The following is a 111,373-nucleotide window of genomic DNA, read 5'->3' on the forward strand; positions in this document are numbered from 1 at the left end:
CGGCAGCGCCCGGCGGACTTCCCGCATCGCGGCCAGTTCGCCCGGCGTGACCAGCAATTCTTCGCGGCGGGTGCCGGAAGCCGCCACGTCGACCGCCGGGAAGATGCGGCGCTCGGCGGCCTTGCGGTCCAGTTTGAGCTCGGCGTTGCCGGTGCTCTTCAGCTCCTCGAAGAACACCGTGTCGGCCAGCGAACCGGTTTCCACCAGCGCCGTCGCGACGATCGTGAGCGAACCGCCGCCCTCGACGTTGCGTGCGGCGCCGAGGATCCGCTTCATCGGCTGCAACGCCGCCGCGTCGACGCCGCCGGACAGCGTGCGGCCGGACGGGCGCGCCGAAAGGTTGTAGGCGCGGCCGAGCCTGGTGAGCGAATCGAGCAGCAGCACGACGTCTTCGCCGCGCTCCACCAAGCGTTTTGCGCGCTCGACGGCGAGTTCCGCCACCGCCACGTGTTCGGCGGGCGGACGGTCGAAAGTGGACGCGATCACCTCGCCGCGCACGGTCCGGCTCAGCTCGGTGACCTCTTCCGGCCGTTCGTCGGCGAGCAGGACCAGGATCCGGCAGTCGGGGTGGTTGACCGACAGCCCGTGCCCGATTTCTTGCAGCACAGTGGTTTTCCCGGCCTTCGGTGGCGAAACGACCAGGGCGCGCTGGCCCCGGCCGAGCGGGGTGACGAGGTCGATGACGCGGGGCAGCAGCCGCGCCGGTGTGGTCTCGAGCAGCAGGCGCCGGTCCGGGTGCACCGGGACGAGGTCGGCGAAACGGGGACGCGGTTCGGCCGGGTCGGCGCCGTTGACGCTGGTGATTTCCCCGGCGGTGCCGGTGATTTCGTCGCCGGGCCGCAGGTTGTGCTTGCGGACCAGGGAAAGCGGGATGGCGACGTCGTCGGGCGCCGTCCGATACTCGGGCCGGACGAACGGGGTTTTGCCGGACAGGTCGAGGATTCCGTGAAAAGACATGGGTGTCTCCAGAGGTGGTGATGGGCCTGCGCACGGACGGCGAGACCCGGGAAGAGGAAAGAGGCCGAACGGCCTGGATCCGAGAAGCTGCCTCCGGGCGGCCGAGTGGCCGGCATCCGCGAGGAGCGCCTCCACTGTAGCGGCACATTTCACGAAGCACAACGGGTAGGACTCCGTGGCGGTGGGTAATCCAGGGGAGAAGCCCGCTGAAACGGGGGAACCGCGGCTGAACGATGGGAGCGGATCGTGTATCGACATACCCCGGAAATTGGCGTCGATACGGGCGAAAGCACCGACGCCGGCCAAGCCGGGACCACGGCCCCGGAGCGCTTCTCCGCCGAAGCCGTGGTCGCCTCGACCTTCGAAGAGCTGGCGCCCGCACTGCCTAACGAGATGGCCGGGCTGCGCCGGAAGCTGATCCACTGGCTGGACGAGTTCCCGCTCGACCCGGACAGCAAGCACGACATCACCCTGGCCACGTACGAGGCACTGGCCAACGTGGCGGCGCACGCTTACTCGGACGGCCACGGCTGGGCCCGCTTGCAGGCCCGCCGAGAGGGCGACGCGGTCACGGTGACGGTGACGGACACGGGCTGCGGCATCCCGTCAACCCGCCCCCGGCCGGCAGCCGTGCGCACCTCCGGCGGCCGCGGCCTGCTGCTGATCGACCAGGTGACGGACCAGTCCGACATCAACTCGAGCGCAACGGGAACAACGGTCCGCATGACCTGGCGCCCGGCGGCCCTCCGGCACGCGGGCTAGCTCCGGTCCGGAACGCGGGCCTGGCCTGACCGCGAGGATGCGGCAGCCCGGCTCGCCCGGCAAAAGCCAGTCGACCTGAGGCCTGCCGGCTCGCCCAGGAGCGAGCCGGCAGGCTCGTGTTCAACGGCCTACGGGTTCGACCTTCGGGCACTGGCCGGCCCCGTCAGCCCTTCCCCCAGCCTCAACCCCTCCCCCAGCAAGCCCTCCCACCCCTCAAGCCACCTCAGCGAGCCGAACCAACCGGTTCCGCGGGTAAGAAACCAGTTCCCGCTCATCATCCGTGGTGAAGATCTCGACGGAGTCCTCCAGCAACTCCGCCGAATTCACCTGCAGCTGCCACGCGGGCAGCCCCGGCGCGGGCTCGTGCCAGAACCACTGGCCCTTGGTGAGCTGGTGCGCCGGGACTGTCGCGTCGTCCGTGTTCATGCGTTGAGGCTATCCGTCACCACCGACAGTTTTTGCAGCACCTGGAACCTGTGACCACGACCACTACGAAGCGGCGCAGGTCACGGTCGGGTCCGTCAAGTTTCCGCCGTGCTGGACCGTGAAGCCGATGACGTTGCCGCTGCCGTTGGGCCTCGCCGTCAGCACGTAGCCGGTGCTGTCCCACGTTCCCGTGTAGTTCCAGCTGCCGATCACCTTCTGCGGCGAATGGAACGTCACCGTCAGCACCCAGTTGTTCGCCCCCGACACCGTCACCTGGCCGTTGAAGCCCACGTTCCACTCCGCCGTCTTGGCGTAGGCGGCCGTGCAGCCACCCGGCGCAGGAGTGGTGGTAGTGGTCGTCGGGGTGGTGGTCGGCGTGGGCGTGGTCGTCCCGCCGTCCGGGGGTGCGCCGTTGTTCAGCGCCTCGAGGACCGCCGTGTAGGCCGCCTTCTTCTGGCCGTTGCCGTCGAACAGCAGCGGGGTGCCGGACGCCCGCCAGGAGTCCGTGTCGCGGATGCCCCACACCGTGATCCCGGTGCACCGCGCGACCGCGAGGCACGCCGAAACCACCGTGCGGTAGTTGTTCGCCTGCGCGGTCCCCGAGCCTTCGATGTCCAGCTCGGTGATCTGCACGTCCACGCCGAGGTTCGCGAAGTTCTGCAGCGTCGTCTGGTAGTTCGACGGCACCGGGCTGTTGGGGTTGAAGTGCGACTGGAAGCCGACGCAGTCGATCGGCACGCCGCGGGACTTGAAGTCCTGGACCATGCGGTACACGGCCTGGGTCTTCGCGTGGCTCCAGTCGTCGGTGTTGTAGTCGTTGTAACACAGCTTCGCGCCCGGGTCGGCCGCGCGCGCGGCCGTGAACGCCGCCTCGATCCAGTCGTTGCCCGTGCGCTGGAGGTTCGAATTGCGCCGGGCACCGGAGCCACCGTCCTCGAACGCCTCGTTCACGACGTCCCACGCGTAGATCTTGCCGCGGTAATGGGTCGCGACCTGGGTGATGTGGTTGAGCATCGCCTGCCGCAGCGCCGAACCTTCCATGCTCTGCATCCAGCCCGGCTGCTGCTGGTGCCAGGCCAGCGTGTGCCCGCGCATCCGGGCGCCCTGGCTCGTCGCCTGGTTCACGATCCGGTCCGCGTTGGCGTACGAGAACTGGCCCTGCGACGGCTCGGTGGCGTCGATCTTCATCTCGTTCTCCGGCGTGATCATGGAGAACTCGCGGCTGAGGATGCCGGTGTAGACGCTGTCCGACAGCTTGTTCGCCGAGACCGCTGTGCCGAAGTACCGCCCGGTCCGGGCCGCGGCGCTGCCCAGCGTGTTCCCGGCGGGCGGGGCCGAAGACGTGGTCGTGGTGGGCGTACCGGGAGTCGTGCTCGAACCGCCGCTGTTCAGGCCGAGGAACGCGATCGCGTACTGGATCATCCCGTTCTGCGGCAGCGAGTGGCCCGCCCCCTGGACGCTGATCCCCTCGACGGGCGGCTGCACGCCGGTGGCGCCGTAGCGGGTGCGGGTCCAGCCGGACTGCGGGGCATCACTCGACGACGGCGTCTGGCTCACCCCGTGCACGTTCGTCCACTGCTTGATCTCTTCCCCGAAGTTCGGGTAGCGCAGGGTGTCGTCGGCCGTGCCGTGCCACAGCTGCATGCGCGGGTACGGGCCGCTGCGGCCGCCGCTCATCTGGCGGGCCTGGTCGCCCCACTGCTGCGCGGTCTTGGTGAGCTGGCCGTTGGCGCACTGGCTGTTCCAGCTCGACCCGTCGGTGGTGCCGAAGCAGCCGGCGGGCACGCCCATGAACGCCGAGCCGGCGGCGAACACGTCCGGGTACTCCGCGGCGAGCACGTTCGTCATCATCGCGCCCGAGGAGAACCCGGTGACGTACACGCGGGAGGAGTCGACGTTGTAGCGCTGCTTGGCCCAGTCGACCATCGAGAGGATGCCGACGGGGTCGCTGCCGCCGCCGCGGGTGAGGGCCTGCGGCGAGGAAACGTCGAAGCACTGCCCGCTGCGGGTGGCTTCCGGGAACACGATGACGTACCCGTACTGGTCGGCCGCGGTGACGTAGTCGCGGGCGTAGCCGTTGTAGATCGCCGACGCCGAGCCGGTGCAGTAGTGGACGGCCACCAGCAGCGCCGGGCGGGCGGCGACCCGGTCCGGGACGTACGTGTACATGTTGAGGTTGCTGGGGTTGCTGCCGAAGTCGGTGACCCGGGTCAGCGTGGCCGCCGACGCCGGCTGCGCCGCCACGACCAGCACGATCGCGGCCGCGATCGCCAGCACGGCGGCGGAAAGGGCAGTGAGGAGTCTTCGCACTCGGGGAAATCCTTTCCGGGGGTGGTGGCGCAGCTGCGACGATGGTTCGTCCCCGAGCCCCGGCCGGTCAACGATTATCGAAATGTTTCGGGAAGTTTCGAGGAACCCACCGATCGGCCGCACCGCCGGGCTTCTGACAGGATTCCGGGATGACCGACCTGCTGCTGGGCCCGCTGCTGCGGCACGTCGACGCCACGTCGGCGACGATCTGGGTCGAGACGGACGGCCCGTGCGAAGTGCGTGTCGGCGACGCGGCCGACCGGACGTTCGAGGTCGACGGCCACCACTACGCCCTGGTCGTGCTCACCGGGCTCGAACCCGGGCGGAGCACGCCGTACGAGGTGCGGCTCGACGGCGACGTCGTCTGGCCCGAACCGGACGCCGACCTGCCGCCGAGCCGGATCCGGACGCTGGACCCCGGCGACCCGCGGTTCCGGCTCGTGTTCGGGTCCTGCCGCAAGCCGCGGGAGCAGGACGCGCTGGGCCCCGACGCGCTCGCCGCCTACGCCCACCGGATGGCCGCCCTCGACGAGGCCGAATGGCCCGAATCCCTGCTGCTGCTGGGAGATCAGGTCTACGCCGACGAGACCACCGGCGCGACGCAGGAGTGGCTCGCCACCCGGCGTGACACCAAGAAGCCGCCGGGCAAGGAGGTCGCCGACTTCGAGGAGTACTGCCACCTGTACTTCGAGGCCTGGTGCGACCCGGCGGTGCGCTGGCTGCTGTCCACCGTGCCGACGTCGATGATCTTCGACGACCACGACGTCCGCGACGACTGGAACACCTCGCACGCCTGGCGCGAGAAGATGGCCCGGACGTCGTGGTGGCCGGAGCGGATCCGGGGCGCGCTGGTCTCGTACTGGGTCTACCAGCACCTCGGCAACCTGGGGCCGCAGGAGCTGGCCGAAGACGACCTGTACCAGCAGGTGCGCAAGTCGGGTGTGGACAACGCCGGGCTGCTGCGCGAGTTCGCCGACCGGGCCGACCGCGAGGCCGACGGCGCCAAGGGCACGCGGTGGTCCTACCGGCGCGACTTCGGCCCGGTCCGGCTGCTGGTCATCGACTCGCGCGCCGGGCGGATCCTCGAAGGCGGGCAGCGGTCGATGATCGGCGAGGACGAGTTCCGCTGGATCGAGGAGCAGGCCTCCGGCGAGTTCGAGCACCTGCTGATCGGCACGTCGCTGCCGTGGCTGCTGCCCACCGCGCTCTCGTCCGCCCAGTCGGTCAACGAGCGGCTCTGTGCCCGGCCCGGGCTCGTCGGGCGGCTCAGCGAGTGGCTGCGGCAGCTGGTGGACCTGGAGCACTGGCCGGCCTTCCGCGCGTCGTTCGAGCGGCTGGGCCGGCTCATCGCCCGCGTCGCGGACGACGGTGCGGCGTCGGTCAGCGTGCTTTCGGGCGACGTGCACCACGCCTACGTCGCCCAGGCCGAGTTCCCCGGCGGCACCGCGGCGCCGGTCCACCAGCTGACCTGCTCGCCGGTGCACAACACCGTGCCGTGGTACATGAACCGGCTGTTCCGGGCCGGCTGGTCGCGGCCGCTGACCAGGGTGAGCGAGTGGCTGGCGCGCCGGACCGGGGTCCCGCCCGCGCCGCTGTCGTGGCACTGCGTGTCCGGGCCGCACTTCGGGAACGCGGTGATGACCCTGGACGTCGACGGGCGCACGGCCACGGCGACGCTGCTGCGGCCGGACGCCGACGAGGAGCCGGTCCGGCTGGTCTGAGGGTGGGTGCGGCGCGGCCACCCTCGTGCCGCGATTCCGGGTTAGCCTCGGTTCATGGTCACGGATGAACCAGCGGAGCGAAGCTCCTCCGTTGAGGGCGGTGGTGGGGGCAAGGGCGGAGCGCTCGGGGAGTTCCTCCGGGCCCGCCGGGAGCAGGTGGGCCCGGCGCAGCTGGGTCTGCCGCCGGGCGGGTCGCGCCGGGTCGCGGGCCTGCGCCGCGAGGAGGTGGCGCTGCTGGCCGGGGTCAGCACCGACTACTACATCCGGCTGGAGCAGGGCCGGGAGCGCACCCCGTCGGCGCAGGTCGTCGACGCGCTCGCCCGCGGGCTGGCGCTGGACGACGACGCCGCCGCCCACCTGCACCGGCTGGCCCGGCCGGCGCCGGGCCGCCGACGGCGCGCCCGGCGGCCGGAACAGGTCAGCCCGAACCTGCTGCGCTTGATGAACGGCTGGCCGGACACGCCCGCGCTCGTGCTCGGCCGCTGCCTCGACGTGCTCGCGCACAACGCGCTGGGCCAGGCGCTGTTCGCCGGGCACGTCCACAGCGGCGACCTGGTCCGGCTGGTGTTCCTCGACCCGGACGCCCGTGAGTTCTACCCGGACTGGGAGCGCGTCGCCGTCAACACGGTCGGCGGCCTCCGCGCGGCCGCCGGGATCGACCCCGACGACCCGCAGCTCGTCAACACGGTCGGCGAACTGTCGGTAAGAGCGCGGACTTCCGCCGCCTGTGGGCCCGCCACGACATCCGGCAGAAGACCCGCGAAACCAAGCGGTTCCGCCACCGGCTGGTCGGCGAGCTGGAACTGAGCTACGAGGCGCTGACCGTCAACAGCGCCCCGGGCCAGCAGCTGATCGTCTACCAAGCCGGGCCGGGCAGCCCGTCGGAAGCGGCACTGGCCCTGCTGGGCAGCCTCGCCGCCTCCTGAACCCGTTCCGAACCCATCCACAATGGACGGAGTACTTCGCCGTGCCGGGTGACCCGGCTCGGCACCCTCCGCTCCACGTTCGACACCTGGCGCGAGACCACCCTCGCCGCCGGCTTCCCGGAAGGAACCCATGAAGATCGTCCTCATCACCGGAGCCAGCAGCGGCATCGGGCGCGCCACCGCGCTGCGCCTGGCCCGCGAAGGCCACCACGTCGTGCTCGGCGCCCGGCGCGAAGACCGGCTGGCCGCGCTGGCGAAGGAGATCCACGACGCCGGCGGCACCGCCGACGTCCACCGCCTCGACGTCACCGACCGCGCGGGCGTCGCCGCGTTCGCCGGCGCCGCCGTCGAAGCGCACGGGCGGATCGACGTCTTCGTCGCCAACGCGGGCGTGATGCCGTTGTCGCGGCTGGACTCCCTGCACGTCGACGAGTGGGACCGGATGATCGACGTCAACGTCCGCGGCCTGCTGCACGGGATCGCGGCCGTGCTGCCGCACTTCCGGCGCCGGAGCGGCGGGCACTTCGTGACGATCGCCTCCACGGGCGCGCACGAAGTCGTGCCCACAGCCGCGGTCTACTGCGGGACCAAGTACGCGGCCCGGGCGATCACCGAGGGCCTGCGGCTGGAAGCCGGCCCCGGCGTCCGCGTGACGACGATCTCGCCCGGCGTCACCGAGTCCGAGCTGGCGGACTCGATCACCGAACCGGGCGCGCAGGAAGCGATGCGCGCCTACCGCGCGGTGACCCTGCCGGCGGACGCCATCGCCGGGGCCGTCTCCTACGCGATCGGCCAGCCGGAGGCCGTCGACGTCAACGAGATCATCGTGCGGCCCACCGCCCAGCGGTGACGCTCAGCGCTCCAGCTCCGCGATGACGCGCGGTATCTGCGCCACCAGCTCACGTGCCAGCAGACCGGTGCTGCCGGTGTCCGGGATCAGCCGCTGGCCGGCCACGGCGTGGACGTGCGTCGCCCAGCAGGCCGCCTGGTCGGGGGCCGCGCCGCGGGCGAGGAAGCCGCCCGTCAGGCCGGCCAGCACGTCGCCGCTGCCCGATGTGGCCAGCCCGACGTGGCCGCTGCCGTCCCGCCAGGTGCGGCCGCCCGGCTCGGCGACCACGCCCATGAGCAGCACCACCCCGCCGTAGCGCCCGGCGATCCGCACCGCCGTTTCCAGGTCGTCGACGTCCTTTTCCTCGCAGCCGTCGAGGTAGGCGGCTTCGACCCGGTTCGGGGTGAGGAGCAGCCGGCCCGCCAAGGGCTCCGCCAGTGACGGGGCCCGGCTCAGCGCGCCGAGCGCGAACGCGTCGAGCACCACCCGGGTGTCCGGGGCGATGGCGGGCACCAGCTCCCGCAACAGCTCTTCGGTCTCCGACACGCCGGTGAGGCCGGGGCCGACCACGACGGCGCGCGCGTCGGGCAGGACCTCGGCCAGGCGGTCGACGGCGCCGGCGCCGATCGCGCCGGTGCCGGTCTCCGGCAGCCCGAACACCGACGACTCGGGCACCGAGACGCCGAGGGTCGAAGCGTGCCGTTCGGCGACCGCCAGCTGCAGCGTGCCGGCACCGGCGCGCAAGGCGGCGGTGCCGGACAGCGCCGGCGCGCCGGGCACGGTCCGGGCGCCGCCGACGACGAGCACGGTGCCCCGGTCTTCGACGCCGATCCGCCAGTCCCTCAGCAGGGCCGGGCTGATCGGCGCCGGGTCAGGAGAGCTGCTGCGCGGCATCGTCGTCCGCCGTCGGTGGGGTGTCGGTGGCGTGCAGGTGGCCGACCTCCTGGGCCAGCACCATCGTGAACCCGCCGTCGGAGTCGCGCTCCCAGGCCGTCACCGAGCCGTTCGGGACCTCGGTGGCGTCGGCGGCGCGCAGCAGGTCGGGTTCGGGCAGTCCTTCGAGCAGGTAGCGCAGGGCGAAGACGGTCATTTCGTGCGCGGCCAGCAGCACGCGCTTCCCGGCGTGCTCGACGCTCAGCTCGTTCAGGAGGGACCGCAGCCGCAGCACGACGTCCGCCCAGGACTCCCCGCCGGGCGGCCGGTAGTAGAACTTGCCCAGCCGCCGCTTGCGCTGCAGCTCGTCGGGCCACCGCTCGCGGACGCCGTGCGAAGTCAGCAGATCCAGCACGCCGAGCTCGCGGTCGCGCAGCCGTTCGTCGGGGATGATCGCCACGCCGTCGGGCGCGGCGAGCCGGGCGGTGTCCCAGGCCCGGCGGTAGGTGGAGGTGAGCACGAGGTCCGGCGGGCGCTCGGCGAAGAACTTCCCCGCGGCCTCCGCCTGTTCCCGCCCCAGGTCCGTCAGCGGCACGTCGGCGTCGCGTTCGGCGATGTCGATCACGTCCGCGCCGGCCGCCTCCGCCTCTTCCCTGGCCACGTTCCCGGTGCTCTGGCCGTGCCGCAGCAGACCCACCCAGTCCAAGTCGACGTTCACGACGGGCTGGTTACCCCGGGAGACCCGCCGTCGAAACCCGGGATGGTTAGGCCCGCAAAGGACTTGCGGCTAGGGTCGTCCCATGTCGCGAAGTCTCGACGCCCACGACCGGCTGCAGCAGCTGGAGACGATCATCGGTACCCCGGCCGAACACCTCGGCCTGCCCGAGCTGCTCGCCGAAACCCTGCGGCGCCTGCGCGACGTCATGCAGGTCGACACCGCGACCGTGCTGCGCTACCAGGCCAATGGCCGCCATCTCGTGGCCACCGCGGCGGCCGGCATCGAAGAAGAGGTCCACCAGGGCGTGCGGGTGCCGGTGGGCAGCGGCTTCGCCGGCCGGGTCGCGCTCGAGCGGGCGCCCGTCATCCTCGACCACGTCGACGAAACCACCGTCGTGAACTCCCTGCTGTGGGAGCGGGGCCTGCATTCCATGCTCGGCGTGCCGATGATGGCCGGGAACGAGCTCGTCGGCGTCCTGCACGTCGGCTCGGTGACCCGCCGGCAGTTCGGCGAGTCCGAAGTGGCCACGATGCAGCTGCTCGCCGACCGCCTCGCCATGGTCATCCAGGTCGAGGCGCTCGAGGAGAACCGCACCGCCACGATGGCGCTGCAGCGCAGCCTGCTGCCCAGCAGCCTGCCCGAGGTGCCCGGATTGGCCTTCGGCGCCCGGTACGTCCCCGGTGCGGAGACCGGGCTCGGCGGTGACTGGTACGACCTGTTCACCCTGCCGGGCGATCGGCTCGGCGTCGTGATGGGCGACGTCTCCGGCCACGGCCTCGACGCGGCCGTGATCATGGGGCGGCTGCGCAGTGCCCTGCGCGCCTACGCCCTCGACTGCGAAAGCCCCGCCGAGGTGCTCGCCAAGCTCGACCGCAAGGCCAACCACTTCGAACACGGCGCGATGGCGACGGTGGCCTACGGGATCATCGGCCCGGGCCGTGACTCGCTGACGTTGTCCCTCGCCGGGCACCTGCCCCCGGTGCTCGCCCTGCCCGGGGAGCCCGCCCGGCTGGCCGACGCTCCCCCGGATCCCCCGATCGGGCTGACCATCGGCACGCCCGAACGGCGCACCACCGTGATCGACCTGCCGGTCGACGGCGTGCTGGTGCTCTACACCGACGGGCTGGTGGAGCGGCGCGACCGGCCGGTGGACGTGGGCATGCAGCAGCTGGCGGAAGCCGTGCGCACCGGGGACCCCGAACGGGTCTGCGCACAGGTCATGGCCAAGATGATCGGCAACCGGCCGGCCCAGGACGACGTGGCCCTGCTGGCCATCCGGCGGCGGACCGTCCCGGCCGGCAGCTGACGCGGCCGGGACGACTCGTCAGGACGCGGCCAGCGCCGCTTCCCGGGTCGGGTACAGCGAAAGGCTGTCCTCGAGCCCGGTCAGCTGGATCGGGCGCAGGGTGGCCCGGCCGGACACGACGATCCGCACCGCGGTGCCGGAGCCGGCGTTGCGGTGGATCGTCAGCAACGCGGTCAAGCCGGGCGAGGCCAGGAACTCGACGCGGCTCAGGTCGACCACCAGCACCGGCGGCTGGTCCGCCAGCGCTTCGTCGGCGGCTTGCACGAGAGCCGGTGCGGTGGTCGTGTCCACGTCCCCGGCAACCTCGACGACGACCGCTTCGTCTTGCTCCGTCCGGGCGATCCGGAATTCGCCGAACGGCACAGCGGTGGCCGAGCTTTCGACGTGGGCGTGCTCGGTCATGTGGTTTCTCCTCGCCTTCGGCAGCCCTCCGGCAGATCCGGTGGGCGTGGTTGACTACGAAGGCTGTGTGCTCAACCCCTGCCAATCATGCCTGCCCGGGCGGCACGCCGCCGTCTCAGCACCCCCTCGGCTTCCCGCCGCGCCCTGGAACAGGCAGGATGGGCGCCATGGGTGATCGCGACGTGACCGGGGACTCACCGGGCGACGAGGTCGGCTCGGCCGGCTCGGTGGCGCTGGAGCACCGCGACGGCACGGCGGTATTGCACGTCGACGGCGCCCTCGACCTCGCCCTGGCCCCGGAATTGCGCCGGTTGGCCGAACGGGCGGCGCGGCTGCGGCCCGAACTGCTCGTCATCGACCTCACCGGCGTCACCTTCCTGGCTTCGGCGGGGATGGCCGAACTCGTCCGGGCGCACCGCGGGCCCGCCGCTTCGGCGCCGCTGCGGGTGGTGGCCACCGGCCGGATCACCCTGCGTCCGCTGGAACTGACCCGGCTGGTCGACGAGCTCGCCATCTACCCGTCCCTGTCCGACGCGCTGGTTCGCTGATGACGGCCCGGGCGGAGTTCGACACGGTGCTCGAGGCCGTGCGCCGGGTCTTCGTCGACGGCGAGGGCACTCCGGCGGCGACCGCGATCCACCCTCTCGGCCCGGCCGAAGTCCGCGCGGTGCTCGGCGACCACGTCGCGGCGGAGGTGACCGACCGGGCGGTCCTCGCGGACCTGGTGCCCGGCCGGGAGATCACCCGCGCGGTCGCCGTCGCCGCCGAGGGCGGCCGGCGCGGCGCGTTGGTCTACACGACCCAGGAGGCCGGTGACCTGCCCGGGGCCGTCGCCACCGCCATCGAAGCCGCCACCGCGGACCTGGCCGGCACCGTCCGGCGGTTGCGGGCCGAAGCCGCGGTGCTCGACGCGCTGCATTCCACCGGCCGCGAACTGACCGCGCAGCTGGACATCGGCCGGATGGTGCAGGACGCGACCGACGCGGCCACCAAGGCGACCGGCGCCCAGTTCGGCGCTTTCTTCTACAACCTGATCGACGAGTTGGGCGAGTCGTACACGCTGTACACGATTTCGGGCGTGCCACGGGAGGCCTTCGCCCGGTTCCCGATGCCGCGCAACACGGCCGTGTTCGGGCCGACCTTCGACGGGTTCGGCACCGTGCGCAGCCCCGACATCACGCAGGACGCGCGGTTCGGGAAGAACGCGCCGCACCACGGGATGCCGGAGGGGCACCTGCCGGTGTGCAGTTACCTGGCGGTCTCGGTGATCAGCCCCACATCCGGGGAGGTGCTCGGCGGGTTCTTCTTCGGCCACCCGGAGCCGGACCGGTTCACCGCGCGGCACGAATACCTCGCGGAGGGCATCGCCGCCTACTCGGCCATCGCGCTGGACAACGCCCGGCTCTACGAACGCGAGCGCACCCTCGCCAGCGAGCTGTCCCGCAGCATGCAACCGGTCGCCCCGCCCACCCCGGGCCTCGACGTGCTCACCCGGTACCTGCCCGCGGCGACCGGGAGCAAGATCGGCGGCGACTGGTTCGACGTGATCCGGCTGCCGTCCGGCGCGACCGCGTTCGTCATCGGCGACGTGGTCGGCCACGGCGTCACCGCCGCGACGGTGATGGGCCAGGTCCGGACGGCCATCCGCAGCTACGCCCTGCTGGGACTCCCCCCGTCGGAGGTTTTGCGCAACGTCTCCGAACTGACCGGCGGGCTGTTCGGCGAAAGCTTCGTGACCTGCTTCTACGCGGTCCACCGCCCGTCCGACGACTCGCTCGTCTACGCGAACGCCGGCCACCTGCCCGCGATCCTGGTCCGCCCGGGCGAACCGCCCGAGCAGATCGGCGAGGCACTGGCGCAGCCGCTGGGCGTCGGCTCGGCCTTCCCCCAGCGCACCGCGGGCTTCCCGGCGGGCGCGGACCTGGTGCTCTACACCGACGGGCTGGTCGAAAGCCGCACCCGTGACCTCACTCTGGGCATCGAATGGCTGCTGGCGGGTATACCCGGATTGCTGACCGCGTCCGACCTCGGCACGGCGTGGGACAAACTCGTCGACGAACTGACGCGCGGACGGCACGACGACGACATCGCTGTGATCCACGTGCGCCACCGCGGAGAGGAAGCCTGATGACCGACCCCCTCCCCCCGGACGCACCCGCTCCCCCGGCCCCGTTCCACCGGCGCTCGGCCGCGGTGGCCGACCGGCTGCCGGCGCTGCGGGAAGCACTGGCCCGGTGGCTGGCCACGCTCCACCTCACCCTCGAACGGCGCGAAGACATCGTCTTGGCCGGCTACGAGGCAATGGCCAACTCGGCCGAGCACGCTTATCCCGACGGAGAAGCGGGCCCCATCGACGTCCGGGCCGAAGCGCTGCCCGGGCGGCTGACGGTGACGGTCACCGACTACGGCACCTGGCGGCCGCCGGTCGCGACGAACGGGCTGCGGGGCCGCGGCCTGCTGCTCATCGACAACCTCGCCGATCACTGCGCGCAGGTGCACCGGGACGACGGCACCACGGTCACGATGACCTGGCTGACCGGCTGAGCACCGCGCCCGGACTGCCGCCGACGCACGCGCAGCAGGGGCGTGCCCGGTCGAGTAGGCTCGGCCGGCGTCCGCGTGAACCTGGAGTGTGATGAGAGTCGGGGAAGAGGCCGGCCGGCGGGCCGTGTTTCCGGGAAGCAGCCGGATGGCCGCCCGGATGCGGGACTTCGACTGGGCGTCGTCCCCGCTCGGCGAGCCGCGGGAGTGGCCGTCGAGCCTGACGACGGCGGTCCGGATCTGCCTCACCTCCCGCTTCCCCATGATCGTCTGGTGGGGCTCGGAGCTGCGCTTCCTCTACAACGACGCGTACCTGCCGCTGCTGGGTACCAAGCACCCGGCGCTGGCCAAGCCGGGCGCGGAGGTCTGGGGCGAGATCTGGCACATCATCGGCCCGATGCTGGACAGCGTGATGACCTCCGGCGAAGCGACCTGGTCGGAGGACCTGCTGCTGCCGATGAACCGGCACGGCTACTGGGAAGAGACCTACTGGACGTACTCCTACAGCCCGGTGCACGACGACGCGGGCACCGTCCGTGCGGTATTCACCGCGGTCACCGACACGACCGAGCGCGTGATCGGCGAACGCCGGCTGGCGACGCTGCGCGAACTCGGCGCGCGGACCGGCCTCGCCCGCACCGTGGACGAGGCCTGCGAGCTCGTCGCCGACGTGCTGGGGCGGGCCGGGGCCGACGTCCCCTACGCCGCGATCCACCTACGTGACGGCGACGGCGAACTCACGCTCGCGGCCGTCACGCCCGGCGGGGAAGGCACGGGCGACGCGGCCGCGTGGCCGCTGAAGGACGTGCTCGCCGACGGGGTCGCCCGGACGGTCTCGGACGCGGCGTTCGGCGAGCTGCCCGCGGGCGGCTGGTCCACGCCGCCCGCCGAGGCGGTGGTGCTGCCGCTGCCCGGCGACTCCGGGGACGCGGCCACCGGCGTGATCGTGCTGGCGGCGAGCGCCGGGCGCGCGCTCGACGAGTCCTACCGGACGTTTCTGGGGCTGGTCGCCCAGCAGACGACGGCGCTGGTCAACGGCGCGATCGCCTACCGGGCCCAGCAGCAGCGCGCCGAGGAGCTGGCCGAGCTGGACGCGGCGAAGACCACGTTCTTCGCCAACATCAGCCACGAGTTCCGGACGCCGCTCACCCTGATCCTGGGCCCCGCCGCCGAGCTGCGGGAGGCGCTCGGCGACGCCGGCGAGCGGGTGCGGGAAGAGGTCGACGTCATCCACCGCAACGCATTGCGGCTGGGGCGGCTGGTCAACAACCTGCTCGACTTCTCCCGGATCGAGGCCGGCCGGATGCAGGCGCGCTTCGAACCGGTCGACCTCGGGGCGTTCACCGCGGAGCTGGCGAGCGTCTTCCGCGCCGCGGTCGAGCGGGCCGGGCTGGCCTTCGAGGTGGACTGCGGCCCGTCGGACGAGCGGGTGCACGTCGATCGCGGGATGTGGGAGAAGGTCGTCTTCAACCTGCTGTCCAACGCGGTCAAGTTCACCTTCGACGGCGCGATCCGGGTGACGAGCGCCCTGGACGGCGGGCACGCCGTGGTCGCCGTCTCCGACACCGGGATCGGCGTCGACACCACCGAGCTGCCGCGCCTGTTCGAACGGTTCCACCGGATCCCGTCGGCGCGGGCGCGCTCGAACGAGGGCAGCGGCATCGGCCTGGCGCTGGTGCGCGAGCTCGTCGGCATGCACGGCGGCAGCATCACCGTGGAAAGCACGCCGGGGGCCGGGACGACGTTCCGGATCCGGCTGCCGCTGGGCACGCGGCACCTGCCGGCCGAGCACGTCGTCGAGGAGGCCTCGGCCGGCGGGCTCGTCGCGGAGACCGCGGAACCCTACGTGCAGGAAGCCCTGCGCTGGCTGCCGGACGACGACTCCTCCGCCCGTCCCGCGCCCGCCGCGGCCGCGGGCGCCCGGGTGCTGGTCGCCGACGACAACGCCGACATGCGCGACTACCTCGTCCGGCTGCTGCGCGACGACTACGCGGTGACCGCGGTGCGCGACGGCGTCGAGGCGTTCGCCGCCGCGTGCGCGGAGCCGCCCGAGCTGATCATCAGCGACGTCATGATGCCGCGGCTGGACGGCCTCGGCCTGCTCGCCGAGCTGCGCGGCGACCCGCGCACCACCGCCGTGCCCGTGCTGCTGCTGTCGGCGCGGGCCGGGCAGGAAGCCGCCGTCGACGGGCTGGCCGCCGGGGCCGACGACTACCTCGTCAAGCCGTTCTCGGCGCGGGAGCTGCTCGCCCGCGTCCGCACGACCGTCCAGCTGGCCAGGCTGCGGACGCAGCACGCCCGGTGGCGCGCGGCGATGATCGACTCGCTGCAGGAGGGCTTCTTCGTCTGCGACGCCGACGGCCGGGTCGTGGAGATCAACACGGCGTTCACCGAGCTGCTGGGCTTCGGCACCGACGGGCTGCCCTACGCTTCGCCGTTCCCGTGGTGGCCGGACGCCGGCACCGACCCCGCTGCCCACCGCCAGGTCGCCGAGGCGTCCGAACGCGCGCAGGGCGAGCCGTCCGGCAACCTGGTCCTGCCGATGCGGCACCGGGACGGGCACCGGGTGTGGGCCGCGATCGCCTACAACCAGCTGCACGACGACGAGGGCCGCCGCCGGGTGGTCGGCACCGTCCGCGACGTCACGGCCGAGCGGTACGCCGTGCAGCGCGAAAGCGCGCTCGCCTCGATGAACCAGCGCCTCGCCGGGATCAGCGGGGTTCCGGAGGTGCTGCGCACGGGACTGGCGCAGCTGCGGGAGCTGTGGGACGCCCAGCGCGTGCTCGCGGTGACCTGGCCCCCGGACGGCGAACCGGAGGTCGCCTCCACCGACCCCGGCGACCGGCACTGGGCGGACCTCGCCGCTCCGCTGCGCGAGACCCTCGGGCGGCTCCGCGCGCTGCCGGCGTTGCACGCGACGCCGGCCGGCAGCGGTGCGGGCACGACCGTCGACCACCCGGGCGGCCGGCTGACGCTCTGGGTCGAGCCCGCGCCGGGCCGTCCGCTCGGCACCGAAGACCGGACGCTGCTGGCGCTGCTGGCCGGGACGCTCGCGCACGCCCTGCGCCGCGCCCACCGCGACGACCGGCAGCGGGAGGTGGCGCTGGCGCTGCAGCGCTCGATCCTCGGCCCGGCCCGGCTGCCCGACGGCTTCGAGGTGCGCTACGAGCCGGCGAACCCGCCCCTGGAGGTCGGTGGCGACTGGTACGACGTCATCGCGCTGGCCGGCGACCGGATCGGCATCGTCGTCGGCGACTGCGTCGGCCGGGGGCTCGCGGCGGCCGCGGTGATGGGCCAGCTGCGCAGCGCCTGCCGCGCGCTGCTGCTGGAGGCCAGCAGCCCGGCGCACACGCTGACCGCGCTCGACCGCTTCGCCGGACGGCTGCCGGACGCCTTGTGCACCACCGTCTTCTGCGGGGTCCTCGACCCCAGCACCGGCACGTTCACCTACAGCAGCGCCGGGCACCCGCCCGCCACCGTCGTGCACCGCGACGGCACGGCGGAGTTCCTCGACGACGGCGGCAGCGTGCCGCTCGCCGTCCGCGGCGCGGCGGCCCGGCCGGAGGCCACGGCGGTCGTGCCGATCGGCTCGCTGCTGATGCTCTACACCGACGGCCTGGTCGAACGCCGCCGCGAGGCGCTCGACCAGGGCATGGACCGGGCCACCCGGGTGGCCCACGACGCGCGGGACGCGGAGCTGGGCGACCTGGCGGCCACCCTGATGGATCGGCTCCGGCCGGCGGAGGGCTACGAGGACGACGTCGCGCTGCTGCTCTACCGCCGGTCGGTGCCCGCGCTGGACCTGGATTTCCCGGCCGACCCGGACCACCTCGCCTCGACCCGCCAGTGGCTGCGTGCCTGGCTGGCCAACGCGGAGCTCGAGGAGGACCTGGCCCAGGACGTGCTCGTCGCGGCGGGCGAGGCCTGCGCCAACGCCGTCGAGCACGCCTACCACGGCAGCATGGGGGCGACCGGGCACCTGACGGCCCGGTTCACCGGCGGGCACCTGGTCGTCACAGTGGCCGACCGGGGCCGGTGGAAGCAGCCGCCACCGGACAACCACGTGCTGCGCGGCCGCGGCGTGCCGATGATGGAGGCGCTGGCCGACTCCGTCACCTTCCGGCACGACGCCACCGGAACCACCGTCACGCTGGAATGGAGGATCGGTTCGTGACGACGGCACTCACGCTGGTCAGCGGCCCGGGCGACGACGGGGAGCGGGTCCTGACCGTCACCGGCGAGATCGACATGAGCAACGCGGCGGAGTTCGGCGCGGCGCTGGACCGCGAGCTGACGCCGGGGACGGCCGTCACCGTGGACTTGACCGGGGTGGCCTACCTCGACAGCGCCGGCGTCGCGGTGCTGTTCGACCGGGCAGGCGGAAACGACCTGCAGCTGGTCGCGTCGCGGTTGCTCGACCGGGTGCTGCGGGTGTCGGGGCTGACGCAAGTTACGAAGGTCATGATCCGCTGAACGGTTGACCGCCGGTAAACGGGGTAAGCAGGCCGCAGCGACGGCCGTGGGGTGGGTTGTGCTGCCGTCCGTCGCGAGGTGGCCCCGGCACCCAACCCACGACGTTCAGCAGTGAGCGGCGGGCCGGAGCCACCGTCCTCTTCCTTCCCGGTGTTGCCGCAGCGTTGTTGCAGAATGCGCACCGGACGCGAGTAAGGTTCTGCCGTTCCGTTGAGCAGCAGCGGTTCAGCACCTGCCGCAGCCGTCCGGGACGGAGATGACACCAGTGACCGGTGAGTCGATCCTGCCCGAGCACCTCGACGAGCTGACCGCCGCCATGACGGACCTCACCGGTGCGCTGGAAACCGAACCCGTCGAAGCGGAGATCCTCGAGGCCGTCTGCGCCGAGGCCGTCCGCGCCGTGCCCGGCGCCGACATGGCCAGCATCACCGCGATCCGGGACGGCGAGCCGACGACCGCGGCCTCCACCGACGAGGCGGCCGTCGAGATCGACCGCGCCCAGTACGCGGCGGGCGCGGGTCCCTGCCTGCAGGCCGCGTCGACCGGCGAGATCGTCCGGGTGCCCCTCGCCACCGCGGGCACAGCGTGGCCCGAATTCACCGCGCGGGCCCAGGAACTCGGCGTCGGCAGCTACCTGGCCGCGCCGCTGCGGGTCGACGACCGCCTGTCCGGCGCGATCAACCTCTTCGGCTACGGCGACCACGGCTTCGCGGAAGCCGACTCGCAGCTCCTGCAGCTGTACACCACGGTCGTTTCGTTCGGGCTGCGCACCACGCGGCGCTACCACCACGCCCGGCAGCGGGCCGTCGACCTGGAAGCGGCCATGCGGACGCGGGCGGTGATCGAGCAGGCCAAGGGCATCCTGATGGCCGTGCACCGGATCGGCGCCGACGACGCCATGAAGCTCCTGGTCACCGAATCGCAGCACACCAACGTGAAGCTCCGGGACATCGCGGCCCGGTTCGTCGAAGACCTGTCCTCGGCCGGCTCCGCCGGCTGACCGGCTCAGGCGGTGCGGCGCGCCGGGAACGGCCAGGTGAGCGTGATGACGGTGCCGCCGTCGGTCGAGCGGACGTCGAGCCCGTCCACCAGGGCCTGGATCAGGCGCAGCCCGCGGCCGCCGTCCGCCCGCTCCGCCACCGACTCCCAGCTGCCCTGGTCGGCGACGGTGACGATCAGCACGTCCTGGTCGATCCGGGCGCGGACGTCGATCAGGCCCGGCCGGCCGTGGTAAGCGTGGCCGAGCACGTTGGCCATCGCTTCCCAGCAGGCCAGCACGACGTCGTCGGCCTGCCGCCCGACCTCGGCCCCGGCGCGCCGCCGCAACCAGGACACCAGGTGCCGGCGCAAGCTCGGCAGCGTCCGTGGCGAAATCGTGCCGCGGTACCGCCATCCGTCCGATCCCAGCTCTTCCACGTTCACCTCCTTGGGGGACTCACGGTTTGCTACCCACCGGTTCGGATTCTCAATCACCGGTAATGGGCTCCCCTGCTGCCGTTCGGACCTGGTGCGGCCCGGGCCGGTCGTGATCGGATGTGCGGATGATTCGGTCGACGTCGTCCGTGGTGCTGTGCGCGGTGCTGGCCGCGACCCTCCTGCCCGCTGTATCCACCACAGCCAACGCAGCCAACGCAGCCGCCGCGGCGCCGGGACCGGGCGCCGTCTCGCACTTCGGCCTGGCCCGCAAGGACTGCCTCGGCACCGCGCGGAACACGGCGAGCAAGGCGTGGTTCACCGTGGCGGGCGGCGTGCTGTCCGACGTCTACGCGCCGGTCATCGACAACACGAACGTCGAGACGCTGCAGTTCGCCGTCACCGACGGGCGCAGTTTCACCGACCTGCAGGCCCGCGACATGACCTACACGGTCCGCACGAGCGCCGGCGGGATGGCGTGCGAGGTGACGTCGACCGCGCGCAGCGGGCGGTACCGGCTGGTCACCGAGTACCTGGCCGATCCGGCGCGGACCGGCGTGCTCATCCGCACCCGGCTGGAACCGCTGCGGGACTCCGGGCGGGACCTGCGGGTCTACGTGCGCTTCGACGCGAGCGTCAACGGCAACGGCGGGGGCGGCCCGGCCAACGGCGGCGGTGACACCGCCACGGTCGACGCGGCGACGTCCGCGCTGGTCAGCGCCGACCCGAACACCGTGTCCAGCGCGCCGGCCCGCGACTACGGCACCCCGCTGGCCGCCGCGCTGCGCGCCGACCGCCGGTTCCTGGCCACCGGCAGCGGCTTCGCGGGCACCGCCGGCGACGGGCTGGCCCAGCTGGACCGCGACCACCGGCTCACCGACACCACACCGACGGCGGTGAACGGCAACGTCGTCCAGACCGCGCAGCTGGACCTGCGGCCGCACCGCCCGGCCGTGCTCGCGCTCGGGTTCGGCGCGGACGCGCGGGCCGCCGTCGCCACGGCCGGGGCGAGCCTGCGCACCCCGTTCGAGCAGAGCTACCGCCAGTACGCGCGCGAGTGGCGTGACTACGACCGCGGGCTGATCCCGGTGCGGGGCAAGGACTCCGAAGACGCCACTGCTTACTACCACTCCGTCAACGTGCTCAAGGCCAGCGAGGACAAGACGTTCCCGGGTGCGGTCGTCGCGTCGCTCGGCAGCCCGTGGGGCCAGGCGGTGTCCGCGGGCGACGCGCCCGGCGGCAAGCCGGTCTACTTCGGGTCCTACCGCGAGATCTTCGCCCGCGACCTCTACGAAAGCTTCTCCGGCCTGCTCTCGGCCGGCGACCGCGAGACGGCGCGGGCGAGCGTGCGGTGGCTGTTCACGCGCCAGCAGCAACCGGACGGCCGGTTCCCGCGCAACTCGCTGCTCAACGGCAAGAAGGCCCCCGACTCCGGCGGTGACCAGCTCGACGAGAGCGCGTACCCGATCCTGATGGCGCTGCAGGCCGGGCTCGACCGCGACCGCACGCTCTACACCGAGCACATCCGGGCGGCCGCCGACTTCGTCGTCGCGCACGGGCCGGCGTTCGGCTCGGAGCGCTGGGAGGAACAGGGCGGCTACTCCCCCTCGACGATCGCCGCGGAGATCGCCGGGCTGGTCGCCGCTGGCGTGATCGCCGACCGCAACGGCGACCGTGCGCGCGCGAACGTCTACCGGGCCACCGCGGACCACTTCCAGCGCAACGTCAAGGGCTGGACGGTGACGCAGAACGGGCCCTACGGCGGCCGGTACTTCCTGCGGCTGACGAAAAACGGCGACCCGAATTCGGAATGGAACTACAACCTCGGCAACGGCTCGGTCGACGCCGACCAGCGCGCGGTCGTCGACGCCGGGTTCCTGGAGCTGACCCGCCTGGGCGTGCTGCCCGCGAACGACCCGGACGTCGCCGCCTCGCTCGGCGTCGTGGACCGGGTGATCAAGCGGGACACCCCGGCCGGGCCGGGCTGGTACCGCTACGGGACGTCGGCGCCGGGCAGCGAAGACGGCTACGGCGACTGCTACGAGCCGGATCCGACGAACTGCGGGCCGACCGGCGCTCCCTGGCCGTCGACGAACACCGGGTCCGGGCACCTGTGGCCGGTGCTCGCCGGCGAACGCGGCGAGCAGTCCGTGCAGACCGGCGACCGGGCGGGCGCGGCGGCGATGCTGCGCGCGATGCGGGCCCAGACCGGTGGCACCGGGCTGATCCCCGAGCAGATCTGGGAGAACCCGGCGCTGCCCGCGTCGCCGTACGGCACGGACCCGCGGACGGCGTCGATCGGCTTCACGCCGGGGCAGTCCGCCGGCTCGGTGGCGCCGCTGAGCTGGGCCCAGTCGCAGTCGGTGCGCCTGGCCAGGGCCCTCGACGACGGCAGGTTGCCCGAGCAGCCCGCCGAGGTCCGCTCGCGGTACGTCTCCGCCCCGCGTGCGTTGCCCGTCACGCTCGACGCGCCCGCGTCGGTGTCCACCGCGACCGCGCAGGTCACCGGCACCGCACCGGCCGGCAGCCGCGTCGACCTCGCCGTATCGGCCACCGACGCGGGCACGACCACGGTGCTGTCGACCCGGGCTTCGGCGGCGGGGACGTTCAGCGCGACCGTGCCCACGCCACTCGGCGCGAACGTCGTCACCGCGGCCGCAACAGGGGCGGGGACCGGGTACGCCCAGAAGACGATCAGCTCGGACTTCGTCACCGGCACGGTCCTGCTGGACACGACGGACCCGGACGGCGACGACAACGGCCCGGGCACGTACACGTACCCGACGGCGGGCGACTTCCACGCGGGCGCGTTCGACCTGCAGCGGTTCCAGGTCATCGATTCCGGCACCAACCTGGTCTTCCGGGCTCAGCTCCGCGACCTGACCCCGACGTTCGGCTCCCCGCTGGGCGCCCAGCTGCTGACGATTTACGGGCACAACCCGGCCGCAACGGCGACGTCGACCGCGGCACCGTTCCCGAGCCGGGCGTACACGATCGCACCGCAGGACGCGTGGAGCCGGCGCATCGAAGTCCAGGGCTTCGCCGAGCCGACGCTCGTCGACGCTTCGGGCGCTTCGCTGGCAACGCCGTCAGTACAGGCGTCGCAGGCAACGCGGTACATCACGGTCAGCGTGGCGAAGGCGGCCTTCGGAACGCCGGGACCGGGCTGGACGTTCGCCGTGGTGCTGACCGGCCAGGACGGCAACTCCCCCGACCAGGCCCGCCCGTTCACGCCGACGGCGGGCCAGTACACGTTCGGCCTCTGCGCGCCCGGCGGGACGGCCCCGATCTGCACCGCGGACCCGGCAACCGCGCCCAAGGCGTTCGACGTGCTGACGCCGTCCGGCGTGGATCAGACGCTGGAGCTCGACCCGACCCGCGGTCCGGTTTCGGTGCGCGGAGTGCCCGTGGGCTGACAAGCTGGTCGCCATGATCGACGAGTTCGCAAAGGAATATTTGCACGGCGACCTGCGCGAGGTCCGCGAAGAGCTGCTCGGGAAACTCGACGGGCTGGACGAGTACGACATCCGCCGTCCCCTGACGGCGACGGGCACCAACCTGCTCGGCCTCGTCAAGCACCTGACCCTGACCGAAGCCCGGTACTTCGGCGAGATCTTCGACAGGCCATTTCCCGAGCCCCTGCCCCGGTGGGACGACATGAGCACGCGTGGCAGGGACATGTGGGCAACCGAGCACGAGCCCCGCGAGGAGATCATCGACCGCTACCGCCGGGCATGGACCCACTCCGACGCGACGATCACGGAGCTCGCCGTCGACGCACCGGGCCACGTGCCCTGGTGGCCCCGCCCGGACGTGCTGCTGTTCAACATCCTGGTCCACGTGCTCACCGAGACCAACCGCCACGCCGGCCACGCGGACATCCTCCGCGAACAGCTCGACGGCAGGCTGGCCTCCGACGGCCACCACGACGCGGAGTTCTGGGCGGCCCGCCACGCAGAGGTGGAGAGAGCCGCCCGCACAGCCACCGCACACTGACCTCCACTGTGGACTCCCGCCCCCGAGGTCGCGAATGACTCATTCGGAACCTCTGAGGTCCCGAATGAGTCATTCGCGGCGTTCACCCCCCTCCCGGGCACGGCGGTTCACCCGGCCAGGTGCCTAGGGGCAACATCCGGGGAACAACCAGGCACACTCCCGGTTAACGCCGGACGACCATCCGGGGTGCGCTAACCTGCCGCAAATGGGTCCGGCCGTGTGCCGGTGCGTCGAGGAGTCGAATTCGTGCAACCGAACCTGGGGCCAGGTGAAGACTTCCAGCTCCTGCTCGAACGGCAGGTCCGGGAGATGCAGTCGAAGGCCGCCGCGCTGAACGAAGCGCTTTCCGCGGCCGGGGCGACGGTCCGCACCCGCGACGGCGCGGTCACCGTGACCCTCGCCCCGAACGGCGCGCTCACGAACCTCGAGCTCGGGCACCGGGCGTGCGAGCTGGGCCCGGCCCGGCTGACCGCGGCGATCATGGGTGCGGTGCGCGACGCGCAGCGCCAGACCGCCCGCGCCGTCGCGGATTCGTTCGCCACCATCAACGGCGACGGCGAGTCGACCGACATGGTCCGGTCGTTCCTGCCGCCGGACCCGCCGCCGGACGGGGACTTCGGGGCCCCGGAGAGCGCGGCGGAGCCGACGCCGCCGCCCGCTGCTCCGCCGTCCCCCGCTCAGCCGCCGTTGCCGCCGTCCGCGCCGCGGCGCCGTCCGCCGGCCGACGACCGTCCCGACGACGAAGCGAACCCCTGGTGACCGGCGGCGGATTCCGGGTCTCTTCGGAGCCACTGGCGAACTTCGGCAAGCACCTCGACGAGCTGCAGCAGAACCTGCAGGGCACCGCCGACCTCGTCGGCGGCATGGTCTGCGACCCCGGGATGTTCGGCATCAACCCGGCGTGCCAGCTGATGGCCGCCGGCGCGAGCACGTGGACCGACAAGGCGCACCACCAGTTCGGGGCGTACGCCAAGACCGTCGGCGAGCTCGCCGACAAGGTCGCCGAAGCCGCAAAGCGCTACCAGGCGGGCGAAGAAGACGCCGTCGACTCGATCGTGAGGTTCGAATAGTGGGCGACGACTACCAGAGCAAGGACGTCAGCCTCCACGGTTCGGAACTGTTCAACGAGGACAACCGGTCGGCCGGCGCGGGCTTCTTCGAGGCCGCGACCGGTCTGGACAAGGCCGTCAAGGAGAACGACAAGGTCGCGATCGGCATCGGCGCGGCGGGCATGGCGCTGGAGACCATCGGTCTTGTGCTGGACCCGATCGGCAGCCTGCTGACGGCCGGGATCGGCTGGCTCATCGAGCACATCACGATCCTGCGGTGGCCGCTGGACGTCCTGATGGGCGACCCCATCGGCATCGCGGCGGCCAGCGAAGCGCTCACGGCGGAGAAGAAGAAGCTGGAGCAGTGGTCGGCCGACCACCAGCAGGCGCTCGACACCCTGATGAAGGAGTGGAGCGGCAAGGCCGCGGACCAGTTCAAGAAGGACATGGACGCGGTCACCGAGCAGCTGGGCTCCCTCGGCGGCTACCTCGACCAGGCCGGCAAGAACATGAAGATCGCGGGCGGCATCGTCGGCGCCTTCCGCGGCATCCTCCGCGACCTGATCGCGATGCTCCTGGCGACGATCATCAAGGGCGCCCTGATCGCGGCGGCGCTGGCCCCGGTGACGTTCGGCGCGTCGATCGCCATCTTCATCGGAACGACCATCGGCACGGTGGCGACGGCGCTGGGCAAGATCGGCGCGAAGCTGGCGCAGCTGGCCCGGAAGCTGGGCGACCTGCTGCAGGCGCTGACGAAGATGGGCAAGGCGGGCGACGACCTGGCGGCGGCCAAGCCCCCGGCGACGAGCTTGACGCCGACACCCACCCCGAAGCCGGACACGACCCCGCTCCCGAAGCCGGACACCACACCGGCGCCGAAGCCGGACACGACACCGTCGTCGGCGACTCCGGAGCCGAAGCCCGAGCCGAAGCCGGACACCACACCCGAGCCCAAGCCCGAGCCGAAACCGGAACCCAAACCCGACACCACCCCCTCGTCGGCGACCCCGGAACCCAAGCCCGAGCCCAAACCGGACACCACCCCCGAGCCCAAGCCCGAGCCGAAACCGGAACCCAAACCCGACACCACCCCCTCGTCGGCAACTCCGGAACCCAAGCCCGAGCCCAAACCGGACACCACACCGGAACCCAAGCCCGAGCCGAAACCCGACACCACCCCCGAGCCCAAGCCGGACCCCGCGCCTTCCTCGTCGTCGGCCACCCCGGAACCGAAGCCGGACACCACGCCCGAGCCGAAGCCGGACTCCACACCGTCCACTCCGGAACCCAAGCCGCACAAGCCGTTCACCGATCAGATGACCAACGTCATCCGGACCAAGCTGTCCCAGATGGACGGTGTGACGCCCGAAATCATGCAGAAGTTCGACAAGATCTCCAACTTCTCCGTGCACGAGCTCGGCAAGCTCTTCGGCAAGGCGGGCGCCGAGAAGTTCGAGTCGGCGGTCAAGGTGATGACCGACCCGTGGTTCGGCAAGTCGGGCCTGGCCGGCAAGACCGTCGTCGACATGATCAAGGGCGTGCCCGCCAGCATCGGCAACGTCACCGGCGGGGACGACGACTCCTAGCCGAGCGGCTCCAGGCCGGTCAGCGCGACGCTCTCGGTCCACAGCCGCGCGGCGGCCGCGTCGTCGGTCAGGTTCGCCCACCGGGGTTCGAGCCGGGGCCGTCCGCGCAGCCCGAACACGCGCGGGCCCCACAGCTGGCCGCCCTCGACGTCCGGGCCGAGCACCGCGCGGACGGCCGGTCGCGCTCCCGCGTCCTTGCCGTGCAACACCGCGCGGGCCGGGAGCCCGCGCAGCCAGGCGCCGGTCGTGCGGACGTGCACCGGCGGCCGTGACGGCGTCAGGGAGTCGAGCGCGCCGCCCGGGTGGGCGAGCACGCTGACGCGCCGTGAGCCCGCGGCCCGCAGCCGCCGGTCGAGTTCGAGCGCGAACAGCATCTGGGCCAGTTTGGACCGCTCGTAGGCACGCTTCGGGCGGTAATCGCGCTCGCTTTGGAGGTCGGCGAAGTCGAGGCTCGCCGACTTCGCCGCGAAGCTGCCCGTGGTCACGATGCGCGCGGCCGGGGTCAGCACCGGCAGCAGCCGGGCGATCAGGGCGAAGTGGCCGAGGTGGTTGGTGCCGAACATCAGCTCGTGCCCGTCCCGGGTTTCCCGCCGCGGCGGGGCGTCGAGCGCGACACCGGCGTTGCACAGGACGGCGTCCAGCTCACCCACGTCCGGGTCGACCGAGCCGAGGTCGGCGAGGTCCAGCCGGACGTGCGTCACCTTCGCCCCGGAAACCCGTGAGCGGATCGAGGCGGTCGCGGCTCGCGCCTTGTCCGGGTCGCGGCTGCCGATCACCACCTCCGCGCCCGCCGAAGCCAGTTGCTCGGCGGCGAAGTACCCGATCCCGGCGTTGCCCCCGGTCACCAGTACCCGCATCGCCGCCCCCTCCCCGTGCCAAGCTGTCCGACGTGGACAACGCTACCGACGAACCGGCCCGTGCGGGGTACCGGCGGTCGGCCGGGTCGCCCCGCGGCGAGGCCCGGCGCCGGGAACTGCTGGCGAAGATCACCGACGACGTGGCCGAGAACGGGCTCGTCGACTTCTCGCTGCGGCGTGCCGCACGGGCCGCCGGGACGACGCACAAGGTGCTGCTCTACCACTTCGAAGGCGCCGAAGATCTGCTTCGGCAGGTGGTTTTTGCGCTGCGCGAGCGGCGGATCGGCAACGCGCTGACGGCCGCCGCCGCGGAGTCGCCGACGCTCGCCGGCCGCGTCCGGGCCGCCTGGTCCAGCCTTCGCGAGGAGACGCAGCTGCGTCGCGTCCTCGACCAGGCGATGGGCCTGGCGATGTACGACCCGGGCCGGTACGCCGCGCTCGGCCGGGGCGCGTCCCAGCAGTACCTGCCGACGCTGGTGTCGTTCTGCCCCGGGCACTGGCCGGAGCAGCGCAAACTCGAGGTTGCCGGGATGATCCTCGCGACGCTGCGCGGCTTCCTCGTGGACCTGCTGGTCAGCCCGGACGGCGAGGGCGCGGCGGCCGGTTTCGCGGCGTTGCTGCGGGCGGTCGAACGGGAGGAAGCGGCGCCCTGATCCTCGACAGTTTGCGAACCACGTGGTTCACTTCTGCCCAGGGGGACCCTCTGGGAGGTCGCACATGCAGGTCGAGCTGTCCGCGGGCACCATCGAGTACACCGATACGGGCGGAACGGGCTCGGTCGTCGTCTTCGTCCACGGCTTGCTGATGGACGGCTCGCTCTGGGACGGCCCGGTGGCCGGCCTGGACCGGCTCCGCTGCGTGGTCCCGACCCTGCCGCTGGGCGCGCACCGGCATCCGATGCGGGACGACGCCGACCTGTCCCTGCCCGGCGTCGCCCGGCTGCTCACGGAGCTCCTGGAGCGCCTGGACCTGCGGGACGTCACCCTGTGCGGCGTCGATACGGGCGGCGCGCTGGTGCAGCTGCTCATGGCGGACGGCGCGCCGCGGGTGAGCCGCGTGGTGCTGGCGTCGTGCGACGCGTTCGACAACTTCCCGCCCGGCCTCACCGGCAAGACGCTGTTCCTGACGGGGAAACTCCCGCCGCGCCTGTTCGGGGCGTTCATGCAGCAGATGCGGCTGCGCGCGGTGCGCCGTCTCCCCATTGCGTTCGGCTGGCTGACGAAGCGCGGAGACGCGGCCACGGCCCGCTGGATCCGGCCGGTGCTGACCCAGGCCGGGATCCGCCGCGACACGGTCCGCGTCCTGCGGGCGGCCGCCGCCGCACCGGGAATCCTGCTGGAGGCGGCCGGGCGGCTGCCGGGCTTCGACCGGCCGGCGCTGGTCGTCTGGGCCGGCGAGGACCGCGTGATGCCACCCGCGCACGGCCGGCGGCTGGCCGGCTTGCTGCCGAAGGGCAAGCTGGTCGAGGTGGCCGACAGCTACACGCTGCTGCCCCTCGACCAGCCGGCGGAGTTCGCCCGGCTGGTCCGGGAGTTCACAGCCGGCTGAGGCCGTGCAGGATCCGCTTCATCAGGTCCATGCTCGGGCGGTTCCCCGAACTCCGCTTCGCGGTGTGCACGGCGACGAGTCCGCGATCGGCGAGGTCGGAGAGCAGGACCCGCGCCACCCCCAGCGGGATCCGCCGTCGCGCGGCGACCTCGGCGACCGACTGCGAAGTGCGGCACAGCACGCAGATCTCCGACTCTTCCGCCGAGCTCCCCCGGGTCATCGCGCGCCCCCGCGCGGTGGTCGAAACGAGCGTTTCGACGGGAAGGTCACGCGTCGGTCGCGTCCGGCCGTGGGTGCGGAAGTACGGACGGACGAGCCCCGCCGCCCCTCCGTCGTCGAGCGCGGTCCCCCAGTGCACAGCCAGCTCCTTACGGCGATTAATCCTTGTCGGCGATTATTCGACACCGTGATCGACTCCACCGCAATCGACCGAACAGGCTAACGGACGGTAAACTGCAGGTCGGGGCGACGCCGTTGAACGACACCCCCCAGGGGGAGGAAGGTCATCCAGCGGGATTATCAGACTTCTGACAAGTTCGCAGGCTTCCGCGCCTTCCGGGCGCGACCCAGCAGGCGCGTCACCCGCCGCCGCCACCACCGGGCGGCGGCGTACTCCTGCTGGACCTCGGCGATGCGTGCCCTGAGGTAGGCGTCGGAAATCATCTTGCGCTCCTGCCCTGGTCGTCCGGTGCCGCCACCGTGCGCCGGGACCGTTGGGAAAACCTTGACCAGACCTTGTCCGGGAGGAGCCGATCCGCTAGGCCTGAGGGCAGGGAGGGATTCGGTCGTGGTGGAGCTGCGGGTGCTGGGTGCCGTCGAAGTCGTGGCCGGCGGCACCCGGTTCGACGTCGGGCCCGCGCGTCAGCGTGACGTGCTGGCCGTGCTGCTCCTCGAAGTCGGCCGGGCGGTCCCGGCCGACCGGCTCGTCGACCGCGTGTGGGGCGACCGGCCGCCCCGGCAGCCGAGGAACTCGCTGTACGCGTACGTGTCCCGTCTGCGTGCGGTGCTCGGCGGGCTGGACGGGGTGGCGATCGAACGCGACCGTGACGGCTACGTGCTGCTCGCCGATCCGCTGGCGATGGACGTCCACCGGTTCGAGAGCCTGCTCCGGCGGGCGAGGACGACGGCGGACGACCACGCGGCCCTCGCGCTGTACGACGAGGCCTTGGCGCTCTGGCGCGGGACACCGCTCAGCGAGCTGGACTCCCCGTGGGTCGACAGCGTCCGCAGTGAACTGGAGCGCAAGCGCGAAACGGCCGTGTTGGACCGCGACGACCTCCGGCTGCGCACCGGCGCCCACGCCGCCGTGCTCGCCCGGCCCGCCCCGGCGGGCGTGACCGGCGAACGGGCGGCGGCGCAGCGGATCGAGGCGCTGTTCCTCGACGGGCGCCCGGCCGATGCGTTGCGCGAGTACGAAAAGGTCCGGCTGCACCTGGCGGACGAACTCGGCACCGACCCCGGACCGCGGCTGCGCGGCCTGCACGAGCGGATCTTGACCGGCGCCGGTCCCGAACCCCGGCAGCTCCCGGCCGCGCCACCGTCCTTCTCCGGACGCACCGGCGAACTGGCGGCTCTCGACCGGATGCTCGCCGCCGAGGGCGCGGTGGCGGTGATTTCCGGCCCCGGCGGTCTCGGGAAGACGTGGCTGGCCGTGCGGTGGGCGACCGACCACGCGAGCCGGTTCCCCGACGGCCAGCTGTACGCCGACCTCCGCGGCTTCGACCCGATCCACGAACCGGTGCCCGCCGAGCGCGCGCTCCGCGGGTTCCTCGGCGCGCTGGGCGTCGCCGCGGCGTCGATCTCGCCGGAGCCGGACGGGCAGGTGGCGCTGTACCGGAGCCTCACGGCGCGGCGCCGGCTGCTGGTGGTGCTCGACAACGCGCGCGACACGGGGCACGTGACGCCGTTGCTGCCCGGCGGATCCTCCTGCTCGGTCCTGGTCACGAGCCGCCACGAGCTCGGCGGCCTGCGCACCACGCACGGGGCGAGCGCGCTGCCCCTGCGCACCCTCGACGAAGGTCAGGCGCGGGAACTGCTCGCCCACAAGCTGGGCGCGGCCCGGCTGGCCGAAGAACCCGAGGCGGCCCGGGAGGTCGTCCGCCAGTGCGGCGGCATGTCCCTGGCCCTCGCGATCGTCGCCGCCCGGGTCTGCAGCGGGCCCGGCCGCCGGCTGTCCGCGCTGGCCGCCGAACTGCGCGAAAGCCGGCTGGACGCACTGGACACCGGGGAGCTGACCGCGAGCCTGCGTGCGGTGTTCGACGCCTCGTACCGGTCTCTCGACCCGGGATCGGCAGCCGCGTTCCGCCTCCTCGGGCTGGTGCCCGCCGACGACGTGGACCGCGCGGCGGCGACCGCCCTGCTCGGCGACGCCCGGCCGCTGCGCGTGCTGTGCGCCGCCCACCTCCTGGAGGAGCACCTGCCGGGCCGGTTCCGGATGCACGACCTCGTCAAGCTCCACGCCGCCGAACTCGCGGCCCGCACCGACGACCCCGCCACCCGGCTCGCGGCGTCGACCCGGCTGTTCGACCACTACTTGTGCCGGGCTTCGGCGGCCATGGACCTGTTTTCGCCTCACGAGCCCTACGTGCGGCCACGCCCGGACGGACCGTGCCCCGGCTTCGCGGACGCCCGGGCCGCGCGGGCCTGGCTGGACGCCGAACGGGCCACCATGCTCGCATCGGCCACGAGCGCACCGGAGGCACTGGCCGGGCACGTGATCAGGTTGTCGGCGACGCTCTGGCGGTACCTGTACGTCGCGGCGCACCACCACGAGGCGCTCACCCTCCACACGACGGCGCTCGCGCTGACGCGCCCCGGCACGCCGGAACGGGGATTCGCCGCCCACGCCGTCGGAAAGGCCCTGATCCTCCTCGGCAGCTTCGACGAAGCCGCCGAGCGTCTCGGCGAGGCGCTCGCGCTGGCGTCGGACCAGCGGAACGACCTGCTCGAAAGCATGGTCCGCAACAGCATCGCCACGATCGACGACATCCGCGGCCACCGAACGGCGGCCCGCGAGCAGTACGGGCTGGCCCTCGCGGCAGCGCGCCGGACGGGCCACGCCCTGCTGGAGGGAATAGCCCTGTGCAACATAGGCGAGCACTACCGCTGGTGCGCCGACCACGAGACGGCGGTCGAGTACTTGCAGCACAGTGGCCGCATCGCCCAGGAGATCGGCTCGGCGGGCCTGGGCGGCCCGGTGTTGTCGGCGCTGGGCAGCGCGTACGCGGGCTTGGGCCGGCCGGAGGAAGCGGACGACCACTTCCGCCGCGCCCTCGAGTTGGCCCGGGTGGGTCGGAACACGAACCTGGAGGTTTCGACGCTGAACGACCTGGCCGCGACGAAGAAAGGGACGGAGGCGATCGAGCTGTACGAGAAAGCGCTGGCGTTAGCTCGCCGGACTGGTCACCTCCGCGAGCGCGCCCTTGCGCACCACGGACTCGGGGTGATGCACCGGGCCGCGGGAGATCTCACGGAGGCAACGGCCCACCTTGAGGCGGCGTTGGTGGCGTATGCCGAGCTTCGGGCACCGGAGGCGGAAGAGGTGAGGGTCTTGCTCGGGCGCCATGATCCCGCGGGGAGGCCGGACTCTTAGGCGACGACCGCGGCTTGGGTCAGAGGCGTATCGGTTTCTTGTTCATGAACTCCTCAATCCCCAACGGACCCAGTTCCCGCCCGATCCCCGACCGCTTGATCCCCCCGAACGGCAGATCCGCCTCCGAACCCCCCGACTTGTTGACGTAAACCATCCCCGCCTCGATCCCCCGGGCCACCCGAGCCGCCCGCCGTCGATCCGCTGAGAACACGCTCGCCCCCAATCCGAACGGGGTGTCGTTCGCCAGAGTCACCGCCTGCTCCTCCGTCTCCGCGCGGAACACCAGCGCCACCGGGCCGAAGATCTCCTCGTGGTACGCCGCCATCTTCGGGGTCACCTCCGTCAGGACCGTTGCCTCCAGGTACGCGCCCGGGCCTGGGATCCGGTGGCCGCCCGCTCGCAGGGTTGCTCCTTCGCGGATCGCCGCCTCGATCTGGGCCGCCACCTCGTCCGCTGCCGATGATGAGGCCAAGGGGGGCAATGTTGTTGCCGGGTCTGCCGGGTCGCCTGGGATGAAGTACTCCGTCACGCGCTTGGCGAACCGGTCGGTGAACTCCTCGTACAGCTCGCCCAGGACGATGATGCGCTTGGGTGCGTTGCACGACTGGCCGCAGTTGCGCATGCGGGCCGTGGCGATCGTCTTGACCGTTTCGTCCAGGTCGTCGGTGTCCAGCACGATCAAGGGGTCCGAGCCGCCCAGTTCCAGGACGCACTTCTTGAGGTTTCGGCCGGCTTCGGCCGCCACCGAAATTCCGGCCTGCTCACTTCCGGTGAGCGACACGCCCTGGATGCGCGGGTCCGCGAGGATCCCGGGCACCTGACGGCTGGAGGCGAACACGTTCACGTAGGCGTCCGCGGGCACCCCGGCGTCCCGCAGCACGGACTCGATCGCCACCGCCGAGCGCGGGCAGATCGACGCGTGCTTGAGCAGGATCGTGTTGCCTAGCACCAGGTTCGGCGCGACGAACCGCGCGACCTGGTAGCACGGGAAGTTCCACGGCATCACCCCCAGCAGCGCCCCGATCGGCTCCTTCGTCAGCACCGCCTCGCCGCCGCGGATGGCCAGGGGCTCGTCCGCCAGCAGGGCCGGCCCGCGCTCGCTGTAGTACCGGAAGATGTCCGCGACGACGCCGACTTCTCCGCGGCCCTCGTTGATCCGCTTCCCCATCTCCAGGGTCATGATCGCGGCGAGCTCGTCGGCACGCTCGGCGAACAGCTCCGCCGCCCGCAACACGATCGCGGCGCGTTCGGCGACCGGACGGGCCCGCCACACCCCGTACCCGCGGTGCACGCGGTCGATCGCCGCGCGGACCTCGGAGTCGGACGCGTTCGGGATCTCGTCGATCAGCTCGCCCGTCGCCGGGTTGGTGACTGTATACAAGGCGGCCTCCTGGGCTGGACTACTGGATACTGTATACACTATGTCAGCAGTGATCGACACCCTCGCGGCGGTACCCCCTCCGGTTTGATCGACTATCGTTCCCCCATGACGCTGGAACTCACCGGCGGACCCGATTTCTCCGCACCGGCCCCGAAAAACGCCCGTTGGACCCGGCAGTACGCCGGCCACGCGGTCACCTTCGGCTGTCCCGCCCGCCCGCCGGAACGCACTCCGCGGGTCTGGAGCGGACGCGGTCTCGGCCTGCCGGAGGCCGACTGGGCGGGGTTCGCCGAGCAGCTGCGTCGTGTCATGAAGAAGGACGCTTACTGGATCGCGCGGGCCGCCTGCCCGGACCGTCACGCGGGTGACGCGGCGATCTGGTCATCAGGCCGCTACGACGACGAAGACGGCTTCGTGTACTTCGCCGGCCCGTGCACCCACGGCGACCCGTGGCCCGGCTACCGCCCGGCCCGGGCGTTCACCATCGCGCTCCCCCACGTCCGCGGCCTGCGGATCCGGGTGGCGGCGTACTTCGCCCCGTGAAACCGGCCCACGCCGGAGCCGTCGCCGCGGTGGTCAGCGGTATACCGTCGACCACGCACGCGCTCCTCACCGGCGGTGACGTCTTGGCGGCCACCCGCGCGGCGGGCACCCTCCTGCCGGCACGACGGAAGCGGCCCGGCCTCGTGGCCGGGCTGATCGCGCACGTCGTCGTCTCCGCCGCCTGGACCGGCGTGCTCGCCGCGATCGCGCGCCACCACCGGCTGGGCGCCGGCGGCGGCGCGATCGCCGGGCTGACCATCGCCGCACTGGACCTCGGGATCGCGGCCCGCGCGTACCCCGCCGTGCAGGCGTTGCCGCGCGGGCCGCAGATCCTGGATCACCTGGTGTTCGGCGCCGTCACCGGCGCGCTCCTGGACCGTCCACCGTACTGTCCAAAGCGGACGGATCAGGGCACGACCTCGACGACGTCACCCGGGCTCAGCGAGTTGTAGAACTTCACCGCGGCGGCGTGCGCAAGGTGCACACACCCGTGGGACTTGGCCTTCAGGCTGCCCTCGTGGAACGCCACTCCGGTGGTGGTGAAGAACACCGAGTACGGCATCGGCCCGTTGTACTGCTTGCTGTAGTGGTCGATGTCCTTGTACTGCACGTGGAACTTCCCCACCGGGGTCGGGTACTTCGGCAGCCCCACGGTGATCGGGACGCCGCCGTAGGTGACGTTCCCGGCGCCGTCGGTCAGCCACGCGGTATTCGAACCGCGCTGGACGCAGGCCTTCGCTTCGGCACTGCACGGCGTTGACGCCGCTTCGGCCGTTCCCGCGAACGCCACGGTCCCCGCCATCACGGCGACCCCGCCCAGAAGTGCGATCATCCTCCGGTTCATCGTGTGCCTCCCGTTGTCGTTCGGCTACTCAAAGAGAGTGCCCACGCGGAGGATCTTCGAATCGGGAGGACGGAAAAATCAGTCCGGCGGCTGTGAAAGGCCGAGGAATTCGGCCTGCTCGCGGTCGTAGCGGCGGGTCAGGCCGGTGCCGTAGCGGTCCCACCAGTTCTGCGTGTGCCCGCCCTGGGTGGTCGTCGTCCCGCCGTAGACCTGGCGGTCGTATTCGACGCGGGCGTCGCGGAACTCCTGCTGGAACTGCTCCGGCGTCAGCCCCTGGACGTGCTGGATGGTCGCCTCGCCCAGCGTGCGCGAGCTGCGCACGATGTCCTCGCCCGCCATGTGGTTGAGGATCGCCCGGACGCCACCGGCGCCGCGCATGTGCGCGCCGGACATGATCGCGGCCTGGGTGCCGGGGTCGGTGAAGTTGAGCGCGCCCGCCGTGCGCGCGTTCGCGGTCATCAGGTCGGCGACGACCGCGCGCTCCTCGGCGCTGCCGATCCCGTACTGCTCGCGCGCGGCGATGATCCGGTCGTAGCCGTTGTGCATGTTCTGCCGGAAGCCGTAGGCCTCGGGCACGCCGCCCTGCTCCCCCGTCGCGCCTTCGGACCGCATGATCGAGTCGACGACGCGGGGGTCGAGCTGCGGCGGCGCCGCGGCGGCGGCAGCAGCGCCACCGCCGCTTTGCCCGCCGCCGTAGGCCTGCGCGACGTCGGAGTCGGCGGCGCGGTACCCGTCCGCGGCGGTCTGGACGTTCTGGTTCACCTTCACCAGGAGGCTGAGCAGCTTCTGCAGCGCACTGCCCAGCGACGAGTGCAGCGCCGAGTTCGCGGCCGCGACCCCGCTGCCGATCCCGGCGAACGACAACGCGTCCAGCACCAGGCCTTCCAGGTCGCGGGTCGCCGACAGGAAGGACGAGCCGACGTCTTCGACCGCCCTGACGACCGTCCCCATCTCCGCCGTTTCGGCGCGGTAGGCCCCGGCACTCATGCTCTGCTCCCTCCGGACAGCGGCTCTGCGCCTCGAGAATTCCCCACCGCGCCGGCCCGGTCCACGGCCGAATTACCCACTGTCGGCGGCCGGACTGCCCACAGCGGCGCTAAGGTCGGGAGATGAGCAAACCCGACGGCGACCCGAACGTGGTCGAGGGCGAGATCGTCGACGACACCCCGACGGCGGCACTGGCGATCCCGGCGCCCCCGCTGCCGGATCCGGACTACAGCGAGGGCGGCGTGCCCAGCTTCGACTTCGTCCGCGACAAGATCGAGAACCGTTACACGACGTCGCTCGGCGCGGCCGACGTCGCCGGCCTCGGCACGGAGAACACGGCCGAGGCCCTCGACAAGAAGATCGCCGACCGCGACCAGGCGGCGAAGGACCGGCTGGCCGAGATCCGCCGTTCGATGCGCGGCGAGTGACCTCCCGGCGCTTTCACGTCTGACGCGCGGCGCTCGTCCCGCACTCCGGCGCGCCGCTGCCGCGCAGGAAGTGCCCGGCCGCGTAGCCGGTGCGCCCGCCTGCGGTGCCGCGCAGCCACCGGTCGTCGCCCGAGGCGGGCGTGCCGTGCGTCCAGCACTCGGCCTGGAAGGTGCCGCCCTCGGCGACCCAGCCGACCCGGCGGCACGTCGGGGCCGCGCAGGACCGGAGGTTGAGGCCGCTCTTCCCCGTCCCGTCCACGAGGTACGGCGTCGGCGCGGTGCGCGCGAGCAGGTCACTGCCGCCGGCCGCCGGATCGGCCGCGGGCGCGCCGGGTGCACCGGCCGGGCCCGAGGCGAGGCCACCGAGCAGCAGGAAGAGCAGAACGGCCGCGAAGGCGGTGGCGGCCAGCACCCGGACGAGCACACCCGGTCTCAGCACGACGAACATGGCGATTCCTTCCCCTCGGTGCCATCCGCCGGGCCGGATCCGTTCCTGTCGTCCTTCTGGTGCGTCCTCACTGTCGGCGGGTTCCGGGCCTGGCTCCGGCCTTGCTCTGCAAGTGTCACTCCGGGAGCGCCCGCTTTGCAATTCCCACAGAGAAATCCCAGCAGGGAGTACCTGTTCGGCGTAACACCCCTGCGACCAGCGGAAATGGACCAACTGACGACACGAAGGGGTACCTTCACCCGCCCTTCCAGGCGGAGGGGGTATGTTCGCGGCGCGATGGGAAACCCAAACGGGGTTCCCACCGCGGACGGCCCACCGCCAGAACGAAGGTCCCCCATGGCCACCACGCAAGGTCCGATCGTGCCGCGTCGCCGGATCGCGGACACGCTGAAGAGCCTGCGTGACGAGTCCGGTCGCACCCTCGAAGAAGTGGCCGAAGCGCTGCTGATCTCGACGTCGAAGCTGTCCCGCCTCGAAAACGCGCAGGGCAGCCCGCAGGCCAGGGACGTCCGGGACCTGATCCGCTTCTACGGCATCGAGAACACCCAGCAGGCCGAGCGGCTGATGCGCTGGGTGCGGGCGTCCGGGCGGCAGGGCTGGTGGACCGACTACTCGCAGACCACGGCGACCCCCGGCCTCGACGCCCACCTCGCGTACGAGTCCGAAGCGACGGTGGCGCGGATCTACACGATCCCGCTGCTGCCGGTGCTCCTGCAGACCCCCGGCTACGCCCGCGCGCAGTATTCGACGCACGAGCCGTGGTGGTCGGCCGAAGAGGTCGAGCAGCTCGTGGACCTGCGGGAACGCCGCAAGCACGCCCTCGCCGGACGCGAGGACATGGACCCGCTGAAACTCATCGCGGTGACCCACGAGTCCGCCTTGCGGCAGTTCGTCGGCTCCCGCGAGATCATGCACGACCAGCTGGACCACCTGGTCGAACAGTCGACCGCGCCGAACATCGAACTGCGCGTGTTCCCGTTTTCCCAGCCCCCGCTGTTCTCGATGAGCTGCATGTACGCCTACTTCGAGTTCGAGAACGACCTGGACCGCGACATCGTGCACATCGAAACCCACGCGGGCTTCCGGCACATCGAGACCGCCAAGACGGTCGAGTACTACCGCGGCTACCACGACGCACTGGTCGCCGCCTCCCTCGAACCCGACGAAAGCCGCGCACTGATCCGCGAGATCCAAGCCGAGCAGTTCGGCTGATCGCGCACCCCCTTTTCCCTTCACGTTGGGACGAACGCATGGCTTTCGACTTTCCCGTTCCCGCAGGCGAAGACCTCCGGCTGGCGCGCAAACGGCTCGACACCGACGGGTACCTCGTGGTGTCCGACGACGAACTGGGTCTGCCCGGCACCAAGCTGCGCGAGCACCTCCTGCGCACGTACTTCACCCCGGACGTCCTCCGCTGCTACCCCGGCGACGTCCCCGCCGACCGCGAGCGCGCCCGGGACGTCGTCGAATACGCGTGGCACGGCGAGACCCCGGTGCTGGCCGAACACCCCGAGATCGCCATCGAGGACCGCGGGGGCCGCCCCGAGCGCCGCGAGTACGCGCGCACGCCGGTGGCCCACGACCCGCTGTTCGCGGCCTGGATCAGCGCCGCGCTCGGCCTCCTCCCGGAGCACCGCCGCCGTCCGCGGGGGACGTTCGGGGTCAACATCTTCCGCACGTTCACCAACGTCGTGACGCGGCCGCACGCCGACGGCGAGGAGTTCGTCTTCGTCTACGTCGTGGACCGTGCCGGCACCGGCGCGGAGACGACGTTGTACCGGCCCGAGGCCCCGGACACCGCGGTCCACACGCAGCGGCTGGAGCCGGGGCAGCTCATCGTGTTCGAGGACGCCCGGTTCCTGCACACCGCCAGCCCGCTCGTCGCACCGCCGGGCGGCCGCGCCCGCCGCGACGCGCTCGTGTGCACAGTGGACTACCCGCAGACCTACGGGCTCGCCTGACCTTCAGCCGAAGATGGCGAGCGGATCGCCGGTGTACCAAGCGTTTTTGATGACGACCCGGCGCATCACCCAGCGGTCGCCGTCGCGGACCAGGTCGACGGCGTAGCGGTTCTTCAGCAGCGCGTGCGTGCCGTGGTCGGCGCTCAGCAGGTGCTGGGCCTCGACCAGGGCGGTCAGGTGGGCGGTGTCGCCGTCGACGGCGACGCGCGGGTTGGTCACCTGGTGCGTGGTTTCGACGCGGCCGGAGAACAGCGCCAGGATCGTGTCCACGATCGCCTCGCGCCCGGTCATCAGCGCCGGCCGCGCGCCCCACCGCGCGGCCGCGGGCCGGAAGTCCAGCTCGGCGTCGGCGGCGAAGGACGACGCGAACAGTTCGCGGTCCTTGAGGTCTTGGCCGAGGCCGAAGCGGTACAGCGCGTCGACGATCTCCACGCGGTCGTGCAAGTCCGGCATCGAAGCTTCCTTTCAGCGAGGGCTTGGGTGCTTCAGCCTGCTGAGAGCCGCGAAGCCGATCAACGCGCTTCTGTGCCACGATCGTTAAGCACGAGTTGACGATGGAGGCGCAGGCATGCCGGAGCGGCGGGAGGTCGAGTCCTTCCTGACGCTGGCCGAGGAGCTGCACTTCGGCCGCACGGCCGAGCGGCTGCACGTGTCGACCGCCCAGGTCAGCCAGACGATCCGCAAGCTGGAACGCCGGATCGGCGTGCCCCTGTTCACCCGGACCAGCCGCCGCGTCGAGCTGACACCGGTGGGGCGGCAGCTGCGCGACGACCTGGGGCCGGCCTGGTCGGCGGTCGAGGCGGCGCTGGCCAAGGCCGTCGAAGCCGGCCGCGGGGTCACCGGGACGCTGCGCGTCGCGTTCGGCGACGCGGCGGGCGGGCAGCTGCTGGCCGGGGTGGCCGAGCGGTTCCGGCAGCGGGCGCCCGGCTGCCGGGTCGAGTTCCGGGAGGTGCGGCCGGCCGAGGTGCTGCCCTGGCTGCGCTCGGGCGAGGTGGACGCCGTGCTGGCCGGCCTCCCGCCGGCCGGCCCGGACCTCGTCACCGGCTCGGTGCTGGTGCGGGAGGTGCGCTTCCTCGCCGTCGCGGCGGGGCACCCGTTCGCCCGGCGGGACTCGATCCCGGTCGCGGACCTGGCCCGGGTCACCGTGCTGCGCTGCTCGCTGCCGGATCCGTGGCTCGACGAACACGCCCCGGACGCCGAAGAGCGGCCGGAGGCCGGCCTGCAGGAGCTGCTCACCCTCGCCGGCGCCGGTGCAGGCGTGCTGCCGGTCGGCGCCCACATCCGGCGCTACTACCCGCGGCCCGACGTGGCCTACGTGCCGCTCGCCGACGCTCCCCTCCTCGAGTGGGCGCTCGTGTGGGCGGCCGGCACGGCCTCCGCGCGGGTCCACGCCTTCGCCGAGGCCGCGGCCGACCTCGTGCGGGAACCGGGCGTCAGTCCGGCAGCCAGCGCATCTCGGTCGGCTGATGCGTCGCGATCGCGAGCAGGCGGTGCGGGAACACCGGTACCCGGCCACCGAGCCCGGTGAACCGGACCACCCGGTCGACGGCACTGCCGGGCGGCACGATCAGACAGCCCGCGATCCCGCGTACCCGGCACAGGTCGAACACGCCCAGCAGGCCGCGGACGCCGCGGACCGACAGGAACTCCAGCATGGTGAGGTCGAGCACCAGCAGGCGCGGCGCCGGCAATTCGCAGATGGCGGCTTCGAGCACCGTCGTCCACCGCAGCACCGTGTCGATGTCCAACTCGCCTCGCACTTCGACGACCAGCACACCACTGGTCCGTTGCGAGGCGATGTCGTCGCGCATCGCGCCTCCAGGGAGCCGTCCCCGTCCCGGGCCCATCGTCCCACGCCCAGCCGCGCGAAGCGACGGCGAAACGACGTCAGGCTTCCGTAACACCCGCGTGGAATCATCGGGGGTCCGGGGAAGTTGTACAGGCGGTAGCACCGCACGAGGAGAAGGAGTGACGCCGTGACCACGTCAACCGAAAGGGCCGTCCTGGCCGGCGGCTGCTTCTGGGGCATGCAGGAGCTGTTCCGCCGTCAGCCCGGGGTGATCTCGACCCGGGTCGGTTACAGCGGCGGCGACGTCCCGAACGCCACCTACCGCAACCACGGCACGCACGCCGAGGCCATCGAGGTGGTCTACGACCCCGCGCAGACCACGTTCCGCGATCTGCTCGAGTTCTTCTTCCAGGTGCACGACCCGACGACGAAGAACCGCCAGGGCAACGACATCGGCGTGAGCTACCGCTCGGCGATCTTCTTCGAGAACGACGAGCAGAAGCGGGTCGCCGAGGACACGATCGCCGACGTCGACGCGTCCGGGCTGTGGCCGGGCAAGGTCGTCACCGAGGTCGCCCCGGTGGGTGACTTCTGGGAGGCCGAGCCGGAGCACCAGGACTACCTGCAGCGCATCCCGAACGGGTACACGTGCCACTTCGTGCGCCCGGGCTGGAAGCTGCCGAAGCGCGAGAAGACCGCCTGACCCACCAGCACCACCGAAGGCCCCTTCGCCGTTCCCCGGCGAGGGGGCCTTCGTCGTCTCGGAGGCAGCGAAGATCGGCCGAACGGCGGTGATCCCGCCCGATTCCTCAATGGACAGTCGACGGCCCGGATCCCAATAGTGTCAAATGTCCTATTTGGGATGTATTGCGACTTGCGGATAAGTCCGTACGTTCGTCGCTTGTTCACGAGGCTTGCACACCGGATCCTGATTTCCGCTAAGCCGCACCAATTTCCCCGTCGTCCCCGTTCTCGGCCCGGTTCGTCACCGGGCCGGTTCGCCCTGCCCGGAGGAGATCACCCGATGCACCTGAGACGTCCATTCGTCTTGGCCGCGAGCGGCGCGCTGATCGCCGCGGTGTGCACGACCACCACCGCCCAGGCCCAGCCCGCCACCCCGAACGCCGTGCCCGACGCCCAGACCCTGGCCGTGTCGGCGGCGGCCGGTCTCGTGGCGAGCAGGCCCGCTGCGCTGCACGCGAGCGCGGACGACGTTTTCCTCGCCCAGAAGGCGATTTCCTCGACCAACGGCCTCAAGTACATCCCCTACGAGCGCGCCTACAAGGGCCTGCCCGTGGTGGGCGGCGACTTCGTGGTGGCGACCGACTCCACCGGCCAGGTGCTCGGCACCTCCGTCGCGCAGGACCGGACGATCGACCTCGCCACCACCACCGCGAAGGTCTCGAAGGCCGCGGCCGAGGCGACCGCGCGGCAGCAGCTGTCCGCCGTGGACAGCGTGAGCCCGGCGCAGCAGGTCGTCTACGCGCTCGGCACGCCGGCGCTGGCGTGGAAGAGCACCGTCGCCGGCCGCGACGCCGAGGGCCCGAGCCTGCTCGACGTCATCGTCGACGCCGCCACCGGCAAGGTGCTCCGCACGCAGGAACACGTCATGAACGGTGACGGCACCAGCGCGTGGAACCGCCCGAACCCGGTGCACCTCGACACCACGCAGTCCGGCAGCACGTACTCGCTGAAGGACCCGAGCCTCACTAACGTCTCCTGCCAGGACGCGGCCAGCAACACCACCTTCAGCGGCCCGGACGACCTGTGGGGCAACGGCAACGCCACCAGCCGCGAAACCGGCTGCGTCGACGCCCTGTTCGCCGCGCAGACCGAGAAGAAGATGCTCACGCAGTGGCTGGGCCGCAACGGCTTCGACGGCAGCGGCGGCGGCTGGCCGATCCGCGTCGGCCTGAACGACCAGAACGCCTACTACGACGGCAGCCAGGTCCAGATCGGCAAGAACACCAACGGCCAGTGGATCAGCTCGCTGGACGTCGTCGCGCACGAGCTCGGCCACGGCATCGACGACCACACCCCGGGCGGGATCTCCGGCGCGGGCACGCAGGAGTTCGTCGCGGACGTCTTCGGCGCCTCGACCGAGTGGTTCGCCAACGAGCCGTCGGGCGGCGACGTCCCGGACTTCCTCGTCGGCGAGACGATCAACCTGGTCGGCTCCGGCCCGATCCGCAACATGTACAACCCGTCGGCGCTGGGCGACAAGAACTGCTACGACAGCAGCGTCCCCAACGGTGAGGTGCACGCGGCCGCCGGCCCCGGCAACCACTGGTTCTACCTGCTGGCCGAGGGCACGAACCCGGCCAACGGGCAGCCGACCAGCACGACGTGCAACAGCTCGTCGATCACCGGCCTCGGTGTCCAGAACGCGGTGAAGATCTTCTACAACGCGATGCTGCTCAAGACCTCCAGCAGCTCGTACCTGAAGTACCGCACCTGGACGCTGACCGCCGCGAAGAACCTGTTCCCGGGCAGCTGCACCGAGTTCAACACCGTCAAGGCGGCGTGGGACGCGATCAGCGTGCCGGCGCAGTCGGCCGACCCGACGTGCTCGGCGACCGGCACGGTCACCGTGTCCAACCCGGGCAACCAGTCCACCACGACCGGCGCTTCGGTGAACCTGCCGCTGTCGGCCAGCGGCGGCACCGCGCCGTACACCTGGTCGGCCACCGGCCTGCCGGCCGGCCTGTCGATCAACGCCTCCACCGGCACGATCTCGGGCACCGCGACCACCGCGGGCACCTCGAACGTCACGGTGACGGCGAAGGACGCGGCCGGCAAGACCGGCACGGCGTCGTTCAGCTGGACGGTCGGCACCACCGGCGGCTGCTCCGGCCAGAAGGTCGCCAACGGCGGCTTCGAGTCGGGCAGCACCAGCTGGACCGGGACGACCGGCTCCATCGGCCAGTGGGCCGCGGACGGCCAGGCCGCGCACGGCGGCACGTATTCGTCGTGGCTGGACGGGTACGGCACCACGCACACCGAGTCGATCGCGCAGTCGGTGAGCATCCCGGCGGGCTGCCACGCCAGCCTGACGTTCTACCTGCACATCGACAGCGCGGAGACGACCACCTCCACCGCCTACGACAAGCTGACCGTCACCAACGGCAGCGCGACGCTGGGCAGCTACTCCAACCTGAACAAGGCGTCCGGGTACGCGCTCAAGACCATCGACGTCTCGTCGGCGGCCGGCGGCACCCTCGCGCTCAAGTTCACCGGCACCGAGGACAGCTCGCTGCAGACCTCGTTCGTCATCGACGACGTGGCCGTCACGCTGAGCTGACGCCGGATCACTGAATAGCTGGAGCGGGGAGGCCGGGAAACCGGTCTCCCCGCTTCTGCGTTTTCCGGAGCAGAATCGGCGCATGGACACCGAATGCACGCCGACGCCGAACTGGACGGCCCCGGCATAGGGCGACCTCGACGAGGAGCAGCTGGCGACCCTCAAGAAGCTGACCGAGCGCTACTGCGTCGTGTTCCAGTCCCTGCGGACGCCGCCGGAGTTCGCCGTCACGCTTTCGGCGAACTGAATCGTCTCCGGGAGAAACCCGGAGGACAAAGCGGACAGCGTGCCCTAGCTTGTCGGGGGTCACCGGAAGGGGAGCCGACATGCCCGACATGCCACAGCCGGAACCGGACGTCGCCGTCCGGGTACGCGGGCTCGTGAAGACCTATGGTTCGACCCGCGCGCTCGACGGCGTCGACCTCGATATCCCGGCCGGGCGGGTGCTCGGCCTGCTCGGCCCGAACGGGGCCGGGAAAACCACCACCGTCCGCATCCTGACCACGCTGCTGCGCCCGGATTCGGGGTCGGCGCACGTGGCCGGGTACGACGTCCTGGCCGAGCCCGACGAGGTGCGGCAGCGGATCGGGTTGTCCGGCCAGTACGCCGCCGTCGACGAGAACCTCACCGGGTACGAAAACCTGTACATGGTCGGGCGGCTCTACGGCAGGCGGAAGGCTTCGGCCCGCTCGCGGGCCCGTGAGCTGCTCGCGCGGTTCCGGCTCGAGGAGGCCGCCGACCGGCCGGCGAAGGGTTATTCCGGGGGCATGCGCCGCCGGCTGGACCTGGCCGGCGCGCTGGTCGGCGAGCCGAGCGTCGTCGTGCTGGACGAGCCCACCACCGGCCTCGACCCCGGCGGGCGGCTCGACACCTGGGCGGTCATCAAGGAGCTCGTGGCCGACGGCACGACCGTGCTGCTGACCACCCAGTACCTCGAAGAAGCCGACCAGCTCGCCGACTCGATCGTGGTGATCGACCACGGCCGGGTGATCGCCCGCGGCACGGCGGACGAGCTGAAGGCCCAGATCGGCGGCGAGCGGCTGGAGCTGGTCGTCGCGTCGGTCGCGGACCTGCCGGTCACCCTGGACGTGCTGCGCGCGGTCGGCACCGGCGAACCGTCCAGCGACGACCACACGCGGCGGGCGGAGATCTTCGTGGACACCGGCCCGAAGGCGCTCATCGAGGCCCTGCGGCGGCTCGACTCGCACGGCATCGTGGTCCAGGACGTCGGGCTGCACCGGCCGACGCTGGACGACGTGTTCCTGTCCCTGACCGGCCACGGCGCCGCAGCCACCGAGGAGGCGGCGAAGTGAACGCGCTCACGAAGAGCATTTCCGACGGCGGCATCGTCACGTGGCGCAACCTGATGACCGTCCGCCGCAACCCCGATTGGCTGATGTCGGCGACCCTGCAGCCGATCATGTTCGTGCTGCTGTTCGCCTACGTCTTCGGCAACGCGATCGGCGGCGAAGCGGGCGGCGCGGCGTACCGCGAGTTCCTCATCGCCGGGATCTTCGCCCAGACGGTGGCTTTCAACTCGGCGTTCACGGTCATCGGCTTCGCCAACGACCTGCAGAAGGGCATCATCGACCGGTTCCGCTCGCTCCCGATGTCCCGCATCGCGGTGGTCCTCGGCCGCACGACGTCGGACCTGGTGGTCAGCGTGGTGGCGCTGGTGGTGATGTCGGCCTGCGGGCTGCTCGTCGGCTGGCGGATCCGCGGCAGCTTCTGGGACGCGCTGCTGGGTTACCTGGTGATGCTGATGTTCGCGTGGGCCCTGACGTGGGTGGGCGCCCTGATCGGCCTGGCGGCGCGCAGCGTCGAGGTCGCCCAGAGCGCGGGCCTGGTCTGGATGTTCCCGCTGAGCTTCATCAGCTCGGCGTTCGTCCCGACGGACACCCTGCCCCCGTTCCTGAAGGCGATCGCGGACTGGAACCCGTTCTCGGCGGTGATCAACGCCACGCGGGACCTGTTCGGCAACCGGTTCGGCGCCCCGCCGACGGGCTGGCCCGCGGAGAACGCGGCGCTGTACGCGATCCTGTGCTGCGTGGCGATCATCGTGATCTTCGCCCCGCTGGCGACGGCGCGGTACCGGCGGGTGGCGAGCAAGTAGCAGGGCAGTCCGAAGGGGACCGGCTCAGTCCTCTTCGGACAGCTCCACGATCGGGATCGCCCGTTTCGCCTGCCGGGCCTTCGCTTGGTGATCGGCCAGGAACGGGTACTGCTGCTCCAGCTCCGTCCACGTCCGCACGTAGTCCGCGCCGAGCAGCGGCAGCGCCTCCGCGTCGAACTCGCGGCCGTCCACCTCGACCCGGACCCGCGAGTCGGCTTCGAGGTTCAGGTACCAGTCCGGGTGGCGGGGCGCGCCCACGTTGGACGCCACCACCAGCCACCGGTTGCCGTCGCGGTGGACCATCATCGGGACCGTGCGGGGTTCGCCGGAGATGCGGCCCGTCGTCGTGAGCAGCGCCAGGCGCTCCCGGTGCATGCCCTCGACCTCGCCACCCGCCCGGAACTGCTCGATCACCCGGCGGTTGGTCTCCCGGATGTCCACGACGGTCACCGGTCGTAGTAGCGGGTCGGCGGGTCCTGCTGGGTCCACTGCTGCCGGGTCGGCGGCGGCTGCTGCGGCGCCGCGCTCTGCTGGGTGCGGCGCCGGTGCAGCGTCCGGGCGCTGGCCGCCATGCTGTTCACCACCGCGGCGATCGCCAGGCCGATCACCAGGTTGATCACCGCCGTGGCGATCTTGGCGCTCGGCGCGACCGCCAGGGTCAGCGGCAGCACCACCGCGATCAGCGTGACCAGGACCATGATCCAGCCGAAGAACTGGGACGGCGCCGGCGTCGCCACGCTCAGCAGGTGCATCAGCCCGGTGGCGAGCAGGGCCACCGCGGCGGCGACCAGCGCGTACGTCGTGGTGCTCGCGTTGCCCCAGACGCCTTCCCCTTTTGGGGCCAGTACTTCGACCTCGAAGATCCCGCGCGCGATCAGCAGCCCGACGACGGCGAGCAGGGCCGCGACCACCGCCGTCGCCACGCCGCCCGCCCACAGGCGCCGCGCGTCGATCCCCGGGCGGACGTCCTGGGGCTGGTTCCCGTAGTAGTCGGACATCAGAGCCTTCCTGGGTCGGCTGCGCCTCTCACCGCCGATTGTCCCCCGTTTCGGCCCCGGCCGCGATTTGCGCTGGAGTGCACTCCAGCTCGTAGCGTCGGATCCATGACCTCCGCACAGCACAAGATCGGTTCGGGCTTCGGCGCCACCACCACCGCTGCCGAAGCCGTCGCAGGCGTCGACCTCACCGGGAAGCTCGCCGTCGTCACCGGCGGTTACTCCGGGATCGGCCTCGAAACCACCCGCGCGCTGACCGGCGCCGGCGCCCACGTCGTCGTCCCGGCGCGCCGCCGTGCCACCGCCGAAGAAGCGCTGGCCGAGGTGGAGAACGTCGAGGTCGGCGAGCTGGACCTGGGCGATCTCGACAGCGTCCGCGCGTTCGCCGAGGGCTTCTTGGCGGCCGGACGGCGGATCGACCTCTTCATCGCGAACGCCGGCATCATGGCCTGCCCCGAGACCCGCGTCGGCCCGGGCTGGGAGGCCCAGTTCGCCACCAACCACCTCGGCCACTTTGCGCTGGTCAACCGGCTGTGGCCGGCGATCGCCGAGGGCGCCCGCGTCGTTTCGCTGTCCTCGCGCGGCCACCACTACTCGCCCATCCGCTGGGACGACGTCCACTTCGAAAACGGTTACGAAAAGTGGCAGGCCTACGGGCAGGCCAAGACCGCGAACGTGCTCTTCGCCGTCCGGCTCGACGAACTGGGTGCCGAGAAGGGCGTCCACGCGTTCGCGCTGCACCCCGGCGGCATCATGACGCCGCTGCAGCGGCACCTGCCCCGGGAAGAAATGATCGAACGCGGCTGGATCGACGAGGCCGGGAACTACCTGATGGCGTTCAAGACCCCCGAACAGGGCGCGGCGACCACGGTCTGGGCCGCGACTTCGCCGCAGCTGGCCGGGCTCGGCGGGCTGTACCTGGAGGACTGCGACGTCGCCGAGCTCGCCCCGGAGGACGCCGAGGGGCTCGCCGCCGGCGGCGTCCGCCGGTACGCCCTCGACCGCGAGGAGGCCACACGCTTGTGGACGTTGTCGGCGCAGCTGACCGGCGTGGATGCGTTCGCGCAGCGGTGATGGCGACCTGACTGTCACATCGGCGGGCTCCCGGACGATACTTCCTTCGTGATCTTCCGACGTTTGCCGTCCACGGGTCCGGGGTATCCGCCGCCTGTGTCCGACGAAGCCGGGAGAACGGGGCGCCCGCCGACGAGCGACGGGGCGGACGTGACGCACGGGCGTTACGCGCTCGGTGAGTTCACGATCACCCCACGCCAGGCCCTCGACGACGAGCGGCCGCCGGCGCTGCTGGGCGGGCGCTACGAAGTCGGCAGGCTGATCGGCAGCGGCGGCACGGCCCGGGTCTACCGCGCCTACGACGTGCGGCTGACGCGCGAGGTCGCCGTCAAGATCTACGACCGCGACGCGGTGGCGCTCGACCAGCGCCGCCGGCTGCGCGAGATGACGATCCAGGGCAGCATCAGCCACCCCGGCGTGGTGGCGCTGCTGGACAGCGGCACCGAGCACGGCCGGACGTACCTGGTGATGCAGCTGGTCGAGGGCGAAAACCTCGCGGAGCGGCTGCTGGGCGGCCCGATGACGGCCGCGGAGGTGACGGAGCTGGCCGACGGCCTCGCCGAGGCACTGACCCACGTGCACGCGCGGCGCATCGTGCACCGCGACCTGAAGCCGGCCAACGTGTTCCTGTCCGCGGACGGTCCCCTGATCGGCGACTTCGGCATCGCCCACGCCTTGGACGCCACCCACATCACGGGCACGGGCCTGATCCCGGGCACGGCGGCGTACCTGGCACCCGAGCAGGTGTGCGGCGAGCCGGCGGGCCCGCCCGCGGACGTGTACGCCCTGGGGTTGATCCTCCTGGAATGCCTGACGGGCCAACGGGAGTACCTGGGCACGATGGTCGAGGCGGCAATGGCCCGGCTGAGCCGGCCGCCCCGGATCCCCGACGACGCCCCGGCGGCGCTGGCGTACACGCTCCGCCGGATGACGCAGCGCGAGCCCGCCGACCGGCCGAGCGCCGCGAAGGTGCTGGACATGTTGCACGCCCCGCCGCCGACGCTGCCGTGGAGCAGGACTGCGCGCAGCCCCCGCTGGCGTCGCCGCACGGCAGCGGCCGACGGTTTCGGCACGGCTGGGTCCGCTGGTGCGGATCAGGGGGAACGCAGCTCCGCTCCGGGCGCGGCAGGCCACGGTTCGCCCGCGGCGGACCTGGGACACCGCGATGCGAGCTCCGCAGACCACGCTTGGCCCACCGCCGACCCGGGCTTCGCCCCGGACCCGGCCAGCGACGGTTGGCCCGCCGACCCGGCACACCACAACGCGGGTCTCGCTCCGGACCCAGCAAGCGACGGTTGGCCCGAGGCGGAACCCGCCCACCACGACGCAAGCCCCACCCCCGGCCACGCCTGGTCCGCGGCCGGCGCGTCGGCTCCCAGCCCGGTACCCCGCAACCGCCCCACCGCAGGCCCGGCACCCCGGCACGAGCCCGTCCTCACCTCCGCCGAAGCCCCCACCCACCTCCACAACCTCCCCGCCGCAGCCCCGGCCGACAGCCCGAAACGCCGTCGGCTGGCCGCCGCGGCCGGGTTGACCGCGGCCGCGGTGGCGGCCGTTTCGGCGATGCTGCTGATCGAGCAGGAGCCCGGGACCGGCTCCCCCGCCCGGCCGCCCGCCGCGGACTCGCCTGCCGTTTCTTCCGTGCCCACGTCGTCCACTCCGCTCGCCGAATCCGGTACCCCCGGGCCGCGCCCCGCCTCCGGGGACTCCGGTGCGCGGCCGAGCACCAGCGGGCCGGCTCCGCTCGAACCCGCCGCCGTCACCCACCAGAACCCGGCTCCGCCCAACCAGCAACCGAAGCCGGTCAAGCCCGAGAAGACCGAGAAAGCCGAAAACCCGGGCAAGGGCAAAGGCAAGGGCCTCGGCCACGACTCCTGAGCGGGCGGCACGGGACCTCCGGCCAGCGGATCCGGGCCGAACGGCCCTAGTGCAAAAACCCGCCGAAACAGCGAGTAATTCAATTCCGGGAATTGGGACTCGAACCAATAACGACGGGTAACCCGAGCCGCCTTCGTCCCGACACACTCCACGTGTCCGCCGGGAATCCCCTCCCGGCCGGTGAACGACATTTCGGAGGTCTGGATGAGTGTCCATGCTGCCCTCGCGCGGCCGGTTTTCTCCACGCCGCGCGGCAGGCACGCCAAGCACCGTCCCGCGTGGCCGCGGGTCGCCGCCAGGGCAGTCTTCCTGATCAACGCGCTGATCTGCGCCGGTGCCGTCGTCGGTTTCGGGTGGCCGCCCGTGCTGCTCGTGGTGCCGGCCGCCGCGTTCCTGCTGCTCGTCGCGGGTGTCACGAAATTGCGGACCGCGAGCCGGAAGATCGACACGATCTTCGCCGAAGAATTGACCATGCAAGACACGATTTCCGAGCGCACCGAAAATTGATCGACGCCGGGTGCCGGCGTGTCCGCGGCTCGGTCGATCATCGCCTTCGGCGGGCGCCGCTGACTGGCTTCACCGCAGGTCCAGCCACATGATCCGGAGCCCGACGTCACCCTCGTCGGGATGGCGGAACGCGCCGGGGGCCGTTCCGAGCGTCACGAATCCCAGGCTCTCGTACAAGCGGACCGCGGCCACGTTCACCTCGACGACGGCGTTGAACTGGATCGCCGCGAACCCGCTCCGGCGCGCCCAGCCGATCAGGTCGGTCGTGAGGGCGCGGCCCACCCCCGTGCCGCGCGCCTCCTTCGCGACCATCAGGCTGCCGGAGGCGATGTGGCTGCCCGGTCCCGGCCGGTTGGCGTACATGTTCGCGGTGCCCGTCACCCGCTCGCCGTCGACGGCGACGACCACCCGCGCCGGCGGGGGCAGCAACCACATCCGCCGCGCGGCCGGCTCGGTCATCTCCGGGTCGTAGGGGAACGTCCGCTGCTCGGTGACGACGTCGTGGATGATCGGCCAGATTCCGGGCCAGTCGTCGTCGCGGGCTTCGCGGATCAACGGTTCCCCACCTTCGTCACGGCGGCGCACAGCTCCGGCACGACCGTCTCGATGTCCTCCCGCAGCACAAAATCGGCGTCGTCGTCGTACGGCGTCGGGTCGCGGTTGACGATGACCAGCGTCGCTCCGGCCTGCACGGCTACCGTGCACAGCGACGCCGCCGGCTCCACCTGCAGCGAACTGCCGATGGCCAGGAAGAGCCCGCTCGCCGCCGCGATGTTCCTGGCGTGGCCGAGGACTTCGCCGTCCAGCATCTGTCCGAACAGGACGACATCGAGCTTGAGGATCCCGCCGCAGCGGGAACACGACGGATCGTCGTCGCCGGCTTCGAGCACCTCGGTGGTCGGGAACGCGGCCGCGCACCGGGTGCACCGCGTGGTGTGCATGCTGCCGTGCAGTTCGAGCACCTTGCGCGCGGCGAGGCCGGCCCGCTGGTGCAGGCCGTCGACGTTCTGGGTGAGCACGCGGACGGCGACCCCCGCGCCGTCCAGTTCCGCCAGGGCGCGGTGGGCCGCGTTCGGTTCGGCCCGCCAGGCGGCGTGCCCCGCGTACGTGCGCCAGAATTCGCGGCGCACCGCCGCGTCGGCCATGAAGTTCTCGAGCGTGAAGGCGTTCACCGCGCTCGGCGTGCGCGTCCAGACGCCTTCGGGGCCGCGGTAGTCGGGAATGCCGGACGCGGTGGAGACGCCCGCCCCGGTCAGCGCGGCGATCCGCCGGGCGCCGCGGATCCGGTCGATGAGCTTGCCGTCCATGCTGCCGGAGGGTAACGGCTCACCCGCGGCGGGACGAGCGGATTAGCTCAAAATTCCACTGTGGACACCTACCAAAGGGGGTTGACACCGGAAAACGATTCACCCAACCTTTGTTTTGTCCGCCGGAGGTTTCCTGGTGTTCACGAACCGGACCACAGCACCTCACGCACCGGTCCCCTGCCGTCGGCACCATGAGGCGCCCACCCCCTCAGTGCTGGAGGACCCATGATCCGCAAGCGGATCTTCGCCGCGCTCGCCGCGGCCACCTTGGTCACCGCCGGTGCGGTGACCGCGGCCGTCGTCACCGGAACGGACGAACCCGCCGCCGTCCGGCCCACCGCGGCGGCCGTGCCGGCGTTCGACCACATCGTCCTGGTGATGTTCGAGAACAAGAAGTACTCCTCGATCAACGGCAGTTCCAGCGCGCCCTACTTCAACTCCCTGGCCTCGCAGAGCGCCAAGTTCACCAATTCCTTCGCGATCACGCACCCGAGCCAGCCCAACTACGTCGCCCTCTTCTCCGGCGCGACGCAGGGCGTCACCGACGACAGCTGCCCGGCCAACCTCGGCGCCAAGGCCAACCTCGGGCGGCAGCTGATCGACGCGGGCAAGACCTTCAAGGGCTACTCCGAAGCCATGCCCTCGGACGGCTACACCGGCTGCTCCAGCGGCACCTACCGGCGCAAGCACAACAGCTGGGTGGACTTCTCCAACGTCCCGGCCGCGAGCAACGTCCGGTTCTCGGGCTTCCCTGCCGACTTCACCCAGCTGCCGACCGTTTCGTTCGTCACGCCCGATATGTGCAACGACATGCACGACTGTTCCGTCGGTACCGGCGACACCTGGCTGAAGAACCACCTCGACGCCTACGCGCAGTGGGCCAAGACGCACAACAGCCTGCTGATCACCACCTTCGACGAGGACAGCGGCACGTCGGTCAACCAGATCTTCACGACGTTCACCGGCGCGCACGTCAAGGCCGGCAGCTACAGCGAATCGATCAACCACTACACCGTGCTGCGCACGATCGAGGCGTCCTACGGCCTGCCCGGCATCGGCGGTGCTGCGAGCAAGTCGCCGATCCTCGACGTCTGGCAGTAACCGCGTGTACCTCGCCACCATCGGCCGCCGAGAGCACACCGGGAAGGGCAAGCTCTCGGCGGTCGGCGCGAACGTCTTCGCGCTCGGCGCCGTCAGCCTGGTCACCGACGTCTCCTCGGAGATGGTCACCGCGATCCTGCCGGTGTACCTGGTGCTCGGCCTGCACCTGAGCCCCGCCGCGTACGGGCTGGTCGACGGCCTCTACACCGGCGCGACGGCGTTGCTCCGGATCGCCGGCGGGTACGTCGCCGACCGGGTCCGGCGGCGCAAGGTCGTCGCCGGGGCCGGGTACGCGCTGTCCGCGGTGGCGAAGCTCGGCCTGCTCGCGGCCGGGGCGTCGCCCACCGCGATCGGCGCGGTGATCACCCTCGACCGCACCGGCAAGGGCCTGCGCACCGCGCCGCGGGACGCGCTGATCACGCTGTCGGCGCCCGAACCGCTGCTCGGACGCGCGTTCGGCGTGCACCGGGCGATGGACAGCATGGGGGCGTTCGCCGGGCCGCTGGTCGCGCTCGCCGTGCTGGCCGCCGTCGGGGCCACCAGCCCCGAAGCCTTCGACGCCGTGTTCGTCGTCAGCTTCTGCATCGCCGCGATCGGCGTGCTGCTGCTGGTGCTGTTCGTCCGCGACCGCCGGACGCCGAAGGCCGCGACCCCGGTCTCGCCCCGCGCGGCGGCGGCTCTGCTGCGCGGCAGCGGCGTGCGGCGGCTGCTGGTGGCCGCGGGCGTGCTCGGGCTGGCCACGGTCGGCGACGGGTTCGTCTACCTGCTGCTGCAGCACAAGGAGGACATCGCCACCGGCTGGTTCCCGCTGCTCGCGGTCGGCACGAACCTGAGCTACCTGCTGCTGGCCGCGCCGCTGGGCGTGCTCGCCGACCGGGTCGGGCGGCTGCCGGTGGTGCTCGGCGGGTACGGCGCGCTGGCGCTGGTCTACCTGCTGCTCGCCGGGCCGGTGTCCGGGTGGCCGCTGTTCGTGCTCGCGCTGAGCTTGTACGGCGCGTTCTACGCGGCGACCGACGGCGTCCTCATGGCGCTGGCCGGGCCGCTGCTGCCGGAGTCGTTGCGCACCACGGGAATTTCGCTGGTGCAGACCGCGCAAGCGCTTGCCTACTTCGCCTCGTCCGTCCTCTTCGGACTGGCGTGGCAGTTCTGGGGCGCGGACCTCGCGATCGCCGTCGCCGCGGGCGGGGCCGTGGTCGCGATCGCCGTGACGTTCGCGGTGCTCTCGCCCCGGAAGGTGACAGCGTGAAGATCCGGATCCTCATCGCGGTCGCCGGCGTGGTCGTGCTGGCCGGGGCGGCGATCGCGTACGTCGGGTTCGCGAGCGCACGCAACCACGACGTCACCGCGACCGGCGCGGTCAGCCTCGCTCCCGGCCCGCGGCTGCTGTTCCGCAGCACCGCCGACGCCGACCGCGGGCACGTCGCCACGGTGTCCGCCACCGACCCGGGCGGCGCGCGGACGGTGTCGCCGCTGTCGTGCGCGCGGGTGTACGCCGCCGGCGGCACCGGGCTCTGCCTGCGCCAGGACGGCGACCTGACCACCTACCAGCTGGCGGTGCTCGACCGGGGACTGGCGGTGCAGCGGGAGATCCCGCTGGTCGGGCTGCCGAACCGGGCGCGCGTGTCGGCGAGCGGCCGGATGCTCGCGTGGACGGTGTTCGTCACCGGCGATTCCTACAACGGCGGCCTGTTCTCCACCCGCGCCGGCATCCTCGACACGGCGACCGGCGACCTTGCGGGCACGCTGGAGGACTACGCGGTGACGCTCGACGGCCGGCCGTACCAGGCCGCCGACGTGAACTTCTGGGGCGTCACGTTCACCCGCGACGACCGCCACTTCTACGCGACGATGTCGACGGCAGGCCACCGCTACCTGGTCGCGGGCGACTTCGCCGCCCACACCGTGCGCACGCTGCGGGAGAACGTCGAGTGCCCGTCCCTGTCCCCGGACGGGACGCGGGTGGCGTTCAAGTCCGCCGTCGACGGCGACCCGGCCCGCGGCTGGCGGCTGTCGGTACTGGACCTGGCGGGTGCGAAGGTGACACCGCTGGCGGAGACCCGCAGCGTCGACGACCAGCCGGCTTGGCTCGACGACCACACGATCGGCTACGGGCTGCCCCGCGGCCCGGGCCACGCGGACGTCTGGTCGGTCCCGGCCGACGGTTCGGGCGCCCCCCGCCTGCTGGTCCCGGAAGCGGAGTCCCCGGCAGCGCTGGGCTCCTGAGGGGCACGGCTCTCCCGTACTCAAGCGCCCCAATGTGGCGTTGGTTGCGTCCAGCGCACCCAATGTGGCGTTCGGTGCGTCCAACGCACCGAACGCCACATTGGGTGCGTTGAACGCAACCAACGCCACATTGGGGCGCTTGGGTCAGGAACCCGGGAGCAGGCCGACGGCGCCGCGGGCGACCTGCGCCCAGGCCAGCCGGCCGAACAGGTAGTGGCACGCCACCTGTTCGCTGGTGAACCGCGCCCAGTCGTAGCGGTTGCCCTGCTCGCGCCAGAACACCTCCCACGCCTCGTCCTCGCCCTGCATCAGGCACCAGGCGTTGTCGACCTCGGCGCCGAGCGAGACGACCTCCGGCGGCACGCCCAGCACGCCGAGCCACCGCTGGATCGACTGGGTGTTCATCAGTCCTCTTCCCCCTTGGCCTCGGCGAGGTAGCCGAGGGTCACCAGTTCGTCGGCCGCCAGCAGGGCACGGTACCGGGTGCCGCCGCCGACCTGGCCGAACCAGTTCGCGGTCTCCGAGCGCCACATCGGCACCTTGCGCACCACGACGTACCGGCGGTATTCGGCGTCCAGGAACGCGGGTGGCAGCGAGCGTTCCGCGAACGGCGTGCCGTCGGCGAAGAGCACCCGGCCGTACGCCGGGCCGAAGCGGTCGAGGACCGTGTCCGCCGGGACCATCACCGGCTCGGGCCAGTCCACGCTGCTCTCGGGGAACTGCCCGCCCGGTGGCCACGCGTATTCGGGGCCGAGCTCGCTGTGCCCGACGACGAACCGGCGGATCCACACCGCCTGCGTCGCACGGGCGTACGGCACGTACCCCGCGGTCAGGTGCCGCGGCACCGGCCGCGACGGCGCGGTCGGCGAGCGGCGGAAACCGGCGGTGACGTTGGTCAGGGCCTGGTCGTCGAAGATCAGCCGGGCGTCCGGGTGGTCGTTCGGCGCGAAGCCGTCCGGGTCTTCGGGCAGCGGCAGCTGGCGCGCCGGCTTGTCCATCGCCACCGGCAGGTGCCCGATCGGGAACATGTGCACCAGGAACAGCGCGACGATGCTTTCCCGTTCCGTGCGCGGCGAACCGAGCGGCGGCAGCGGTGAGGGCGAACCCGGGTTCGGCGGGGGCCCGGCCACCGGCGGCGGGCCCGCGATCGGTGGCGGCAGCGGGGCCGGCGTCGGCGGGGCGGGTGGGGCCGGGGGCAGCGGGAACGGCGGCAGCAGCGGCGACACCGCGTGCGGCCACGGCGCGGGGTTGCCCGAGGGCGGGGTCGGCGCCTCTTCGAAGGCGCCCGAATCCGCCAGGCCGTACCCGGGCAGCTGCACCGGCCCGGTGTCGAGGTCGGCCTCGACCGGTTCGGAGCCCGCCTCGGAAGGCTCGGTCACACCCATCCTCCGGCTCGGTCGGTGCCCGGCGGGCACACGCTGTTCGACGCGGCCGCGGCGCTGCCGGTCCCCCTTGATACCGCACCCCTTCCCCCGGGGCGCGACGAGGTCGGTTTCTCTTCGGGGGCTCCGGGTGGCGGAGCCCCCGGACGTCTCAGCTCAATGCGGCGACCACGCGGGACGGGCTCGGGCGGCCGAGCTGTCCCGCCATCCACGCGCTGGCCCCCACCAGCGCGTCCAGGTCGACGCCGTGGGCGACGCCGAGCCCGTCGAGCATCCACACCAGGTCCTCGGTCGCGAGGTTGCCGGTGGCCGACTCGGCGTACGGGCAGCCGCCGAGCCCGCCCGCCGAGGAGTCCACAGTCGACACTCCACATCGGAGCGCCGCCAGCGTGTTGGCGAGAGCCTGACCGTAGGTGTCGTGGAAGTGCACGGCCAAAGTACCGACGTCGGAGAACAGCCCGATGAGCGCTTCGACCTGCCCGGCCGTCGCGACGCCGATGGTGTCGCCCAGCGAAAGCTGCGAGCACCCCATGTCCAGCAGGCGGCGGCCGGCGTCGGCGACCTGCTTCGCCGGCACGACGCCTTCCCACGGGTCGCCGAAGCACATCGAGAGGTACCCGCGGACCTCGAGGCCCGCCTCCCGGGCCCGGGAGACCACCGGCTCGAACATCGCGAACTGCTCGTCCAGCGACGAGTTGAGGTTCTTGCGCGCGAACGTCTCCGTCGCGCTGGCGAAGATGGCGATGTGCTCGACCCCGGCTTCGAGGGCCCGGTTCAGGCCCTTCTCGTTCGGCACCAGCACCGGGTACCGGACGCCGTCGCGGCGGTCGAGCCGGGCCAGCAGCTGCTCGGCGTCGGCCAGCTGCGGCACCCACTTCGGGTGGACGAAGCTGGTCGCCTCCAGCGTCGTCAGCCCGGCGCCCGCGAGCCGGTCGAGGAACTCCAGCTTGACCTCGACCGGGACGACCGCCTTCTCGTTCTGCAGCCCGTCACGCGGGCCGACCTCCCAGATGGTGATCCGGTCCGGCAGCTCGCCCGCCGACGGGACGCGCTCGGGCAGGCCCTGTTCGCGCGTGCCCATCAGCGGCGTCTCTCGCCGCGCGGCGGGTGCCCGCCGCCCTGGGGCGGCAGGGGCGTGGTCTGCTGGGGCTGCTGCGGGGCACCCGGCCGGTAGTCGTCGTACGGGTTGTCGTTGACCTCGCGGTAGATGACCGTGTGCACCTTCTCGACGTGCGGGATGTCTTCGAAGCGCAGCGGCTCGTCGGAGGCCGACTCGATGATCAGCGAGCCGCAGCCGAAGATCCGGTCCACCAGGCCGTGCTCGAACTGGACGCTGTTGATGCGGCCCATCGGGATGTCGATGCCGGTGCGCTTGAGCACGCCCTCGCGGACGATCAGCCGGTCGGTCGTCACGATAAAGTGGGTGGTCCGCCAGCGCACGAGCGGCGCCAGGAACAGCCACCCGACCAGCACCAGCGCGACGACCCCGACGGCGATCAGCCCGACCGAGTTCCACGGCGAACCCGCGTCCTTCGCGATGATCGCGAGCCAGGTGCCCGCACCCAGGGTGACCAGCAGCGCGAGCGTCGGCAAGATCAAGATCTTGAAGTGCGGGTGACTGTGCACCACGACGTGCTCTTGCTCGCTGAGCAAATCGTCCGGATAAGCCACGGCGGACGCTCCCAAGGTCGGTGCGGCGGTGTCGCCTCACCGTACCGGCGAGGCGTCGGCCGGTGGGGCGCAACGCCCCGAAGAATCAGGCCGGGCGCACGTGGACCACGTCACCCGCGAAGACGGTGTGCCGCTGCCCGCCCGCGACGTCGACCTGCAGCTGCCCGGCGGCGTCGATGTCGGCCGCGCGGCCGGTCAGCGCGGTGCCGTCCGGCAGCTGGACCTCGACGTCCTGGCCGAGGGTCGCGCAGTGGGCGCGGTAGTCGCCGAGCAGCCCGGCCTCGGTGAGGTCGCCGCCGGCGAGGCGCCAGCGCCGCTCGAGGTCGTCGAACCCGGTGAGCAGCGCGACGGCGACGTCCGTGCGGTCGGTGTTCGTGGCGCCCTGCTCGGCCAGCGACGTCGCGGGCAGCCCGCCGGGCCCCGGCCGGACGTCGCCGAGCGGCAGGACGTTGAGGCCGATGCCGAGCACGATCGACGGGTCGTCCCCGGCGACGGCCTCGGCGAGGATGCCGGCGCACTTGGCGCCGTCGACGAGAACGTCGTTGGGCCACTTGAGCACGGCGTCCACCCCGACGGACGCAGCGGCCGCCCGGACAGCGAGCCCGACGACGACGGAGAGTGAGCCCAGCACGGCGAAGGGCACGCCCGGGCGGAGCGCGACGCTCAGGTACAGCCCGGCGCCCTTCGGCGAACTCCACGAACGAGCCCGCCTACCGACCCCCGCGGTCTGCTCCTCGGCAAGCAGAACGGTCCGGTCCGCGGCGCCTGCTTCGACCGCTTTCCGCAGGTCGGCGTTGGTGGAGCCGGTGCGCTCGACCACGTCGACCCGCGCGTACCGACCTTGCAGCGCCGCGGTGAGCCGGGCAGCATCGATCTCGGACATGTGCCCACCATATGGGAGTCCCCCTATCGTGCAAGCTACTCGCTCGTTCACCAAGGGGTGTGCTCTTCTAGATTGGAACCTGTGACGACGAAGCCGAGTTCGTGGGCCCGCGGCGCTGCGCTGCGCGGCCTGGTCGCGCTGCCGCTCGTCGCCGGGCTCGTGACGGCGGGCTGGCTGCTGGCCGACCGGTCGCCGGAACCCGCGGCCGCCCCGGCTCCCCTGCCGGTGGTGCGCGACGCGGTGCCGGGCCCGTCGGTCCTCGAGGTGAGCGCACCGGTGAAAGCGCAGGAGCCGGGCCAGGGCGCGTCCGGCCAGGGCGGCAAGAGCCCGCTGCAGCAGTGGGCCGACCAGCTGGCCGGGCCCCTCGACATCCCCGCGGAAGCGCTGATCGGCTACGCGAACGGCGAGCTGGCGCTGCGCAGCGAAGACCCGTCGTGCCACCTGTCGTGGGTCACCCTGGCCGGCGTCGGCTCGGCGGCGTCGAACCACGGCCGCGGCGGCGGGAACCTCCTCGGGCTGTCGGCGGCGCAGACGAAGAGGTACGGCACCGACGCCCCGATCGCGGCCGGCCGGGCGCTGTGCGCGGGCGGCACCGACCTCGGCGCCGGCCCCGGCTGGTGGAAGGCGGTCGCGGCGTACCACCCGGACGGTGAGACCGAACTGTTCCGCCAGCGCGTGCTCGGCATGGCGCAGCTGTACGCGACGCTGTCGCTCGACCCGGCGTCGGCCGGTTCGCCGCGGGTGCGGGCCACCCGGTTCGCGCTGGGTCAGCTCGGCCTCCCGTACGTCTGGGGCGGCAACGGCCCGGACGCGGGCGCGGCGGGCTTCGACTGCTCCGGCCTGACGAAGGCGTCGTACGACAGCGCGGGCGTCGCCCTGCCGCGGACGGCGGACAGCCAGTTCCGCGCGCTGCCGCCGGTCCCGCCGACGCAGGAGCCGCGCCTCGGCGACCTGGTGTTCTACGGCAGCCCGGCAACGCGCATCCACCACGTCGGGCTGTACCTCGGCAACGGCCTGATGGTCAACGCACCGACCCAGGGCCAGGCGATCCAGATCCACACGTACCACTCGAAGGGCGACGACTACGCGGGCGCGGGCCGTCCGGCCTGACGGCGCACCATCTCGGCGATCCAGAGGGCGCGTACGGAGACGTGCAGCCCGGCGGCGTGGGGTAGTCCTTCAGCACCTCAAGGCGCTCCCCGATGGCGACGGCCCGGGCGCGGAGCCCGGCGTGCCCGATCCCGATCTGCGCCAGGCAGCTGTTCATCGCCCACTGCAGGCGATCGCGTGCGGGCTCTTCTTCACCACGCTCGAACGCCTTCGGACGGCAGATCAGGGTCGCCGGCAGCCGCGCGGCGGAGTCGCCCGACGCCCAGAGCCCGCGGGCGAGCTCCTGCTGCGTTTTCAGCTGCTTCGCCAGCGCTCGCAGCGGCCAGCTCGGCCAGGACTTCCGTCACGTCCGTCACCGCGGCACCACCAGCCCCGACTCGTAGGCGAACACCACCAGCTGCGCCCGGTCGCGGGCGCGCAGCTTCATCATGGCCCGGTTGACGTGCGTCTTCGCGGTGAGCGGGCTGATCACCATCCGCGCGGCGATCTCGTCGTTGGACAGACCCCTCGCGACGAGCGTGACGGCTTCGCGTTCCCGGTTGGTCAGTTCCGCCAGCCCCGAACCCGGGACGAGCGGCTGGGTGACGTACCGGTCGATCAGCTTCCGGGTGATCGACGGCGCCAGCAGCGCGTCCCCGCGAGCCGCGACGCGCACGGCGTGCAGGAAGTCCGCCGGCTCGATGTCCTTGACGAGGAACCCGGCCGCGCCCGCGCGCAGCGCTTCGAAAACGTACTCGTCCAGGCCGTAGTTGGTCAGGATGACGACGTGCACTGCGGCCAGCGCCGGGTCGGCGGCGATGCGCCGGGTCGCCTCGATGCCGTCGACACCGGGCATCTGGACGTCGACGAGCGCGATGTCCGGCAGGTGCTCCAGCGCGAGCCGCACCGCCTCGCCGCCGTCGCCGGCTTCGGCCACCACCTGGATGTCGTCCTCGACGTCGAGGAGCGCGCGGAACCCGCTGCGGATGAGCGGCTGGTCGTCGGCCAGCAGGACGCGGATCACGCCGGGTCCACGGGGAGCTCGGCCTGGACGCTGAACCCGCCTTCACGGCGAGGCCCCGCTTCGAGCCGGCCACCCAACGCCGTGACGCGCTCGCGCATCCCGGTCAGGCCGACGCCCGGCACGCTGTCCACAGTGGCCGGACCGTCGTCGTCCACCCGGATGACCAGCGTGCCGGGCCGGTGGTCGATCCGGACCGACGCGGTGGCCGCGGCGGCGTGCCGGGCGATGTTGGTCAGCGACTCCTGGACGATCCGGTAGGCGGTCCGGCCGACCGCAACCGGCACGGCGTCGCGCCGGCCCTCGACGGTCAGCTGTGCGTCGAGGCCGGTGGTCCGGGCCTGGCGCACGAGGTCGGGGACGTCGTCGAGCCCGCGCGGCGGGTCCTTGTCGTCGTCGCGCAACGCCTCCAGGGTCGCGCGCAGTTCCCGGGTCGCCTCGCGGCCGGCGTCGCGGATGGCCAGCAACGCGTCGGGCACGTCTTCACCGCGCTTGCGGGCCAGGTGGACGGCGACTTCGGCCTGCACCTTGATGACGGAGATCTGGTGGGTGAGCGAATCGTGCAGCTCCCGCGCGATGTGCAGCCGTTCCTCGTCGGCCCGCCGCCGCGCGGTCTCCTCGCGGGTGCGCTCGGCCTCGTCGGCCCGGCGCTCCGCCTGGCGCAACGCCTCCCCCGCCGCCCCGGCGGCGATCAGCCACGCCAGCTGGAGGACGTCCCGCGTCTGCGTGAACGCCGCCCCGGTGTCGTGCACGCCCGAAGCCAGCAGCGCCAACGGGATCGCCACCAGCATGAGCACCGAAGCCACCACGGCGGCGGCCCGGTGGCCCGCCCGGACGGCGGCGTACACGGCGAAGAGGTAGGCGACGACGGGCACTTCGAAGCCGGCGGCCTGGTACGCCAGCCCGCACACCGCGGTCGCCGCCAGCACGGCGATCGGCGCCCGGCGGCGCGCGGCCAGCGCCAGCCCGCCGGCCACCAGCGCCGCGTACCCGAGCACGTCGAGGTCCGTGGGCGCGTGCATGCCGGACAGCCCGGCGACCAGCAGGGCCGCCGCCACCCCGGCGGCGATCACCCCGTCCACCACCAGTGCCCGGCTCATCCCCGCACCCTAACCGGGTGCCCGCGCGGTGAAGTCCCGCGAGCGGAGCATCTCCCGGCTACTGCGCCCGCGGTAGTCCCCCGGTTCCTGCGACGCCCGCGGCAGCGCGAAGTGTCTGCTCGCGCACGACGACGGACGCGGGGTCCGGCGGACATGCTCTCGGCGTCCGATCCGGAAGAAGGAGCCCCTCATGAACGTCCTCGCCGCCGCCAGTTCCTCCGACCTGACGCCCGGGCGGCTCTGGTCCTTGATCGCCGCCGCACTCGGGCTGGCGGGGGTGGTCGCGGGCGGCCTGGCCCTGCGCCGCGGCCGGGGAGCGGTCGTGGCGCTGGCCGGGGGCGCGGCCTCGGTGATCATCGGCGGGTGGGTCGTGGCCGCCGCCAAGGGCGGGCCCGGCACCGGCTACGGCATCGTCGGCGGCTACGTGGACCTGGTGATCGGCGCGGTCGCCCTCGTCCTCGGCGGACTCTCGACGGCGCGCTCGCGCGGTTTTGTCGGTGGTCGCCGCTAGCGTCGGGAGCATGTTCGAAATCGACTTCGCCGAGTTCCCGTCCACGTCCGCCGAGGCGTCCGGGCGGTTCTTCGAGCGCGCGTTCGGCTGGGCGGTGACTCCGTACGGCCCGGACTACACCGACGTCCGGGCCGCCGGGCTCACCTTGGGGTTCCAGTCGGACCCGGCCGAACAGACCCACGCGCCCCTGCTCACGATCCGCACGGACGACCTCGCCGCGGCCCGGGAGGCGGTGGAGGCGGCCGGCGGGGAGGTGACGCGGGAGCCGTTCGCCTTCCCCGGCGGGCGCCGCTTCCACTTCCGCGAGCCCGGCGGGAGCGAGCTGGCGGTGTGGTGCCCGGTGGACTAGCGCGGCGTCCGGTTCCCGCCGGTGGCACGCCCGCGGGTGCGCCACGGTGATCGTCATGAGCGTCTCCGTTCTCGAAGGCATGTACGCCGCCGAAGCCGAATACTTCGCCACCGGCGACTTCGCGCCGCTGAAGCCGTTCTTCGCCCCGGATTTTGTGTTGCACCAGGCCGAAGGACTGCCGTACGGCGGGGTCTGGCGCGGCCACGACGGTCTGCAGCGGTTCTTCGCGGCGATGAGCCGGACGTGGGCCGCCTTCGACTTCGTGGACCAGACGTTCCTCGCCACGACGTCCCCGCTCGTCGTGCTGACGAACGTGCACGCGCGCGCCCGCGACACCGGCCGCGAGCTCGGCTTCCCGATCCTGCAGACGATCACCGTGGCCGGCGACCGCATCACCGAAGTCCGCCCGTTCTACTGGGACACGGCGGCCATCGCGGCCGCTTGCTCGACGTAACCGGCGGCGCCGCCGCCCCCGTAGTAGGTCGACGGATCGGCCGGCGCGGTCGGCAGGCCGAGTGCGAACCGCGTCACCAGGTCCGGGTTCGCGACGAAGTGCCGGGCGTACGACACCGCGTCGGCGATGCCGGCCTCGATCACCGCGTTGCCCGTCTCGCGGTCGAAGCCGTTGTTGACGATCAGCGGGCCGTCGAACAGCCGCCGGTAGCGGGCGAAAGCCGCGAAGTCCGGCCCCGCGTCGGGGCCGCGGAGGTGCAGGTAGTCCACGGCGAGCCCGGCGACCAGTTCGTCGTACTCGGCGCGAAGCGGTTCGTCCACGGTGAACAGGCCGCCGGTCCACCACGGCGACAGCCGGACGCCGACGCGGCCGTGCGCGGCGGCCGCGGCGACGACCTCGGACAGCAGCCTGCGCCGGTTGGCCGCCGAGCCGCCGTAGTCGTCGGTGCGCTGGTTGAGCCGGGGGTGCAGGAACTGTGCCAGCAGGTACACGCCGTTGGCCGCGATCTCGACGCCGTCGAAGCCGGCGCGGCGCGCGTTCTCCGCCGCCGTGCCGTAGTCCTCGACGGTTGCCCGGATTTCGGCCACGCTCAGCTCGCGCGGGGTGAGCGTCAGGCGCTGCCCGGCGGCGGTGTGCACCCGCTCGCCCGGGTTCACCGCCGACGGCCCCGCCGGCCGCCCGCCGAGGAAGTCCGGGTGCGAAACGGCCCCGGTGTGCCACAGCTGCAGCACGATCCGGCCGCCGAGGGCGTGCACGACGTCCGTGACCCGCCGCCACCCGGCGACCTGCGCTTCGGTGTACACCCCGGGAACGTTCGAGAAGCCGACGGCCCGTTCGCTCACCCAGGTGCCCTCGGCCACGATGAGCCCGGCGCCGGCGCGCTGCGCGTAGTAGGCGGCCTGGAGGTCGCCGGGCACACCGCCGGGGACGCGCGCCCGGGTCGTCGGCGCCAGGACGACGCGGTTCGGCAGGCGCCATCCGTCCAGGTCGGCAGGGGTCAGCAAGCTCATCCGGTCACCTCCGGTCGCGGGGATACGTCGAGGAGGCGACGGTGGAGACGGGCGAAAGGTGACCGATGGACGAGCTGGCGGCGCAATTCGAGGCCGAACGCGGCCGGCTGCGGGGGCTGGCCTACCGGATTCTCGGCTCGGCGGCCGAAGCGGACGACGCCGTGCAGGAAGCCTGGTTGCGGCTGAACCGGGTGGACTCCGTCGACAACCTGGCGGCGTGGCTGACGACGGTCGTCTCCCGCGTCTGCCTCGACGTCCTGCGTTCCCGGAAAGCCCGTCGCGAAGAGCCTTTCGAGGTCTTCCCCGAGCCGGTGGACGACGCCGACCCGGCGGGCGAAGCCGCGCTCGCCGACTCGGTGGGCCGCGCGCTGCTGGTGGTGCTCGACGCCCTCGGCCCGGCCGAGCGGATCGCGTTTGTGCTGCACGACCTGTTCGCGGTGCCGTTCGACCGGATCGCCCCGGTGCTGGACCGCACGCCGGTGGCGGCGAAGAAGCTGGCGAGCCGCGCGCGGCAGCGGGTCCGGGGCACCTCCCCGCTGCCGCCGGCCGACCTGGCCCGGCACCGCCGGGTGGTGGACGCGTTCCTGGCCGCGGCGCGCGGCGGCGACCTCACCTCGCTGCTCGACGTGCTGGCGCCGGACGTCGTCCGCCGCGCCGACGCGGCCGCACTGCCGGCGGGCGCGGCCCTCGAGACGCGCGGGGCCCGTGCGGTGGCCGAGGAGGCGCAGGTGTTCGGGAAACGGGCCCGGTTCGCCGAAGCGGCCCTGGTCGACGGTGTGGTCGGTGTCGTCGTCGCGCCCCGCGGACGGCTGGAGCTCGCACTGGCCGTGACGGTCGAAGGCGAGCGGGTGGCGGCGTATGAGGTGATCGCCGGCCCCGCCCGCCTCGCCGCGCTGCACGTCACGCTCCTCAGCGCTTGATCCGGTACGACAGGTGCGTCACGCCGGTGCCTTCGACGACCTCCGGGCCGGTCAGCTTGGTGGTGGCGTCGAGGTGGTCGAAGAAGCGGACGCCGGAGCCGAGCAGCACGGGGACGAGGTCGACCTGGACGCCGTCGAGCAGGCCGAGGTTCAGGCACTGCTGGGCGATCGTTGTGCTGGCGACCGCGGCGATCTTGTCGCCGGCGGCCTTCTTGGCCTGCTCGACGGCGCTTTCGAGGCCGTCGGTGACGAAGGTGAAGGGCGCGTCCGGGTGCGGCCAGTCCGCGGGCTCTTCGTGGGTGACGACGAAGACCGGCACACCCATCGGGTGCGCCCCGCCCCAGCCCTGGGTGAGGTTGAAGAGCCGGCGGCCGGTGATGAGGGCGCCGACGTTCTCCATCGCCGCGCGCAGCATCTTCGCGCTGGCTTCGGAGGTCTTGAAGGTGGCCCAGTCGACGGCGGTGGGGACCTCGACGTCGCCGTTGCCGAACCACTCGAACAGGTGATCGATGCGGTCCTCCGGGTCGGCCACGAAGCCGTCGAGGGACATGGACATGTTGGCGATGACCTCAGCCACGGTGAGCTCCTTTTCGCTGGTCGGAGGCGGTTTGCCTCGCTGATGAGAAGTCTTCCGCGGTCGCCTCGGCGGAAGATCTGCCACCTGGCCGACATCCGGTGCCGGGTGGCCGATGCCTTGACCGCCCCCGATGGCGGAGCCACCATGAACACGTGTTCATGAACGGCTGTTCACAACGGAGGGGGACGGGGATGTCCGGGATCGTCAACACCGCGCAGGCGGAGGCGTGGAACGGCTACGAGGGCGAGCACTGGGCGACGCACGCCGACCGCTACGACGCCGTGAACAGCGGCTTCAACGGCTACCTGCTCGATCGGGCCGGTGCGGACGACCGGGTGCTCGACATCGGCTGCGGCAACGGCCAGCTGACCCGGCTCGCCGCGGCGCGGGCCCGGTCCGCGACCGGCGTCGACCTGTCCGGGCCGATGCTCGCGACCGCACGGGCCCGGGCGGCCGAGGTGCCGAACGTGACGTTCGAGCAGGGTGACGTCCAGGTCCACCCGTTCGCCGGCGGCGGGTTCGACCTGGCGGTCAGCCGGTTCGGGGTGATGTTCTTCGCTGATCCGGTGGCCGCGTTCGGCAACGTCCGGCGCGCGCTGGGCCCCGGCGGGCGGCTCGCGTTCCTCTGCATGACGGCCCTGTCCGGCACCGACCTCGGCCGGGTGTTCGGTGCGATGGCCGCTTACCTGCCCCAGCCGACCGGGCCGGACGGCAGCGGCCCGACGTCGTTCGCGGACCCGGACCGCACGAGGGCGGTGCTGACCGAAGCCGGCTTCGAAGACGTGGCGTGCACCCACGTCGAGGCCGACCAGGTCTGGGGCCGCGACGTCCCCGACGCGGCGCGGTTCATCGCGGACTGGGGGCCGGTCCGCCACCACCTGGGGCTCGTCGACAGCGCAACGGCAGCGCGGGCGACCGAAGCCCTCACGGCGGCGCTCGAGCCGTTCGCGGGCCCGGACGCGGTCCGCCTGCGCGGCACGGCGTGGCTGGTCACGGGAAGGAGGTCGTGACGATGTCGCCCGTACGATGGCGGTGATGTCACCGAGGAGAGCCGCCGCCCAGCGGGACGGGCAGTCGCTGCACGACCTGCTGGTCGAGACCGCGCGGAAGATGATCGCCACCCACGGCACGAGCGGGATGACCGTGCGCGAGATCGCGCGCATGGCCGGCGTCGCCGACGGCGTGCTCTACAACCACTTCTCCGACAAGGAGGAGCTGGTGGCCCGGGCCCTGCTGGAGCACGTGCGCACGACGGAGGCGGAGCTGGGCGAGCTGCCGGTGGCCGGCGAAGGCACCCTGACCGGGAACCTGCGCCGCCACCTGGAGTTCGGCCTGGCGCTGCACAAGGTGCTGGTACCGGCGTTCAGCCCCCTGGTCGGGCAGCCCAGGGTGCTGGAGCGGTTCGCGGAGATCAGCGAGCGGTCCGGCTACTGGCGCGACCGGCTGGTGAGCTACCTCGAGGAGGAACGCGCACTGGGCCGGCTCCGTCCGGAGTCCGAAGTGGACGCGGCCGCGGCCTTGCTGGTCGGCTACTGCCACGCCTCGGTGCTGGCGGCGGTCTTCCCGCACACGGGCCCGCTCGATCCGCCGCCGGTGGACTCGGTGGTGAGCGCCGCCCTCCACGGCATCGCGCCGACGGAGCCGGAACCGCCGGCGGGCGAGCCCGGCGCGGTCGCCCCGGCGTGACGGCCCCGCTCACCTAGATCATCGGGTTGCCGCTCACGGTGCTCTCCGGGATCTCCTGCACCACATCCCAGTGCTCGACGATCCGGCCGTCCCGCACCCGCAGCACGTCCGCGATCGCGCTGCCCCGCGAGCCGGGCGTCAGGCGGAGCAGGCTGTGCGTGCACACAAGATCGTCCTCGGCGATCACCCGGTGCACGTCCAGGCTGAGCTCCGGGAACCGCGCCACGAACCCGGCCAGGTACCGGGCCGAGGCCGCCGCGCCCGCCGGGGCGTGGGGGTTGTGCTGGACGTAGCCGTCGCCGACGTACTCGGCGAAGGCGTCGGCCGGGCGCTTCTCGGTAAAGGCCAGCCGGAGGAAGGCGAGGACCACTTCCTTGTTCTGCTTCGGTTGCGTCATCGGTATCCGTCCTTTGTGGAGTTATCGACACCAAGCCCACCATCCGCGAAACAGAAAGGGAAAGACCTGTGGACTCTGCCGCGATACTCTCCCGGTATGGACGATGTCGAGGTCCGTGAGCTGCGGTACTTCCGCGCGGTCGCCGAAGAGCTGAACTTCTCCCGCGCCGCCGAGCGGATCGGGATGGCGCAACCGCCGTTGTCCCGCGCGATCCGGTTGCTGGAACGGCGGCTCGGGGTGCAGCTCTTCGAACGCACCAGCCGGCACGTCTCGCTGACGCCGGCCGGGGCCGTCCTCTTCGCGGAGTCGGCGAAGGCCTTGGACGCCGTCACCGCGGCCGTCCGGCGCACGCGGCGGGCGGCGCAGCAGGCGCCGGCGCTCGTCGTCACCGCAAAACCCGGGGTCGCCACCGATCTGCTGCGGCGGATCGCCGATGCGCACCCGGATCCGGTCGACATCCGGGTCAGCGGGTTCGGCGAACAGGCGGAGATGGTCCGGGACGGCCGGGCCGACGTGGCGGTGCTCGGCTGCCAGGGCCGCACCCACCACGGCCTGGACGTCGAGGTGCTCTTCAGCGAGCCGCGGGTGGCGGCACTGCCGTCGGACCACGAGCTCGCCGGCCGGGCCGTGCTGACCTGCGCCGACTTCGCGGGGCGGCCGACGCCGTGCTGGCCGCTCTCCTCGGCCGCGGACCGGGCGTACTGGTCCGGGCAGGACGTGACCGGCGGGCCGGTGACGCCGGGGCCGATCGTGCACGACAGCGCGCAGCTGCTGGAAACCGTCGCGCTCGGGCAGGCGATCGCACTGCTGCCGGCGTCGGTCGCCGAGCTGCGTTCGCGGGACGACGTCGTCTACCGGCCGGTTGCCGACGCGACGCCGTACTCGCTGGCCCTCGCCTGGCCGTCCGGCGCGCGGGACCTGCGGATCGCGCGGTTCGTGCGGACCGCCGCCGAGGTCAGCGAAGCACTACCTCGGCCAGGAGCCGTCCCGGCGGGGTGACCGTGCGGACCACCGGCGGCACCCGGACGTCGCCGTCCTCGAACGCCGCCCGCAGCTGTTCGACGTCGGCGCCGGCCATCAGCCGGGCCAGCTCGTCGGCGCGGGCGAGGGTGGCCGGGGCGAGCACCACGGAGTCGTCGAGAGCGCCCCAGGTGTCCCACTGGAGCATCTCGTGCTTGTTGAGCGAGGCGAGGTCGAGCACGAGGTTGTGCCACGCGTACGGGAGGTCGCGCAGGAACGGCACGTCCAGGTCCGGGGAGACGACGAGCCGGGCCGGGTCGAGCTCGCCCGAGCGGGCCGCGGTCCACGCGGCCGGGCCGGTCAGGAACCGGTCGCGGGGGACGTCGAGGAGGTCGAACTCCACGTCGTCCACCGGGTCGCGGAAGCCGGGCGACAGCTGGGGTTCGACCAGGCGCCAGCCGTCGCCGGTGCGAACCTCGGCGACGACGTGGTCGAGGTACCAGCCCGGCATCAGGTAACTCGCGAAGCCGACGCGGGCGCGGGCCGGAATGCCGTGGTGGCGCGCCATCGAGACGAAGAGCAGCGTGAAGTCGCGGCAGCAGCCGACGATCCGGTGCAGCGGTGGCCGCGGCCCGCCGGGCGGCGCCGGGTCGAGCTCGCGCAGGCGTGCCCACATGTCCGCGGCGTACCGCAGGGTGATCTCGTCGCGGCGGGCCGCCGGGAAGCCGTGCTCGGTGATGTCACCCGCGCCCCAGTAGTGGAACACCAGCTGGGACGCCGCCTCGCGCAGGGCGGCGAGGTCGCCCGGGGTGGCGTCGAGCCAGGACGACTGCGCGCCCGGGTCGGAGAAGCGGCTGTGGCTGACGTAGAAGTCGTCCATGGCTGCCGAAGCTAGCGGCTTTTCGGGGGTTCCGGGTAGCGGAACCCCGGGGCGGGACGGAGGCCCGGCGGTCACAGCGGGAGCTCACCCCGCTTGAACAGCCAGTTCTCCGCGGAACGTCGAGCGGTACGCACTCGGCGAGACCCCGAGCGCGGCCTGGAAGTGCTGGCGCAGCGACGCCGCCGTGCCGAAGCCGGCTTCGGTGGCGACGCGGTCGACCGGCAGATCGGTCTCCTCGAGGAGCTGGCGGGCGCGCTCGACCCGTTGCTGCGTCAGCCATTGCAGCGCCGAGATGCCGACCTCCTCGCGGAAGCGGCGGGTGAAGGTGCGGGTGCTCATCGCCTCGCGGGCGGCGAGCTCACGCAACGTCAGCGGCCGGTGCAGGTTCTCCAGCGCCCACGCCCGCGCAGCTTTGGTCGACGACGTCCGGGGCTCGGGCACCGGCCGCCGGACGAACTGGGCTTGGCCGCCCTCGCGGTGCGGGGACACGACCGTCCCGCGGGCGACTTCGTTGGCCACGGCCGCGCCGTGGTCGCGGCGGATCATGTGCAGCACCAGGTCGATGCCGGCGGCGACGCCGGCCGAGGTCAGCACGTCGCCGTCGTCGGTGTAGAGCACGCACGGGTCGACGTCGACCTCGGGGAACCGGTCCTGGAGCTCTCCGGCGGAGCGCCAGTGGGTGGTGGCCGGGCGGCCGTCGAGCAGCCCGGCGGCGGCGAGCACGAACGCGCCGGTGCAGATCGACGCGATGCGGGCGGCTGCCGGGATGCGGTCGAGCGCGGCCTTGAGCGGCGGGGTCAGCACGCGCGCCATCGGCTCGTACTCGGCCAGGGACGCCGGGACGATCACCGTATCGGCCTCGGCGAGCACCTCGGGGCCACGCTCGACCGGAATGGTGACGTCGGCGTCGGTGCGCACCGGGCCGGGCTCGAGCGTGCAGGTCACGACCTCGTACAACGGCTCGCCGGCCGCCGAGCGCGCCTGGCCGAACAGGCGGTGGACGATGCCCAGTTCCATCAGCAACATGCCGTGGCGGACCAGGACGGCGACGTGGTGCCGGTCGGGGTGCACAAATTCGACCATGGCCCGATTCTTGCACAGGGCGGCCATCAGGCCACTCGATCGCGCACCGGGCGTGACCGGCCTGGGCGCCCACCTCACGCGGACAAGGTGAGGTGCGCGCCCGGCGCGGAGCGCGCCCACCTACGCCGACAAAGCGAAGCACCGCCCCGACCGCGCACCCGGGGGTCACCGGGCCTGGGTGGGCACCGCCGCCGCCCGCCGCGGGCGCCCACCTAGGCCGGCAAAGCGGTGCGACGAGCCGACCGGCCCCCACCTACGCCGGCAACGTCAACCGCTGCCCCAGGCCGCCGTCCACCGGGAGGTCGGCGCCCGTCGTGAACGTGGCCTCGAAAGCCAGGAACAGCACCGCCGCCGCCACTTCGTCCGCCGTTGCGTGGCGCTTCAACGGCGTTATCTCGTCGCCGATCGCCTTGAACTCCGCCAGGACCGACTCCGGCACGCCGGTCACGCCCATCGTCGGTGTGTCCGTGTAGCCGGGACTCACCACGTTCACCCGGATTCCGCGTGGGGCCAGCTCGGCCGCGTACGTGCGGGCGAACGACCGCACCGCCGACTTCGCCGCCGAATACAGGCCCATTCCGGCGATGCCCGCCTCGGCCGCGACCGAGGTCGTGAACACGAACGATCCGCCGGTCCGGACCAGCGGGGCCAGCGCCCGGGCGGTGAAGTACGCGCCCTTCGTGTTCACGTCGAACGTGCGGTCGTAGAGCTCGGGTGTTGCTTCCTCGTACGGCGTCAGCGTCGAAAACCCGACGTTGACGAACACCAGGTCCAGTTCGCCGAGCCGCTCCGCGGCCACCGCGCCCAGCTCGGCGACGTCGTCCAAGCGAGCCGCGTCCGAGGACAACAGGTGGGCCTTGCCCGGCAGTGTTCCCTCCAGCGGTGTCACGTCCCGGCCGGTCAGCAGCACCTCCGCGCCGCCGTCCAACAGGGCGCGGACCACCGCCAACCCCATGCCGTGCGTGCCGCCGGTGACGACGGCCTTCTTCCCCAGGTACTTCACCGGATCTCCTCGATGACGCTGGCGATCGCGTGCGAGCCGTGGCCCGCCGCGACCGCGCGGGCGAACAATTCCCTCAGCACCGCGGGCACCGCCGTGCTGATCCCCTGTGCGCGGCTCGTCTCCTCCAGCATGGCGAGCCCCGCCGCGTTGATGTCCAAAGCGGACACGTCGGTGGCGTAGTCGCCACTGGCGACCTGGTCGCCGATGCCGGGCAGGAAACCGCCGACCGCCGAGTGCCACGCCGACGCCATCGGCGTGAACTGCTCCGGCCTGACACCCTCGGTCCCCACCAGCGCGAGGGCGTGCAGGTAGCCGGCCATCGTCGACCACATCATGCCGAGCAGCGCCAGGTCGTACAGCGCCGCCAGCCCGGCGTCCTCGCCGAGGAACACCGGCCGTCCGAGCACTTCCAGCACGTCGCGGTGCGCCGCGAACGTGGCTTCGGAGCCGCCGTAGAGAACCTGCGCCTGCGGCGTCCCGATGCCCTGCGGCACGGCCATGATCACGCCGTCCACGTAGTCGATGCCCTCCGAAGCGGCCCACTTCGCGACACCGCGCGCCTGCTCCGGCGTCCCGGACGTCAGGTTGACGAGCACCTTCGGCGCCGCAGCCGCCAGTACCGGCTGCTGACTGTCGTATGTGGACAGACAGCTGAGGACGACGTCGGCCGAAGCCGCCTCCGCCGGCGTGGCCGCGAGCCGGGCGCCGCGGTCGAGCAGCGGCCCCGCCTTGAGCGGCGACCGGTTCCACACCAGGACGTCGTGCCCCGCCCCCAAGAGCGCCCCGGCGAGGGCGGCACCCATCCGCCCCAGGCCGAGCACGCCCACGTGTTTCTTGCTTTCTCCCATGGCTTCCATGCTGCGGGCGCGCTTTACACTGGACAAGTACCGACTAATAAGTCAGGTACCCACCAAAACGTAAGGATCCTGGATGCAGCCTCGAACGTACCGCTGCGGATTGGACGCGGCCGTCGACGTGATCGGCGGCCGCTGGAAGGCCCTGATCCTCTGGGCGCTGCACGCCGAACCCCTGCGGTTCGGCGAACTGAAGCGGAAGGTCGCGGGGATCAGCGAGAAGATGCTGATCCAGGCCCTGCGCGAGCTGGAGGCGGACGAGATCGTGCACCGCGAGGTGTTCCACGAGGTCCCGCCGAAGGTCGAATACTCGCTGACCGGGCTGGGCCAGCGGCTGAACACGGCGTTGCTGCCGCTCGGCGACTGGGGCGAGGAAAACATGACCGGGATCGCGAAGCGCCGCGGCGTCACGCCGGCGCCACCGCACACCGCTTCGGCGTGATGACGCGGCAGCTCCCCGACCCCGGCTGCGCGAAGATGACCGCCGCTCAGGCGGTGACCAGGTCCGAGCCGGCGAAGAACGTCCGCGCGGCCGTCATCGCGTCGGCGTCCAAGAGCACGTCACCGGGGCGGCTGCCGTTGCCGAGCAGCACCCCGCCCCAGTGCATGCCGAGGTACTCGGCGCACAGCTCCAGCGTGCCGATCAGCGGCTGCGCTTCGCGCGCCGTTTCGCTCAGCACGCTCACGCCCCACAGCGTCTTCCCGCGCATCCGCGGCTTGAACTCCACCGGCAGCCGCATCCAGCCCGACCAGTAGTCGAGGTAGAGCTTCACGCTCGCGGCGACCGAGTACCAGTACACCGGTGACGCGATCACGATGTCGGTCGCGGCAAACGTCGCGTCCATCAGCAGCTGTTCGTTCTCCCCCGGTGCCGGGTGGTCGCCGGCCCCGTGGCGGCGGTCCTCGAACGGCGGCAGCGGCACCTCCGGCAGCCGGATCCACCGCTGCTCGACGTCGCCGGGCAGTTCCCTGGCCGCCCGGCGGGCCAGCGTTTCGGTGTTGCCGCCGGCCCGCGCGGCGCCCACCAGGAACAGGAAGCTGCGGTCGCTCATGTCCACCCCTCTCCAGTTACTTGCATGTACATATAAATACTGTCCCTGGACTATCCTGGCGTCAAGAGGAGGCCGGAAGATGACTGCCGACGAACAGGCCTGGGGCCGCGTACTCGTCCTGCACGCCCGGATCGAGCAGGAGCTCGCCAAAGCCCTGCAGCGGCGCCACGGGCTCGGCCTGTCCGAGTACCGCGCGCTCGGCAAGCTGGTCGCGGGCCCGCGCGGCGGCCTGCGGATGCAGGAGCTCGCCGAGGCGATCGGCCTCAACCAGAGCTCGGTCAGCCGGATGTGCGCCCGCCTCGAAGACGCCGGCCTGACCGTCCGCGACCTGTGCGAAGACGACCGCCGCGGCGTCTACTCGGTGATCACCGACGCCGGCCGCAAGCGCTACGCCGAAACGGAGCCGACGTACTGCGCCGTGCTGCGGACCGCGCTCGACAAGGCCGCGAGCGACCCGGATCTCGCCGACGCGGTCTCCGCCGTCCGCGGCGCTTGACCCGAATATTCCGCAGTGGTTATATACCGGCACAGGCAAGCCATGGGAGGACGCCGTGTCCGGACGAGCGAAACTGCAGACCGTCGACCAACGCCCGGTGCTCCGGCTGGAACGCCGCCTCAAGCACGCGCCGGAGCGGGTCTGGCGGGTGATCACGGACCCGGCGGAGCTCGCGCACTGGTTCCCCGCGCGGGTCGACGTCGACCTGCGCGCCGGCGGCGCCATCCGGTTCACCTTCCCCGGCGACGACACCACGACGGCCGGGCAGGTCGTCACCGCCGACCCGCCGCGCGAGTTCACCTTCGTCTGGAACGACGACACCCTGCGCTGGCTGATCTCCCCCGACGGCGACGGCAGCCTCCTGGAGTTCACCCACACCTTCGGCCGCGGCGACCCGGCGATCGCCAAGCTCGCGGCCGGCCGCAACGCCGCCGGCTGGGACGTCTGCCTCGACGCCCTCGACGCGCGCCTGGCCGGCCGGGACTTCCAGCAGCCGCAAGGATGGCACGAGCGGACGGCGTCCTATGTGGAGGAGTTCGGCCTCGACGAGGGCGAAATCCTCGCGGACGGCACGATCCGCTTCCGCCGCGACCTGGTCTGGAAGCCCGTGGCCGAGGTACGGGCCCTGCTGCCGGCCGAACCCGGCTGGCACCTGGTCCACGACCCGCTCAACGGCACCCGCGTCGAGTTCACCGAGGCGGCGAGCGACGACGTCCCGGCGCAGCTGGCCCGGCGGCACGAGCAGCTCGACAAGCTGTTCGCCGCCACCCACGGCGTCGAATTGCCGGACTGGGCCCCGGAGCGCGTCGAAGCCGTGAAGAAGCATTACGCCGAGCGTCCGACCCAGGGTTGACGCGGGGACGAAGAGTCCGCAATACCTTCACAGCATGAGGATTCGCGTGGTGCTGGACGCGCTGGCGGCCATCGTCCTGGCCGTCGGCGCCGGCGGCAACCTCGCCGCCGGCGCGTGGTCGCTGCCGCCGTGGCTGCCCGCCTGGCTGGGCTGGACGATCATGCTCGCGAGCGTCTTCCCGCTGCTGCTGCGCCGCCGGTGGCCGTTCCCGTCCTACGTTGCGTCGCTGGTGCTCACCGCGGCGGCGGTGCCGATCGGCGGCCCGGTGCTCGGCATCGCCGTGGTGGCGGCGGGCTGCGCGCTGTACGCCTACGTGGTGGCGCGGGGCACCCGCATCACGCGGACGGCGTTCGCGACCGGGCTCATCGGGCTCGCGGTGCTCGCGTTCGTGTTGCCGAACCCCAGCACGGCGACGACGGTGAACTTCGGTTCGTCGGCGCTGATCGTCGGGTTCGCGCTCGGCGTCGCCGTCCACGGCCGCCGCCAATACGCCGCGGCCGAGCGGGAAAACCACGCACGGCAAGCGGTTTCGGCGGAACGGCTGCGGATCGCGCGGGAGATGCACGACGTCGTCGCGCACAGCATGAGCCTGATCGCGGTGAAGGCGGCGGTCGGCAACCACGTCGCCCTCGAACAACCCGACCAGGCCCGTGACGCCTTGCGCGTCATCGAAGACACCAGCCGCGAGACCCTGGCCGAGCTGCGGCGCATGCTGGGCGTGCTGCGCGACGGCACCGGCGTCCCGGCGCTGGCGCCCGCCCCGACGCTCGAGGACCTGCGGGCGCTCGCCGAACGTGCGCAGCAGGCGGGTGCACTGGATGTTGTCCTGGTCGTCGACGGCCTCACCGAACTGCCGGGCGGGGTCGGCCAGTCGGTGTACCGGATCGTGCAGGAGGCACTGACCAATGTGGTCAAGCACGCGGGCGCGTCGACCTGCCGGATCCACGTCACGGGCGGCGACGGCGAAGTGCGCATCGAGGTGCTCGACGACGGCCGCGGCGGCAAGGCCGAGCCGGGCCACGGGCTGATCGGGATGCGCGAACGCGTCGCGGTCTACGACGGCGAATTCTCGGCGGCGCCGGGCGAAACCGGCTTCCGCGTCTTCGCGCGGCTCCCCTACGAAGCACCGGTGGTGGCCCGGTGACCCGCGTCCTGATCGCCGACGACCAGGCGTTGCTGCGCGGGAGCTTCCGGGTGCTGGTCGACAGCGCACCGGGCCTCGAGGTCGTCGGCGAGGCGTCCGACGGCGTCGAGGCGGTCGCCCTGACCCGCGTCGAGCGGCCGGACGTGGTGCTGATGGACGTCCGGATGCCGGAGATGGACGGCATCGAGGCGACCCGCCGCATCTGCGCGGAAACCGACGTCCGGGTGCTGATGCTGACGACGTTCGACCTCGACGAGTACGTGTATGCGGCACTGCGCGCGGGCGCGAGCGGGTTCCTCCTGAAGGACACCCGCCCGGCGGACCTCCTGGCGGCGATCGAAGTCGTGGCGTCCGGCGACGCGCTGCTGGCCCCCTCGGTGACCCGCCGCCTGGTGGCGGAGTTCGCGCGCCTGCCGTCGGGCCCGGTGACCCGGCTCGACGGGGTGACGGCACGCGAGCAGGAGGTGCTGTCGCTGATCGCGCGCGGGCTGTCCAACGACGAGATCGCGGCACGCCTGCACCTGGGCATCGCCACCGTGAAGACCCACATCGGCCGGCTGCTGCACAAGCTCGCCGCGCGCGACCGGGCCCAGCTGGTGATCGCGGCGTACGAATCCGGGCTGGTCCGGCCGACGGCGTCCTGAGTAGGGTGGAGCGGCCGATCACGAGGGGGAATCCGATGAGCACCGAACGTCGCGAGGACGAACTCCTCCCGCCGCCGGCCGAGCCGCCTGCCGAGCCGCCGGCCGAGGACTGGGAGCCGGACCCGCGCCCCGACTGGGGCAACCAGGGCGGGATCCCCGGCTACGGCTCCCAGCCGATGCGCCAGCTCGATTCGGAGGACGGACCCCCGCCCCGGCGCGGCGGGCCGACCGGCTGAGCCGTCGTGATCCCCCAGACCCTCGGCGCGCTCGCCGGGTTCCTGGCGCTCGTCGCGCCGGGGATCGTGTTCGAGCTGCGCCGCGAACGCCGCCGCGGCCGCCACCAGGAGACGGCGTTCCGCGAAGCTTCCCGCGTCGCCCTCGGCAGTCTCGTCTTCACGCTGGTCTCCGTGCTGCTCATGACGGCGCTGCAGACGACCGGCGCCCGCTTGTTCGTCAGCCCGGCGGACTGGCTGACCCGCGGCGAGGCCTACTCGCGCGAGCACCTGACGCTGATCGTCGTGAGCGTCGCCGTCGAGCTGGCCGTGGCGTGCGCGCTCGCCACGGGGTTCGAGGCGTTCTTCGCCCACCGCCGCGGGGAGGCCGCAACCGTGCAGCAGCGCTCGGCCTGGGCCCAGGCCCTGCGCGCCGACCGGCCGCCCGGCACCCGCGCGTGGGCACACGCACAGCTGGAGAACGGCACGTCGTTCTACGGGTACGTCCGCTCGTACACACCGTCGGGCCCGCTGGCCGACCGCGAGCTCGTCCTCGAAGGTGAGGCGATGACCAGCGAAAACGACGGGGCGACGAAGGTCATCGGCGAGGACTGGCGGCGAGTGGTGATCCCGGGCTCGAAGATCACCTACCTGCGGGTGACGTACCTGGACGCGGCGACCGGCGAGCCAGCTGACGTTGCCTACGCCACACGCGAAGTGACCGACAAGTAGTTAAGCTCCCCGGCATGAGCAGTGCGACGGAGCCGCTCGGGACGCCGCCCGAGGATGAACCGGACATCCACACCACGGCCGGCAAGCTGGCCGACCTGTACCGCCGGTACGACGAGGCGGTCCACGCGGGCTCGGCCCGCGCAGTGGAGAAGCAGCACGCCAAGGGCAAGAAAACCGCGCGCGAACGCATCGAGCTGCTCCTCGACGAGAACTCCTTCGTCGAACTCGACGAGCTGGCGAGGCACCGCTCGACCAACTTCGGCCAGGAGAAGAACCGCCCCTACGGCGACGGCGTCGTCACCGGCTACGGCACCGTCGACGGCCGTCCGGTGTGCGTGTTCAGCCAGGACGTCACCGTCTTCGGCGGCAGCCTCGGCGAGGTCTACGGCGAGAAGATCGTCAAGGTGATGGACCTGGCCATCAAGACCGGCCGTCCGATCATCGGCATCAACGAGGGCGGCGGCGCGCGCATCCAGGAGGGCGTCGTCTCGCTCGGCCTCTACGGCGAGATCTTCCGCCGCAACGTGCAGGCCTCCGGCGTCATCCCGCAGATCTCGCTGATCATGGGCGCCAACGCCGGCGGGCACGTCTACTCCCCCGCGCTGACCGACTTCATCGTGATGGTCGACGAGACCTCGCAGATGTTCATCACCGGCCCGGACGTCGTCAAGACGGTCACCGGCGAGGACGTCACCTTCGAGGAGCTCGGCGGCGGCCGCACCCACAACACGAAGTCCGGGGTCGCGCACTACCTGGGCTCCGACGACGAAGACGCCATCGCCTACGTCAAGGAACTGCTCTCCTACCTGCCGCAGAACAACCTGTCGGACGCGCCGGTGTTCGACCAGCCGGACACCCCGCCCGGCTTCTTCGAGGACGTCACCGACTCGGACCGCGAGCTGGACACGATCATCCCGGACTCGCCGAACACCCCGTACGACATGCACGAGGTGATCACCCGCGTCCTCGACGACGGTGACTTCCTCGAGGTCCACGAGCTGTTCGCGCCGAACATCATCGTCGGCTTCGGCCGCGTCGACGGCCACAGCGTCGGCGTGGTGGCCAATCAGCCGACGCAGTTCGCCGGCTGCCTCGACATCGACGCGTCCGAGAAGGCCGCGCGGTTCGTCCGGACCTGCGACGCGTTCAACATCCCGGTGCTCACCTTCGTCGACGTCCCGGGCTTCCTGCCGGGCACCGACCAGGAGTGGAACGGCATCATCCGCCGCGGCGCGAAGCTGATCTACGCGTACGCGGAGGCGACGGTCCCGCTGGTCACGGTGATCACGCGCAAGGCCTACGGCGGCGCGTACGACGTCATGGGCTCGAAGCACCTCGGCGCCGACATCAACCTGGCGTGGCCGACCGCCCAGGTCGCGGTGATGGGCGCCCAGGGTGCGGCGAACATCGTCCACCGCAAGACCCTGGCGAACGCGGCCAACGAGGGCCGCGACGTGGACGCCCTCCGCGCCGAGCTGATCCAGGAGTACGAGGACACGCTGCTGAACCCGTACGCGGCGGCCGAGCGGGGGTACGTCGACTCGGTGATCGTGCCGGCCCACACCCGCGGCCACGTCGCCCGGGCGCTGTCGCTGCTGCGGAACAAGCGGGAATCGCTGCCGCCCAAGAAGCACGGGAACATCCCGCTGTGACCGGCGAACAGAAGCCCCTGCTGAGGGTGGTCCGCGGCAACCCGAGCGACGCCGAACTGGCGGCGCTGACGGCGGTCGTCGCCGCGGCGTCGGCCGCGAAGGCACCGGAGAAGCCGAAGCCGCGTACGTCGTGGTGGGGCGATCACGCTGCTTTGCTGCGTAAACCGCATCACCCCGGCGAAGGTGCTTGGCGCGCTTCGGGTTTGCCTCAGGGCTGAAGGGCGTCGAGGAAGACCGTCGGGGCTTCGTTTTCCCGGACGATCGTGCCCAGCAGCGCCGCGAGCCGGTCGCGGTCCGGTTTGCTCAGGCCCGCGGCCAGCTCGTCGACCCTGCGGCACGTCGCCGCGTAGAAGTCCTCCGCCAGCTCGCGGCCTTCTTCCGTCAGGAGCACGTGCACGGCGCGGCGGTCGTCCGGATCGGGCTCGCGGCGGACGAGCCCGCGCCGGACCGCGCGGTCGACCAAGCCGGTGAGGCTCGATTTCTCGAGGCCGAGCGTCGCGCCCAGGTCGCCCATGCCGTATGGACGGCCCATCAGCACGCACAGCAGCTGCCCCTGCTGCACGGTGAGCCCGTACTCGCGGGCGGACTCGGCGTAGCCGGCGTTCACCAGGAACGACGCCCGCACGAGCCCGGCCACCACACCGAGGTCCTCCCCGCTCTTCCCCATTTCGCCAGCCTACTTCGCGACGGCCTCCCGCACGGCGGGCACGATCTCCTCGGTCCAGCGCGCGGCGGCGGCCTCGTCGGGAGTGCCGCCGCCGGGCCCGAAGAGCACGAACCCGGCGGCGCCGTGCTCCAGCACCGCACCGGTCAGTTCCTCGATCCACTGGCCGGACGAGCCCCCGATCCACCGGCCGTCGCCGGCGCGCGTCTTCGGGAGCGGCTCCGCCGTGATGCGGCCGGGGAAGTTGTAGACGGTGGCGACGTCCGCGGGATCCCGGCCGGCATCCACCGCGGCTTTGTCGATGACCGGCCGGGACGTGCGGTAGCGCTCGCTGAGCCAGTCGGCGGCGTGCCCGGGCAGCCACCCGTCGGCCACCCGCCCGGTGACGGCGAGGGACTTCGGCCCCACCGAGCCGGTCCACACCGGCGGCATCGCTTCCGCGGCCGGCTCGAGGTCGGTGACCTGGTGGAACTCGCCGTCGAAGGTGACGGGTTCACCGCCCCCGCCGAGCAGCTTCACCAGCCGGATGCCTTCCTCGAAGGCGCGAACGGCCTGTCCCGGGGTCAGTTTCGGGAAGCCCAGCCGCGCGATGTCGTCCCAGAGCCCCCCGACCCCCATGCCGAGCACGATCCGGCCGCCGGTCAGCGCGGACAGGCTCGTGACGGTGCGCGCGAGCATCGACGCCGGGCGCGTCGGCAGGTTGGTGACGCTGACGAGGCCGGAGATCCGCTCGGTCTTGCCGAGCAGGACGCCGAGTTCGGCGTACGCGTCGAGGCGGTCGGCGTAGTAGGGGTGGTCGGACACCGTGATCAGGTCGAGCCCGCCGCGGTCGGCCCGGACGGCCAGCCGCAGGGTGTCCGGCACGGCGGACACCGCTGTCGAAACGCCGATCCCGAAGTGCGTCATGATTCCTCCCAGTTAGTTCGTACTGCGAACATACATGATTAGTTCTTGATGCGAACCAATTGGCTCGAGGCGGGATGTCGCGTTGTGTACGGACCGTCACAGGAATGACGGTGGACCGCCCGCTAGCCCAAGTCGTATAGTCCACGTGGAATAACCGACCTGGAGGGATCGACTCATGGCCTCGCCCAAGCTGACGCCGCTGGGCATCGCCGTGCTGGAACTGCTGCACGAGAGGCCGATGCACCCGTACGAGATGGCCCAGCTCATGCGCGAGCGGTACGTCAACATGCGCGTCAACGTGAAGGCCGGCTCGCTCTACCACACCGTGGAACGCCTGCACCGCCACGGCTTCATCGAGGTCGTCGACACCCAGCGTGACGGCAAGCGACCGGAACGGACCGTCTACGGCATGACGCAGACCGGCCTGGACGAGTTCAACCAGCGCGCCCGGGAGCTGCTCGGCGACCTCGCCGAGGAGTTCCCCGCGTACCTGTCCGGGCTCGCCGTGATCGACGAACTCGGGCGGGAAACCTCGCTGATCGAGCTCGGGCACCGGATCACCCGGCTGCGCGCGGCGGTGGCGGCCGACGAGGCCGTGCTGCTGCGCCTGGCCGAGGACGGGACGCCGCCGGTCTACTGGCTCGACTGGAAGTACAAGTGCGACCAACGGAAGTTCGAGCTCGAGTGGACCGAGCGGCTCTTCGGCGACCTCGAGTCCGGCCGGGTCCCCTTCGTGGACTCCGGGCAACCCCAGCTCACGCTCATCACCAAGGAAGACGACGATGAACGCAAGACAAGCTAATCCGTGGGCCGCGCTGGGCGCGCTGTGCCTCGGCTTCTTCATGATCCTGCTCGACACGACGATCGTGTCGATCGCGATCCCGACCATGCTGCGCGAGCTGGGCGCCGGGCTGAACTCCGTCGTCTGGGTGATCAGCGTCTACCTGCTCACCTACGCGGTGCCGATGCTGTTCACCAGCCGGCTCGGCGACCGCTTCGGCCCGAAGCGCGTGTTCCTCGCCGGGCTCGTCGTGTTCACCGGCGCGTCGCTGTGGTGCGGTCTGTCCGGCAACGTCGAAATGCTCATCGCCGCGCGGGCCGTGCAGGGGCTCGGCGCCGCGCTGATGACGCCGCAGACGCTGGCGTTCATCACGCACCTGTTCCCGCCGGCCAAGCGCGGCCCGGCGATGGGCATGTGGGGCGGCGTCGCCGGGCTGGCGACGATCGCCGGCCCGCTGCTGGGCGGGGTGCTCGTGGACCACCTGGGCTGGGAGTGGATCTTCTTCGTCAACGTGCCGATCGGCGTGATCGCCGTCGTGCTCACCCTGCTGCTGGTGCCGGACTGGCAGCCGAAGCACTCGCACTCGTTCGACCTGCTGGGGATCGTGCTCTCGAGCGCGGCGCTGCTCTGCATCGTGTTCGGCATCCAGAACGGCCAGCAGTACGACTGGGGCACGGTCTTCGGCGGCATCACGGTGTTCGAGATCATCGGCGCCGGCGTGGTGCTGCTGATCGCGTTCGTCGTGTGGCAGCGCTTCAACAAGCGGGAGCCCCTGCTGCCGCTGCAGGTGTTCTCGAACCGGAACTTCTCGGCCGGGACGCTCACCGCGGCCACCGTCGGCTTCGCGATGACCGGCATGTTCCTGCCGCTGATCATCTACATCCAGTCGGTGCTGGGGCTGTCCCCGACGATGGCGGGGGTGCTGACCGCGCCGATGTCGCTGCTGTCCGGGATCATCGCGCCGTTCGTCGGGCGCGCGTCGGACAAGGTGAACGGCAAGTACCTGGTGATGTTCGGTCTCGCCGCGCTCGCGGCCGGGCTGGGGATCATCGCGCTGCAGGCGACGCCGTCGAGCAGCCCGTGGGCGTTCGTCCCGGCGCTGCTGGTGTGCGGCCTCGGCATCGGCTGCATCTTCTCGCCGATGAGCAACCTGACGATGGGCTCGGTCGAGCCGCGGCTGGCCGGGACGGCGTCCGGCATCTTCAACACCTCGCGCCAGGTCGGCGGCGTGCTCGGCAGCGCGGCGATCGGCGTGCTGCTGCAGGCGCGGATCAGCGCGTCCATCGCGGACGAGGCCACGAAGGCGGCTTCTCAGCTGCCGGAGCAGTACCGGGCACCGTTCGCCGAGGGAATCGCCCACGCGGCGGCCGGCACCGGGGAGTTCGGCTCGGCGGGCGGGCCGTCGCCGATGCCGGGGCTGCCCGCAGAGATCGCCGCGCAAGCGGGCAAGCTGGCCACCGACGCCATCCACAGTGGACTGACCGACGCGGCCCGCGTGACGATGCTGCTGCCGATGGGCGTGCTCCTGCTGGGCGTGATCTCGGCAGCGGTGATGCGGCGGGTCAAGCCGCGCTGGCAGACGCCGGCGCCCGAAGCGGCCGCGGTCTGAAAACCGTGCAGGCCCCCGCTCCGGTGTCGGGTACCGGGACGGGGGCCTGCACGGACCGCGGGAGCGGTGGTCTGCCGCAGCGGTCGTGAGTGGTAAGGCGGGTTAGAACCCGCCTTACCACTCACGACCGGGTGGTGGCGGGAGCGAGGGTGAGTTTGCCGGCGAGCCGCCCGATCCATGCCTCGACTTCCTCCGGTGCGCGATCCGGGAGGCCGAAGATCGTCTCGGTCACCCCGAGAGCGTCCAGGTGGGCCAGCCGTTGCGGGTCCGGGCGTTCGCCGAGCGCGCAGATCAGCGGAGCACCCGTGCGGCCTTCGGCGGCCCAGATCTCCTTCAGCAGGGCCACGTGCCCGTCGAGGTCGGTGTCGGCCGGGGTGGTGATCCAGCCGTCGGCGTGCCGGGCGATCCAGCGGAACGTCTTCTCCGTCGGGCCCGCGCCGAGCAGCACCGGGATGTGCGGCTGGACCGGCTTCGGCCACGCCCAGCTCGGTCCGAAGGAGACGAACTCCCCGTCATAGGCGGCTTCTTCCTCCGTCCACAGTGCGCTCATCGCCTCGAGGTGCTCGCGCAGCGCGGTGCGGCGGCGGTTCCCGGGGACGCCGTGGTCGGTCAGCTCGTCGACGTTCCAGCCGAAGCCGGTGCCGAGCGTGACGCGGCCGCCGGAGAGGTGGTCGAGGCTGGCGATCGTCTTGGCGAGGGTGATCGGGTCGCTCTCCACCGGCAGGGCCACCGCCGTGGACAGCCGGATGCGCGAAGTGACCGCGGCCGCCGTCGCCAGCGCGACCCACGGGTCGAGGGTCCGGCTGTAGCGGTCGTCGGGCAGCGAGGCGTCCCCGGTGCGCGGGTGCGGTGACTCGCGCTTCACCGGGATGTGGGTGTGTTCGGGGACGTAGAAGGTCGAGAACCCCGCGGCCTCCGCGGCGCGCGCCGCGGCCGCCGGGGTGATCCCCCGGTCGCTGGTGAACAGCACGATTCCGTAGTCCACCCGCGGAGCGTATTAGAACGTGTTTCAGTTTTCAAGCCGCTCCGGTGGTTACGCTCCGGAATCGGCCGGGCACACCAGGTGGCCTTGAGGGGTGCTCGATGCCGGGCTGGCACACTCGGCACCGGCAGTCGCGGCACGGTCGGTCGACGGAGGTGCAGGGTGGACCGGGTATTCCATTGTGGACGAACGCCGTCCCAGTCAGTGGACACGCCGGCGGGGCGGGATGGCGTGCGCGGGCCCGGTTCCGATACCGTGGACCACAAGCCGAGAGGCGCTGCAACGGACCACCGGGTCCGCCACGCTCGGCCGGGAATGACCAACCAAGGGCGCCTCCCGACTAAGGGAGGCTGCCGGTGAACACCCCGCACGAGTCCCGTGCTTCCGAATCCCACGCACGCCTGCGCGAGCTGCTCGACCAGCGGGTGGCCGTGCTCGACGGCGCCTGGGGCACCATGCTGCAGGGCGCCGGGCTGACCCCGGCCGACTACCGCGGCGACCGCTTCGGCGAGCACACCCACGACGTCACCGGCGACCCCGACCTGCTCAACCTCACCCGCCCGGACGTCATCCTCGACGTGCACCGCCAGTACCTGGCCGCGGGCGCGGACATCACCACGACCAACACCTTCACCGCGACCAGCATCGGCCAGGCCGACTACGGGCTGCAGGCGCACGTCCACGAGATGAACGTCCGCGGCGCGCAACTGGCCCGCCAGGCCGCCGACGAAGCGGGCGGCAAGTTCGTCGCCGGGTCGATCGGCCCGCTCAACGTCACCCTCAGCCTGTCGCCCAAGGTCGACGACCCGGCCTACCGCGCGGTGACGTTCGAGCAGGTCAAGGCGGCCTACGCCGAGCAGATCGCCGGTCTCGCCGAAGGCGGCGTCGACCTGCTGCTGATCGAGACGATCTTCGACACGCTGAACTGCAAGGCCGCGATCGCCGCCGCGCGCGAGGTCGCGCCGGACCTGCCGCTGTGGATCTCGGTGACGATCGTCGACCTGAGCGGCCGGACGCTGTCGGGCCAGACCGTCGAGGCGTTCTGGAGCTCGATCGAGCACGCAAAACCGCTGGTCGTCGGCGTGAACTGCTCGCTCGGCGCCGAGGAGATGCGCCCGCACGTCGAGGAGCTCTCGCGGATCGCCGACGCCTACGTCGCCTGCCACCCGAACGCCGGTCTGCCGAACGCGTTCGGCGGCTACGACCAGACGCCCGAGGAGACCGCCGGGCTGATCGGGGGCTTCGCCCGCGACGGCCTGGTCAACCTGGTCGGCGGCTGTTGCGGCACGACCCCGGAGCACATCGCGAAGATCGCCGCCGCGGCGAAGCAGGCCGCGCCGCGTGCGGTGCCCGCGCCGCGCACCCACACGCGCTTCAGCGGCCTCGAGCCGTTCGGCATCGGCGCCGACACCGGGTTCGTGATGATCGGCGAGCGCACCAACGTCACCGGCTCCAAGCGGTTCCGGCGGCTCATCGAATCCGGCGACCACCAGGGCGCCGTCGACGTCGCACTGGAGCAGGTCCGCGGCGGGGCCAACCTGCTCGACGTCAACATGGACGCCGACCTGCTGGAATCCGAGCAGGCGATGACGACGTTCCTCAACCTGATCGCCACCGAGCCCGAGGTGGCCCGGATCCCGGTCATGGTCGACAGCTCCAAGTGGAGCGTGCTCGAAGCCGGCCTGCGCTGCCTGCAGGGCAAGGGCGTGGTCAACTCGATCAGCCTCAAGGAGGGCGAGGAGCCGTTCCTCGCCCAGGCCCGCACCATCCGCGACTACGGCGCCGGCGTCGTCGTGATGGCCTTCGACGAGCAGGGCCAGGCCGACACCGCCGACCGCAAGGTGGCGATCTGCGGCCGCGCGTACGACCTGCTGACGCAGCAGGCCGGGTTCGCGGGCGAGGACATCATCTTCGACCCGAACGTCCTCGCCGTCGCCACCGGCATCTCCGAGCACAACGGCTACGCGAAGGCGTTCATCGACGCGCTGCCCCGGATCAAGGAGCGCTGCCCGGGCGCGCGGACCAGCGGCGGCATCTCGAACCTGTCGTTCTCCTTCCGCGGCAACGACGTCGTGCGCGAGGCGATGCACTCGGCGTTCCTGTTCTACGCCGTGCAGGCCGGGCTGGACATGGGCATCGTCAACGCCGGCCAGCTCGCCGTCTACGAAGACATCCCGAAGGACCTCCTCGAACTGGTCGAGGACGTGCTCTTCGACCGCCGTGAAGACGCCACCGACCGGCTGGTGAGCTTCGCCGAGAACGTCAAGGGCAGCGGCACCAAGCGCGTCGTGGACCTGTCGTGGCGCGAAGGCACCGTGGCCGAACGGCTGTCGCACGCCCTCGTGCACGGCATCGTCGACTACATCGAGGAAGACACCGAAGAGGCGCGCCGGACGATGGCGCGGCCCCTCGAGGTCATCGAAGGCCCGCTGATGGACGGCATGAAGATCGTCGGCGACCTGTTCGGCGCCGGCAAGATGTTCCTGCCGCAGGTGGTCAAGAGCGCCCGCGTGATGAAGCGGTCGGTCGCCTACCTCGAGCCGTTCATGGAGGCCGAGAAGGAGGAGGCCCGGCTGGCGGGCCGCGCCGCCGTGTCGAACGGCCAGGGCAAGGTCGTGCTCGCCACGGTCAAGGGCGACGTCCACGACATCGGCAAGAACATCGTCGGCGTGGTGCTGGGCTGCAACAACTACGAGGTGATCGACCTCGGCGTGATGGTGCCGGCGGCGAAGATCCTCGACACCGCGGTCACCGAGGGCGCCGACGCGGTCGGGCTGTCCGGGCTGATCACGCCGTCGCTCGACGAGATGGTCAACGTCGCCACCGAGATGCAGCGCCGGGGCCTGAAGCTGCCGCTGCTCATCGGCGGCGCGACGACGTCCCGCCAGCACACCGCGGTCAAGATCGCCCCGGCCTACGACAACGCGACGGTGCACGTCCTGGACGCCTCGCGGGTGGTCGGCGTGGTGTCCGACCTGCTCGACCCGGACCGCTCGATCGTGCTGGCCGAGAAGAACCGGGCCGACCAGGAGGTGCTGCGCGAGCAGCACGCGAGCAAGCAGCGCCGTCCGATGCTGTCCCTCGAGCAGGCCCGCGCGAACCCCGAGAAGGTGGCGTTCGACGGCCTGTCCGCCCCGGTGTTCACCGGCGTCCGCGTGATCGAGCCGGCCATCGCCGAACTGCGCGAGATGGTCGACTGGCAGTTCCTGTTCCTGGCCTGGGAGCTCAAGGGCAAGTACCCGGCCATCCTGGAGCAGCCGGTCGCCCGCGAGCTGTTCGACGACGCGAACACCCTGCTCGACGAGATCATCGCCGACGGCAGTTTCACCGCGAAGGGCGCGTACGCGTTCTGGCCGGCGCACAGCGAAGGCGACGACATCGTGCTCGACGGCGACTTCGCGCCCGTCAAGTTCCCGATGCTGCGGCAGCAGACGGCGAAGCCGGCAGACCGCGCGAACCGCTGCCTGGCCGACTACATCGCCCCGGTCGGCGACCACCTCGGCGGCTTCGCGGTGGCCATCCACGGCGCCGAGGCGCTGGCCAAGCGGTACGAGGCCGAGCAGGACGACTACCGCGCGATCATGGTCAAGGCGCTGGCCGACCGGCTCGCCGAGGCGTTCGCCGAGCACATCCACCTGCGGGCCCGCCGCGACTGGTTCGAGCCGGACGCGCAGCCGAAGCTGGAAGACCTGCACGCGGAGCGGTTCCGCGGCATCCGCCCGGCGCTGGGCTACCCCGCCAGCCCCGACCACAGCCAGAAGCGCGAGCTGTTCGAGCTGCTGGAGGCCGGCGAGCTGGGCATGGACCTGACCGAGTCGTACGCGATGACGCCGGCGGCGAGCGTGTCCGGGCTGATCTTCGCCCACCCGGACTCCCGCTACTTCACCGTCGGCCGGCTCGGCCGCGACCAGGTCGAGGACTACGCCCGCCGCAAGGGCGTCGAGATCGCCGAGGTCGAGCAGTGGCTGCGGCCGAACCTGGCCTACGACCCCGAGGCGTAGTCCGGTAGTTCGATGTCCGTGGCGAACTTGTCGGTCGCCTTGAGCATCAAGCCGAGCAGGAAGCGGGACTTGAACGTCCAGTCCCGCAGCTTGATCCGGAGCGGGGACGGCGGCGCGAGGAACGGACCCGCGCTGCCACGTTGCGAGACCTTCGCGTAGTCCCGCATCAGTTCCTCGTAGCGGGCGAAGGCGACCCGGTGGTCGCCGTCCGCGGCGAAGAGCTCGCCCGCGAGCACGTACGCGCCGACGACGGCCAGGCCGGTCCCGAAGCCGCCGAGGGTGTTGCCGTAGGCCGCGTCGCCCAGCAGCACGACGCGGCCGCGGAAGTAGCGGTCGATCGTGACGCGGCTGAGCGAGTCGAGGTAGAACTCGTCCGCCCGCGGGATCTTCGCCATCAGCTCGGGCACCCGCCAGCCGGCGCCCCGGTAAGCGTCCACCAGCAGCTGCCGCTGCTTCCCGGTGTCGGTGCGGTCGTAGTCCAGCTCCGGCGACGCGAACACGAAGAACGCCGACGCCTTCGGCCCGCCGACGGCGGCCATCCGGCCCGGCTCGTTGTACATCACCGCTTCACCGTCGGCGACGTCCTCGCCGAGCTCGGCCAGTGCGTAGTGATAGCCGAGGTAGCGCACGTAGCCGCGTTCCGGGCCGAAGGCCAGCCGCCGGACGTTCGAATGGATGCCGTCGGCGCCGACCACGAGGTCGAACCGCCGGGGCTCGGCGCGGGCAAAGGTGACGTCGACGCCGTCCGCGGTCTCGCTCAGCGCCGTGACGGTGTCGCCGAAGAGGTACTCGCAGTCCGTGCGCCGGTACAGGATCTCCGCCAGGTCGCCGCGGCGGATCTCGAGCTCGCCGCCGGTGAACTCCCCGGGGATCACCGCCCGCGCGCGGCCGGCGGCGTCGACGATCGTCTGGTCCTGCCCGCCCGTCTGCCGCTCCCGGACGTCGTCGAGGATGCCCATGCGGTCCAGGACGGCCCGGTGGGTGGCGCCCTTGAAGTCGACGGCCTGGCCGCCGGGCCGGATCGCGGGGGCGCGTTCGACGACGGTGACGGTGCAGCCGAAGCGGGTCAGCCAGCAGGCGAGAGCGGGGCCGGCGATGCTCGCGCCGGAAATCAGGACGGTGGGGTTGGTCATGCGGCCGAGCTTCGCCAGGGGCGCTTACCGGTCCCTGGCGAAGCGCTGACGGCGGCCTACTCGACGGCGCCGTTCTGCGTCAGCAGCGTCTGGTACCAGGCGTCGTACGGGTGATTGGTCGCGGGGTGGTTCGCCAGGGGAGTGGTGGCCTGGCTCGCGGAGTCGAAGTCCCAGCCGCGGACGACCCGGCCCGCTTGCCGGGCCGAGACGATGAACGCCGACTCCGTCGCGGGCGCGCCGTAGAACAGCGCACCCTGCTGGAGTTCGGCGCTGTCGCCCTTCTGGAACTCGTCGAACGCGACCTGCCGGTAGCGGATCCGGGCACCGGCCACCCGGTCGGTGTCGGCGCGCAGCGTCTGCGCCGGCGTCGGGCCGTCCGCGCCGGTCCACACGGACACCGTGCGGCCGGCACTCGCCGCCGTCGCCGTCGCGAACCGCGCGTCGGAGGTCTTGGCGTTGCCCGACCACGCCACCGTGGGGCCCGCGAGGACGCCGTCCCAGTCCCAGTTCTGGCTGCCGCTCTGGCTCTTGTGGATCTCCCGCAGGTGGGTCGCGTCGGTGAAGGCGACGGTCGGCAGCACGCCGTTGTCGTACTGGTGGCTCGCCTGCCACGTGATCTCGCCGTCCGCGCCGAGCTTGCCGACGTGGTACCAGAGCGTCGTCGCGCCCGGCGACTGGTGCACCTCGACGAGGTCGCCGTTGTCGTTGAGCGCGACGGCCGGCGTCTGGCCGCTGTCGTACTTCCCGTGCCGCAGCCAGGTGACCCGCCCGTCGGCGCCGTAGGTTCCCGTCCAGTACCAGAGCGCGCCGGCGCCCGAGTCGTGCACCTCGACGATCTGCCCGCGGCCGTTCAGCGCGACCGCCGGGTGGTAGCCGACGTCGCGCTTGTATTCGGTGCGGGATCCGCCGTGGCCGGACAGCAACGGCAGCACGCGTCCGCGCAGCGCGTCGACGTCCGGCTGCGCCGCCGGGTAGTCCTGCGCCCGCAGCAGCCGTCCGCCGAACACCGACTCCAGCTCCTGGTTGAGCGCGGTGAGGTTGCCCGCGGCGAAGGAGGGGTTGTCGGTCAGGTCGTCCTTGAGGTCGAGCATGACGACGATCGGGGCGGCGCCCGGGTGCTGCGCCGACCACGCGTTCACCACGGCCAGCCAGTCGCGGAGGTAGTTCGACGCCGGGTTGCCGCCGCTGTGGTCCACGAGGTTGCCGGGCGAATCGTGCCCGACGGCGTAGTCGTGCGACGTCGCGTATCCGTTGTCGTGCACGTCGAGTTCCAGGAACCGCACACCGTGGTCGAGCTGGTAGGCGAGGGAGTTCTTGGCGCCGTCGACGTTGCCCGAATAGCTGTTGTGGGTCGCGCGGAAGACCGACGCGGGGAAGGGCTGACCGGCGGCGTGGGCCGTCCCGGCGGTCAGCAGAGCGGCGGTGGTGAGCACGGCGGCGGCGAGTGCGGGCAGGCGGCGCATCCTCGGATCCTCACGTCGGGGACGGGGCGCCGCCCATCCTGGCGCCCGGGTGGTTGCGCTGTCTCGAATTCCGGGTGAACCCCTCGCCGGTAATCTCGGCGCCATGGCGGCAGAACACGTGATCGTGACGTCCACGACGGATTCGGAAGCGGCGGCGCGGGAGCTGGCCGCCCGGGCGGTCGAGGCCCGGCTGGGGGCCTGTGCCCAGGTCGTCGGCCCGATCACCAGCGTCTACCGGTGGGAGGGTGCGGTGCAGACGGACCAGGAGTGGCGGGTGGAGATCAAGACGACCGCCGGCCGGGTGCCGGCCCTCACCGAACGCCTGCGGCAGCTGCACGGCTACGACCTCCCGGAGGTGATCGCCACCCCGATCGTCGGCGGCAGCGCGGAATACCTGGCGTGGCTGACGGGGGAGACCCGCGACGCTGGCTAGATTCGGCGCATGGAGCACGAAGGACTCAGACAGCGCTTCGCGACGCTGACCACCGCCCACCTCGCCGACGCGTGCATCCGCGCCGGGCTCCCGGTGCGGTGCGCACCGGCGCCGACGCGCGCGGTGGTGCCCGGCAGCCGCCTGTTCGGCCCGGCGGTGCCGTCCCGGCACGTGGGCAGCGTGGACGTCTTCCTGGAGGCGTTCGAAAACGCCACCGAAGGCGGGGTTTTGGTGGTTGACAACGGCGGCCGGCTCGACGAAAGCTGCGTCGGCGACCTCGTCGTCCTGGAGGCGCGCGCCGCCGGCCTTTCCGGGGTGGTGATCTGGGGCCTGCACCGCGACACCGCGGACATCCGGGCCATCGGGCTGCCGGTGTTCAGCCTCGGCTCCCTGCCGACCGGCCCGCTCGGCCTCGGGCCACGCGTCGACGGCGGGCTGGCCGAAGCGATCGTCGGCACCTGGCGGATCGGGCCGGCGGACCTGGTGCTCGGCGACGACGACGGCGTGCTTTTTGTCCCGCTGGCCCGCGCGGGTGAATTGTTCGCCCTCGCGGAAGGAATCCGCGACACCGAGCGGCGTCAGGCCGACCGCATCCGCGGCGGTGAACCGTTGCGGCAGCAGGTTCGATTCGGTGAATTCCTTGCGGCGCGGGAAACGGATCCGGGCTTGACTTTCCGCGCGCACCTGCGGGCCGTGGGTGGCGCGATCGAAGAATGACCCGCCGCTGAACACGAAAGTGTGATCGCCTCCCGAATCGGGTATTCCGGGCTTGCAGCGGGCGCGGGAGGCGAATCATGAACACGCTCATCGGCTTCGGCAGGGACATCGAGTACCACTTCGCCCGGGGGCTGCGCGCCTACCTCGCCCGGGTGGCCCGGGCCGTCGGCGTCGGGTTCGAGTCGTGTTCGCTCGACCTCGACGAGCCGGCCTCCGGGTACGTCGCCCTCGACCGCACCCTCCCCGACCGGGCCGCGCACGACCTGGCCCTGATCTGGGACGAGGTCCACGGCTGGTCGGCGGTCGTGGAGCCCGCCGGCGGCGGAGCGGCGAAGGTGCTCGCCTACCTCGGCGGCCCCGAAGTCCTGCCGCCCCCGCGCGCGGTCGCCCGGTTCCTCGAGGTGCTGCGGCTCGCCGGCCCACCCGCCGGCTCGTTCCGCGCGCCGGTGTTCCGGAGGGCGGGCCACCACGAGGAGCTGGTCGAGTGGCTGCCGGTGACCGGGCCGGAGGGGTTGCTGCGGCCGAGTTCGCCGGCTTGGTGAGGGGTGGCGTGGTGTTCGAGCCGGGCGGGCCACCACGAGGCGGGCTGTGTGCCGGTAACCGGCCCCGAGGGACTGCTGCGGGCGAGCTCCTCGGCCCGGTGACCGGTGGCGTTGTGTCTGAGCCGGGCGGGGGGTCGCCGCGAGGCCCCGGTCGGCTGGTCGCCGGCGACCGCCCCCGAGGGACTGCTGCGGCCGAGCTCTCCGGCCCGGTGACCGGCGGCGGCCCCGCGACCGGGCGCCTAGGATGGACCCTCAGTCACCACCGGAGCGAGGGAACCCGTGAGCAGCGCCGATGAGCCCCGTCCCGTCCGTGTCCTGCTCGTGGAGGACCACGACATGGTCGCCGAGGCGCTGCAGCAGGCCCTCGACCGCGCCGACGGGCTCACCGTCGTCGGCCGGGCCCGGTCCCGGGTCGAAGCGCTCGCCGACGTGCTCGAACACGCCCCGGACGTCGTGGTGCTGGATCGGCGGCTCGCCGACGGCGACGCCCTCGGCGTCATCGCGCAGCTCGGTTCGGGCGGCGCGCGGGTGCTGGTGCTGACCGGCGACGCGACCCCGGCGGTCGCCGTGCAGGTGGCCAAGGCGGGCGGTGCCGGCCTGCTGCTCAAGTCGTCCCAGCTCGGTGTGCTGGAATCCGCGGTGCGGGACGTGGCCGCCGGCGGCGTGGTCTTCGACCCGGAGCTGCTGCCCGGCGTCTTCGACCGGCTCACCGGCCGGGGGCCCGCCGGGGGTGCTGCGCTGACCGCGCGGGAACGCGAAACCCTCGACCTGCTCGCCGAAGGCGCGACCACCGACGAGATCGGCCGTCGGCTGGGCGTGTCCCGCAACACCACGCGCAACCACGTGCAGCGAGTGCTGGAAAAGCTCGGGGCGCGGTCGAAGCTCGAAGCCGTCGCCGTGGCCCGCCGGGAGGGCCTCATCGGCTGATGCACCTGCATCAGCCGCAGGGGTGTGGTTTGCATCTCGCGCCGCCCCGCACCCGGCGAGCAGACTTGCGGGTGTGAACATCCCTGCCCCGCTGACCGCGGAGTGCCCGCTGACCGACCTGGCGGGCGGCCTTGCCCTCGCCCGCCGGTTCACCCGGCTCACCCTGCTCGCGTGGGCCGGTGGCATCGCCATCGACGACGCGCTGCTGGTCGTCACCGAGCTCGCGGCGAACGCCCTGCGGCACGGCGGCGGCGACCCGGTCCTGCGGCTGAGCTTGACCGGCGCCGACGTCCGCATCGAGGTCTTCGACGACAACCCGGCGCCCCCGGTGCGGCGCCTCGCGGGGCCCGACGGCGGCTGGGGTCTCGCCCTCGTCGACCGCCTGTCCACGGTGCGGGGGACCGCGCGCCACGGCCGCGGGAAAGTGGTTTGGTGCGTCCTGCCCGCCTGCTCCGCCGAGCTCGCCAGCTGAAACACGGATCGTGGTCGTGCCGTGCGGGCGGGGATCCGGCAGAGTTGCCGCATGGACGACGACCGGTTCCGCCTGCTGGTGCAGGGAATGCTGGACTACGGGATCTTCATGCTGGACACCGGGGGCCGGGTGTCGACGTGGAACGCGGGGGCGGAGCGGATCAGCGGGTACGCCGCGGACGACATCGTCGGGCAGCACTTTTCGGTGTTCTACCCGGACGACGACGTGGCGGCGGGAAAGCCGGGGCGGACGCTGGAGATCGCGGTCGAACAGGGACGGCTGGACGACGAGGGGTGGCGGGTGCACGCGGACGGCACCCGGTTCTGGGCGGACGTCGTGATCACGGCGTTGTACGACGAGCAGGGGCGGCTGCGGGGTTTCGGGAACGTCACCCGCGACATGACCGAACGCCGGGCGGCCGAGCTGGCGCTGCGGGAAAGCGAAGAACGGTTCCGCCTGCTCGTCCAGAGCGTCCAGGACTACGGCATCTTCATGCTGGACACCGAGGGGCACATCTCGAGCTGGAACACCGGTGCGGAACGGATCAAGGGATATGCGGCGGGGGAGATCATCGGGCAGCACTTCTCGGTGTTCTACCCGGCGGAGGACGTGGCGGCCGGGAAACCGGCCTGGGAACTCGAGGTCGCCGTCGAGCAGGGCCGGCTGGAGGACGAGGGCTGGCGGGTGCGCAAGGACGGCTCCCGGTTCTGGGCCAACGTGGTGATCACGGCGTTGTTCGACGGGGAGGGACGGTTGCAGGGCTTCGGGAAGGTCACGCGCGACATGACCGAACGCCGCAACGCCGAGCAGGCCCTGCGCGAACGCCGCCGGCTGGTCGGGCACCTGGTGGAAGCGCAGGAGGTGGAGCGGCGCCGGATCGCCTGGGACGTCCACGACGAGTCGATCCAGTCCATGGTGGCCGTCGGCATGCGGCTGCAGCTGCTCGCGTCCCGGCTGCCGGAACCGCACGCCGGCGCCGTCAGCGGTCTCGACGAGTCGGTGGCGGCCGCGATCGCCCGGCTGCGCGGCCTGGTGTCCCGGCTGCGGCCGCCGGAGCTCGACCGGCACGGGCTGGTCGAGGCGGTGTCGGCCTACGTCGACGACGTCGCGGGCCGGTGGGGGCTGCAGCACACGGTCGGCGACGAGCTCACCGCCGAGCCGTCCCCCGAAGCGGCGATCACCGTGTACCGCATCTGCCAGGAGGCGCTCAGCAACGTCCACAAGCACGCGCGGGCCACCCGGGTCGCCGTCACCTTGGCCACAGTGGACAACGGAACCCTGGTGCGGATCACCGACGACGGCGTCGGCACGGCAGGCGGCGATGCCGGCTCGGGCCACTTCGGGCTGGTGGAAATGCGTGAACGCGCCGAAGCGGCGCACGGCTGGCTCTCGGTGCGGAGCACGCCCGGCGAGGGCACGGTCGTCGAGTTCTGGCTGCCGATGCTGCCCGACGTGCCGGGGCTGGAACCGTGAGCGCGCTGCGGGTGCTGATCTCCGACGACGACGTGATGATCCGCGACGTCCTGCGTGAGGTGCTGGACTCCGAGCCGGACATCGCCGTGGTCGCGGTGGCCGGGGACGCCGACGAGGCGATCCGGCTCGCCGAGCGGCACCGGCCCGCGGTCGCCGTCCTCGACGTCCGGATGCCGGGCGGCGGCGGGGCCAGGGCGGCGCGCGAGATCGCCCGGCTCAGTCCGGACACCGCCATCCTGGCCTTCTCCGCCTACGCCGACCGGGCGTCGATCGCCGGGCTCGCCGCGGCCGGCGTCACCGAGTACCTGGTGAAGGGCACGCCGAACACGGCGATCATCGAAGCCGTCCGGCGGCTGGGCCGTCAGGCGGCCGGGTGAGCGGTCACGGGACCGGCCGGATGTTCGCGACGCTGTCGAAATCCGTCGGGAGCAGCGTGAACAGCCGCCGCACCGCGCGGGACGCCCCGGCGTCCACCGTGAGGCGGGCGCCGGCCGTGTCGGCGAGCAGTTGGGCGCGCAGCAGCGAGTTCAGCCCGGCGACGGAGAAGAACGTGACCCCGGCGAGGTCGATGACCACTTCGCCGACGTCGCCGCCGATGCGGTCCTGCAGGACTTCGTCCAGGCGACGGGCGGTGCTGAGGTCGATCTCGCCGGCCACCTCGACGAGGAGGGTGCCGGATCCGCGGCGGAGCACGCGCAGCGACATGTGGCCGCCCGCGTTCATCCAGTCGGCGGCGGTGAGCTGGTGGTCGGCCAGGCGTGGTTCGGGAACCATCGCGGCACACCCTTTCGTCGGGCAGCGGGGGCGGACCGGACGTTTTCGGGACGGGATGCCACAAAGAGCAGCCTGCCGGCCCGGGCGCGGAACGTCCGGCAGCGGCTGACGGCTCAACCGTGAGCCCTCAGCATAGTGCATCTGCACTAGGTGAACCACCGGGTGGGACCGAATTCCACCGGGCGGCGACGGCGTGGCGGGGGCAGACCGTGCGAAGGAGGGCGGCATGCCGACCACGGTCGTGCTGCTCGCCTTGCTGCCCGCGCTCCGCGGCCGCCGGCTCGGGTGCTGGTGCGTCCCCGAACCGTGTCACGCGCAGGTGATCGCCGAGCTCGCGGATAACGGGCCGTAACGAAACGCACCCCCTCCGCGAGTAACCTGGCACGAGGGGGTGATCGATGGTGCACGCGCGGCGACTCGGCGGGTTCGACCAGGCCGAACTGCCCGCCGCTCACCGGATCCGGTGGTGGCTGGCGGCGGTCGCGGCCGGGCTGGTCGCGGCCGGCTTCGCCGTCGTGCCCTACCTGCCGTTCTTTCAGACCTGGACGTTCGTGCGGGACCCGAAGGTCGCCACCGTGATCACCTGGACCGTCCTCCAGACGTCCGTCGTGGTCATCTCCGGGGTCCTGACGCTGTACTTCATCGGCAAGGCGCGGCTGGAAGCCGCCGCCTACCGGGCCAACCAGATCGACATCCGGGTGTTCGTCGACGAACGGCCCGAAGGCAGCCACGACCGCGAGATCGACTCCGCCGTCGAGCTGACCGCCACCTTCAAGCGGTTCCTCAACGACTCCCGCCTCTACACCCCGACGCCGGTGCCGGGCGCCGGCAGCTCCTACGACTTCCTCCAGATCGTCGAGCACGCCGGCGATTCCGCGGAGGGCTGGTGGAAGGCCGTCACCAAGCTCGTCCGGCTCGCCCAGCCCCCCGCCGCGTTCACCGTCACCGGCACCGTGCGGCCCGGCAACACCCCCGGCCGCCACCAGCTCATCCTGGAGCTCGTCCGCGTCCCGCGCTTCGCCGCGAGCCCCCTGGTGATCGAGGACGCGAACTGGCCGCGCGTGCTGCACCGGGCCGCGAACGCCGTCGCCGCGCTGGTCATCCCGCGCAGCGCGTACGTCCGCACGAACATCCACTGGGCCGCCTGGCGCGGCGCGAAGATCCCGTACGAGCTCTTCGACGCCTACCAGCGCGCCAACCACTTCATCGCCTACCGCCGTTACGACGAAGCGCTCGCCGAGTACTACCGCGCGGTCAGCCTCGACCCGGCCAACGTCTACATCAGGCTCGAGATCGCCGCCCTGCAGGAACAGCTCGACCTGCACCTCGACGCGCTCGCCACCTACGACGACGTGATCACCGTGTGCAGCCGGGGCCACCCGGAGCTGGCTCGCTGGTGGATCGGCCCCGACTTCGCGGGCCAGCCCCGCCACGCCGGCCGCGGCCGCGAGGTCGCCCTGCTCATCGCCCGCTACCGGCACGCGCTCGTCCTCGGCCACGGCGACTCGGTGGCCGGGTCCTGGTGGGTGCGGCGCACCACCGCGGGCGTCCCCGGCGACGCGCGGGCGCAGCGCCGCGCCGAACTGCGGGCGGCGATCGAGCTGCGTTTCCGCCGGTACGTCGACCTCGACGTCCGGACGCGGCCGTACGCTATCCCGCGCGAGAAGCGGCTCGAGCTGCACCGGCGCGTGCTGAAGGTGCCGGTCGAGGAACTGCTCGTCCACGAGGCGACCCCGGCGCAGCGGGCGGAGTACAACCAGCGCGCCGCGGAGATGCGCTCGTACTTCGCCGCGCTGTCGCAGTACGAGATCGAACGGCTCATCGAGGACTACCGCCGGTTCCGCCGTCGCTGGCGCCGCAGCTGGCAGCAGCTGACCAACCGCGCCCTCGACCTGTCCCTGGTGTGGACGGTGCTGCGGCGCGCGATGGCGGACGTCGAGCCGGTGACCGGCGCGGTGCCCGAGCCCCAGCCCGCTTACCCCGGCAGCCGCGTCCGGCTGGCCGACGTCTGCCCGGACCGCCGCTGGCCGCCGGCCCCGCAGGCGCTCGACGCCACCGTCGAAGCCGCCGGGACCCGCCGGTCGTGGGAGGAGTGCTACAACGCGGCGAGCGTGTACGCGGTCGCGATGCTCGAAGTCGGCCCGCGCGGCGAACGCGACCTGCGTGACCGCGCGCGCAACCCGCGTCTGGTCGGCGAAGCCCGCGACGAGGTGGCGCGCCGCGCGGTCCGCGAGCTCTACCACGCGGCGACGATCAGCCACAGCGGACGGCTGCCGGAACGCCGGTCCTGGGTGATGGGGGAGGACCCCGACCTCGCGGCCCTGCGCGGGCACGAGCTGTTCCGCGTCTTCGAGATGGTCACGTTCTCCCCGGACCGCGCCGCACCGCTGCGGCCGCAGCGCGCCCACGTCTGGGAACAGGTCGGTTACGTCCGGCAGCTCGTCGCCGAGATGGCCGGCTGCCGCGCGCACTTCTGGCGCGTCCACGCCAACGACCCCGGCCCGCTCCCGGACGGCCGCACCCTTGACCGCTGGCGCTCGGCCGACCGCGACGCCTGGCGCAAGCTGGCGCGGCTGGCGGCCGGCAAACAGGACTGGTACACGCGCTACCAGGCGATCTGCGCGTTCCGCGACTGGTCGGCCGAGTGTGGCTACCCGGGTTCGATCTCCGGATTCCCGCTGTACTGCGAGGAGAGCTTGCACGCCCAGCTGCGCGGCGCGGCGGGTCCGGGCGCGAAGACCGGCCTCGACGTGAACATCGTCGTCCGCGAGTACGTGCGGCTCTGCGACCGCCGCCTGGACCACCTGGTCGCCGACATCGCCGAGCTGACCGAGCAGTCCGTGATCGAGGACTTCGCGGGCTGCGCCGAGCTGTGGGCGGCCCTGTGTTCGTGGTTCGACGACGACATCGCCGACGGCTCGTCCGCCGACGAGCGCCGCGAACGGTTCCGCAAACTGGCCCGGCCCTAGGCCGGTCGCGTGTAGCGGTGCTTGACCCCGATGGGAAAGTACTCGGGGTCACCCGCCGGGCGCAGGACGACCTCCGGCAGCTGCCGCTCCGGCGGGACGTAGTGCGCGAATTCGCTGTTGAGCCGCACCAGCTGCGCGCGCACGGCCGCCGCGATCCCGGCCGCGTCGGCGGTCGCGCCCGGAGCCGTCTCGACCGTGATCCGCAGCCGCCGGTCGCGGTCGGCGTCCTCCACCGACTCGATGACGAACTTGCCGGTGACGGTGTCGCTGATGCCGGGCTGTTCCAGGCCCACGGTCACGTTCTCCGGGTAGACGTTCGCGCCGAAGAACGACACCGTGAACAGCGAGCGGCCGAACACGTACACGAACGGCAGCTCCGGGCCCGGGGGCGGCGTGAAGCCGTGCCGGGCGCAGAAGGCGAGCAGCTCGGCGTGCGGCAGGAGGCCGCCGTCGTCGGCGATGTGGTAGCGGATCAGCGGAATCCCGCCGTCCGCGGTGAAGACGAGCGTGCCCTCGTGGACCTCGAAGAAGCGGCTCGCCGGGTCGTACTGCACCAGCGTCGGCAGCCGGGCGTCGCCGAAGACCTCCCGCGCGAGCTCCGGGCGGCCGGCCAGGAACCGGCGGATGCCCGCCGACAGCGGGGTTTCGGTGCCGAGCACGCCCGCGTCGGCCGTGCCGTACAGCGACGCGATGTCGCGGACCGGGTCGGCGATCCCGGCTCGCCGGGCCACCAGTTCGCGCCACTGCTCGCTGAAGACTTCGCCCGCCAGCACCAGCTTGATCGCGTGCGCGGGCCAGTCGATGCCCTCGGCGAGCCCGGTGTCGACGACGTCCTTGACGAACGGCGGGTAGCCCAGCAGCACCACCTGGTCGAAGTGCGGTGCGAGCTCGGGCAGCACCCGCAGGATCTCCGCCTTGTTGTTGCCCGGCGCCACCGTGGTGATCGGGCAGCCCTTGGCGGCGAGGTGGCGCACGCACGCCGTGGTGAACAGGCCGCCGACCCAGGTGCCGAGCGGGAAGCAGACGACGGCGAGGGTGCTGCGCCGGTCGGCGGCGAAGGCGTCCACCAGCACCTGCTCGAACCGCCGGGCCACGTGCAGCTCGTCTTCGAGGGCGCGGGGCCAGACGGCCGGGTGGCCGCTGGAACCGGAGGAGACGGCGATCATGTCGAGCCCGCCGAACGTGCCACCGCGGCACAGCTGCGGCAGCGGGTACTTCCGGTGGTAGCCGGCCTTGTCGACCAGCGGCAGCTGCCGGAAGCCGGCCATCGTCGTGACGCTCCCGGGCTCGATCCCGTGTTCCCGCAAGAACTCCCGGTAGGCGGGAACGGTCTCCGCGGTGCGGTGGAAGAGCTCGAGGACGTGATTTTCCGACGGCGGTTCCGGGGCCCCGAAGAAGCTGTCGAACGCCTGCCGCACGCGGGTCTGCCGCCCGAGGTCCATGATCGGAGCATAGCGGCGGGCGCGTGCCATGATGGGCGCCGTGAGCACCTCCGCCCAGGAGCACCCCGCCGGCGCACCGTTGACCCTCTACCTGGTCAAACGGCTCGAACTGGTGATCAGGGCGCTGCTCGACGACGCCCTGCGGCCGCTCGGGCTCACCACGCTGCAGTACACGGCGCTGACCGTGCTCGAAGCCAGCGGTGCGCTGTCCTCGGCGCAGCTGGCCCGCCGCTCGTTCCTGCGGCCGCAGACCATGCACGAAATGGTGCTGACACTGGAAAAGCGCGGGTTGATCGCACGAACCCCGAAAGCGGGCAACAAGCGCGTCCTGCTGGCCGGCCTCACCGACGACGGCCGCGCGCTGCTTGCCGGCTGCGCGCCCGCGGTCGCGGAGGTGGAGAACGCGCTCCTGGCCGGCCTGACCCCGGGCCAGCGCACGACGTTCCGCGAAGGGCTGCAACACGGCGTCACGGCCCTCGGCACCCTTTCCGGTCAGCGACGCGCTCAGGAAGCCTGATCCGGCGGAGGAGCCCGCAAGCGAGCGGCCGGCCCATCGGTCTCACCCGACTGGAGTCTCAAGTCAGGCACGTTGACACCAAAGGACTAGGCCGGACGAGTGGAAGCGCCGGACGGCCCGTAGCAGGGGTGTGACCGGCCGCGTTGAGGGGTAAAACCCAGGCCTGCTCTGAATGTGGAGGTTCGCCGACGTGACCCGGGCTCGCAACGTGGGCGGCGCATCCGTCGCGGCGCGGCGGCTACTGGTACTGGCGGCGGCCGTGGCGGGCTTCTGGCTGGTGTCTTGGCTGACTTCCGGCGACGCCGATGCGGCGACCTCGCCGGTGCTCCCGGATCCGGTTGGTGTGGCGGTGGGCGCGTTGAGCCCGCCGGCGGAGGTGGGGCACGCGGCCGTGGCGCGGGATGTTGCGGACGCGGGTCGGTCATTCAGCGGCAAGGCTGAGGTTGTTGCGGGCGGGCAACGGGCAGCCAAGGCGAGTTCGCGGCCTGATGCCGCTTCGGATGCGGCTGATGTCGTGGCAGCGCCGGTCTCGCGGACAGTCCGTGCGGCGGCGCCGATCACCAAGCCGGTGTCGCATGCTGCCGAGGCGGCGGTGGTGCGTTCGATCGCGCCGGTGGCGCGGGCTGCTGAAGCTGCCGTGTCGCCCGTGGCCGCGGGTGCCGCCACCGTCGTCGAGCCGGTGTCGCAGGTGGTGCGTTCGGCCGTCCCGCTCGTCCGGCCGGTGTCGGGTGCCGCCCAACGCGTGCTCTCTCCGGTGACCAAGACGGCCGCCGCCGCGGTCGTGCGGCCCGTGGCGCAGCTTCTCCACGGTGCCGAGCCCCTCGTCTCGGCCGTCGCGCGGCCGGTCGCGCGCCTCGTCGATCCGCTGACCGGGGCCGTCAAGCCGGTGACCGCGAGCCTCCTCGGGCCGGTTCTCGGCGTCACTTCCCCCGTCCTGACCGACCTGCTGACCCCCGTCGTCGACAGCGTCGGGCGGCCCGTCGTCGCGCCCGTCGCCGATGCCGTCGGGCCGGTTGGCTCTCTCGGCAGGCCCGTGCCCTTGCCCGCCCGGGCGAGCAGCGGCATTCCGTCGTTGTCCCGGCAGTTCGTTCCCACCCCGGAACCGGCGGCGGTCACTCCCGTGGAGCCGGCCGGGCCGGTTGCCGCGTCCGGTCCGGCCTGTGGCGGGACCGCCGCCACCGGGTCGCACCGGCGGTCGCTCGCGGCGCACCACGCCGGGGCGCAGCTCGGCCGGCACGTTCCCCCGCACCCCCCGGCTCCCGCACCCCCCGGCGCGCCTGTGTCGTCCGATGTCACCTCCGGCACCGGCTCGACGATCCCGTTCGCCTTCCTGACCGCCGGTCACGCACCGCACGACTTCCGGGCGTCCCCCTGGACGCACGGGGAGTTCGTGCCGCTGTGGCGGCCGTGCGAACCGGGCACCGGCCCCGGCTAGTCCCTCCCGGTCTTCCGCCCCCGTCGTGTGCTCCGCGGCGCGTTCCGCGCTGCCCGCGACGGCCGAATCCGATCCGAAAACCACGCGTGGAAGAGGGACGAAATGGAAGCGAGCGTGTTCGACCTGGGGAAGGTGCGAAGAGACGCGGTGGTCACCGTCCGCCTGGACGCGATGGCCAACGTCAGGTTGCTGACGGCCGTCAACTTCCAGGCCTACCGGCGCCGGCAGTACTACCGGATGCACGGCGGGGTGGCCACCGCACCGATGTTCAAGATCCACATCCCGGCCAACTCCCACTGGTTCCTGGTGATCGACGTCGAGGGCCTGGAAGCGCGGCCGCTGCGCCCGCGGGTGAGCGTCGAACCGGAAGCAGCCGGCACGGCCCGGGGACGCACCGGCCCGGGGTGACCGTCCCCGGCGGGGGCCGCGAAGGGGGGACGGATCGTTCCGCATCGGCGGGCGGGTGCCGGGGTACCCGCCCGGGATGCAGACGTTCCTGCCGTGTGCCGACTTCACCGCCAGCGCCCGCGCGCTCGACCGCCGCCGCCTCGGCAAGCAGCGCGTGGAGGCGCTCCAGGTGCTGCGCGCGCTCGTCATCCCCGGCTACGGCTGGCGCCACCACCCGGCGGCGAAGATGTGGACGGGCTACGAAGAAGCGTTGACGCGCTACGGCTTCGAGGTCTGCGCGGTGTGGTGCGAGCTGGGCGCGGCGGACACGTGCGCGGTGAAACTGGCCGACGAGTTCACCCGGTCGGTGGGCAGCGCCCCGATCCGGACGCAGGCCGAGCTGACGGCCACGGGCGACGTACCGCCCTGGCTGGGCGACGAAGCGCTCCACCGCAGCCACCGGTCGGCGCTGGTGCGGAAGGACCCGGAGCACTACGCCGCGCTGTTCCCGGGTGTGCCGCCGGACCTGCCGTACGTGTGGCCGCCCTCGGACCGGCCGAGCCGCGCCGCCTGAGTCGCCGGGGTGGCGCGGCCGACGGGCCGGTCGCGCCGGATGGCCCCGGGCTGCAGCGCCGGCCGCGCCGTGCAGGGGCCGCCTGCACCCGGCAGAGCTGCGCCGCCTGAACCGGCTGCGCCGCACGGCACCACTGCCGCCGCGCTGCTCGAGCCGGCAGCGCTGCGCCCGTGACCCGGCCGCGCCACGCGGCACCGCTTCCGGCTGTCTGCTTCGGCCGGCGCCGCCGCCTGAGCCGCCGGGGTGGCGCAGCCGACGGGCCGGTCGCGCTGGATGGCCTGAACCAGCCGCGCGCACCACTCCGGCTGCCTGCGCCGGCCGCGCCCGCCTGCGCCGGCCGCGCCCCCTGAACCCGCGCTGCCCACACCTCCAACCGCCCTCCACCGCCCGAACCGCCCGCCGCCTCCACCCCGCCACCCACCCCAAAACCGCACCGGACCTGCGCCCCCACTGGTCCACCCCCTCATCCCAACCCCAACCTTCGGCGGATTTACAACGTTGTACCAACGATGTAAATCTGTCCCTGCGTTGTTCGCCGCCCGGCTCGTACGCCGTTGGAAGGGGCCACCGATGTCCTCCCGAGAACGAGAACGCGATCACCTCACCCGCCGCGATCTCCTCCGGCTCGCCGGGGGTACCGCCGCCGCCGTGGCCGCTGCGCTCTGGCTGCCCGGCACCGCCGCCGCCGCGGGGAGCTTCAGCCCGATCCGGCCGCCCGCCACTCCGCTCGTCGTCCGCTCGCCCTACCTGTCCACCTGGCAGCCCGGCGACAACCTCGCCGGCACCTGGTCGAGCTTCTGGACCGGCCACATCACCGCGCTCTGCGGCCTGGCGCGCATCGACAGCGCCGCCTACGTCTTCGCCGGGGCGCCCGCGCTCCCGGCCGGGCCCGCCCTGACCCCGATGACGCAGGTCAGCCTGCAGGTCACCGGCACGCGCTCGAGCTACGTCCTCACCGGCGGCGGGGTGAACCTCACCGTCACCTTCTTCTCCCCGGTCGACCCGGCGAACCTGCAGCGCCAGTGCGTGCCCTTCGGGTACGTCACGATCCAGGCCGCCAGCGCCGACGGCCGGGCGCACGCCGTCGACCTGCACTTCGACACCTCGGCCGAGTGGGTGCACGGCAACACCGGCACCGCCGTCACCTGGACGCAGCAGCAAGCCGGCGGCTACACCCTGCTCAGCTGCACCCCGGCGAGCCCGGGCGTGCTGCAGGAGAACGGCGACCAGGCGAGCTGGGGCTCGCTGGTCCTGGCCGCGCCGACCAGTGGGGTCACCTGGCAGATCGGGCAGGACACCGTCGTGCGCGCCGCGTCGGCGGCCCAGGGCGGCCTGCCGAACACCAGCGACCCGGCGCAGCCGCGTGCCATCAACGACCGGTGGCCGGTCCTGGCCTTCAACAAGAACCTCGGCACCGTCCCGGCCGGTGGTTCGTCGGCCCCGTTCACGCTCTCCATCGGGCACGTCCGCACACCCGCCGTCCGCTACCTCGGCGCCGAGCTGCGGCCCTGGTGGACGCATTACTGGGGCAGCTGGCCGGACATGGCCGTGTGGTTCGGCAACGACTACGCCGCCGCGCTCTCGGCCGCCACCGCGATCGACCGGCGCCTGCACGACGACGCCGTCGCCGCGGCGGGCGGCGGTACCACCGGTGAGCACTACGCCGGGATCTGCGCGCTCGCGCTGCGGCAGGCGTTCGGCGGCACCGAGCTGGTCGACCGGGGCGGCGCGCCCTGGGCGTTCCTCAAGGAGATCTCCTCCAACGGCAACATGTCCACAGTGGACGTCACCTACCCGGCGTTCCCCGCCTACCTCTACCTTTCCCCCGCCTACCTGCGGCTGCTGCTGGAGCCGTTGCTCGACTACGCCGAGCGCGGCGGCTGGCCGATGCCGTTCGCCGAACACGACCTCGGCACCCACTACCCGGACGCGACCGGGCACAACGACGGCAACGAGGAGAGCATGCCGGTCGAGGAGTCGGCCAACATGCTGATCATGGCCGCCGCGCTGGTGCAGCGGCTCCCGTCGGCCGACGCCGTGGCCTTCGCGAGCACCCACTACCGGATCCTGCGGCAGTGGGCCGAGTACCTGGTCGCGAACACCCTCGACCCCGGCTTCCAGAACCAGACCGACGACTTCACCGGCTTCATCGCGCACAGCGCCAACCTCGCGCTGAAGGGCATCATCGGGGTCGGCGCGATGGGCGTCATCGCGACAGCCGTCGGCAACACCGCCGACGCCCAGCGGTACCGGTCGACCTCTCGCAGCTACGTCAGCCAGTGGGTGACGCTCGCCGAGGACGGCCAGCACCTGCGGCTCGCCTACGACCAGCCGGGCACCTGGAGCCTCAAGTACAACGGCTTCGCCGACCGCGTGCTCGGCCTCGACCTGGTCCCGCTCGGCGTCGCGGCGCAGGAGGCCGCCTGGTACCAGGCCCGCGCGGGCGCCCACGGCGTCCTGCTCGACCCGCGCAACAACTACACCAAGGCCGACTGGGAGCTGTGGACGGCGGCGTGGCTGACCGACCACCCGGACGTCCGCACCACCCTGGTCGAGGGGGTCTACAGCTACGCGAACACCACGCCGCAGCGGGTGCCCTTCAGCGACTGGTACGTCGTCGCCGACGCCACCCAGCGCGGCTTCCAGGCCCGTCCGGTCGCCGGCGGCTACCTGGCCCTGCTGACCGGCCCGGCCGCTTCGACGACCGGGTGGCGGCGACTCCAGAACCAGCGCTCGGGCAAGGTCCTGGCCGTCTCGGAGATGTCGCTGGCCGACACGGCCGAGGTGACGCAGTGGTCGGACAACGGCACCGCCGACCACCTCTGGGCCGTGGTGGACAACGGCGACGGCACCGTCCGGATCGTCAACCGCAACAGCGGCAAGGTCCTCGCCGTCCACGACCAGAGCCTCGACAACGGCGCCCACGTCCAGCAGTACCGCGACAACGGCACGCCCGACCACAACTGGCGGATCACCGACGCCGGCGGCGGCTGGTCGAAGCTCGTCAACGTCCGCAGCGGCAAGGTGCTGGCGGTCGACCAGCAGTCCACGGCGGACGGCGCCCAGGTGACCCAATGGGACGACAACGGGTCGCCGGACCACCTGTGGCGGTTCGTCTGACCCCCGTTTGCGACACTGGCGCCCGTGTGCGCCGACTTCACCCGGATCCGCCGGTTCCTCGACGAGCGGGACCCGCCGACGCCGTGCTTGGTCGTCGACACCGAGGTCGTCGCGGCCCGGGCGCGGGAGTTCGGTGCGGCGTTCCCCGGCGCGCTGATCCGGTACGCGGTCAAGGCCAACCCGGCCCCGCCGGTGCTCGACGCGCTGGTGGCGGCCGGGATCGGCTTCGACGTCGCCGGGCCGGCCGAGCTCGCGCTCTGCCTCGAGCGCGGCGCCGACCCGGCGGCGATCGCCTACGGCAACCCGATCAAGAAACCGCGGGACATCGCCTTCGCCCACGAGCGCGGGGTCCGGGAGTTCACTTCGGACGCCCCGGCCGACGTCGACCACCTCGGCCGGTACGCGCCGGGTTCGGCCGTGTCGATCCGCGTCGTGCTCGACGCGCCGGACTCGGCGACGCCGTTCGGCCGGAAGTTCGGCTGTGAACCGGCCGAAGCCCTGGACCTCGTGCTGCGCGCGGCCGCGCGGGGGCTGCGGCCCGGTATCGCCTTCCACGTCGGCTCGCAGCAGCCGGACCGCACCGCCTGGGAGATCGGCATCGCCACGGCGGCGAAGCTGTTCGGCGAGGCGGCGGCGCACGGCGTCAGGATGACGCGGCTGAACCTCGGTGGCGGCTTCGCGACCACCCACCGCACGGCCGTCCCGCCGTTGGCCGCGTACGCGGCGACGATCGCCGCGGCGCTCGACACGCACTTCGCCCGGGACCGGCCCGAGCTGATGCTGGAGCCGGGGCGGGTGCTCGTCGCCGACGCGGGCCTGCTGCGGACCGAGGTCGTGCTGGTCGCGCACCGGGACCAGCGGCGCTGGGTGTACCTCGACATCGGCCGCTACAACGGGCTCGCCGAGGCCGAGAACGAAGCGATCGCCTACCGGTTCGAGCCGGTGGCGGCGCACGACGGCCCGAGCGGGCCGGTGGTGCTGGCCGGGCCCACCTGCGACGGCGACGACGTGCTCTACCGGCGGACGCCGTACGAGCTGCCGCTGTCCCTGCGGACCGGCGACCGGCTCGACCTGCCGGGCACCGGTGCCTACACCGCGAGCTACGCGTCGGTCGGGTTCAACGGGATCGAGCCGCTGCGCACCCACTGCCTGGGGCGGTGGGGCGATGTCTGAGGTCGGCCGATTCACCGGCCGGCACGTGCTCGCCGAACTGCACGGCGTCGACCCGGGGCTGCTCGACGACCCCGAGCGCCTGGGGGAGCTGCTCCGGGCGGCGGTGACGGAGGCGGGTGCGACGGTCCTCGACGTCGTGGCCCAGCGGTTCGCCCCGCAGGGCGCCACGGTGATCGCCCTGCTGGCCGAATCGCACGCCTCCGTGCACACGTACCCGGAGCACGGGTCGCTCTTCGCCGACGTGTTCACCTGCGGGGAACGCGCCGATCCCGAACAAGCCGTGCGGTTGCTGGCCACGTCGCTGCACGCCGCTTCGGTCCACCTGTCGGTCCTCCACCGGGGAGAACGCTGATGCCCCTGATCCACGAACCGGTCGGCGACGGCCTCACCCGCGTCTGGGAGGTCGGTGACGTGCGGTTCCACGCGCACACGCCCTACCAGGAGGTGCTGATCGGCGAGACCGCGCAAGGGGTTTCGCTGTTCTGCGACGGCGAGCGCCAGAGCACCGAGGCGAGCCAGCTGGTCTACCACGAAGCCCTGATGGTGCCCGCGCTGCTGCTGGCCGAGCGGGTGCGGCGGGTGCTGGTCATCGGGTCGAGCGAGGGGGTCGCGAGCGAGCTGGCGGTCGACGCGGGCGCTTCGCTCGTCGACCACGTCGACATCGACGCCCAAGCCGTGCGCGCCTGCGCCGAGCACCTGCCCTACGGCTACACCCCGGCGGAGCTGGCCCGCGCCGAGCGCGGGGACGGGCCGATCCGGGTGTCCTATGAGGACGGCTGGCGGTTCCTGGCCGCGGCGGAAGACCGGGGCGAGACCTACGACGTGGTCGTGATCGACCTGCCGGACGAGAACACCGACCCGGACGCGCAGCACAACCGCTTGTACGGCACGGATTTCCTCGCCCGCTGCGCGCGCCTGCTGGCGCCCGGCGGCGTGGTGACCGGCCAGGCGGGCTGCCCGACGCTGTGGCGCAACGAGACCCTGCGTGCGTCCTGGCGGCGGTTCCGCGAGGTGTTCGGGACGGTGCTCTACTTCGGGTCCGACGAGCACGAGTGGGCTTTCCTGTCCGGCCGGGTCGACCGGGTGGCGGAGCCGGGCGCGCTGGTGGCGCGGCGGTTCGCGCAGCGGGGGAGCGCGGCGGCGACGCTGGACGCCGAAGCGCTGCTCGGCGGCTGCACGCCGCCGCATTCACTCCGCCGCGGGAGTGGTTCGGACCAGTCTTGACCTTCGATTCCCCGAAAATTGTGCCCCGGGAAACCTGAATTGGCGGGAAATGGATTTCCCGTACTCTCCCGAGTCGTGTTACTCCGTTCAGTGGCCGTCGGAAAGGTTGCGATCGCGCTACGATCCTCTCCGCGCGCGATCATCATCACCACCAGGCACCGTGGCCCATTTGGAGGAGCGTCATGCTCGGTATGTCGGTCGTAGCCGCAATGATCCTGTCCACCCTCGCCGCGCCCGTCGATTCCGCGGCGGCGTCGGCTCCGGCCGAAAAGATCACGCTCGACATCAAGACCATCAACGGCTCCGGCTGCCCGGCGGGCACGGCCACCGCGTCGGCCGACGTCGCGTCCGACAACACGTCGTTCACGGTGCACTACACGAACTTCACCGCCAAGGCCGGCAATGGCGTGTCGGCGCTCGAAGGCCGGAAGAACTGCCAGATCAACGTGCTCGTCCACGTGCCGCAGGGCTTCACCTACGCGATCGCCGCGGCGGAGTACCGCGGCTTCGCGCACATCGAAAGCGGGGCGAGCGCGCTCGAGCAGGCCAACTACTACTTCACCGGGACGGCGCCGACCGCCCGGGTGCGGCACACCTTCCCCGGTCCGTTCCACGGCGTGTGGCGGGCGACCGACACCACCGACGTGGCGGAGCTGGTGTTCGCCCCGTGCGGCGAGAGCCGAAACTTGAACATCAATGCGGAACTGCGGGCCGACGCGGGTGGCTCATCCGGTTCGAGTTACATCGAAATGGATTCCGAACACGCGAGCGTGGACACGATTTACCACTTCGCGTGGAAGACCTGCTGAATTTCGCGGCCATTGTCACGGCGCCCGCTCACCGGGACCCCAGCCGGTGAGCGGGTTTGCCGTCCGCCTCGCACGTGGGGTGACCAGCAGTACGTCTGGCCGCCGCGGCCGACGGACGCGGGCGCCGTTGTGATGGCCCGGCCACGTCCGCCGTGCGTCGGCGTCAGCTGCGGACCGGACGGCGTTCCCCCTCGGCCGAGGGCACCAAGCGGCACCGCCGCTCGAACCGCTCCATGAGGACGGTAGCGATCAGGACGGCCACTGGGGTGCTCACCGCGATCCACATACCGGAAACCTACCCAGCCGCCCGGGCTCTCAATCGCCCGCGGACAGCCGGGTGATCAGATCCAGCAGCCCGGCGCGGAACGCGTCGTCGTCGCCGAGGCCGCCGAGCAGGGCGGGTTCGGCCCGCACGGCCCGCTCGTGCACCTCCCGGCCGTCCGCGGTCAGCCGGGTCAGCTGACGACGGCCGTCGGCCGGGTCCGCGGATCGGGTGACGAACCCGGCCTTGGCCAGCCGATCGAGGGTGCGGCTCATCGTCTGGTCGGTCACCTGGCAGCGCTGGGCGAGCGTCCGCTGGGGGAGCGGTCCGTCGCGCAGGGTGTGCAGCGCGATGAGACCCGCGTGGGTGAGTCCCATGCCGTCGAGCACGGCCACCCAGCGTTGCTCCACCAGGCGCGCGGCCACGGCCAGCAGCCGGCCCGTGGGCCACGTGCTCAGGTCGGGTCCGGGGGTCGTGCTCACCGTCACTGTGCTCACCGTCACTCGGGGGTCGTCCGGGTTCGTCGTGCAGAATGTTCAGCTTGCTGAACAATTGGGCGTGTTCGCGCTCGAAAGGACCTTAGCGACCATGAACGACAACCCGCGCCGCCTCCGCTGGCTGATCCCGGCCCTCCTGGTGATCGCCTGGCTCGGGCTGGGCGGGTTCGGCGGCCCGTTCGCCGGGAAGCTCAGCGAGGTCGCGAAGAACGACAACGCCGCCTTCCTGCCGCAGTCCGCCGAAGCCACCGAGGTCTCCGACGAGCAGAAGGGGTTCAGCCCGCGCCAGGTGCTGCCCGCGACGGTC

The 111,373-nt window shown here is 72.2% G+C and carries 116 protein-coding genes, 2 pseudogenes and 1 riboswitch (2 of these 119 only partly in view); of the genes and pseudogenes, 74 read left to right on the top strand and 44 right to left on the bottom strand.

Annotation, left to right across the window (positions count from 1 at the left end; translation table 11 throughout):
* Positions 1–957: the 5' portion of a transcription termination factor Rho gene (gene rho / locus Q5425_RS03590; protein WP_308670620.1), read on the bottom strand. Its footprint begins 105 nt before the window's first position; 957 of the gene's 1,062 nt are visible here — the first part of the coding sequence; it begins with the start codon at positions 955–957; the stop codon falls past the left edge of the window.
* Positions 958–1,203: 246 nt separating this feature from the next.
* On the opposite strand from rho, the gene Q5425_RS03595 reads away from it, so the two are divergent.
* On the top strand, positions 1,204–1,719 hold the full coding sequence (locus Q5425_RS03595) for an ATP-binding protein (protein ID WP_308670621.1): 516 nt from the start codon (positions 1,204–1,206) through the stop codon (positions 1,717–1,719).
* A 213-nt stretch (positions 1,720–1,932) separates the two neighbouring features.
* Here Q5425_RS03595 and Q5425_RS03600 read toward each other — a convergent pair whose 3' ends face one another.
* Positions 1,933–2,145 carry a hypothetical protein gene (locus tag Q5425_RS03600; RefSeq protein WP_308670622.1) on the bottom strand — a complete coding sequence of 71 codons (213 nt, stop codon included), beginning with the start codon at positions 2,143–2,145 and terminating at the stop codon, positions 1,933–1,935.
* A 63-nt stretch (positions 2,146–2,208) separates the two neighbouring features.
* A complete protein-coding gene (locus tag Q5425_RS03605; protein WP_308670623.1) occupies positions 2,209–4,455 on the bottom strand; it encodes a PHB depolymerase family esterase in 2,247 nt (748 codons plus the stop codon).
* A 149-nt stretch (positions 4,456–4,604) separates the two neighbouring features.
* Between Q5425_RS03605 and Q5425_RS03610 the strand changes: the two genes are divergently transcribed.
* The 3 genes and pseudogenes from Q5425_RS03610 to Q5425_RS03620 all read left to right on the top strand — a co-directional run bounded on the left by Q5425_RS03610 (position 4,605) and on the right by Q5425_RS03620 (position 7,952).
* Positions 4,605–6,176: an alkaline phosphatase D family protein gene (locus tag Q5425_RS03610; RefSeq protein WP_308670624.1), complete on the top strand. Its 1,572-nt coding sequence runs from the start codon at positions 4,605–4,607 to the stop codon at positions 6,174–6,176.
* A 177-nt stretch (positions 6,177–6,353) separates the two neighbouring features.
* Positions 6,354–7,102: pseudogene (locus tag Q5425_RS03615) on the top strand (helix-turn-helix transcriptional regulator).
* A gap of 130 nt (positions 7,103–7,232) precedes the next feature.
* Positions 7,233–7,952, top strand: a complete 720-nt coding sequence (locus Q5425_RS03620) for an SDR family oxidoreductase (RefSeq protein ID WP_308670625.1) — start codon at positions 7,233–7,235, stop codon at positions 7,950–7,952.
* A 3-nt stretch (positions 7,953–7,955) separates the two neighbouring features.
* On the opposite strand, the gene Q5425_RS03625 is transcribed toward Q5425_RS03620, so the two are convergent.
* Positions 7,956–8,825 carry an NAD(P)H-hydrate dehydratase gene (locus tag Q5425_RS03625; protein ID WP_308670626.1) on the bottom strand — a complete coding sequence of 290 codons (870 nt, stop codon included), beginning with the start codon at positions 8,823–8,825 and terminating at the stop codon, positions 7,956–7,958.
* On the bottom strand, positions 8,803–9,522 hold the full coding sequence (locus tag Q5425_RS03630; protein ID WP_308670627.1) for a histidine phosphatase family protein: 720 nt from the start codon (positions 9,520–9,522) through the stop codon (positions 8,803–8,805). Before Q5425_RS03630 ends, Q5425_RS03625 begins: the two co-directional genes overlap by 23 nt.
* 82 nt (positions 9,523–9,604) lie before the next feature.
* Between Q5425_RS03630 and Q5425_RS03635 the strand changes: the two genes are divergently transcribed.
* Positions 9,605–10,828 carry a SpoIIE family protein phosphatase gene (locus tag Q5425_RS03635; protein ID WP_308670628.1) on the top strand — a complete coding sequence of 408 codons (1,224 nt, stop codon included), beginning with the start codon at positions 9,605–9,607 and terminating at the stop codon, positions 10,826–10,828.
* A gap of 18 nt (positions 10,829–10,846) precedes the next feature.
* Here Q5425_RS03635 and Q5425_RS03640 read toward each other — a convergent pair whose 3' ends face one another.
* Entirely contained in the window at positions 10,847–11,230 is a 384-nt protein-coding gene (locus Q5425_RS03640; RefSeq protein WP_308670629.1) for an STAS domain-containing protein, read from the bottom strand.
* Between the two features lie 167 nt (positions 11,231–11,397).
* Here Q5425_RS03640 and Q5425_RS03645 point away from each other — a divergent pair, with 167 nt between their 5' ends.
* From Q5425_RS03645 to Q5425_RS03670, 6 genes are all read left to right on the top strand, one after another.
* On the top strand, positions 11,398–11,778 hold the full coding sequence (locus Q5425_RS03645) for an STAS domain-containing protein (protein ID WP_308670630.1): 381 nt from the start codon (positions 11,398–11,400) through the stop codon (positions 11,776–11,778).
* Positions 11,778–13,358 (top strand): SpoIIE family protein phosphatase, encoded by a 1,581-nt coding sequence (locus Q5425_RS03650; protein WP_308670631.1) that lies wholly within the window; start codon positions 11,778–11,780, stop codon positions 13,356–13,358. Before Q5425_RS03645 ends, Q5425_RS03650 begins: the two co-directional genes overlap by 1 nt.
* Positions 13,358–13,774 carry an ATP-binding protein gene (locus tag Q5425_RS03655; RefSeq protein ID WP_308670632.1) on the top strand — a complete coding sequence of 139 codons (417 nt, stop codon included), beginning with the start codon at positions 13,358–13,360 and terminating at the stop codon, positions 13,772–13,774. The genes Q5425_RS03650 and Q5425_RS03655 overlap by 1 nt, the downstream gene beginning before the upstream one ends.
* A 91-nt stretch (positions 13,775–13,865) precedes the next feature.
* On the top strand, positions 13,866–17,945 hold the full coding sequence (locus tag Q5425_RS03660; RefSeq protein ID WP_396135122.1) for a SpoIIE family protein phosphatase: 4,080 nt from the start codon (positions 13,866–13,868) through the stop codon (positions 17,943–17,945).
* Entirely contained in the window at positions 17,942–18,244 is a 303-nt protein-coding gene (locus Q5425_RS03665) for an STAS domain-containing protein (protein ID WP_308670634.1), read from the top strand. Before Q5425_RS03660 ends, Q5425_RS03665 begins: the two co-directional genes overlap by 4 nt.
* 265 nt (positions 18,245–18,509) lie before the next feature.
* Positions 18,510–19,244 carry a GAF and ANTAR domain-containing protein gene (locus tag Q5425_RS03670; RefSeq protein ID WP_308670778.1) on the top strand — a complete coding sequence of 245 codons (735 nt, stop codon included), beginning with the start codon at positions 18,510–18,512 and terminating at the stop codon, positions 19,242–19,244.
* Positions 19,245–19,249: 5 nt separating this feature from the next.
* On the opposite strand, the gene Q5425_RS03675 is transcribed toward Q5425_RS03670, so the two are convergent.
* Entirely contained in the window at positions 19,250–19,660 is a 411-nt protein-coding gene (locus Q5425_RS03675; RefSeq protein ID WP_308670635.1) for an ATP-binding protein, read from the bottom strand.
* Positions 19,661–19,785: 125 nt separating this feature from the next.
* On the opposite strand from Q5425_RS03675, the gene Q5425_RS03680 reads away from it, so the two are divergent.
* The 5 genes from Q5425_RS03680 (at position 19,786) to Q5425_RS03700 (ending at position 26,288) form a co-directional block, all read left to right on the top strand.
* On the top strand, positions 19,786–23,073 hold the full coding sequence (locus Q5425_RS03680) for a glucodextranase DOMON-like domain-containing protein (protein ID WP_308670636.1): 3,288 nt from the start codon (positions 19,786–19,788) through the stop codon (positions 23,071–23,073).
* A gap of 13 nt (positions 23,074–23,086) precedes the next feature.
* The gene (locus Q5425_RS03685) at positions 23,087–23,653 is read left to right on the top strand and encodes a DinB family protein (protein ID WP_308670637.1); all 567 of its coding nucleotides are present in this window, start codon (positions 23,087–23,089) and stop codon (positions 23,651–23,653) included.
* A 246-nt stretch (positions 23,654–23,899) separates the two neighbouring features.
* Positions 23,900–24,412, top strand: a complete 513-nt coding sequence (locus Q5425_RS03690; RefSeq protein ID WP_308670638.1) for a YbaB/EbfC family nucleoid-associated protein — start codon at positions 23,900–23,902, stop codon at positions 24,410–24,412.
* Entirely contained in the window at positions 24,409–24,723 is a 315-nt protein-coding gene (locus Q5425_RS03695; RefSeq protein ID WP_308670639.1) for a hypothetical protein, read from the top strand. Before Q5425_RS03690 ends, Q5425_RS03695 begins: the two co-directional genes overlap by 4 nt.
* Positions 24,723–26,288, top strand: a complete 1,566-nt coding sequence (locus tag Q5425_RS03700; protein WP_308670640.1) for a hypothetical protein — start codon at positions 24,723–24,725, stop codon at positions 26,286–26,288. Before Q5425_RS03695 ends, Q5425_RS03700 begins: the two co-directional genes overlap by 1 nt.
* Here Q5425_RS03700 and Q5425_RS03705 read toward each other — a convergent pair.
* A complete protein-coding gene (locus Q5425_RS03705; RefSeq protein WP_308670641.1) occupies positions 26,285–27,145 on the bottom strand; it encodes an SDR family NAD(P)-dependent oxidoreductase in 861 nt (286 codons plus the stop codon). The genes Q5425_RS03700 and Q5425_RS03705 overlap by 4 nt on opposite strands.
* Before the next feature lie 32 nt (positions 27,146–27,177).
* On the opposite strand from Q5425_RS03705, the gene Q5425_RS03710 reads away from it, so the two are divergent.
* The gene (locus Q5425_RS03710; protein WP_308670642.1) at positions 27,178–27,798 is read left to right on the top strand and encodes a TetR/AcrR family transcriptional regulator; all 621 of its coding nucleotides are present in this window, start codon (positions 27,178–27,180) and stop codon (positions 27,796–27,798) included.
* Positions 27,799–27,862: 64 nt separating this feature from the next.
* On the top strand, positions 27,863–28,693 hold the full coding sequence (locus Q5425_RS03715; RefSeq protein ID WP_308670643.1) for an alpha/beta hydrolase: 831 nt from the start codon (positions 27,863–27,865) through the stop codon (positions 28,691–28,693).
* Here Q5425_RS03715 and Q5425_RS03720 read toward each other — a convergent pair.
* Positions 28,680–29,051 carry a DUF742 domain-containing protein gene (locus tag Q5425_RS03720; protein WP_308670644.1) on the bottom strand — a complete coding sequence of 124 codons (372 nt, stop codon included), beginning with the start codon at positions 29,049–29,051 and terminating at the stop codon, positions 28,680–28,682. The genes Q5425_RS03715 and Q5425_RS03720 overlap by 14 nt on opposite strands.
* Positions 29,052–29,212: 161 nt before the next feature.
* Entirely contained in the window at positions 29,213–29,356 is a 144-nt protein-coding gene (locus Q5425_RS03725; RefSeq protein ID WP_308670645.1) for a hypothetical protein, read from the bottom strand.
* 124 nt (positions 29,357–29,480) lie between these two features.
* Between Q5425_RS03725 and Q5425_RS03730 the strand changes: the two genes are divergently transcribed.
* A complete protein-coding gene (locus tag Q5425_RS03730; RefSeq protein WP_308670646.1) occupies positions 29,481–32,285 on the top strand; it encodes a BTAD domain-containing putative transcriptional regulator in 2,805 nt (934 codons plus the stop codon).
* 19 nt (positions 32,286–32,304) lie between these two features.
* Here the strand turns inward: Q5425_RS03730 and Q5425_RS03735 are convergent, their stop codons facing one another.
* The gene (locus Q5425_RS03735; RefSeq protein ID WP_308670647.1) at positions 32,305–33,666 is read right to left on the bottom strand and encodes an NAD-dependent succinate-semialdehyde dehydrogenase; all 1,362 of its coding nucleotides are present in this window, start codon (positions 33,664–33,666) and stop codon (positions 32,305–32,307) included.
* A gap of 105 nt (positions 33,667–33,771) precedes the next feature.
* Here Q5425_RS03735 and Q5425_RS03740 point away from each other — a divergent pair, with 105 nt between their 5' ends.
* The gene (locus Q5425_RS03740; protein WP_308670648.1) at positions 33,772–34,209 is read left to right on the top strand and encodes a hypothetical protein; all 438 of its coding nucleotides are present in this window, start codon (positions 33,772–33,774) and stop codon (positions 34,207–34,209) included.
* A complete protein-coding gene (locus Q5425_RS03745) occupies positions 34,206–34,661 on the top strand; it encodes a hypothetical protein (protein WP_308670649.1) in 456 nt (151 codons plus the stop codon). Before Q5425_RS03740 ends, Q5425_RS03745 begins: the two co-directional genes overlap by 4 nt.
* On the opposite strand, the gene Q5425_RS03750 is transcribed toward Q5425_RS03745, so the two are convergent.
* A complete protein-coding gene (locus tag Q5425_RS03750) occupies positions 34,616–35,053 on the bottom strand; it encodes a L,D-transpeptidase (protein WP_396135123.1) in 438 nt (145 codons plus the stop codon). The genes Q5425_RS03745 and Q5425_RS03750 overlap by 46 nt on opposite strands.
* A 78-nt stretch (positions 35,054–35,131) precedes the next feature.
* Entirely contained in the window at positions 35,132–36,040 is a 909-nt protein-coding gene (locus Q5425_RS03755) for a hypothetical protein (RefSeq protein ID WP_308670651.1), read from the bottom strand.
* A 122-nt stretch (positions 36,041–36,162) separates the two neighbouring features.
* Here Q5425_RS03755 and Q5425_RS03760 point away from each other — a divergent pair, with 122 nt between their 5' ends.
* Positions 36,163–36,468: a hypothetical protein gene (locus tag Q5425_RS03760; protein ID WP_308670652.1), complete on the top strand. Its 306-nt coding sequence runs from the start codon at positions 36,163–36,165 to the stop codon at positions 36,466–36,468.
* Positions 36,469–36,481: 13 nt separating this feature from the next.
* Here Q5425_RS03760 and Q5425_RS03765 read toward each other — a convergent pair whose 3' ends face one another.
* Positions 36,482–36,916 (bottom strand): hypothetical protein, encoded by a 435-nt coding sequence (locus Q5425_RS03765; protein ID WP_308670653.1) that lies wholly within the window; start codon positions 36,914–36,916, stop codon positions 36,482–36,484.
* Between the two features lie 336 nt (positions 36,917–37,252).
* Between Q5425_RS03765 and Q5425_RS03770 the strand changes: the two genes are divergently transcribed.
* Together Q5425_RS03770 and Q5425_RS03775 are read left to right on the top strand one after the other, a co-directional pair.
* Positions 37,253–38,128, top strand: a complete 876-nt coding sequence (locus Q5425_RS03770) for a helix-turn-helix transcriptional regulator (RefSeq protein WP_308670654.1) — start codon at positions 37,253–37,255, stop codon at positions 38,126–38,128.
* A gap of 38 nt (positions 38,129–38,166) precedes the next feature.
* Positions 38,167–38,877: a 2OG-Fe dioxygenase family protein gene (locus Q5425_RS03775; protein WP_308670655.1), complete on the top strand. Its 711-nt coding sequence runs from the start codon at positions 38,167–38,169 to the stop codon at positions 38,875–38,877.
* Between the two features lie 3 nt (positions 38,878–38,880).
* Here Q5425_RS03775 and Q5425_RS03780 read toward each other — a convergent pair whose 3' ends face one another.
* Positions 38,881–39,330, bottom strand: coding sequence for a nuclear transport factor 2 family protein (locus Q5425_RS03780; protein WP_308670656.1), 450 nt, complete (start codon positions 39,328–39,330; stop codon positions 38,881–38,883).
* A 115-nt stretch (positions 39,331–39,445) separates the two neighbouring features.
* Here Q5425_RS03780 and Q5425_RS03785 point away from each other — a divergent pair, with 115 nt between their 5' ends.
* Positions 39,446–40,405, top strand: coding sequence for a LysR family transcriptional regulator (locus tag Q5425_RS03785; protein ID WP_308670657.1), 960 nt, complete (start codon positions 39,446–39,448; stop codon positions 40,403–40,405).
* Here Q5425_RS03785 and Q5425_RS03790 read toward each other — a convergent pair.
* On the bottom strand, positions 40,311–40,688 hold the full coding sequence (locus Q5425_RS03790; protein ID WP_308670658.1) for an STAS domain-containing protein: 378 nt from the start codon (positions 40,686–40,688) through the stop codon (positions 40,311–40,313). The two genes, Q5425_RS03785 and Q5425_RS03790, sit on opposite strands and share 95 nt — an antisense overlap.
* A 165-nt stretch (positions 40,689–40,853) precedes the next feature.
* Here Q5425_RS03790 and msrA point away from each other — a divergent pair, with 165 nt between their 5' ends.
* The 4 genes from msrA to Q5425_RS03810 all read left to right on the top strand — a co-directional run bounded on the left by msrA (position 40,854) and on the right by Q5425_RS03810 (position 46,080).
* The gene (msrA, locus tag Q5425_RS03795; protein ID WP_308670659.1) at positions 40,854–41,369 is read left to right on the top strand and encodes a peptide-methionine (S)-S-oxide reductase MsrA; all 516 of its coding nucleotides are present in this window, start codon (positions 40,854–40,856) and stop codon (positions 41,367–41,369) included.
* A 321-nt stretch (positions 41,370–41,690) separates the two neighbouring features.
* Positions 41,691–43,967: a M4 family metallopeptidase gene (locus Q5425_RS03800; RefSeq protein WP_308670660.1), complete on the top strand. Its 2,277-nt coding sequence runs from the start codon at positions 41,691–41,693 to the stop codon at positions 43,965–43,967.
* 335 nt (positions 43,968–44,302) lie between these two features.
* Positions 44,303–45,280, top strand: a complete 978-nt coding sequence (locus tag Q5425_RS03805) for an ATP-binding cassette domain-containing protein (RefSeq protein WP_308670779.1) — start codon at positions 44,303–44,305, stop codon at positions 45,278–45,280.
* Complete coding sequence (locus Q5425_RS03810; RefSeq protein ID WP_308670661.1) at positions 45,277–46,080, top strand: ABC transporter permease; 804 nt, start codon at positions 45,277–45,279, stop codon at positions 46,078–46,080. Before Q5425_RS03805 ends, Q5425_RS03810 begins: the two co-directional genes overlap by 4 nt.
* 24 nt (positions 46,081–46,104) lie before the next feature.
* Here the strand turns inward: Q5425_RS03810 and Q5425_RS03815 are convergent, their stop codons facing one another.
* A complete protein-coding gene (locus Q5425_RS03815) occupies positions 46,105–46,530 on the bottom strand; it encodes a nitroreductase/quinone reductase family protein (RefSeq protein WP_308670662.1) in 426 nt (141 codons plus the stop codon).
* Positions 46,527–47,078 carry a DUF6069 family protein gene (locus Q5425_RS03820; protein WP_308670663.1) on the bottom strand — a complete coding sequence of 184 codons (552 nt, stop codon included), beginning with the start codon at positions 47,076–47,078 and terminating at the stop codon, positions 46,527–46,529. Before Q5425_RS03820 ends, Q5425_RS03815 begins: the two co-directional genes overlap by 4 nt.
* Positions 47,079–47,183: 105 nt before the next feature.
* Between Q5425_RS03820 and Q5425_RS03825 the strand changes: the two genes are divergently transcribed.
* From Q5425_RS03825 to Q5425_RS03835, 3 genes are all read left to right on the top strand, one after another.
* Positions 47,184–48,149: an SDR family NAD(P)-dependent oxidoreductase gene (locus Q5425_RS03825; protein ID WP_308670664.1), complete on the top strand. Its 966-nt coding sequence runs from the start codon at positions 47,184–47,186 to the stop codon at positions 48,147–48,149.
* Positions 48,150–48,299: 150 nt separating this feature from the next.
* On the top strand, positions 48,300–50,027 hold the full coding sequence (locus tag Q5425_RS03830; protein WP_308670665.1) for a protein kinase domain-containing protein: 1,728 nt from the start codon (positions 48,300–48,302) through the stop codon (positions 50,025–50,027).
* A gap of 204 nt (positions 50,028–50,231) precedes the next feature.
* Entirely contained in the window at positions 50,232–50,534 is a 303-nt protein-coding gene (locus Q5425_RS03835) for a hypothetical protein (protein WP_308670666.1), read from the top strand.
* Between the two features lie 69 nt (positions 50,535–50,603).
* Here the strand turns inward: Q5425_RS03835 and Q5425_RS03840 are convergent, their stop codons facing one another.
* Both Q5425_RS03840 and Q5425_RS03845 read right to left on the bottom strand, forming a co-directional pair.
* Positions 50,604–51,089, bottom strand: a complete 486-nt coding sequence (locus tag Q5425_RS03840) for a GNAT family N-acetyltransferase (protein ID WP_308670667.1) — start codon at positions 51,087–51,089, stop codon at positions 50,604–50,606.
* Entirely contained in the window at positions 51,086–51,841 is a 756-nt protein-coding gene (locus Q5425_RS03845) for a Sir2 family NAD-dependent protein deacetylase (protein ID WP_308670668.1), read from the bottom strand. Before Q5425_RS03845 ends, Q5425_RS03840 begins: the two co-directional genes overlap by 4 nt.
* Positions 51,842–52,066: 225 nt before the next feature.
* Between Q5425_RS03845 and Q5425_RS03850 the strand changes: the two genes are divergently transcribed.
* The 3 genes from Q5425_RS03850 to Q5425_RS03860 are packed head-to-tail and all read left to right on the top strand — an operon-like array spanning position 52,067 to position 55,165.
* Positions 52,067–52,942 carry an alkaline phosphatase family protein gene (locus Q5425_RS03850; protein WP_308670669.1) on the top strand — a complete coding sequence of 292 codons (876 nt, stop codon included), beginning with the start codon at positions 52,067–52,069 and terminating at the stop codon, positions 52,940–52,942.
* Positions 52,943–52,946: 4 nt separating this feature from the next.
* A complete protein-coding gene (locus Q5425_RS03855; RefSeq protein WP_308670670.1) occupies positions 52,947–54,188 on the top strand; it encodes an MFS transporter in 1,242 nt (413 codons plus the stop codon).
* Positions 54,185–55,165, top strand: a complete 981-nt coding sequence (locus tag Q5425_RS03860) for a hypothetical protein (protein ID WP_308670671.1) — start codon at positions 54,185–54,187, stop codon at positions 55,163–55,165. The genes Q5425_RS03855 and Q5425_RS03860 overlap by 4 nt, the downstream gene beginning before the upstream one ends.
* Before the next feature lie 144 nt (positions 55,166–55,309).
* Here the strand turns inward: Q5425_RS03860 and Q5425_RS03865 are convergent, their stop codons facing one another.
* The 5 genes from Q5425_RS03865 to Q5425_RS03885 all read right to left on the bottom strand — a co-directional run bounded on the left by Q5425_RS03865 (position 55,310) and on the right by Q5425_RS03885 (position 59,101).
* Positions 55,310–55,570, bottom strand: a complete 261-nt coding sequence (locus Q5425_RS03865) for a hypothetical protein (protein WP_003105220.1) — start codon at positions 55,568–55,570, stop codon at positions 55,310–55,312.
* Positions 55,570–56,544, bottom strand: coding sequence for a TNT domain-containing protein (locus Q5425_RS03870; protein ID WP_308670672.1), 975 nt, complete (start codon positions 56,542–56,544; stop codon positions 55,570–55,572). The genes Q5425_RS03865 and Q5425_RS03870 overlap by 1 nt, the downstream gene beginning before the upstream one ends.
* A 154-nt stretch (positions 56,545–56,698) precedes the next feature.
* Positions 56,699–57,628 (bottom strand): hydroxymethylglutaryl-CoA lyase, encoded by a 930-nt coding sequence (locus tag Q5425_RS03875; protein ID WP_308670673.1) that lies wholly within the window; start codon positions 57,626–57,628, stop codon positions 56,699–56,701.
* On the bottom strand, positions 57,628–58,218 hold the full coding sequence (locus tag Q5425_RS03880) for a PH domain-containing protein (protein WP_308670674.1): 591 nt from the start codon (positions 58,216–58,218) through the stop codon (positions 57,628–57,630). Before Q5425_RS03880 ends, Q5425_RS03875 begins: the two co-directional genes overlap by 1 nt.
* Positions 58,219–58,303: 85 nt before the next feature.
* The gene (locus Q5425_RS03885; protein WP_308670675.1) at positions 58,304–59,101 is read right to left on the bottom strand and encodes a biotin--[acetyl-CoA-carboxylase] ligase; all 798 of its coding nucleotides are present in this window, start codon (positions 59,099–59,101) and stop codon (positions 58,304–58,306) included.
* An 81-nt stretch (positions 59,102–59,182) separates the two neighbouring features.
* Here Q5425_RS03885 and Q5425_RS03890 point away from each other — a divergent pair, with 81 nt between their 5' ends.
* Entirely contained in the window at positions 59,183–60,211 is a 1,029-nt protein-coding gene (locus Q5425_RS03890) for a C40 family peptidase (protein ID WP_308670676.1), read from the top strand.
* Here Q5425_RS03890 and Q5425_RS03895 read toward each other — a convergent pair.
* From Q5425_RS03895 to Q5425_RS03905, 3 genes and pseudogenes are all read right to left on the bottom strand, one after another.
* Positions 60,184–60,530 (bottom strand): annotated as a pseudogene (locus tag Q5425_RS03895) (DNA alkylation repair protein); the annotation flags it as partial. The gene Q5425_RS03890 and the pseudogene Q5425_RS03895 overlap by 28 nt on opposite strands.
* Before the next feature lie 33 nt (positions 60,531–60,563).
* Entirely contained in the window at positions 60,564–61,214 is a 651-nt protein-coding gene (locus Q5425_RS03900; protein WP_308670677.1) for a response regulator transcription factor, read from the bottom strand.
* Positions 61,211–62,311: a histidine kinase gene (locus tag Q5425_RS03905; protein WP_308670678.1), complete on the bottom strand. Its 1,101-nt coding sequence runs from the start codon at positions 62,309–62,311 to the stop codon at positions 61,211–61,213. Before Q5425_RS03905 ends, Q5425_RS03900 begins: the two co-directional genes overlap by 4 nt.
* A gap of 190 nt (positions 62,312–62,501) precedes the next feature.
* Between Q5425_RS03905 and Q5425_RS03910 the strand changes: the two genes are divergently transcribed.
* The 3 genes from Q5425_RS03910 to Q5425_RS03920 are packed head-to-tail and all read left to right on the top strand — an operon-like array spanning position 62,502 to position 63,625.
* Positions 62,502–62,822, top strand: coding sequence for a DUF6223 family protein (locus Q5425_RS03910; protein ID WP_308670679.1), 321 nt, complete (start codon positions 62,502–62,504; stop codon positions 62,820–62,822).
* Positions 62,823–62,832: 10 nt separating this feature from the next.
* Complete coding sequence (locus Q5425_RS03915) at positions 62,833–63,171, top strand: VOC family protein (RefSeq protein ID WP_308670680.1); 339 nt, start codon at positions 62,833–62,835, stop codon at positions 63,169–63,171.
* A 55-nt stretch (positions 63,172–63,226) separates the two neighbouring features.
* On the top strand, positions 63,227–63,625 hold the full coding sequence (locus Q5425_RS03920; protein WP_308670681.1) for a nuclear transport factor 2 family protein: 399 nt from the start codon (positions 63,227–63,229) through the stop codon (positions 63,623–63,625).
* On the opposite strand, the gene Q5425_RS03925 is transcribed toward Q5425_RS03920, so the two are convergent.
* Positions 63,583–64,635, bottom strand: coding sequence for an alkene reductase (locus Q5425_RS03925; protein WP_308670682.1), 1,053 nt, complete (start codon positions 64,633–64,635; stop codon positions 63,583–63,585). The genes Q5425_RS03920 and Q5425_RS03925 overlap by 43 nt on opposite strands.
* A 65-nt stretch (positions 64,636–64,700) precedes the next feature.
* On the opposite strand from Q5425_RS03925, the gene Q5425_RS03930 reads away from it, so the two are divergent.
* Positions 64,701–65,555: a sigma-70 family RNA polymerase sigma factor gene (locus Q5425_RS03930; protein ID WP_308670683.1), complete on the top strand. Its 855-nt coding sequence runs from the start codon at positions 64,701–64,703 to the stop codon at positions 65,553–65,555.
* Here the strand turns inward: Q5425_RS03930 and Q5425_RS03935 are convergent.
* Positions 65,545–66,132, bottom strand: coding sequence for a dihydrofolate reductase family protein (locus Q5425_RS03935; protein WP_308670684.1), 588 nt, complete (start codon positions 66,130–66,132; stop codon positions 65,545–65,547). The two genes, Q5425_RS03930 and Q5425_RS03935, sit on opposite strands and share 11 nt — an antisense overlap.
* Before the next feature lie 191 nt (positions 66,133–66,323).
* Here Q5425_RS03935 and Q5425_RS03940 point away from each other — a divergent pair, with 191 nt between their 5' ends.
* Both Q5425_RS03940 and Q5425_RS03945 read left to right on the top strand, forming a co-directional pair.
* On the top strand, positions 66,324–67,142 hold the full coding sequence (locus Q5425_RS03940; RefSeq protein ID WP_308670685.1) for a methyltransferase domain-containing protein: 819 nt from the start codon (positions 66,324–66,326) through the stop codon (positions 67,140–67,142).
* A 16-nt stretch (positions 67,143–67,158) separates the two neighbouring features.
* A complete protein-coding gene (locus Q5425_RS03945; RefSeq protein ID WP_308670686.1) occupies positions 67,159–67,818 on the top strand; it encodes a TetR/AcrR family transcriptional regulator in 660 nt (219 codons plus the stop codon).
* A gap of 13 nt (positions 67,819–67,831) precedes the next feature.
* Here the strand turns inward: Q5425_RS03945 and Q5425_RS03950 are convergent, their stop codons facing one another.
* Positions 67,832–68,215 (bottom strand): nuclear transport factor 2 family protein, encoded by a 384-nt coding sequence (locus tag Q5425_RS03950; protein ID WP_308670687.1) that lies wholly within the window; start codon positions 68,213–68,215, stop codon positions 67,832–67,834.
* Between the two features lie 96 nt (positions 68,216–68,311).
* On the opposite strand from Q5425_RS03950, the gene Q5425_RS03955 reads away from it, so the two are divergent.
* Entirely contained in the window at positions 68,312–69,214 is a 903-nt protein-coding gene (locus tag Q5425_RS03955) for a LysR family transcriptional regulator (RefSeq protein ID WP_308670688.1), read from the top strand.
* Here the strand turns inward: Q5425_RS03955 and Q5425_RS03960 are convergent.
* The 4 genes from Q5425_RS03960 to Q5425_RS03975 all read right to left on the bottom strand — a co-directional run bounded on the left by Q5425_RS03960 (position 69,171) and on the right by Q5425_RS03975 (position 72,989).
* On the bottom strand, positions 69,171–70,055 hold the full coding sequence (locus tag Q5425_RS03960; protein WP_308670689.1) for a transglutaminase domain-containing protein: 885 nt from the start codon (positions 70,053–70,055) through the stop codon (positions 69,171–69,173). The genes Q5425_RS03955 and Q5425_RS03960 overlap by 44 nt on opposite strands.
* 84 nt (positions 70,056–70,139) lie before the next feature.
* On the bottom strand, positions 70,140–71,138 hold the full coding sequence (locus Q5425_RS03965) for a helix-turn-helix domain-containing protein (RefSeq protein ID WP_308670690.1): 999 nt from the start codon (positions 71,136–71,138) through the stop codon (positions 70,140–70,142).
* 253 nt (positions 71,139–71,391) lie between these two features.
* Positions 71,392–72,141, bottom strand: coding sequence for an SDR family oxidoreductase (locus Q5425_RS03970; protein WP_308670691.1), 750 nt, complete (start codon positions 72,139–72,141; stop codon positions 71,392–71,394).
* Positions 72,138–72,989 carry an NAD(P)-binding domain-containing protein gene (locus tag Q5425_RS03975; protein WP_308670692.1) on the bottom strand — a complete coding sequence of 284 codons (852 nt, stop codon included), beginning with the start codon at positions 72,987–72,989 and terminating at the stop codon, positions 72,138–72,140. Before Q5425_RS03975 ends, Q5425_RS03970 begins: the two co-directional genes overlap by 4 nt.
* An 82-nt stretch (positions 72,990–73,071) precedes the next feature.
* Here Q5425_RS03975 and Q5425_RS03980 point away from each other — a divergent pair, with 82 nt between their 5' ends.
* Positions 73,072–73,437: a helix-turn-helix domain-containing protein gene (locus Q5425_RS03980; protein WP_308670693.1), complete on the top strand. Its 366-nt coding sequence runs from the start codon at positions 73,072–73,074 to the stop codon at positions 73,435–73,437.
* Positions 73,438–73,483: 46 nt separating this feature from the next.
* Here Q5425_RS03980 and Q5425_RS03985 read toward each other — a convergent pair whose 3' ends face one another.
* Positions 73,484–74,047: an NAD(P)H-dependent oxidoreductase gene (locus Q5425_RS03985; protein ID WP_308670694.1), complete on the bottom strand. Its 564-nt coding sequence runs from the start codon at positions 74,045–74,047 to the stop codon at positions 73,484–73,486.
* Between the two features lie 79 nt (positions 74,048–74,126).
* Between Q5425_RS03985 and Q5425_RS03990 the strand changes: the two genes are divergently transcribed.
* Genes Q5425_RS03990 through Q5425_RS04025 form a run of 8 tightly spaced genes read left to right on the top strand, consistent with a single transcriptional unit; the run spans position 74,127 to position 79,998 of the window.
* Positions 74,127–74,543, top strand: coding sequence for a MarR family transcriptional regulator (locus Q5425_RS03990; RefSeq protein WP_308670695.1), 417 nt, complete (start codon positions 74,127–74,129; stop codon positions 74,541–74,543).
* Positions 74,544–74,598: 55 nt separating this feature from the next.
* Complete coding sequence (locus Q5425_RS03995; RefSeq protein ID WP_308670696.1) at positions 74,599–75,396, top strand: SRPBCC family protein; 798 nt, start codon at positions 74,599–74,601, stop codon at positions 75,394–75,396.
* A gap of 34 nt (positions 75,397–75,430) precedes the next feature.
* Entirely contained in the window at positions 75,431–76,540 is a 1,110-nt protein-coding gene (locus tag Q5425_RS04000; protein ID WP_308670697.1) for a sensor histidine kinase, read from the top strand.
* Positions 76,537–77,184, top strand: coding sequence for a response regulator transcription factor (locus Q5425_RS04005; protein WP_308670698.1), 648 nt, complete (start codon positions 76,537–76,539; stop codon positions 77,182–77,184). Before Q5425_RS04000 ends, Q5425_RS04005 begins: the two co-directional genes overlap by 4 nt.
* A gap of 35 nt (positions 77,185–77,219) precedes the next feature.
* Positions 77,220–77,420: a hypothetical protein gene (locus Q5425_RS04010; RefSeq protein WP_308670699.1), complete on the top strand. Its 201-nt coding sequence runs from the start codon at positions 77,220–77,222 to the stop codon at positions 77,418–77,420.
* Positions 77,421–77,426: 6 nt separating this feature from the next.
* Positions 77,427–78,128 (top strand): DUF6338 family protein, encoded by a 702-nt coding sequence (locus tag Q5425_RS04015; RefSeq protein ID WP_308670700.1) that lies wholly within the window; start codon positions 77,427–77,429, stop codon positions 78,126–78,128.
* Between the two features lie 14 nt (positions 78,129–78,142).
* Entirely contained in the window at positions 78,143–79,780 is a 1,638-nt protein-coding gene (locus Q5425_RS04020; protein WP_308670701.1) for an acyl-CoA carboxylase subunit beta, read from the top strand.
* Positions 79,777–79,998: an acyl-CoA carboxylase subunit epsilon gene (locus Q5425_RS04025; RefSeq protein WP_308670702.1), complete on the top strand. Its 222-nt coding sequence runs from the start codon at positions 79,777–79,779 to the stop codon at positions 79,996–79,998. Before Q5425_RS04020 ends, Q5425_RS04025 begins: the two co-directional genes overlap by 4 nt.
* Here Q5425_RS04025 and Q5425_RS04030 read toward each other — a convergent pair.
* Both Q5425_RS04030 and Q5425_RS04035 read right to left on the bottom strand, forming a co-directional pair.
* Positions 79,989–80,447: a MarR family transcriptional regulator gene (locus tag Q5425_RS04030; RefSeq protein ID WP_308670703.1), complete on the bottom strand. Its 459-nt coding sequence runs from the start codon at positions 80,445–80,447 to the stop codon at positions 79,989–79,991. The genes Q5425_RS04025 and Q5425_RS04030 overlap by 10 nt on opposite strands.
* A 9-nt stretch (positions 80,448–80,456) precedes the next feature.
* Positions 80,457–81,350 carry an LLM class flavin-dependent oxidoreductase gene (locus tag Q5425_RS04035; RefSeq protein WP_308670704.1) on the bottom strand — a complete coding sequence of 298 codons (894 nt, stop codon included), beginning with the start codon at positions 81,348–81,350 and terminating at the stop codon, positions 80,457–80,459.
* 175 nt (positions 81,351–81,525) lie between these two features.
* Here Q5425_RS04035 and Q5425_RS04040 point away from each other — a divergent pair, with 175 nt between their 5' ends.
* Both Q5425_RS04040 and Q5425_RS04045 read left to right on the top strand, forming a co-directional pair.
* Positions 81,526–82,152: a PadR family transcriptional regulator gene (locus Q5425_RS04040; protein WP_308670705.1), complete on the top strand. Its 627-nt coding sequence runs from the start codon at positions 81,526–81,528 to the stop codon at positions 82,150–82,152.
* A complete protein-coding gene (locus tag Q5425_RS04045) occupies positions 82,133–83,740 on the top strand; it encodes a DHA2 family efflux MFS transporter permease subunit (RefSeq protein WP_308670706.1) in 1,608 nt (535 codons plus the stop codon). The genes Q5425_RS04040 and Q5425_RS04045 overlap by 20 nt, the downstream gene beginning before the upstream one ends.
* Positions 83,741–83,861: 121 nt before the next feature.
* Here Q5425_RS04045 and Q5425_RS04050 read toward each other — a convergent pair whose 3' ends face one another.
* Entirely contained in the window at positions 83,862–84,725 is an 864-nt protein-coding gene (locus Q5425_RS04050; RefSeq protein ID WP_308670707.1) for an LLM class F420-dependent oxidoreductase, read from the bottom strand.
* 260 nt (positions 84,726–84,985) lie between these two features.
* Positions 84,986–85,064: riboswitch (S-adenosyl-L-homocysteine riboswitch) on the top strand.
* 14 nt (positions 85,065–85,078) lie between these two features.
* Here Q5425_RS04050 and metH point away from each other — a divergent pair.
* Positions 85,079–88,723, top strand: coding sequence for a methionine synthase (metH, locus tag Q5425_RS04055; RefSeq protein ID WP_308670708.1), 3,645 nt, complete (start codon positions 85,079–85,081; stop codon positions 88,721–88,723).
* On the opposite strand, the gene Q5425_RS04060 is transcribed toward metH, so the two are convergent.
* Both Q5425_RS04060 and Q5425_RS04065 read right to left on the bottom strand, forming a co-directional pair.
* A complete protein-coding gene (locus Q5425_RS04060; protein WP_308670709.1) occupies positions 88,705–89,856 on the bottom strand; it encodes an FAD-dependent monooxygenase in 1,152 nt (383 codons plus the stop codon). The two genes, metH and Q5425_RS04060, sit on opposite strands and share 19 nt — an antisense overlap.
* A gap of 56 nt (positions 89,857–89,912) precedes the next feature.
* Positions 89,913–91,319, bottom strand: a complete 1,407-nt coding sequence (locus tag Q5425_RS04065) for a hypothetical protein (RefSeq protein WP_308670710.1) — start codon at positions 91,317–91,319, stop codon at positions 89,913–89,915.
* A gap of 103 nt (positions 91,320–91,422) precedes the next feature.
* Here Q5425_RS04065 and cutA point away from each other — a divergent pair, with 103 nt between their 5' ends.
* From cutA to Q5425_RS04100, 7 genes are all read left to right on the top strand, one after another.
* A complete protein-coding gene (gene cutA / locus Q5425_RS04070) occupies positions 91,423–91,752 on the top strand; it encodes a divalent-cation tolerance protein CutA (RefSeq protein WP_308670711.1) in 330 nt (109 codons plus the stop codon).
* A gap of 9 nt (positions 91,753–91,761) precedes the next feature.
* On the top strand, positions 91,762–92,469 hold the full coding sequence (locus tag Q5425_RS04075; RefSeq protein WP_308670712.1) for an RraA family protein: 708 nt from the start codon (positions 91,762–91,764) through the stop codon (positions 92,467–92,469).
* A gap of 77 nt (positions 92,470–92,546) precedes the next feature.
* Positions 92,547–93,011, top strand: coding sequence for a DUF6292 family protein (locus Q5425_RS04080; protein ID WP_308670713.1), 465 nt, complete (start codon positions 92,547–92,549; stop codon positions 93,009–93,011).
* A gap of 279 nt (positions 93,012–93,290) precedes the next feature.
* Complete coding sequence (locus Q5425_RS04085; protein WP_308670714.1) at positions 93,291–93,938, top strand: response regulator transcription factor; 648 nt, start codon at positions 93,291–93,293, stop codon at positions 93,936–93,938.
* A 73-nt stretch (positions 93,939–94,011) separates the two neighbouring features.
* Positions 94,012–94,410: an ATP-binding protein gene (locus Q5425_RS04090; RefSeq protein WP_308670715.1), complete on the top strand. Its 399-nt coding sequence runs from the start codon at positions 94,012–94,014 to the stop codon at positions 94,408–94,410.
* Between the two features lie 51 nt (positions 94,411–94,461).
* Entirely contained in the window at positions 94,462–95,883 is a 1,422-nt protein-coding gene (locus Q5425_RS04095) for a PAS domain-containing sensor histidine kinase (protein ID WP_308670716.1), read from the top strand.
* The gene (locus Q5425_RS04100) at positions 95,880–96,260 is read left to right on the top strand and encodes a response regulator transcription factor (protein ID WP_308670717.1); all 381 of its coding nucleotides are present in this window, start codon (positions 95,880–95,882) and stop codon (positions 96,258–96,260) included. Before Q5425_RS04095 ends, Q5425_RS04100 begins: the two co-directional genes overlap by 4 nt.
* Before the next feature lie 4 nt (positions 96,261–96,264).
* Here the strand turns inward: Q5425_RS04100 and Q5425_RS04105 are convergent, their stop codons facing one another.
* On the bottom strand, positions 96,265–96,657 hold the full coding sequence (locus Q5425_RS04105; protein WP_308670718.1) for an STAS domain-containing protein: 393 nt from the start codon (positions 96,655–96,657) through the stop codon (positions 96,265–96,267).
* Between the two features lie 226 nt (positions 96,658–96,883).
* On the opposite strand from Q5425_RS04105, the gene Q5425_RS04110 reads away from it, so the two are divergent.
* Together Q5425_RS04110 and Q5425_RS04115 are read left to right on the top strand one after the other, a co-directional pair.
* The gene (locus tag Q5425_RS04110) at positions 96,884–97,009 is read left to right on the top strand and encodes a DUF4326 domain-containing protein (RefSeq protein ID WP_308670719.1); all 126 of its coding nucleotides are present in this window, start codon (positions 96,884–96,886) and stop codon (positions 97,007–97,009) included.
* A 46-nt stretch (positions 97,010–97,055) separates the two neighbouring features.
* Positions 97,056–99,626, top strand: a complete 2,571-nt coding sequence (locus tag Q5425_RS04115) for a hypothetical protein (RefSeq protein WP_308670720.1) — start codon at positions 97,056–97,058, stop codon at positions 99,624–99,626.
* Here the strand turns inward: Q5425_RS04115 and Q5425_RS04120 are convergent.
* Positions 99,623–101,068: a phenylacetate--CoA ligase family protein gene (locus Q5425_RS04120; protein ID WP_308670721.1), complete on the bottom strand. Its 1,446-nt coding sequence runs from the start codon at positions 101,066–101,068 to the stop codon at positions 99,623–99,625. The genes Q5425_RS04115 and Q5425_RS04120 overlap by 4 nt on opposite strands.
* A gap of 28 nt (positions 101,069–101,096) precedes the next feature.
* On the opposite strand from Q5425_RS04120, the gene Q5425_RS04125 reads away from it, so the two are divergent.
* From Q5425_RS04125 to Q5425_RS04165, 9 genes are all read left to right on the top strand, one after another.
* Positions 101,097–101,585, top strand: a complete 489-nt coding sequence (locus Q5425_RS04125) for a MarR family transcriptional regulator (protein ID WP_308670722.1) — start codon at positions 101,097–101,099, stop codon at positions 101,583–101,585.
* Positions 101,586–101,775: 190 nt separating this feature from the next.
* The gene (locus Q5425_RS04130) at positions 101,776–103,020 is read left to right on the top strand and encodes a hypothetical protein (RefSeq protein WP_308670723.1); all 1,245 of its coding nucleotides are present in this window, start codon (positions 101,776–101,778) and stop codon (positions 103,018–103,020) included.
* Between the two features lie 102 nt (positions 103,021–103,122).
* Positions 103,123–103,428, top strand: a complete 306-nt coding sequence (locus Q5425_RS04135; protein WP_308670724.1) for a DUF1883 domain-containing protein — start codon at positions 103,123–103,125, stop codon at positions 103,426–103,428.
* 76 nt (positions 103,429–103,504) lie between these two features.
* Entirely contained in the window at positions 103,505–103,981 is a 477-nt protein-coding gene (locus tag Q5425_RS04140) for an MSMEG_6728 family protein (RefSeq protein ID WP_308670725.1), read from the top strand.
* Positions 103,982–104,551: 570 nt separating this feature from the next.
* Entirely contained in the window at positions 104,552–107,101 is a 2,550-nt protein-coding gene (locus Q5425_RS04145) for a glutaminase domain-containing protein (RefSeq protein ID WP_308670726.1), read from the top strand.
* 24 nt (positions 107,102–107,125) lie between these two features.
* Positions 107,126–108,274, top strand: a complete 1,149-nt coding sequence (locus Q5425_RS04150; RefSeq protein WP_308670727.1) for a type III PLP-dependent enzyme — start codon at positions 107,126–107,128, stop codon at positions 108,272–108,274.
* The gene (speD, locus tag Q5425_RS04155; protein ID WP_308670728.1) at positions 108,267–108,626 is read left to right on the top strand and encodes an adenosylmethionine decarboxylase; all 360 of its coding nucleotides are present in this window, start codon (positions 108,267–108,269) and stop codon (positions 108,624–108,626) included. The genes Q5425_RS04150 and speD overlap by 8 nt, the downstream gene beginning before the upstream one ends.
* Entirely contained in the window at positions 108,626–109,498 is an 873-nt protein-coding gene (locus Q5425_RS04160; RefSeq protein WP_308670729.1) for a spermidine synthase, read from the top strand. Before speD ends, Q5425_RS04160 begins: the two co-directional genes overlap by 1 nt.
* A 182-nt stretch (positions 109,499–109,680) precedes the next feature.
* On the top strand, positions 109,681–110,307 hold the full coding sequence (locus Q5425_RS04165; RefSeq protein ID WP_308670730.1) for a DUF4360 domain-containing protein: 627 nt from the start codon (positions 109,681–109,683) through the stop codon (positions 110,305–110,307).
* A 315-nt stretch (positions 110,308–110,622) separates the two neighbouring features.
* Here Q5425_RS04165 and Q5425_RS04170 read toward each other — a convergent pair whose 3' ends face one another.
* On the bottom strand, positions 110,623–111,057 hold the full coding sequence (locus Q5425_RS04170; RefSeq protein WP_308670731.1) for a MarR family transcriptional regulator: 435 nt from the start codon (positions 111,055–111,057) through the stop codon (positions 110,623–110,625).
* A 100-nt stretch (positions 111,058–111,157) separates the two neighbouring features.
* Here Q5425_RS04170 and Q5425_RS04175 point away from each other — a divergent pair, with 100 nt between their 5' ends.
* Positions 111,158–111,373, top strand: partial view of an MMPL family transporter gene (locus Q5425_RS04175; RefSeq protein ID WP_308670732.1) — the beginning only. The gene runs 1,848 nt beyond the window's last position; the window shows 216 of its 2,064 coding nt (coding positions 1–216); its start codon is at positions 111,158–111,160; its stop codon lies beyond the right edge, outside the window.

Source organism: Amycolatopsis sp. A133, assembly GCF_031082405.1.
In the GTDB taxonomy this organism is placed as follows: domain Bacteria; phylum Actinomycetota; class Actinomycetes; order Mycobacteriales; family Pseudonocardiaceae; genus Amycolatopsis.

Coding starts and splice junctions, on each gene's coding strand:
- Q5425_RS03600 (WP_308670622.1), bottom strand. CDS start 2,145: ATGAACACGGACGACGCGACAGTCCCGGCGCACCAGCTCACCAAGGGC.
- Q5425_RS03610 (WP_308670624.1), top strand. CDS start 4,605: ATGACCGACCTGCTGCTGGGCCCGCTGCTGCGGCACGTCGACGCCACG.
- Q5425_RS03620 (WP_308670625.1), top strand. CDS start 7,233: ATGAAGATCGTCCTCATCACCGGAGCCAGCAGCGGCATCGGGCGCGCC.
- Q5425_RS03625 (WP_308670626.1), bottom strand. CDS start 8,825: ATGCCGCGCAGCAGCTCTCCTGACCCGGCGCCGATCAGCCCGGCCCTG.
- Q5425_RS03635 (WP_308670628.1), top strand. CDS start 9,605: ATGTCGCGAAGTCTCGACGCCCACGACCGGCTGCAGCAGCTGGAGACG.
- Q5425_RS03640 (WP_308670629.1), bottom strand. CDS start 11,230: ATGACCGAGCACGCCCACGTCGAAAGCTCGGCCACCGCTGTGCCGTTC.
- Q5425_RS03645 (WP_308670630.1), top strand. CDS start 11,398: ATGGGTGATCGCGACGTGACCGGGGACTCACCGGGCGACGAGGTCGGC.
- Q5425_RS03650 (WP_308670631.1), top strand. CDS start 11,778: ATGACGGCCCGGGCGGAGTTCGACACGGTGCTCGAGGCCGTGCGCCGG.
- Q5425_RS03655 (WP_308670632.1), top strand. CDS start 13,358: ATGACCGACCCCCTCCCCCCGGACGCACCCGCTCCCCCGGCCCCGTTC.
- Q5425_RS03660 (WP_396135122.1), top strand. CDS start 13,866: ATGAGAGTCGGGGAAGAGGCCGGCCGGCGGGCCGTGTTTCCGGGAAGC.
- Q5425_RS03680 (WP_308670636.1), top strand. CDS start 19,786: ATGATTCGGTCGACGTCGTCCGTGGTGCTGTGCGCGGTGCTGGCCGCG.
- Q5425_RS03685 (WP_308670637.1), top strand. CDS start 23,087: ATGATCGACGAGTTCGCAAAGGAATATTTGCACGGCGACCTGCGCGAG.
- Q5425_RS03705 (WP_308670641.1), bottom strand. CDS start 27,145: ATGCGGGTACTGGTGACCGGGGGCAACGCCGGGATCGGGTACTTCGCC.
- Q5425_RS03715 (WP_308670643.1), top strand. CDS start 27,863: ATGCAGGTCGAGCTGTCCGCGGGCACCATCGAGTACACCGATACGGGC.
- Q5425_RS03725 (WP_308670645.1), bottom strand. CDS start 29,356: ATGATTTCCGACGCCTACCTCAGGGCACGCATCGCCGAGGTCCAGCAG.
- Q5425_RS03740 (WP_308670648.1), top strand. CDS start 33,772: ATGACGCTGGAACTCACCGGCGGACCCGATTTCTCCGCACCGGCCCCG.
- Q5425_RS03750 (WP_396135123.1), bottom strand. CDS start 35,053: ATGAACCGGAGGATGATCGCACTTCTGGGCGGGGTCGCCGTGATGGCG.
- Q5425_RS03755 (WP_308670651.1), bottom strand. CDS start 36,040: ATGAGTGCCGGGGCCTACCGCGCCGAAACGGCGGAGATGGGGACGGTC.
- Q5425_RS03760 (WP_308670652.1), top strand. CDS start 36,163: ATGAGCAAACCCGACGGCGACCCGAACGTGGTCGAGGGCGAGATCGTC.
- Q5425_RS03765 (WP_308670653.1), bottom strand. CDS start 36,916: ATGTTCGTCGTGCTGAGACCGGGTGTGCTCGTCCGGGTGCTGGCCGCC.
- Q5425_RS03770 (WP_308670654.1), top strand. CDS start 37,253: ATGGCCACCACGCAAGGTCCGATCGTGCCGCGTCGCCGGATCGCGGAC.
- Q5425_RS03775 (WP_308670655.1), top strand. CDS start 38,167: ATGGCTTTCGACTTTCCCGTTCCCGCAGGCGAAGACCTCCGGCTGGCG.
- Q5425_RS03780 (WP_308670656.1), bottom strand. CDS start 39,330: ATGCCGGACTTGCACGACCGCGTGGAGATCGTCGACGCGCTGTACCGC.
- Q5425_RS03785 (WP_308670657.1), top strand. CDS start 39,446: ATGCCGGAGCGGCGGGAGGTCGAGTCCTTCCTGACGCTGGCCGAGGAG.
- Q5425_RS03790 (WP_308670658.1), bottom strand. CDS start 40,688: ATGCGCGACGACATCGCCTCGCAACGGACCAGTGGTGTGCTGGTCGTC.
- Q5425_RS03800 (WP_308670660.1), top strand. CDS start 41,691: ATGCACCTGAGACGTCCATTCGTCTTGGCCGCGAGCGGCGCGCTGATC.
- Q5425_RS03805 (WP_308670779.1), top strand. CDS start 44,303: ATGCCACAGCCGGAACCGGACGTCGCCGTCCGGGTACGCGGGCTCGTG.
- Q5425_RS03820 (WP_308670663.1), bottom strand. CDS start 47,078: ATGTCCGACTACTACGGGAACCAGCCCCAGGACGTCCGCCCGGGGATC.
- Q5425_RS03825 (WP_308670664.1), top strand. CDS start 47,184: ATGACCTCCGCACAGCACAAGATCGGTTCGGGCTTCGGCGCCACCACC.
- Q5425_RS03835 (WP_308670666.1), top strand. CDS start 50,232: ATGAGTGTCCATGCTGCCCTCGCGCGGCCGGTTTTCTCCACGCCGCGC.
- Q5425_RS03845 (WP_308670668.1), bottom strand. CDS start 51,841: ATGGACGGCAAGCTCATCGACCGGATCCGCGGCGCCCGGCGGATCGCC.
- Q5425_RS03850 (WP_308670669.1), top strand. CDS start 52,067: ATGATCCGCAAGCGGATCTTCGCCGCGCTCGCCGCGGCCACCTTGGTC.
- Q5425_RS03865 (WP_003105220.1), bottom strand. CDS start 55,570: ATGAACACCCAGTCGATCCAGCGGTGGCTCGGCGTGCTGGGCGTGCCG.
- Q5425_RS03875 (WP_308670673.1), bottom strand. CDS start 57,628: ATGGGCACGCGCGAACAGGGCCTGCCCGAGCGCGTCCCGTCGGCGGGC.
- Q5425_RS03885 (WP_308670675.1), bottom strand. CDS start 59,101: ATGTCCGAGATCGATGCTGCCCGGCTCACCGCGGCGCTGCAAGGTCGG.
- Q5425_RS03905 (WP_308670678.1), bottom strand. CDS start 62,311: ATGAGCCGGGCACTGGTGGTGGACGGGGTGATCGCCGCCGGGGTGGCG.
- Q5425_RS03910 (WP_308670679.1), top strand. CDS start 62,502: ATGAACGTCCTCGCCGCCGCCAGTTCCTCCGACCTGACGCCCGGGCGG.
- Q5425_RS03915 (WP_308670680.1), top strand. CDS start 62,833: ATGTTCGAAATCGACTTCGCCGAGTTCCCGTCCACGTCCGCCGAGGCG.
- Q5425_RS03920 (WP_308670681.1), top strand. CDS start 63,227: ATGAGCGTCTCCGTTCTCGAAGGCATGTACGCCGCCGAAGCCGAATAC.
- Q5425_RS03925 (WP_308670682.1), bottom strand. CDS start 64,635: ATGAGCTTGCTGACCCCTGCCGACCTGGACGGATGGCGCCTGCCGAAC.
- Q5425_RS03930 (WP_308670683.1), top strand. CDS start 64,701: ATGGACGAGCTGGCGGCGCAATTCGAGGCCGAACGCGGCCGGCTGCGG.
- Q5425_RS03940 (WP_308670685.1), top strand. CDS start 66,324: ATGTCCGGGATCGTCAACACCGCGCAGGCGGAGGCGTGGAACGGCTAC.
- Q5425_RS03945 (WP_308670686.1), top strand. CDS start 67,159: ATGGCGGTGATGTCACCGAGGAGAGCCGCCGCCCAGCGGGACGGGCAG.
- Q5425_RS03950 (WP_308670687.1), bottom strand. CDS start 68,215: ATGACGCAACCGAAGCAGAACAAGGAAGTGGTCCTCGCCTTCCTCCGG.
- Q5425_RS03955 (WP_308670688.1), top strand. CDS start 68,312: ATGGACGATGTCGAGGTCCGTGAGCTGCGGTACTTCCGCGCGGTCGCC.
- Q5425_RS03960 (WP_308670689.1), bottom strand. CDS start 70,055: ATGGACGACTTCTACGTCAGCCACAGCCGCTTCTCCGACCCGGGCGCG.
- Q5425_RS03965 (WP_308670690.1), bottom strand. CDS start 71,138: ATGGTCGAATTTGTGCACCCCGACCGGCACCACGTCGCCGTCCTGGTC.
- Q5425_RS03975 (WP_308670692.1), bottom strand. CDS start 72,989: ATGGGAGAAAGCAAGAAACACGTGGGCGTGCTCGGCCTGGGGCGGATG.
- Q5425_RS03980 (WP_308670693.1), top strand. CDS start 73,072: ATGCAGCCTCGAACGTACCGCTGCGGATTGGACGCGGCCGTCGACGTG.
- Q5425_RS03985 (WP_308670694.1), bottom strand. CDS start 74,047: ATGAGCGACCGCAGCTTCCTGTTCCTGGTGGGCGCCGCGCGGGCCGGC.
- Q5425_RS03990 (WP_308670695.1), top strand. CDS start 74,127: ATGACTGCCGACGAACAGGCCTGGGGCCGCGTACTCGTCCTGCACGCC.
- Q5425_RS04000 (WP_308670697.1), top strand. CDS start 75,431: ATGAGGATTCGCGTGGTGCTGGACGCGCTGGCGGCCATCGTCCTGGCC.
- Q5425_RS04010 (WP_308670699.1), top strand. CDS start 77,220: ATGAGCACCGAACGTCGCGAGGACGAACTCCTCCCGCCGCCGGCCGAG.
- Q5425_RS04020 (WP_308670701.1), top strand. CDS start 78,143: ATGAGCAGTGCGACGGAGCCGCTCGGGACGCCGCCCGAGGATGAACCG.
- Q5425_RS04030 (WP_308670703.1), bottom strand. CDS start 80,447: ATGGGGAAGAGCGGGGAGGACCTCGGTGTGGTGGCCGGGCTCGTGCGG.
- Q5425_RS04035 (WP_308670704.1), bottom strand. CDS start 81,350: ATGACGCACTTCGGGATCGGCGTTTCGACAGCGGTGTCCGCCGTGCCG.
- Q5425_RS04040 (WP_308670705.1), top strand. CDS start 81,526: ATGGCCTCGCCCAAGCTGACGCCGCTGGGCATCGCCGTGCTGGAACTG.
- Q5425_RS04045 (WP_308670706.1), top strand. CDS start 82,133: ATGAACGCAAGACAAGCTAATCCGTGGGCCGCGCTGGGCGCGCTGTGC.
- Q5425_RS04060 (WP_308670709.1), bottom strand. CDS start 89,856: ATGACCAACCCCACCGTCCTGATTTCCGGCGCGAGCATCGCCGGCCCC.
- Q5425_RS04065 (WP_308670710.1), bottom strand. CDS start 91,319: ATGCGCCGCCTGCCCGCACTCGCCGCCGCCGTGCTCACCACCGCCGCT.
- cutA (WP_308670711.1), top strand. CDS start 91,423: ATGGCGGCAGAACACGTGATCGTGACGTCCACGACGGATTCGGAAGCG.
- Q5425_RS04075 (WP_308670712.1), top strand. CDS start 91,762: ATGGAGCACGAAGGACTCAGACAGCGCTTCGCGACGCTGACCACCGCC.
- Q5425_RS04080 (WP_308670713.1), top strand. CDS start 92,547: ATGAACACGCTCATCGGCTTCGGCAGGGACATCGAGTACCACTTCGCC.
- Q5425_RS04095 (WP_308670716.1), top strand. CDS start 94,462: ATGGACGACGACCGGTTCCGCCTGCTGGTGCAGGGAATGCTGGACTAC.
- Q5425_RS04105 (WP_308670718.1), bottom strand. CDS start 96,657: ATGGTTCCCGAACCACGCCTGGCCGACCACCAGCTCACCGCCGCCGAC.
- Q5425_RS04110 (WP_308670719.1), top strand. CDS start 96,884: ATGCCGACCACGGTCGTGCTGCTCGCCTTGCTGCCCGCGCTCCGCGGC.
- Q5425_RS04115 (WP_308670720.1), top strand. CDS start 97,056: ATGGTGCACGCGCGGCGACTCGGCGGGTTCGACCAGGCCGAACTGCCC.
- Q5425_RS04120 (WP_308670721.1), bottom strand. CDS start 101,068: ATGGACCTCGGGCGGCAGACCCGCGTGCGGCAGGCGTTCGACAGCTTC.
- Q5425_RS04125 (WP_308670722.1), top strand. CDS start 101,097: ATGATGGGCGCCGTGAGCACCTCCGCCCAGGAGCACCCCGCCGGCGCA.
- Q5425_RS04135 (WP_308670724.1), top strand. CDS start 103,123: ATGGAAGCGAGCGTGTTCGACCTGGGGAAGGTGCGAAGAGACGCGGTG.
- Q5425_RS04140 (WP_308670725.1), top strand. CDS start 103,505: ATGCAGACGTTCCTGCCGTGTGCCGACTTCACCGCCAGCGCCCGCGCG.
- Q5425_RS04145 (WP_308670726.1), top strand. CDS start 104,552: ATGTCCTCCCGAGAACGAGAACGCGATCACCTCACCCGCCGCGATCTC.
- speD (WP_308670728.1), top strand. CDS start 108,267: ATGTCTGAGGTCGGCCGATTCACCGGCCGGCACGTGCTCGCCGAACTG.
- Q5425_RS04160 (WP_308670729.1), top strand. CDS start 108,626: ATGCCCCTGATCCACGAACCGGTCGGCGACGGCCTCACCCGCGTCTGG.
- Q5425_RS04165 (WP_308670730.1), top strand. CDS start 109,681: ATGCTCGGTATGTCGGTCGTAGCCGCAATGATCCTGTCCACCCTCGCC.